This is a genomic window from Leptospira stimsonii, assembly GCF_003545885.1.
Lineage (GTDB): Bacteria > Spirochaetota > Leptospiria > Leptospirales > Leptospiraceae > Leptospira > Leptospira stimsonii.
This window is the reverse complement of the sequence record NZ_QHCT01000001.1, coordinates 1,342,501-1,457,843: the sequence shown is the minus strand read 5'-3', so window position 1 is coordinate 1,457,843 and position 115,343 is coordinate 1,342,501. Positions and strand designations below refer to the sequence as shown.

Here is a 115,343-nt window from a genome sequence, read left to right as displayed (position 1 = left end):
TCCCGAAGTCTTCCGATAACGAGTCTTCATCCCTTTCCCGAACGATTTTGAAATTTCCCCCAAAAACTGCGTTGTGGCTTCTTCCCGTATTGACAGTCGCGTTTCTCTCGCGAGATTTTTATATTTCACCGAAAACGCACACTTGGCCGCGCAAAATTCTCTCCTTCGAATTGGATCCTGATTCGACTCGAGAAGACTCTCGAATCGCAACCTATCGTTTCGAAAAAAACTATCTGATCCTAAAGCGTGATCTGTTTGCAATCGGAACGGGACATGATCCAAGAATTTGTTTCGAGGCCGTCGGTTTTTCATTCGTGGAACAAGGAGAAGACGATGGAATTCAGAAAGCCCGGCTCAAAAGTCCTTCGGGAGAAGAACCGACTCTTTTGTGGTGGTATTCGATTTCGGAAAAACCCTATTCGGATGAACTCAAAGGTGATAAAAAAACCGCGCCACACAGAGCTTCCTCCACCGGCGATTGGCGATGGAAACGTTTTCAAGGATCAGATGTGATACAGTGGAATTTATACGGACCCGAAGAAAAGGAGCTCCGAAAAATCTTAGAATCTCTTTCCAATCCTCCGCTTTAACGAATCTCGTATACATCGTCGTTTATCAAAGTTGTTAAACGATTATTGATCCCAATCGATGCAGAAGGTTCCCGTACCGGGATGGTCCTTTCCACCCATACACGCAATCTTCGGTTCGCAGGATTGAATCAAGGTGCTCATATGATTGAGCGCAAATTCCTCCAAGGTATTTCCGCATGGAGTTACAAACAAACTCTGCTCGCAAAAATCGACGTCTTTTTCGAGATAAAGCGCCCCTTTGTCAGGAATGACAGAAGAAAATCCTGCGACAACTCCGGTAAGAATCGAACCCAAAAGATCGGTCTTTGTCGATGGAATCTGAGACGGATCAACCGGAAAACATAAAAGTAGTTTCCATCGGATCGCCGAAGATTTTCGATCCTCGAAAGTATCTTCAGTTACCAACTGCGGTCCGTCGATCCCGCTACATCCGCAAAGGAACAAAAGGAACAAAAGGAACAAAAGGAACAAAAGGAACAAAAGGAACAGAATCCTCGGGAAAAAATTGCGTTTCATAGAATGCAAAACTAAAAAGGAAAATCGGATCGGCCAGTCTTATTTGAAGTTTCCTATTAAATTCTATCCAACTTTCCTACATTCCCAAAAAGAATATTAGAATTACAGTATTCCCTAATTTACTGTTTAGATGAGATTGTAGAAAAAAGATTCATTTCTCAAAAATCAAAATGAATCAAAATTCGTTCCTTCCCGAAGCGCGGGAACAAAAAGAGAACCGATCGTAAGGAATCACGTTAGACGATAGATAGATACTGAATTTATTGTCGTACACAGACTAATTTTTTTGCTACGTTGCAAGGATCCGAAAAACCGCCCGAGTTGATCGCATTCGCATTGGTTACGGCGCCGGCTCCGAATTCACCGGTGGAACCACCACTTCCATCGGCCCAATTATTGCACGTATCACCCACGCTGATCGTCCAGTCGTTCGCTAATCCAGTCCACCATAGGTTTGCCGCACTCGAATCGAAGAACGATACGATCGGAAAGATCGCAATTCCTGCCGAGTTTGTAGTAAAGGCTTTCACCGGGTTCGCCACCGTGCCTCGATAATAATCTCGATTAGCGAGAAGAACCCAATTCGAATTCTCCGCGCTGTTTGTACAGTTTGCGGTCGCATTGCAGGCTCTTCGAATGGGAGCCAAGTTGGACACGATCAGAGCTTTATAGTCTGCCCCTGCTCCGGGTAAAGAAGCGAAGTTTGCATTTTTCTCGGCGCTACAGACGGAATCCGCTCCGGTTACTGTCCCAGCGCCCAATAGTCCCGAGTAGGTTCCGGTAGTCACAAAAAGATATTTGAAGGCAAGATTCGGGTCCGAAGAACTGGAAGTTTGAGAACTAGCGTTCGTATTTAATAGCGCCAAAAACAAAGCGCCCGAATTTAGATCCGGAAAAGGAGCGGAACAGCGCGAAATAAAAACAAACAAAACTATATATTTATATTTTATAATATACTTAATCATTTCGTCCATAAATCCTCCGATCTTTTGGATCGCAGAATTCACTCGAATTCTTTTCGAAAACTGATCTCGACTCTTCCCAAAGAAAAGAGCGAATTTGTTTGTGAACTTGGGTATGCCCATCTTGTGCTGTATTCCGGTTTTGATTCTATCAGAACGGATGTAGATTGAAAAGAACGTTTTTCCAACCAGACGTTCAAACCATAGCTCAAAAGGGCTAATACGCCTATACTCACCTGATTATTTTGATGTCGATCGTATTCTTTTTTGTCCTCTTCCCTCTGATGAAGAAAGAAATAACTGACTGGAAGCGGAGATGTCAAGGCAACTAACGTTAAAAAGGCGGAATCGTTCGTGCCTGATTGAGAAAGTGAATTTCCGGCAGCTCTTTCCGCGTTACCCGCAACCGCGAGAGCGCCGAACCAGAAAAAGACCAGGGACGCTCTACCGTATTCCTTTTTTTCCAAAGGAAGTAAACCCGGAATTAAAACCTTCCACTGAGAATTCCCCGCATGCGCTTGTTTCTTCTCGGCATCCACCACACTTTTCGGGCGATCCTGCTCCACGACGAATGCGGACCACTGACTCCAAGAAGAAGGTTTTCCAAATCGATTGAGCGCTGAAATTCTAAATTCGTATTCTCCTGCAGGAATCTTAAATTCCAAGCTGTTTACGGAAATTTTTTCTTCCATAACGAGCGTATCTTCGAGAGATTTCTTTCTGATTTCGATTTTATAACCGTTACTCCCCTTTACTTCGTTCCATTCTATATAATACGTGTATTTCTTATCTTCCGAATATGCAGAATTACTAATAAACAGGCAGAACAGTAACAGAAGATTTGCGCACAATGATCTCAAACGTTTATTCTCCTTTTTTTCCGCTGGCCTTCGCTTCCGGAGCCGCTAAGTCTTCTCTCAACTCGATCCTAAATTCCGATCGAACTTGGCTGGAATCGTTTCCATCCTGTGACAAGGACCAAGAGAATTTTCCCACATCCAAAACGCTGAGGTCCGTCAGACGAAATGATTCTCCGCTTACGCTTCGTTTTAGAATCGATTCTCCCTTTGTTCCGTACAGGGTTAGACTCCATTTTTGATCTCGAGAAGTGGTTCCGTGTTTCCATCGGAATACAATTGAATTTTGCCCTGTCATATCGACCACTCTGCCTTTGATTGGAAAAACCAAAACCGGGAGACTGGACACTTCCTTTGGAAGCTGATTTTCTTTTTCTTTCGATTCTTCTTTCGGAACCGTTTTTGTTTCAGGATTTGTTTCCGCGGAAAGCAGTTCTTGCGGAACGGATTCGTTTTTCTCCACCTGAAAGGATCTTGTTTCCGAAATCGATTCCGTTCCCGGCAAATTCGAAAACGACTTTACCCTCCAGTGATATTTCCCTGCGGAAAGTGGAATCGAAATCGAAGTTTTAAACACGGTCAATTGCCGCAGACCCTTTTTGAAATCGACGGATTCCGAAATTTCAAGAATGTATCCCGTGGCTAAACGGGAAGGTTTCCATCGAAAGGATTGAAGAGAACTTCCTTCTAGCAAAGTATTTTTTAATGGGAAGAGAAGAGTCACGGGGGGATTCGGAAGAACTCTAAATTTTCTGGTCTCGGAATTTTTCTTTCGATCGGAAGACAATATTCTCCAATAATAAATACCTTCAGGAAGATTCGTATCCGCCGATTCCCCTTTGATTTCTTTTTTAAGAATCAGCGGGGAAAAATTTCGATTCAAAGAAATTTCTAAAAATCCGGATGCCGCGCCGTTCGAATTCCAACGAAAGGAGATTTTCGCCTCTCCCGAATCGGGAAAAATTCGATGATTGTCCTGCGGTTCTAAAAGCTCCCATTCTTCCCGAAACTGAGCGAAAGATTCGTTTACAAACTTCGCTTTTTCTCCTTCTTTGAGAACGACACTTTCCTTGTTCGAACCGATCCATCGCAAACTCCCTTTTGTGGATTCTACGACGTTCTCTTCGCCGCTTTCTCCTCGCGTTAGGCGAAACAGAGCGGATTGGTTTTCCGATTTCAAAGTTGTTTTTCCGGATGTTAGGGTCACCGGTTTTTCGGATTGAACTCGAACGGAACCTTCCTCCAGTTCCAATAGTTCCTCATCCTCTTTTAAGTTGATCACGATCATCGATCTCGGATCAAGTTCGAATTTTGTTCCGGATGAAAGAGTGATCACCGCTTCCGATAACTCATCGGTTCTCACCGAATCGTGGTTAAAGATCGGAAAATTCTGCTCCACATCCTGCCAAATCATCCGATCCGAAAATTTTCTCTGAGCGGTTCTATATTTAAACGTGATATTTCCGACGGTTTCCTTTCTCCCTTCTCCGAAATCCGCCGTATCTTCCTTCCAAAAAAGAAAAAGGGAAATCGAAAATACGAATAGAGACAACGCTCCTACTTGGATTTCCTTTCTGAATTTGGAGTAAAGTTTCATGCTAAAGACCGGGAAGGTGATTCTGGGTCCGGAATGCCGCATAACGTGCGCAATTCTTCCAAGGATTTAGGACAATCCTGATCGTCTTTCCAACCTAATACGGCGTAAATGCTCTGCGGTTTTTCCTTTCCTCTTATCCAAACGGGAGGAAGTTCCACGAATTGAAAATAATCCTTTGCTTGAAGATAAGTGCTTTCGGAAATCAAGATGTCCGTTCCGAATTCCTTGTTTAAGTATTCGATCCTGGAAGCGAGATTGACCGTATCTCCGATCACGGTGAACTCTAATTTTTTTTCGGAACCGATCTGACCGACGATCACAGGACCAGAATTGATTCCGCAACCGAATCTCGTAAACGGACGTCCGATCTCTTGTCCTTGCCGATTGAACTCGATCAAAGCTCTTCGCATTAGTAAGGCCGCGTTGATAGCATTCTTAGGTTCGTTTCCGTCGTGAACGAGCGCGCCCCAATGGGCCATAACCGCGTCGCCGATAAACTTATCCACGATTCCTTGTGTGAGGTAAATACATTCCACCATCTCAGTGAAATATTGATTCAAGAATTCCACGACTTCTTCCGGTTTCATCTTTTCGGACATCCCGGTGAAATTGCGAAGATCTGAAAAGAAAACCGTGACTTCCCGATTCTCTCCGCCCAATTTCAGATCGGACGACAACGCTCTTTCTGCGATCTCCTTGTTGACGAACTTACCGAACGTATCTTTGATCTTCTCCCTTTCTTCGAGACCTCTCGCCATTCGCAAGAATGAGTTTGTAAGAACGCCGACTTCGTCGTGGGTCGTAGGTCGAATGTCGACCGCATAGTTTCCCTGTTCTACCTTGCGAGTCGCCTGCAACAGTTGTATGATCGGAATCGTAAGCGATCGCGAAAATACAAAAACGACAAAGAACGCAACCGATAAAACGGAAATCATGATCAGAAGATTTTGTCTTCTGATCTTATATACAGCCTCGAACGCGAGATCGGCGTCTAACGTGGAAATGACACCAAGGCCTCCTACTTCCAACTGTTGATAGGAGCCCAACACTTCCCTTTCTTCAAAGTCGAAGCGCTGTGAACCGTTATCGGACGGACTTCGAAGCATGGTTTCCACAAGGGGATATTTTTTATAATCCTTATTGGAGATCGCCTCCTTATCGTTCGAGTGAGCGATCAAATTACCGGAAGAATCCACGACGAGCATCTGGAAAAAATCGGTTTGACGAACCGCGAGAAAAGAATCCAAAAACTCCGTCGCAGAAAAGACCAAACCCGAAATTTCTGTCCCATTGGAGACGGGCAAAAGAACCGCAACGGCGGGAAAACCGAACTCGGAAGAAACATTCAAAACTTCTAATGTTCCGGAAAGTCGAGAAGACGCCTTTTCCAAGGATGCTTTCAGCGCTTCTGGATCGGGGACTCCGGTGACGGAATTATTTTTTAAGAATTTCAGATTCCAAAAAAGGGAGCTGATTTCTCGAACGGATTCACCGGGTTTTAATTTAAAACGAACATAGGCGACTGCGTTTCCGTTCGCACGGAAGAATTTTTCGGATTCGATAGGACGAAAGTCTTGGATCTTCAAGGTCGCTTCTTTCAGCCTTCCGCTAAGTTGAAGTCCGGTCAATCTCGCGAGGGAAAGGTTATATTCCTGGATAAGAATTTCGCTGTATTTCCGGAAGAAGTATGTAGCCATCGTAATCATAAGACTCATACTGATCATGATGATCGCTGAAACGATCGAAAGCAACTTCACACGGATCGTAAACCGGGAAGGACGAAACGGTTCCGCTTCCCGATTATAAGAATGAACCGCGTGGGGATGTTTTAGAAAATCATGATATTTTAATTCTAAATCTTTTGCAAGTCCGTGTCCCGTCCAAACCAAACACGCGGACGGTTGAGGTCGGTTTTTTAAAAAATTGAAAAACTTCTCGGACGATTCTCCGATTCCGGAAAGAATTTTGTCGCTATCACCGGAAGAGATTGTAAAACCGCCGTGTTTTAGATCTCTAACGAGTTTAGGAAAGTCGTGCGACTTTTTGAGACGTTCGGCTTCCCTCGAAGGAAGACAAAAAACGATCTCACGAATTCCGAGAGCGAGTTTTTCCGAAATCAGACTTCGGATTAATAAATCCGGGTCTTCCGAATCCGAGTGCAGGTTCGGAAGTTCTTCCCAGAGAATTCTTTTATTCGACTTTTTTGTGAAACGATCAAGCAGTCTGGACATCCCTTCCCTGTTCTCCTTAATTCTGGAGTAGATTGGAGATGTTTTTTATCCTGTCATCCTAAAATCGCGATTTCGCGGAGAAGACATAGTTATCGAATCTCTTTTTGACCGAAAATCGACACACCAAAGTCAAAGTTCGAAGTAGGTTTCTATTATTTTTTTCGAACCGACTCCCATTCCTTTCTCGCTTTTTGGATCCAACCCGGAATATCCTTTTCCCATAATACCTGTACGTCGTGATCATAGTTGAGATAAAGTTTTCCATCTACAATCTTCCATTGTTTCGGATCGATAGAGACCTTTTCACCGAATGCGACTCCGTAAGCGCAGTAACCGCCGAATTGCGGCGCATATTGATCTGGATGTTCTTTGAATAATTTTAAATTCTCAGCGGAGGAGAATCTCCAATCGGCATCCATCCAACGATATTGGAATTCTTTCCTGCCTTCAATCGGTTTTCCTAATGTAAAGTAAGCCACAGGATCGTAACCGTTGATCGCCAAATCTTTCCAAAACGTCTTGTTGATCGGAGACGCACCTATTGAAAAACCGAAAAGGACGATTAGAATCGATAGAATTTTTTTCATCTTAGCCTCGTCTTGAAAATTCGGAATTCGATTTAAAATGTTACACCGAACTCCAATAAACGGATTTGGTCTTGCATACGGTAGATTTCCTTAAAAACTGATCCTATGGATTGGAATGTCTTACAACCCTGGTTTTCAAAAGAATTCTTTTTGGAATTAGGAACTTCCGCGGGCGTTTTTATCTTCGTCTTATTTTTAGGTTACCTATTCGGGGATAGAATTATTCCGAGGCTTTCGGGGATTCTCTTTCAGAATAGAATCCAGAATTCACATCCGCTCTATAAGGCAGGAAGAAGAATCATAAGGCTTCTCTTTTTTCTACTCGCGTCTTATCTTTTTCTACGCTTTCTAAAACTGTCTTCCAACACGGAAGAATTCGTCTTTTTATCCTTTAAGATTATCTCAATCATTCTACTTACCTTTTCCTTGGTTCGTTTATTCTCTGCCGTGTTCGAGACCTATTCGGAAATGACCGAAGGACTTCTTTCCTCCGCTTCCATCATCAGCAACGTGATCCGAATCACGTTATTCGCCATTGGAGTTCTACTGATTCTTCAATCGCTTGGAATTTCGGTCGCGCCGATTTTAGGAGCGCTCGGAGTAGGAGGTCTCGCGGTCGCGTTAGGTTTACAACCGACCTTATCCAATCTATTTTCCGGTTTGAGCATACTCATGGGAAAACAACTCAAGAAGGGTGATTAGGTCCGATTACAAGGGGACGGTTTGGAAGGTTACGTGCAGGATATCACTTGGCGATCCACTACGATTCGAAGATTTAACAACAGCACGATCGTGGTTCCCAATTCGGTGATGGCTTCTTCCGTGTTTACGAACTTCGACCTTCCCAGCAAGGAATTATCGATTACAATCGAATCGGGCGTTTCGTTTCAGAGCGATTTGGAGAAGGTAGAATCGATCTCGATCGAAATCGCTAAGGACGTTTTAAAACAATTCTACAAAACCGGAGAAGAAAAAGAGGTTTCTTTCAGCTATCAACGATTTGGTGAGAACTCGGTTGATTTTCGAGTCACCCTTCCTTCTTTGGAATTTACGGATCAGTTTGCCATCAGGCACGAATATATCAAACGAATCCATTCGCGATTTCAAAAAGAAGGAATCGAACTCCGGTTCCAACTAAAAAAAGGAACCTAATCAAGCGTTCTTTTCTCCTTCTCGGTGCGCCGTTCCTTCCTTTGAATTTTCGCGGCATCGTTCGGATAACGAAAGGAACTCGTTCCGAATTCTTCTTGAAACGAATCGAGTAATTATCAGAGTAAAATTGCGGTGAATTCCCTATCTTTAAAACAAGGAATGGATCTGTTTCATAGGATTTTCAAAAGGACGCTCTTCTACTGGAACGTTTTGAGCGTCGATATCGTTCTGGGAGCGACTGCTTGTGCACTCTTTGCGTCCACGATCTTAGAAACGAAGATGCGGGTGTCGTTCTGGTTTCTTCTTCCAATGGCGGTTTGGGTCATTTATACCGTAGATCACCTCGTTGACGGCTGGAAACTCGGCAAAAAAAGCGTCAATGCACGACACAGATTTCATTACGATAACTTGATATTCTTAAGTGTTTTGACCGGAATTTTATCGTTTCTTTGTTTTATCTTTTCGATCTTATTTTTACGGGAATGGATCGTCGCCGCCGGAATGATTCTTGGAATTTTCGTCGCTTTTCACGTTCTTTTTTCCTATCTTCAACTGGACTTTTTTTGGAAGGAATGTTCCGTATCGATTCTTTACACTGCGGGAGTTTGGTTCGGACCCGTTCTTCTGACTTCAAAAACGAAAACCGAGATCGGATTTCCTTGTCTTTTATTTTTTCTCGCGGCTCTTTCCAATTCCTTTATGAATTCTTATATGGAACGAGAACTCGATCGAAAAGAAAACGTCGTCTCCATCCTTAGACAAATTTCCCCTAGTGCGCTAAAAACGTGCGTATTTTTTCTTGCATTCTTAGGTTTGGCTTTGAACTTTTTTTGGATCGAAAAACAACCGAAGTTCATTCCAGAATTCTTATATTATACTTTTGGATATCTGATCCCCGCATGGATCGTTTATCGAGAGGACTCTTTTCAAAAAAATCAATTCTATAGAATTCTGGGAGAGGGCTTTTTCATTCTCTCTATTCTTCCTGTCATTGTCCGGAAGTGGATTCTTCCATTCTGACCGTTTCCGCTGGAGGAATTCTCAAAATCCATCTTAGAATCTCGTAAAAATGAATATATCTTAGAATCGGATTGAGCCAGCCGGTCGTTATGCAGAAATACGTATCATAAGGAACGGTGTGGTGGATTTTGTGATGCTCCGGACCTAATATCATTTTATATTTTTGTAATATTTTTACGATCCCTGCTGGAGAATCCTGGTGCGCCCATTTGTGAATCTGGTTGGTCGCAAAAATTCCCCAGAGGAGAAAAAACCAAAACAAAGCGATCAGAGAACTTACGATTCCGGAAGACTTCCAAAAGAAAACGTAATAAATCAAAATCGGAAGAGACACGAGACAATTGTTTCCGTTTGTTTCTACAAAATCGTGTCTCGTAATTCCTTTCGGATCTACATGATGATCTCGAAAGGGAAATATAAATCCCGGACCTAAGATCGGTGTTTTCTCGGAACCGATGCTATCACCTAAAAAATGAACCAAACCGGAAATAAAATCGGCTCCGATCCATGAAATCAAAATCACCAAAGGAAGAACCCAGAACAACCAAGAATGTTCCGTGATCTTCAAAGAAAACAAATGGATCAACTGATATCCGAGTGAGATGGAAAGAAGGACAAAGGAGAGAAGTCCAAGAATTTCGAAAATTCTATGCACGCTAAGATCCGGTTTTGAAATCTGATTCAATTCTGTATTCATATCATTCCTAGGAATATTCTTATCATCGTTGTCAATTCGGGCGAGATTTTTTTAAGCACGAAAATGCGAGTTCGAAAAAAAAATGAAACTTTACAGCACGTGAGGACGTTCCATTCTTCTTCTATAATAACGATGAGCCCTCTTTCATTCAATACTCCCGGTCTTCTGTTTCCGGCAATTTCACTTCTGATGCTCGCTTATACGAATCGCTTCTTGGGCTTGGCAAATCTGGCAAGACAATTGATCGCCAAGTTCCAAGAGAAAAGAGACCCCGATACTCTTTCTCAAATTCAAAATCTCCGCTTTCGTCTTTCTCTGATCCGATATACGCAGAGTATTGGAATCCTGAGTCTTCTTTCGTGCACTTCTTGTCTCACCGTCTTGGCCTTTGATCTTCAAAAGACTGCTTGGTTTCTTTTCGGATTGGCCTTGTTGTTTCTCGTGGCTTCGCTTTGCATCTGTTTGGTGGAAATCCATCTTTCGGTGCGAGCATTGGATATCGAGATCCACACTCTCGATAAGACCGATTGAAGAATTCGGCGCTCTTTCAAACGGGATTCCTTTTTTAAAACCGGATCCTCGTATTTTCATTCTAAAATTCGGTTACGAATCCGAAGAATCCTTGAATCGATTCCCTTTCCTTAGAAAAATCGCTTTTTATAAAGAAATTTTAATACGAAGATACGTATCGAATCTTCATCCTAAATCAAAGGGGACTTCAATGAACGAAACTTTTTACAAAGACAAAGTAGTATGGATCACGGGCGCTTCTTCCGGTATCGGAGAAGAACTCGTCAAGGAAGCGGCGAAACGTGGAGCAAAAATCGTTCTCTCCGCAAGAAGACTCAAAGAACTGGAAAGAGTCAAAAAGGAATGCGGACTGACCAAGGCAAACAGCCTCGTTCTTCCGTTAGATTTAGAAGATTATAAAAAACTAAAGAATGTTCCGAAAACGGTGATCGATCAGTTTGGAAGAATCGACGTTCTGATCAACAACGGCGGGATCAGCCAACGTTCTTATACGTATGAAACCACGATCGACACGTATGAGAAGCTCATGGACGTAAATTATTTCGGAAATATCGCGCTTTCGCTCGCGGTTCTTCCGATTATGAGGAAACAAAAATCGGGTGTGCTTTCTTCCATCTCGAGCGTTGCCGGGCTCTTCGGAGTTCCGCTTCGAAGCGGATATAGCGCGAGTAAGGCGGCTCTTACCGGCTTTTACGAAGCCCTTCGTGCCGAAAACGGAAAGGAAGGAGTGAAGGTCACTCTGGTTTATCCCGGATTTATCAAAACTCAGATTTCAAACAACGCACTCAAAGGCGACGGAACCAAACAAGGAAAAATGGATTCCATCATCGAACAGGGAATCTCTGCGGATGAATGTGCGAGAAAAATTTTGGATGCAATCGCAGTTGGGAAAAACGAGATCATCATCGCAGGCTTTCGTGAAAGTTTCGCGACGTTCTTGCACAAGTTTTTTCCTGGATTTTTTGCAAAGTCGATCGCAAACGCAAAAGTCACCTAAGACGATTCTTCAAGAGTAAATATGAAACGAATCGTAAGTTTTTCCGTTTTGATTCTTCTTTTGGCTATCGGATATCTGATTTGGAATCCGATGCCGGTTATAAAGCTCGTTCTCAAACATACGAACGTGATGAATCTGATTCGAAAAGATTCTCCACTCCCAACAAAGGAAGTAAGAGAACGTCACTCCGTAGAATCGATCAGCGTCGACGGAGCCAACGGATTTTGGTTGGATAAAAAGAATTCGTCTAACGGAGTTTTGATCTATCTCCACGGTGGCGCGTATATCAAAGGACCCTTTGCCACTCAGTGGAATTACGTTTCCAAAATGATTCAAAAGACTTCGATGGCGGCCTTTGTAGTCGATTATGGAATGCCTCCCAAGTTTCCATTTCCTAAAGGATTGGATGGAACGGTTCGTCTCGTCGAAATTCTTCAGAATCAAAATTTGCTTTCCGGTCGTTGGTTTTTGTTAGGCGATAGCGCCGGCGGAGGTTTGGCGGTCGCTGTCGCTTATCAATTGAGAGATTTGCACAAACCTCTTCCAAACGGGTTGATCCTCATGTCTCCTTGGTTGGATCTGAGTATGGAGAATCCGGATTCTCTTTTGACCGCGAATGACGATCCGATGTTGGGGAAAGAATTCCTAATCCAATCCGCAAAGGAATACGCACCCGATCAGGATCTGAAAAACCCTCTTCTTTCTCCGATTTACGGAAACACAAAAGGGCTTCCTCCGATTCTTCTTCAGATCGGAACCGCTGAAATATTTTTGGCGGATAATCGCAAGTTTTACGAGAATTGTAAACAAAACGGAGTTCAAATTCAGTACGAAGAATATCCGGAAGCGTTTCACGTCTTTATGATGCTCGACATTTTGAGGGAAGCGAGAAAAGCGGTCCGGTCTCAGGTCGACTTCCTTCAAAAATGAAGAGTATGTGTCCGCGGAAATCCATTTACGATTTGAGAGAATTCGATTCGTTGAATTCATATTTTATAAAGTTCTAATAGGAAAGGACTATGGCAAAAAATTATGTTCGGTTTAGCAAAAAGAATCGGTTCGAATGGGGACTTGTTGCGAACGAGAGAATTCATTCTTTGGAATGCGGGTCCCTTTCCACATCGGATTTTTTAGAATTCGTTCAAAAGAAGAAAAAGGTTACCGGTAAAAAATGGATCGACGTCTCGGAAGTTTCGATCCTTTCTCCGATCACTGCGCCGTGCCAAATCATCTGTCAAGGTGCGAACTATCGACAACACTTGATCGAATCGGGTCTCGATCCCGATGATAAGAATTACAATCTTTTCTTTACGAAGTCGGACGCATCCCTTTCCGGTCCGTTCGGTGAAATCGTTCGTCCGTCTCACGTTGAACTTTTAGACTACGAGATCGAACTCGGGCTCGTTTTCGGAAAAGGATTTGATTCCCCTTTGGATCCAACTTCCAAAATTTTAGAAGAATACGTTGCGGCTTTTTTTATGGCCAACGACGTTTCCGCAAGAGACGTTCAACTTCCGCAGTTGCAATGGTATAAGGGAAAATCTTATCGAACATTTTGTCCCGTAGGACCTTATCTTTCCGTTTTAGAAAAAGGGGACTTTGCGCGCTACGAATCCTTAGAATTGAATCTGACCGTAAACGGAGAAGTTCGGCAAAAAGATAGAGCTTCCAATCTCGTTTTTAAACCCTTGGAAACCATCGTAGAACTATCAAGATTTTGTAATATTTCTCCCGGAGATATTCTTCTGACCGGAACACCTTCGGGTTGTGCGCTTCGAGCTCCCGGGAAACTCATACAAGCTCTCGGAGGATTTCTTTCGGAAAAGAAGAAGTGGGAACTCTTTGTCAATGGACAAAGCAAACGAACTCAATATCTCAAGGAAGGTGACGTCATTCGTTCCACGATTCGAACGTCAGACGGGAAGATCGACCTCGGAGAACAGATTTTAAGAGTCGCGATCGAAGAACGTTAGTCGTAATTGAATCGATCCCGATCGGACTTTTTTTTCGCTTAACTCTTCCATTCCTTTTAACGAAGGTCTTTTCGGACTCTTTAAGGGTGTTGAACTCCTCCCGTTTCCATTCACTTTCAAAGGAATCAGAAAGAATGGATCAATGAGGGGCGTTCCGAATTTTTTCTTTGCGGTTTTTTGGTCAATCTCTCATCTTTTTCGTAGGATTCCTTCATTGAAAGTCAGCGAGGGGAAGACACGGGAGTTCTGCATTCCCTTGCATAAAGGAAAGAAGCTCAGAGTTTCACAACTCATAAGCAAGAGAACGAAAACTCAGCGCATCCTTTTCTACAAAGCGTCGCCGAATCCGTAAAGATCAAGCGGAACTTTGTAAACCGGAAGGGCCGGTCCGATTGGAAAGTCCCGCCTACTCTACGTTGCAGGCTGATTTCGCAAAAGGCGACTAAAAACGCCTTGAGAGAATTCGGCGATCCGTCCGGTTAGAATGGCTCGGTCGGATTGTTAAGCGAAGTCGATCAAGGAGCGCTGTAGATCTCCGCGCCCTTTTCCAAAAACTCCTTCGACTTTTCTTCCATTCCGACTTGAAGCGCCTTATTCTCGTCCACGCCCTTTTCTTCCGCGAACTTTCTGAGTTCCTGCGTGAGATTCATGGAACAGAAATGTGGGCCACACATGGAGCAAAAGTGAGCGGTCTTCATTCGATCCTGAGGAAGGGTTTCGTCATGAAACGATTGAGCGGTTTCCGGATCCAGAGAGAGAGCGAACTGATCTTCCCAACGAAATTCAAAACGTGCCTTGCTCAGAAGGTTGTCTCTTTCGATCGCACCCGGATGTCCTTTCGCCAAGTCCGCCGCGTGGGCCGCGATCTTATATGCGATGACTCCTTGTTTCACGTCTTCTTTGTCTGGAAGACCGAGGTGTTCCTTGGGAGTCACATAACAGAGCATAGCCGTCCCAAACCATCCGATCATCGCGGCGCCGATCGCCGAAGTGATATGATCGTAACCGGGAGCGATATCCGTGACAAGAGGGCCTAACGTGTAAAACGGAGCTTCTTGACAGAGTTTCATCTGAAGATCCACATTCTCCTTGATGAGATGCATCGGAATGTGACCCGGACCTTCGATCATCACTTGGATGTCTTCCGCCCAGGCGCGTTTTGTCAATTCACCGAGGGTTTCCAATTCTCCGAACTGAGCCTTATCGTTTGCGTCGGCGATGGAGCCGGGACGAAGTCCGTCTCCGAGTGAAAAAGAAACTCCGTATTTTTTCATCACCCCGAGGATATCGTCAAAATGAGTGTAGAGAAAATTCTCCTTATGGTGCGCAAGACACCACTTCGCAAGAATCGATCCTCCTCTCGAAACGATTCCGGTCACACGATTAGCAGTCCAAGGAATGTAACGAAGAAGAACTCCCGCGTGAATCGTAAAGTAGTCGACTCCTTGTTCCGCCTGTTCTTCTAGAGTTTCTAAGAAAACTTGAATATTCAAATTCTCTGCTTTACCTTTTACCTTTTCCAGAGCCTGATAGATCGGAACGGTTCCGATCGGAACCGGAGAATTTCGAATGATCCATTCTCTCGTTTCATGAATGTTCTTTCCGGTAGAAAGATCCATCACCGTGTCGGCGCCCCATTTCACGGACCAATGAAGTTTTTCCACTTCTTCTTCGATGGAAGAACCCAATGCCGAGTTCCCGATGTTTGCGTTGATCTTCACCAAAAAATTCTTCCCGATGATCATAGGTTCTAACTCGGGATGATTTCGGTTGGAAGGAAGAATGGCGCGTCCGGAAGCGATCTCGGAACGAACGAATTCTTCGGACATCTTTTCTCGAATGGCCACATAACGCATCTCTTCAGTGATGATCCCTTTTTTTGCGTAATACATCTGTGAATGATTCGTATCTCCACGATCCATCCTTTTTTCAACCCATGCCTTTCGAAGTTTGGGAATCCCATTCTTATAATCCGAAGGGAGTTTTCCGGAAAGCGCGCCTTCCGTGTGATAACATTGATACTTCGTCCCGTCGGTGAGTTGAATCGATTTTAGAGGGACTTGAAATTCTTGAGTAGGTTCCATACATTCTCCTGGCCGCAGGTTTGGAGAGGGAACGGGGAACAAGGGATCGTAAAAAAAGAGACGATAAAAAGAATTCTACTTCCTTTCCATAAAACGTACGTTAGACGTTGAACTCGAAAGTAAGAATCTTTTGTATGATCCGTTTTCCTACGCAGGCCTTATCCTGATCAGGTTCCGGGGACTCTCTCAGAGGCAAACATTTTGCCCCACCCCCAACGGTTTCAAGATGAGTCTCGCAGAGAAGGACACGATGACAAGAATAAAAAACGCTTTGTCTTGCCCGTTTTTGTTTCGCAGGAATTCCGATTTCGCATTCGAAAAGGATTTCCGACCGAACCCTTCCGCTTTCCGATTCGGAAGCGGAGAATTTTGAATCCCTTTTGTCTGCGAACCTCTTTGGCTAAAAAGTGTGCAAAAGGAATTTCGCCTAACGTGTCCGTTTTCCGCAGAGAATGAAGATGATTCTTCAGATCCGAAATGGGCGTATCGAGATTCTGAACTTCCAAGATTTTAGACAAAAGGAATCAAGTTCTTCCTTAAGAAACAGATATCGATTGGAATGTCCGTTCTAGTTGGAGCTCCTTCGAAACAAAACGCAAGAAGAAACGTTAAATTTTAGAACCTTCCGCTCTTTTTATATCATGATTTTCTAAAACTTTCCGTCGAATGGGCTCGATTCTTTCCCAACCAAAAATTGTACATCGTTTGTTTTATTTTCTTTTTCAAAATTCCGTTTCGATTTTTGTCCTTCTTTTCTCTCGCAGACTCAATCATAACATTTGTTATATTATAATCAGAATTTTTTTCTTCGTTCTCGGAATTTTGGGAACTTTTCAGTCTTTTGTCGAAATCCTGTTTGACACTAATCCGCGAACTTCTAAAGTTTCACCCTGTGTCCGGGATTCAGGAAATATACATAACCTCCGGAAACACATCAAATCAAATTGAATCGTGAGTAAGGAGTTATCAATGGTTCGTAACATGAGTAAGGTGTTGCTTGTCCTCGCCCTATTTTCTTCGGCGGCAAGCTTAAGTGCAAAATCATACGGTATTGTAGGATTTGGATTACAATTAGACCTGGGGCAATTGGGTGGAACAATCACTAAGGATGGTTTGGATGCGGCCACTTATTATGGTCCTGTTAGATCTTCCAATACTTGTACGGTAGGAACGGACGCAGGTTGCGTTCAAGATCCTTCCAAAGCTGCAGGAGCTGGTAATTATATCGGTGTTGCACCAAGACGCGCAATCCCCGCTGAAAACAGACTGATCACATTGGAAAGAACTTCCGGTGGACTTATCAACGCTGGAACCACAAAGGGAGCGATGGTCGGTGGTAACTTGATGGTTGGATACGAGTCCGACTTTGCAAAGTATTTCTTCTGGAGAGTTGCGGCGGAATACACTCAAAAGATTTCCGGTGGTGTGACTAAGGCTGATATTGCTGGTTATAGCATCGTAGACATTACTTGGGGATTCAGCTCGATCGTGATTCCTGCTACTGTTGGTATCAAGATCAACGTAACGGAAGACACCGCTGTATATATGGGAGCTGGTTTAAACTACTTCAACGGTGGATGGTCTTTGAATGGTATGAACAATATCAAAGGTGGTTACGACCTTCTTACCGCAGCAGGCGCTACTTCAATCGCAAACTTGTTGAGCGATGGAACGGATCCAGTTACAACTCGCGAGCACACTCGTTTCAGAGCTTCCGGAATCGCACCTAACTTCTTGATCGGAACTCAAGCGAGAGTAACCGACAAAGGTCACGTCTTTATCGAACTTGAAACGATCATGTCTGCGGCATACTCTGTTGGTAAAACTCAGTCTGTCGGTGGCGCGTCTAACCTTTCTCCATATCCTGCTTACCCAATCGTTGTGGGTGGTCAGATTTATAGATTCGGTTACAAACACGAACTCTAAGATCGAATTCAAAGACCTTTCTTGAAAAGAGGCTCTCCGCTTGGAGGGCCTTTTTTTTATATCAACGGATCAAAAACCCTTTAAGAATCTTGACAGGAGTTCCTTTCGATATAGGTTCCTAATTTTTATAAGCTGAAAAGTTTTTCCAATTGTAAATGATTCTACGTAGTCCTTTCACACCTCCCTTCTTTCTTTTTCAGAGAATTTGTCTGCTTTCTCTTTTGATTCTTTTTCATACGAATATAAACGCCAAATCCTACTTTCTTACCGGCTTGGGTCTTCAATTTGATCTTGGGAATATGGGCGAGACGATAACAAAAGACGGGATTAATTCGGGTCAATATTTCTCTGTGCAGTCCTCGAATTCCTGTAACCCGAGTACGGAAGGATGTAGCTCTAACGGAAGGACCGGCGGTGTCGCACTTCGGAGATTAGTAATTCCCGAAAATCGATTGATCACGATCGCAAGAACAACGGGTGGCGTTTTTCAGGCAGATAGTACGCAAGGTGCGATGGTCGGAGGAAATCTAATCGTCGGCTTTGAGAAGGATTTTGGTAAGTATTTCTTTTGGAGAATCTCCGGAAATTATACGCAGAAAATTGCGGGCGGAGTCACGAAGGCCAGCTTCCTAGGTTATCGTTTTATCGATGCGAATTGGAATTTTCAATCCATCATCCTTCCGGCGACGATCGGAATCAAGATGGAAGTGTCGGAGGACACGGCCATCTATATGGGCGTTGGACTCAACTACTACACCGGAGGTTGGGGACTCAGAGGAAGAAACGATTCGAAAAGTGTAGCAGATACTTTGGATATTCTTTCCGTGAGCGTTCCTCAATTGAGTTTGGTTCGAGATCTGTTGCGAGACGGCCCCGACCCGACGGCAGTCAGAGAAAACACTCAATTTAGAATTTCCGGATTCTCCCCTCACTGGTTGTTCGGAACGCAGGCAAGGATCACCGACAAAGGTCATATTTTTTTGGAAGTGGAAACGGTCTTCGCATCCAAATATGATTCGACTTCAAGCAAATCCTTAGGAACCATCTTAAATCTTTCTCCAACCCCCGCGTTTCCAATTCAGTTAGGCGGTCAGGTTTTTCGAGCTGGATACAAACACGAACTCTGAAATCCATTTGCGATAAGAGAATATAGATTGCTCTATGGAAGGTTTCCTTGAGGAGTTCCCGCATTTTGGATCGAAGCGACAAAGGAACCCTTGGTTTTTAAGGATCCACTTAAGATTTATGAAATCTGTCGGAACTACGACGATCCACCGTGAAACGGCGCGCCCCGCCCTAATCTTGGGTGGAGGGGTGAGGTGGCGGGAAAACCTCAGGCGAGATTTCCCTTTATCACAAAATTCTAATGATTGCGAGCATAAAACTCTTCGTCGGAGTTCCTACAACAAAACAAGTGTTTGAAACGATTCTTCTTCCAACTCTCTCGTCCGTTTCGGCAAAGTGGGAAGAACTACGCGGAAGATTCGATTCTTAAGAAAAAACTTCCGCGTTTCTCAGATATTCTCACAGGAACGGACGCAGGAAGTCCGTTCCTCAAAATGAGATCAAGGAGCCATCTCGTAAGCGTCCTTGTACGAATAAACCTTCGCACAAACTCGTAAGAAGAGTTCCTCGTCTTCCACGGGCTTACGAATCATCTCGAGACATTTTGCCATTTGTTCCGCGCTACTACTTCTCTTAGAATAGAGTTGAAGAGCGTATTTGGAAAAATCCCGGATCATAAAATCGAAAATCTGACTTAAGAGATCGTCTTCCACTTTTTCGATCTTAGCGTTTTCGATCAGAAGTTGTCCATAAGCGACTAACGTGAACAATTCTCCTAAGATCAACATGAAGTCGAGGTCCTTCGCTTGTTTTCCATCCGGCGGTGTCTTTTCCAAGAATTCTTTGAGTGTAGCGATTTGTTTTCTAAAAATTTTCACGTTCGGAAGATCTACACTCGCATAAACAGTGTTATAGTCATGAAAAGAAATCTTCTCAAAACCTTTTGTAGTCGCACCCTGGTTAAAGAGAAAATCGTCGTTTTTGAAATCATTCACTTTCGGAATTACGGGAAGTGAAGAATTCGGCTCGAAGAAATAATTGTGCATGAACTTGATAATCAAAGCCATGTTTACGTGTGCGGTTCCTTCCAACTTAGGAAGTCCTCGAATATCTTTCGCGGCCATTTCGAAGTACATATTTTTCTCGAAACCTTTCGCGGCGATCACGTCCCAGAGAAGATTGATAACCTCTTCTCCCTGCATCGTGACTTTCATCTTCACCATCGGGTTAAAAAGAAGATAACGTCTATCGGAAGCGGAAGCCGATCTCATATAGTCCTTCGCTCTCGAAGCGAAAAGTTTCATCGAAAACAACCTGCAATAAGCGTCGACGAACATCTGTTTGATCTGAGGGAAATCGGTCACGTAACGATTGAATAACTTTCTCTTCGACGCGTGATTGATCGCTTCATAGAAAGAATGTGTGCAGATTCCGATAGAAGCCCAACCAAGATTGTATTTACAGATTGCGATCGTGCTCAAGGAAGCGTCCCATGCATCCCGGTCCTTGGAAAGAATCTCGTTTTCCGAAATCGGATAATCGTGAAGCGCGTATTCTCCCACGTAACTCTGAGAGTTTACGACATTCTGAATGAGCTCGTAATTCTTATGTTGAGAATTGACGGCGAAAAAGACGTAATTCCCGGTCTCTTTCATCTTTCCGAATGTGGAAACGATTGCCGCCTTATTCGAGTTACCGATGTAGTATTTGTCTCCGTTCGCGACGTAGGAACCATCCCCTTTTTTTTCGAGAATCATATCGCTCGAAATCAAATCCGCTCCGTGTTCCTTCTCGGAAAGGCCGAAGGCGAAGATCTCACCTTCTTTGAGAAGTTTCGCGGTTTTGTGTTTGATCTCTTCGTTCTTACTGATCCAAATCGGACCGAGACCTAACATCGTCACCTGCCAAGTATACCAATAACAAAGACCGTAAAAGCCGGTGATCTCATTGAAGTCACAGATTCGAGTCGTATCCCAACGTGAGTCGGAATCACCGTAACCGGCAGGCGTCATCAGAGTTGCGAAAGCGTTTACCTCTTTTTGAAATTCAAGAAAGTCTCCGTACCAAGTTTGATGACGATCGTCTTCCTTTAGCTTATTCTTTCCTTTTTTTTCAAAGAACTCGATGGTCCGTTTCATGATGTTTCTGGATTTTTCATCCAGGTGCGCAAATTCGGTTTTCTTAGGGTTTAGCAATTCCATATTCTAATCTCTTTTTGAATTTTTTTTACTTTGTTTGAATATCAAGGGCCATTTCCGACTTTATCCCTTTTTCAAAAGGAATGAAAAGAATCGAAGTCAAATTGAATCGAATTCTTCGATGTCGAAAAAAAACGGGAGTTTGAAAAACCTATCCTAGTAAAAAGAAATCTACGAACAAGTTTTATTTAAAGAATGGAAGTCGATTTTCAAAAACTTCCAATCGGTTCTTTTATGCCGAATCCTGTTTGTTATTGAAAAAGAAAAATACCCGAAATCTTTGAATGCCAAGTTCATTGGATTCAAGAACGGGTTTGCGCAGTCCCTTCCTCCGTTTTTGGAATTGCAGAATGGAATCAAAAATTTCTTTATTTAAAAGTCCCGCTCTCATACGAATTCGAGATTCTTTTAAAAAAAGAAAAGCCGTAGTAACATAACATTAATTAAATTGAATATATAAACTCAATAAAAATAGTGAGGTGAAAGACAGAAACGCGAAAACAATTTTATCTTTTCAAAGAATTTTCCGAATCCATCCGAAAATTCGAAAGAAATAAATCGACGGAAGAAGGAACCAGTCGGGAGAGAAAATGCGATTCCGAAAGAGAAAACAAAAACGATTTTGTCTTTGATTCTCCAGGGTTCTTCTAAAAAAAAACTCACTTCCCCGGAAGTGTTTTGAATCGCAAGAACGATCTGTTGGAACTACGACGCCTCTCTGTAAAAAGGCGCGCCCCACCCTTATTTTTGGGTGGAGGGGTGGGTGGCGGAAAATTTCCGGAGATTTTCCTCTATCACAAAATCAAACTTTTCGCAAGCAAAAACTCCCGTGTAGGAATTCCTACAAAACCGTTCCTTGTACGACGATTCTCGTTAGATCTCCTCTTCAACTTTGGGAAAGATTCTATAAGAAGAACTGAATTCTCGAAGTCGATCTTTAGAAAAAGAACCTTAGAATTCTTTTCCCAAAAAAGGGACAAAACGAACCCCACCCAGACTACGGAAGGACCAATCGTCTAACGTTCTTTTGGCGATCATCAGAACCTGTTCTTCCTTTCCGAACGGAAATAAGAAAATTCCACCCGGAACCAAGGAACGAAAGTAAGGGCTTTCCCGATCCGGAAGTTCCGAGAGCGAGGCACAAGAAATCATCTTCTCAAAAAAGAGTCCGGACTTTAGAAACTCGGGGCCACTTCCCTGAACAAAACGATGCCGTTTTGTAATTCCCGGTTTCCAACGTTCCAGATTTTGAATCGCGGTTTTGTGAAGAGGTTCGAAAAATTCTACGGAGTATATCCGAGCGCCGAGTGAAATGAGGACGGCGCTCTGATAACCGGAGCCGGTTCCGATTTCAAAAACTCGATCTCCCTTTTGAATCTCGAGCAACGTCGACATCCAAGCTACCATAAACGGTTGTGAGATCGTTTGTTCGCAACCGATCGGGAGCGGCTTATCTTCGTAGGCTTGGGAAGAATACGAGGAAAGAACAAAACATTCCCTCGGGATCGAGAGCATCGCGGTGAGAACGTTCTTGTCTCGAATTCCTCTCGAAACGATTTGCGTTTTCACCATCCTTTCGCGTTCGAGAATTCGAAGCAGAGGATCGCAGATTTTTGACTCGAAAGACATACGATCATTCTCCGGAAGGTACTAAGGAGAAGAAGGAGTCGTTTGTGATCTTTTTCGTTGACAGTGAAGCCTGTTTTTCTATGCTGTCCATGAGTTCGGCCTTGTAGCTCAGTCGGTAGAGCAGAGGACTGAAAATCCTTGTGTCGGGAGTTCGATTCTCTCCGAGGCCAGAACTCACTTCTACTTTACTTCGCCGCCTTTCTCTCCTCTCCCAATTTCCAGAGTTCAGAAAATACGAGTTCGTCGATCACCTTACAAAGTTCGGGTTTGTATAATTTTTTGACTGGCGGTTTCGGGTAGATATGAATTTCGTCCGTGTTCGGAATATAAGTCATCATCTTAAGAATCTGATCCTCTCCTTCCACTTCATACATTGTATAAGACATTCCCTTCGCGGGAATGATCTGCTCGGTTTCTAAATATTTCATTCTACTCTGGTCCTTTTTTGTTCCAAGGGCTCTCGTTGAGCGTGAAGGTTGTTTCAATGGATCTTTCTTCTAGGCTAATCAGATTCCGCGTATTTGTAAAGTAAAAGAAGAATCGAAAGCGTCACTTTGGGATCTTTTACAGAGAATCTCTCCTTCGATTCCATTTTTAAATGGATTTAGGAGAATCTTCTTTCTCGTCTTGAGAGAAAGGTAAGAATCGTTTGAAAAGAATCTTTTGACTCCAACGCAAGCGAAAGATCCTTTGAAAAGTAGGAACTCCTTCTTTTCCAATAAAACGATGAAATTAGAATCCGCACTCATTCTCATCCGTGGCCTTCCCGGGGCCGGAAAAAGCGCATTGGCGAAACTCTTATCCGAAAACGGAACGTATCCCGTCTTTTCCGTCGACGACTACTTTACAAACCCGGAGACAAAAGAATATCGATTCCAATATACGGAAAATCACCTCGCGTATAAGAGTTGCGAGGAAAGAACCGAAAAAGCGATGAAAGAACGAACTCCAAAAATCTTTTTAGACAATACGTTTACTCTTTCTTGGGAACTGGAACCGTACTTCCGACTCGCTTCGAAATACGACTATACCGTTTTTGTTCTCACCGTGGAGAACTATCATAAGGGAAAGAACATACATTCGATCGAAGACGAACAGCTCCTCAAGATGGCCTCCAAATACAAAGTTCGATTGTTGTCTTCCGACCTAGTGGAGTAGTTTTATTTTTACGGAAGACTTCGAATCGATTTTCGAAGCGTCCCACTTCCGGGAAAGAATGGATCTCAATCGAATCCTACAAAACGAACTTTTCCAAAATACTTTCGAAACCGAGTCAAATTCCCTCCAAGAAAAAAATCTGATTTTTGTTCCGATAGAATCTAAGAATTTTCTTTGAAACCAGTCCTTTCATTTTTTTGGAAAACTATTTCCATAAATGAAACCGATAACTCGAATCCCTCGTCTTACGTTCCCTTCGACGTAGCGTTTGTTGACCAAAACGAATCGTCTACCGCTCGGAGCTGTTCTTCCTGTAATTATATTTGTATCAAAACTATTTCAGATTCACGTTCTTGATTTTCATCTACTGATAAAATGATAATTTTCAGAGTATCAAAATATCGGATCTATAATTCAGAAATCACGTCAGGAAATTTTATATTTACTAATCCGTCCCTTCATTCAAGTTTATACTGCCTATATTTCGAAAGAGAGAACGAATTACATGTTGGAATCAATGAACGGAACAAAATCGAAAAATAGAGAATTGGATGTGCTCCATTCTCCGGACCAGAGAAAACACATCATTGAAAAACATTTATTGAATCAGACGCTTATTATAAAAGGCGACGAAGAAGGTTCCACTCTAACAATCAAGAAATTTATCCCCGAGGGAGAAAGGCTTCTTGTAGAACTCAACGGAGATCTGGATCTCGCATCCAAAAACGAGATGATCTTATATAGAATTCTCGCGAAGTATGTTCAACTCGAATGTTTCTTTCAGCAAAGTATCAATGGAAAAATGGCGGAGCTTTCCGTCAGTCAAATTTCCATCGCAAAATCGAATCGTGCGTTTCCAAGATATCCCGTCGCCGAAGACGCGGCTCATATCACCAATATCAATTCTTCAAAAACGGTGATCGATGCTTCTCTCTTTAACATTCCCACCTTGGTCAAAGTGAGTTTTGAAGATTACAAGACAAAGCTTAAAACTTTCGATTTCGGAATCGTTGAAGTGGACGTCTTCAAGCCGGATCTGGATGAAAAATTCGATTTAGTAAAAAGATCTAAAAAATACATTCATATCGAAAACACATCCGATGAATCTTCTTTCACTTCCAAAAACGAAAATCAAATCGACGTGGAAGATCAGATCAATCAAGAAATTTCGACGATGATCCGCAAATACAAAGACGAGAAAATTCTTTCCGAAATCATCTATCCGATCGTTTATATCAATCATTCCAGACAATCGATTCCTCTCGGATATATCTGGATTCGAAGTAAGGAAAAACATCTTTCAACGGATACGATCGAAAAGTTATCGGAACTGGCCAAAGAAATGGTCGCGAGAATCAAGGAATCGAATACGGTGATGACGACCGAAAAATTCCAGATCCTCGACATCTCCAACAACGGAGTTTGCGTAAAAATCACAAATCCTCATTTGATTCAAACGCTTCCCAAACACACCGGCTTCGTTTTCGACATCTATATTCGGATGCAGGGATACTTTAAGGTCTTCGGAGCTGTTCGCTGGATTTCCTACGATTCTTCCGGAAATCTGATTCTCGGTTTGGAATTGGTTGCGAAATCATCCTTTCCAGGAGAAAGAGAAAAGTTTCATAAGAACGTAGAATTGATCGGCCAGGGAAAATTTACCGGTATGAAAACGAGTAACGCCGTCTGATTTCAAACATTTACGATTTCCGGAATCGAAACCGAATTCTCCGTTCTGAACTACATTCTTTTTATTGAATGTGGTTTTAATCGTATTTTAGTATTTATTAAAATAAGCGGATTGAAGAATCGGGTCGCAGATCTTTCCGTTTGCTTGAGGATCGATCTCTAAAAACGTTCCCGCATTATAAGGCATCCCGTAAATTTTTCCGTTCGGTGCAAGTACGCCGCCGGACCAAGCTCCTCCTCCGGGCGCCGTTCCGAAATACGTAACCGTCAAAGTGTTCGGATCGATTTCCACAAACTGAGTCGCGTCAAAAGGAATTCCGTAGATCTTTCCATTGGGAGCTAGAACCCCGCCGGAATACGCTTGCGAGATTCCCGGAGCGCCCCCAAAGGCAATCAGTGTTCTTGCCATCGGATCAATTTCCATGAACATGGAAAACGCATCGGGTATTGTATATATCTTTCCATTCGGAGCGAGCACTCCTCCGGACCACTTACCATTAAAACTGAAGATGAAGGATCCGAAATTGATATTCGTTCTTGCAATTGGATCCACTTCCGTAAACTGGCTCGCTCTTGCGGGAATGGGATAAATATTCCCGTTCGGGCCCAATACAGCACCTGCGTAGGCAGGGAATGTCGTCAGTGCACTTCCGAATGTCACTTGCGTTTGCGCGACCGGGTCGACTTCGATAAAAGATGAACTTATGGAAGGAGTCGGATAAAACTTTCCGTTCGGTGCGAAAACCCCTCCAAGAAAGTCGCCAACCCCGGATACTGTTCCATAGGTGGAGCCGCCAAAGGTTGTCGGATCGATGGACACATAGGGCCACGTGGCCGAGGAAATCAATTCAAGCGTACCCGAGGGGGAGAGAAGTCCCCCAGCCCACTTGAGAGCTCCTAGGGGGCCGACAGGAATAGAGTTGGTGATCATCTGAGTGCTAGGATCGAATTCCCGTAAGTTCGTACCTGCGCTTGGAATCGCAAAAATTCTTCCCGTCGGCGTAAGAACGCCTCCGAGATACGCGGCCGTATCCGGTTCAACCGCAAACGTATTGACAATGGGAGCTCCCGCGCTTCCCTTTCCCGCCTGTAATTGTAACTCGTCTTGAACTCGAGTCCAGTTGTTCGGTTGAATGACCTCGAGACTTGTTTCGGAACAAATGTTTTTCGCAGGAATTACAGGCTGGTCTGTGAAAGTATCTTTGATGCATCCAACGCCGAATCCGGCATTACAACGAAAAACCAAAAGATTGAGAAAGGTTGCCGAAGACGGATTCGGTGGTTCTTTCACAAAACATCCGCTAAGAAGAATGGATCCAAGACAAAGTAAAAATCCTGTTTTCAGAATATTGTTTTTTGAATCCATCCGTTTTTCCATTCAATTCAGAGTATAAGAATGTTTATTGAAGAGTTGTGCTTCCCTGAATTTTTTCGGGGACATGCCCGTCTCTCTCAAAAACGCCCTATGGAATACCGAGTTCGAATTAAACCCGACTGCGTTTCCGACCGAGATCACGGAACGACTCGGATCATTGATGAGAATCGACTTCGCCTCTTCTACACGAAACTGATTGATATAATTGTTGAAGTTGATTCCTTTATGATCGTTTAAGTAAGAAGAAAGCTGATGAACCGAAACTCCAAGTTCTTCTGCTACACTCGGCAATCGGATGTCCTCGTCCAAATAAATTCGTTCTTCCTGTATCAGATAGTTGAGCTGTTTTTCCAGAGCATCGATATCGATATCTCCGAGAAGCGATTTTTTTGAAGAATTCTTCTGAACGTCGAAAGCGATTGGTTCTCCTAAGAAATCCTGAAAGTAAACGCTAACGTAATAGAAATAAATGATTTCGATCGTTGTGACCACACCCGAGAGGAGGACGAGAGTTCGTTCCTCCATCACGATTCCAAAAATTTCCAAAACGGCGCAAAAGGAAACGGTGATCACCAATCCCCCCAACACCTTCGACTTGAGGCTTCTGAAATCAAAAACACGATTCGTGATCATCTTATATACGGCCACACCGACGTAGACGATGACGAACAAATCGGTCAGATAAAGAAACATCCCGTATTCAAATCGACTCTGTTGATCGTAGAGACTTGCCACCGGAATGGATAGAACGACCGGAGGAACCAAGTTCCAGTAATACTTTGAGGGAAGTTTCGAATACTTCGAGAACACCATGATCGAAAGCAAATAGACGAGTATGCCCGCGGTAGAAAGCGCGATCATATCAATCTGAAATAAGAAACGTTTCATCCAGTTGTATGAAACCGCGTTTATCGTCGTTTCGTCGAAGTATTGAAAAATAGCAGTGAGAACAAGAAGAGCAGACAAAAAATAATCAATCTGGTTCTTCGCTCGCAACAAACGACCGAGTCCGATGATCAAAGCAAAAAAAGCACCAAACCTCGTGATCTCAATCAATAATTCTTCCCGTAATAGCCAATCCATCGTATTTACCATAATCTCAACTTCCAAAATCGAATTTCTTCTTTTTTATAAATCCGGTCCCATATTCAAAAAGCGTCTTCGTCCGAAAAAACCAATGTCTCTTCGATACAAGCCCAACTTCTCAATTCCTAAAACCGCTCATTTGACCAACAAAATAACGCTACTTATTTTTCACTTAAAAGAATTCAGTCACTTACGCGATGGACTGAACAACGTCTTTTTAAGAACGAACGCCAATCAACGATCCATGAAAGCTCAAAAAATTATTTTCAAAAATTTCAATCCCCTCCTGCGCGTTTTGCCCTTCTTTTCCATTCTATTTTTTTTACTTCAAAACTTATTTTTTAGTAAAATTCATTCCCTTTATCCAAACTGCTGAATTATAGAATGTTATGAATTCTAACTTTTACCAGAGTCCTCATCTTGACAGAGGCTCCCCGATTTTTTTCGAAACAAAAAAAGACTGATTCTTCATTGGAAATAAAAGTTCTATTTCGCTTTGTAGTCTAATGTAGAGCCAATCCATAAGTTCATTTGAATCCCTGATAAAGGCTAAGGGGTTTTTCTGAATTAAAGACGGCAACGACCACTTTGTAATGTATTGTCTAAAACGATTTTTCAGTTCGTTTCTATTCTTTTCGTTATAAAATTCATTATCTTCCTCTAAGACTGTGTCCTCTGGTAATAGCTCCAAAAGGATTAAACTTTCTTCTGTCCTCAGATGCTCATTGAGTCTTGCGTTTAGGATAGCAAGAATGTCGTGAACCTCACCAACTCGATTGATAACGGAATCTGTTCTTAAAATTCGAATCAATTCGATGACCAATTTTTTCAATACTTCGTTTTGTTTCCGATATAAGTGAACTTGCATTTCTTTTCTTTGTTTCCTCGATCTTTCTATATCTAAACCAGATTCTTATCAGTTATATCATTCTCAGACCTTATTTATTTTTTCCATTTGTGTTGATTTCGCATTGAGTTGATCGGAATAATCGATCAACGACTTTGAAATAGAAAGACTTGCACTCGTGATCTGTGAGATTTTGGAGATTTGAGTTTCCATCACCGAATTCGCTTTCTTCTGTTGTTTGATCGAATCGTAAATCTCATCCGATTTTTTATCGATCTGATCGCTACTATATTTGACTCTTGCCCTCTTTTGAGTTTGAAGATCTACGAGGCTTACGATCTCTTCACTTGAGGATTTGAGATTGATTAAATCATTTATAATATTTTCATACAGTTCTTTGGAACGATTTACGAGGGAATGACCGTGATAGGCTTCGTGAATACTTTTCTCGATCAGAGATTCGATCGTTTTCATACTTTTATCGGTCTCTTGGGCTAAGGCTCCGACTTCCTTGGCTACGACCGAAAATCCCCTTCCATAAGCACCTGCTCTCGCGGATTCGATCGCCGCATTTAACGCAAGTAAGTTGATTCTTTCGGAAATTTGTTTGATCAACGACGCGATCAGCTTCATTTCCTTTGAATTGTCTTCGATTTCGGAAACACTCTCGGCGAGTTGTACGATCGTGTTCGATCCGCTTTCGATATTTCTTTCCATCGCAGTGGCGCAGAGCACCGATTTGTCAACCGCAGAACCGACCTGATCGATGATTTCGTCGAGTTGTTTGATTTCTACGTTCAAGGAGGAGACCAAAATATAATAAGAATCCGCCTTCCTATCCAGATTGTAGATTTCCTCTTTGATCGAATTCGCAAGCGAATAGATATCCTGGATTCCTTTGTTCTCTTCATTGACGTTGGAATTTAAAACTTCCGAAGTTTCCTGGATGCGATGGGTCAAATCGTAAACTTCGAAGAAGCGACTTTTGATAGCGTCTGCCTCCGTTATTAGATCCCTTCCAAATTTACGAATCGTTTCGGCTAAAGAAAGAAGAGCAGGACTATCCATCAGCTCCTCTTCCGTCTCTGCGGTAACTTGAATTTCACCGGATGCAACTTTTCGATTCAGAATTAAAATTTTAGAACTCGCCGCTTGGGAATCTTTGTATAGAAATAAATTGAGATAAAAAAGAAAGCCGAGTGTTCCAGCGCCGAAGATACAGAACATTCCGATACTAAATCCGGAGTGTTCCAGATATTCGAGCCGCATACTTTCGATATTTCTAAAGTTCAGTTGCCTTTCTATGGATTCCGAATTCTTGAAATCATTTATTTTTTGATCTTCCAAAGGAGCTTTTAGGAAATGTTTCCAAGAGCCTTGTGAAACCGTAGCCCATTCCCAGCCGAACCAATTTCGAGATTCTGTTTTTTGTTCCGTTATCGATTCGTGTTCGATTCTATGAAATTCTTCCGGTTCCTTGTTTTTTTTATCCGCGGTTTCTAATTCTTGATTCCATTCCGAAGATTCAAAACGTTTGATTTCTTCCAATCGTTTGTAATAAGCGTCTTCGACAGCTTGGTCCCTGTTCTTAAACTGAGACAATGCCAATCCAAATAGAATGATGTAAAATAAAGTTGCGATGCTAACTAGCGAGTTCGGTCTTTTGAAAGCCAGAACTATTTTTCGCAGAATCTGATTCTTACCTTTTCTCTTCATAGTTTATGTGATACTTTACGAAATAAGGAAGATCGGTTTCGCAACATTAAACATTTTGAATCCGATTTCGATTACTGCTTACTACCTTCGATTGCGGTTTTCGCAACGATCTGGTAGATCTCAGTCCATAAACCTTTTAGTTTTGGAGTAAACTCCGTCCCTAAACCTTGCTGTAAGGTTGCCAATAGCGCCGCTCCGACTACGTCGTAATCCTGAGATTTAACGCGGTATTTTATATGGCGTTTGCCCATTTCTTGGATTACGGGAACTAAACTTGCGAGATCACCGAGTCCAGAAATCAGCGTTTTCAACATCAACATGAGCTTTCTTCCTTGTTCGTTCATGTCGCCTTTGAATAACGACTTAAAACTCGGCTCCATCGCAAAAAGTTTGGAATAAAATAAAGCCGCAACTTCATCCTTGTTCATATAAACTTTTTCGAAACTGGATCTTACTAATTCGATTTCCTCATTTCCCAATGCCATCGATTGCTCCCGATATTTTTTTCGGATTCTATCAGAGGGAAAAAGGGTTCACAAGCGTATTTTACGATTAACGCGAGTTGCAAACTTTCACCTTAATTCACTTTGTGTTTTAAAACAGAAGTAGTGTTGAATTATAATTCATTACCACATTCGTTTTATTTTTCACAGGGAGGGACCAGATTGCTGTCATTTCCCCTTATTTCGAAATGCGGTTGCGAATTTGCCGCTTCAGCAGAGAAGCGAATCAATTCAAAATTTCTTATCAATTTTTATTGAATTTAATTATTGAGATTTGAACCTTAGTAAAGTTGTGCGCGGAGAAAGGGAAATGGACACCAAATCAGACTCTATCAGTTACAAGACAAACGATATGAAATTGACGATCGAAAAAATTTCCTCCGCCGGGACACTTCCTGGACCGGCCGTCATCTTTCAGATTCAGGGTGATATTAATATTTTTTCAGCGAAAAAACTCAAAGACGCATTCAACGAATCGATCGAGAACGAAGTTTACATTCTTCTAATAGACTTGTCCGGAGTACGGGTAATGGATTCTTCAGGGATCGCTACTTTTATAGCCACTCATTCTCGACTCAACAAAATGTCGAATGCCGGAATCGTCCTCTATTCACTTACGCCTGAAATTGAGAAGATGCTGGAGCTCACCCGCCTTAAATCCTTGCTACGGACTGCATCGAATTTTGCGGAAGCGGTCCGCCTCTTCAGCGCCTGATTTAGGCAAGACCCACTCTTCTTCTGATTCCCATCTCCCTCTGCCTTTCCATGTCCTGAACTTTTTAAAAAATTCAAAAGTTTCACCGATTTTAAGCCAATATAACATATAGGCCACACTTCCTATTCTTTTATAAAACTAAATTATAACTCTTATAAGTCCGTTTTCTATTTATAATCTAAATTGTTAGACTACTGCAGTATAGGCTGGTAACAAAGTGACTAACAATACGCAGATTTCCCCTCTCCTCTTAAGAAGAGCGATCAAGTTTTGTTCCGATAATTCCAAGGAAGGGATTGTACTCTTTTCAAAAAGTTGGGATTTACTATACACGAATGCGACATTTGATGAACTTTTACAATCTCCGAATTTTCAAAGCATCCATGATTCGCTCCTCTCCTATCTCAAGACGACAAAGGGAATTCAATATGAAAAGGAGATGGGACTTTCCAGTGTTCTCCTTGAAACCGGCCTAATCGATGTCGGTTATTTTAACGACACGACTCTGATGTTGAACTTTATCCTTCATGATTTGGAAGAAGTATATGCAATCCGTTTTCTTACCGTAAGGCAAAATCTTTCCTCCGATTCCAAAGAATCGTTTTATCAAGACCGCTTTACCGGTCTCCCAAACAAAAACTACTTTCTTTCGATCTACAGCAACAATCGGATCTACAACAATAAATCGAATCGACCTTATTTTCTTTTTCTAATCTCTCTTTCTAACCCTGATTCCATCCTCAACAAAGAAGACAATTTTTATTATGAGTCGATTGCCCTTAAAATTGCCGAACGTCTCAAGAAATACATTTCGAAAGGAGATCAAATTTTTCGCCTCGGCTCCGAACGTTTCCTGATCGCAAGTGCGAACATAGAATCCGAACTGGAGGCGGAGTGGTTTGCAGAATGTATCATTCTTCTTTTTTCATTCCCATTCACCTATCGAGAAAGAGAATTTCACCTGAATGCAAACGTAGGTTATGCTCAGTTTGATCAGTTGGTCAATTCAGACCTCAATTCATTGAGGATTCTCGAAGAGGCAGTGCAACAATCGGCTCTTATCGGTCCGAATTCATTTTATCACTATGATCGAAGTACGATCGAACAAAATGCGACGAGGGCAAAAATCGAAATCGATTTAAGGAAAGTATTAAACAGAAACGAACTGGAACTGGCCTACCAACCGATCATGGATCTTCGCCAAGACTCGATCCTTTCTATGGAAGTTCTTTTACGTTGGAATCATCCGGAAAAAGGAAAATTGATGCCGGCGAGTTTTATTTCGATCGCCGAAAGTTCGAGTTTTATTAAAACAATAGGAGAATGGTTGATCTGGGATACCTTGAAATCCTACAGCACTTCCATCCTAAAAGAGAACCAAATCTGCATTTCGCTTAACATTTCTGCGAAACAACTCAACGACAAACAGATTTTCAACGTTCTAAAGGAAGCGACCGATTTTTACGGCATTTCTCCGGATTCTATCATTTTGGAGATCATAGAAGATTCTTTCGATTCCAATCTAGTAAAGGTAAACAAGGTAATCGCTCTTCTAAAAGACTTCGGTTTTCGTTTTGCGATAGATGATTTCGGGAAAGGTTACTCTTCTCTCGGAAGACTGCAAACTCTTCCCGTCGATTATATCAAATTAGACAAGGTTTTTCTATTTAACTACTTCAAATCTTCCAGCAAGACGATCATCTCCTCCTTGATCAATCTCATCCAAGCGATGGACAAGGCGATCATCGTGGAAGGTGTTGAAAATCCTAATCAACACGAACTTTTAAAAGAACTGAATTGCAACTATGCACAGGGTTATTTCTATTCTTATCCTCTCGAAGCGTCCAAAGTAGAAGAGTATATCAAGACGAAACTCACGCAAAAAATTAGCAGGAATTAAATATGGAATTGATCGGAAAACTCAAAAGACAACACCAGATCGTGAATGAATACGCTCATCAGATCGAATCTGAAATCGATAAGGCAAATCCGAACATAGGACATTTGGTCGAACTGCTTTCTATCTTTTCTGCTTCCTTACTCTTCCATCTCAATGTCGAGGATACGGACCTTTATCTTAAGATGGAAAACTACACGAATGACTCTCCGACTCTAGTTTCTCTTTTCGAACAATATCAGAAAACTATGTTCGGCCTAAAGGACACGTTGCTTGATTACGCAAGTAAATACTCGGATCCTCTTACGATTGAAATGAATTTCGGAAACTTCAAGGAAGAGACGACGGAGATCTTCGATCATCTCAGAAAAAGGATCGATAGGGAAGAATCGGAATTTTATCCTTTGATAGAGGATATCCTACGAAAACTTTCGACCGAAGAAGAAGTGGTTATTTAAATTTTCATTCGCTTCCCGGTAGAAGAGCGATTCGGTTCTAAATTACAATGCGAATCCAAAGGGATTTTCTTGTTCCTTTGGGTTTGTTTCGAGGCAACTTTACACAATTAACATACAATCGAATACGGCGATCAGCATTCCTTCCGCATGAAATCGTTTTTATTTTTTATCCGGTTCTCTTTGCTAAATAGAGTGCCTAAAATTCCATACTAATTTCCACCCAGCGTCCTTGTTTCGGAAACGATCCCCTCTTTTTATTACTTTTTATAATTTCTTATGATTCAGTATAAATGTGTATTTGGATATTTCACGAGCGAAAGATATTATATTATATATTTATTATATAGATAAATCTGATTTAATAAAATACTTGAATAATTAATCCGACAATACGAATATCTGTTCCATTAATTGATTGGAAACCTTTTTGGTTGGTTTTTTGAATTCTTTCTCGTAAAAGAATGAGAAATGGACTGGAATCTTATTTTAGAAAAACCGAATGTTGGAGGGCGTCTGATTTGGAATAACCGGGGCAGTCTTGAAACTATATAAAAAAACCGGATTCTCAGACAAAAATATTTATGAAAACCTTGCTCAATTACTTTCACCGCACAAGCACAATCGCCGCGATTTTGATCACATTCAATTGTCTTGGTGATAGGGATTCTTCGAATCTTTCTCTTAGGGCGATTCTTAATATTCCCGGGTTTATCACTGCGAACGGGGTAGATCTGACTCCGGAACCGATCGGTGGAACCGTTGTCGGATTAACGGGAACCGGATTGATTCTGATGAATAACGGAACTGAAACGATCAACATTTCGGCAAACGGCACGTTTGTTTTTAACGAAAAGATCGCTGGATCCGCTTCCTACAACGTCACGGTCAGACAAAATCCATTTGCTCCCGCGCAAATCTGTTCCGTTAGCAACGGATCAGGTATCGTATTCTCCCAACCGATCACGAATATTCAAGTGATTTGTTCCGTCGTTGGTTACAGCGTTCAAGGTACGGTCACCGGCTTAAGCGGCACGGGCCTTACTCTACAAAACAACGGCGCCGATTCCACTTCCATTTCTGCCAACGGTGCTTTTTCGTTCGCAACCAACGTTGCAAACGGAGGCACGTATAACGTCACCGTTTCGCAAAACCCAAGTTCTCTCAGCCAAACTTGCTCCGTTAGCAACGGTTCCGGTTTGATCGCGGGAGCTGATATAACCAACGTGAACGTTACTTGTTCCACGAATTCTTTCACAGTGAGTGGTACAGTTTCCGGTCTTTCAGGCACGGGATTAACTTTAAAGAATAATGGAACGGACGACATCGCCATTACGACAGACGGGACTTACACTTTTCCCACTGGAATTTCCAGCGGAGGAACTTATAACGTTACCGTTTCGCAAAATCCGAGTTCGCCGACTCAAACTTGTTCGGTAACGGGAGGAAGCGGATCGGTAACTTCTTCTGCGATCAGCGGAATCGCAGTTTCTTGTTCCACCAATTCTTATACAATCAGCGGATCTGCATCGAATGTCATAGGAAGCGGGCTCGTTTTAAAAAATAACGGGACCGATCCGATCTCGATTACCGCGGACGGAAGTTTCTCTTTCGGCACCAACATCGCGAGCGGTTCAGCTTACAGCGTCACAGTCCAACAGAATCCGAGTTCTCCGACTCAACTGTGTTCGTTGAGCAACAATACGGGAACCGTTAGTTCTTCCTCGATCACCGACGTCTCCGTTTCTTGTAGCGCTCCTCTCTACAATGTCGGCGGAACGATTTCAGGTTTGTCGGGAAGTATTACCATAAAAAATAACGGAGCCGATACGACTACAATTTCGTCTAACGGAGCCTTTACGATGACGACTCCGATCGCGGACGCATCGGCTTACTCGATTTCGATTTCAAGCCAGCCGGCGGGGCAGACCTGTTATATCGCTCAAAATTCCGGAACCATTGCGGCTATCGATGTGAATACGGTTCTTATCAATTGTGTGAACGGGGTCACCTTAGGAAATTTGGTGAACGGAAATATTCTCGTGAATAATATTCCTTTAGCATATTATGTTGAAAACCCTGCAACGGGCAGTTCGGATTGGTTTATAGGAGATCCGGGTGGAGACCCCGACACAATGTTGGACGGATACGGTTTTGCCTCAGGGCCAACTCCCGTGGGAAGACTTTCCAATATGTATCATATCACAACGGATGGAATCAATATCTATGCCGTGGATTTCAATTTGGCAACGCCAGCGTTGGGAACGGTTCGAAAGATTCACATCGCGACTCGAACTCTTTCCACTTTACCGATCACGATTCAGACGCCAAAAGGAATCTCAACGGACGGAATCTATCTGTATATTACGAGTCAGAATCATTACATCGTAAAATACAATCTACTCAACAATTCTTATTCTACAATCGCCGGTCTTTCGGGAACGTTTGGTACCACGGACGGCACAGGAACGACCGCGAGATTCAAATCTCCCAATGGAATCGCGACGGATGGGACCTTTCTCTACATAGCCGATACGGGGAATCATAAGATTCGGAAGATTAAGATATCCGATAATACCGTGACAACAATCGCAGGTAGTGGGGTCGCGGGAACACTCGACGGTCCGGGAGACGTTGCCAAGTTCAATCAACCGACTCATGTGGTTTACGATTCGAATACGCTCTACGTCGCCGATACCAATTCCCACAATATTAAGAAAGTAGATTTGACGACCAGTCCTCCCTTTGTAACGACGATCGCAGGAGATCCGGCAGGAACCTATGGGAATGTGGTGAACACAACGGGAACTTCCGCTCGTCTTGCGAAACCGTTCGCGATCGCACAAGACAACAATCATCTTTACGTTTCGGACGGAACTACCTTGATCAAAAAAATTTCCAAGACCGCTCCTTACGCTGTCTCAAATCTTTTGGGATGCGCACCGGTGAATCCGGTGACCTCAACAGGAACGCCACATACTTATTCGGGCGGCCCTGATGGAGGAACGATCGGAACCTGCCAAGCAGGAGAAGGAAGTTTTTACGATCCGAGAGGAATGGTTTCGAACGGAAGAAGTCTTTTCGTTGTGGAAATGCATCCTTACTTGCGTTTTATTCGTAAGATCGATTGAAAGGAAGTTCCAGGAAGAATCCGGAGTTTCTTTCGTAAAAGAGGCCTCCGGAGATAGGAAAGAATGGTCCGCCTTTTCAAAGGATTCTTCTGTATCACCTTGCGGATAAGAAGCAAAGAGCCAAGCTCTGAAAGTGTGAGTTCATACTTTTGAATGATTCGACAGCAAGTCATTTGTCGTACGAATCGTAAGGAAAGAGCCAGGTGTTCTTCGCCAAAGAAATCAATTTCGCGGGGAGTTCCCGCGATTTTTCAAAAGAAAGGCCCTTCTTCTAAACCCAAGCAACTCCCAATCAAAGAAATCTTCCCCATTCTTCTAAAAATCCGATCTTTTCGAATCTTTTTCCAAATCGACGATTTCCTTCCGGATCCAAAAAACAAATCTCATTTTTAACCTGAGTTTGGTAGGAACTCCCAACCCGGCTCAAGAGAATCCGGAAATTTCTTTTTTGCTTGTACTTTTTGAGGTAGAAGGCCAACATCAACGCATGCAGAGTTCGAGTTCTGGAAAAAAGGCCTTCTTGGTCGGAATTACCGGAATGATCGGAGGTGGAAAAAGCACCGCGACAAAGATTTTTGCGGAATTGGGAGCATTTCCGATTCAGGCAGATCAGCTCGCCAAACGTTATACGGCCCCGGATTCTCCCATTCTTAAAGAACTCATCGAACTTTTGGGATCGGAGATTCTCAACTCGGAAGGAAAACCGGACCGGAAAAAAATCGCGGAACTGGTCTTTCATGATCCGAAAAAATTGGAAGGACTCAACAAACTGATTCATCCGAGGGTAAGAAAGGATTTTTTGAAGATCCTGGAAACGGAGGCTTCGGGCAAACTCGTCGTCTGGGAAGTTCCCCTTCTTTTTGAAACAGACGCCCATACGCTCTGCGACACAACGGTGACCGTGGATTCGGATCCGGAAGAATCGATTTCCAGGACCGTATCGAGAGACGGTGTTACAAAAGAGGATGTTTTGGCGAGAATCGCAAACCAACTTCCTCTTTCGGAAAAGCTAAAAAGAGCCGATTATACAATTAGAAACAGAGGGAATCTCGAAACACTGAGAGAAGAATGTAAAACTCTCTACACAACTCTGTTAGGAAGAATGTTATGAAAGAAAAAATATTTTATGTGATCAATCTCGACAATAAGAGAATTCTAATTCTCTCTTTATTCTTACTCGGACTTTTATTTTCGTTTTTCTTCTTAGGAGTTTCCGTGGGAAAAAAACGGGGCGGAAATTCGGGAGAAGAATCCTTAACGTTAAACGACATCAAGAGCCAAGAAATACAAAGCGGAATTCCTTTTTCAGAGCCTGGCCAAATTCCGACGGAAGGAAACAAAGCTTCGACAACAACGGAAATTCCTCCGGCGACTACGAGTTCACCTTCGAATTCCAAAGAGCAGGATTCCGTTACCTTTAAAAACATTCCTCCTGCTACCGAAGTCGTGGAGTTTAAAAAATCCGGAACATCTCCTTCCTCCTCCGTTGAAAAGGAAAACAAATCCGCACCAGAAACGTTATCTGTAAAAGAACCGGAAGGTTCCAGAGAATCTAAAAAAATCAAAAAGAACGAAGAAAAAAAATCGAAACGAATTTCTAAATCTTCCTCGGACGAAGAGTCAAACGGTTTTACTCTTCAAGTCGCGGCGTTCAAAGACAAAGAAAAAGCAGACGAATTAAAAAAATCAATCTCCGGTAAGGATAAAAATTCGAAAGCAACCGTCAAAAGATCAAGAAACGGATATTATACGGTACGATTTGGCTCCGCATCGTCTAAAAAAGAAGCAGAAGGCCTTTCAAAAATGCTACCTGCAAAATTGAGATCGGGAGCCATCGTAGTCAAGGATTGATTTTTATATTGACCTTCTCTATATAGCCTACGAAATCAGTTTCTAAGTTTCGAATGGATCCAAAGGTGTTAGAGCTAACGCGCAAAGCAGTTGTACGCGCGACAATCGAGAGGCTTCGCACAACGTATTCCGATCTTCTGATCATAAAAGGATACGATGGGATTCCGAATTTTTTCGAATACAATTTGTATTCTCCTTCCAATAAGGAAGAAAGAGACAACGCCTTAGAAAGCCTCTACGAAAAGTTGAAAACGGTCGCGGGTAAATCCATGACCGACAACATCCACCAGATCATTCTTCTCAATCGACTTACGGATTCTCTCGATTACGATACCGCTAAGGTAGTGATCGAAAATAATCTTATGGAAGACGGAGTGATTTCCAGAGACAATCTCTACGCCGCAATGGGCGAAGCCGATCGTTTTGAGGAAAGAAAACAACAGATTCAGATGGTCGGAAATACTCTTCGTTTTTTCTTTTCACTTTCCAAACTTCCTATGATCAAACTTGTGATGGCTCCGATTAAAGTCGCGGCTTCCATGGTAGGCGCGACTTCCTTAGTCGAAACGATGGAAGCGGGTTACGATCTATCGAGTAAAATCAAAGATCTCAATCCTTTCATAGACGCCTTCGTAGACAGGGAAACCAAACTCATTGGAAAGTTGGAAATAGGAAGTCCCGTGGGCGAACTTCACACGTAGGAAAAATAAGTTTTTTCCAAAAAACTTTTCGGTTCTCGATCGAATCGTATCTCAAGACTCGGCGAATCTACTTTCTAAATTCCGCACAACAAAAGCCCTGCGAATCCGAGTCGAAAGGTTTTAAGTTCGTTTTTAAATCTTATTAAATTTCGTCCTTCGAAAACAACTACGGCCTTCCCTTCCTCGCCTTAACCTTACTCGCAAGTTGGAAAAAGTATTTAGAATCAAAAAATGCTCCGATCGAAATTTGTAGGAGTTCCTACGAGAGAAAAGGGAACACTTTTTATTTGCAAAAAGTAGAATTTTGTGATAAAGAAAAATCCGCCGAGGTTTTCCCGCCACCGCGCCCCTCCACCCAAAATCAGGGTGGGGCCCGCGACTTTTATGGAAGAGTCGTCGTATCTCCGACAAATTCATATTAAGATTCAAGATATTTCCGGATGAGGTTGTCCTCGTTTGTGGAGAAAAAATCTTAAAAGGAAAAATTCTAATCTAAAACAACGATTTTTTTCGAAGCTCTTTTTGAAAATAATCCGTATAAGCGGCCTTCCCCAAAAGATTGAGATGCGAGGCGTCAAAGAAGAATTCCGACCTCGTTTCGAAAACGGAAGGATCCAAACGAAGATAGACCGCGCCGGAATTTTCCGCGATCTTAGAAAGTTCCTTTCGAACCACGTCGTATTTCGAATTCTCTTGCTCCGAAAAGAAAAAGTTAGGAGTTTCCAAAAGAACAACCTTTACTCCGTTCTTCTGAGTGAACTTTAGAATTTCATAAAGTTCTTGTACGATTTCGCCTTCGATTTGTGGAGAAAGATTTTCATACTGTTTTTTCCAGCTCTCAATTCTTTCTTCGTTTTCCCTTTCGTTCGCGTTCAGTCTCCAAACGAAAATCGTAGAAAGATACTTATCATAGAGTTTGGAAAAGATGAAATGGGAAAAAGAATTGAGAGAATAAGAATGGGAAATCCGAAACATCCAGTATTCCAAAAAAGATTCTTCCGAGACTTTTCGATCCAGAAAATCAGTGAACAATCCCTTGTGATAGTAACCCTTTACGGATTTATAAGCGGAATCGGGATAACGCCCTTTGTGAAACACGAATTTATCCGCTTCCAAAACGAGAAGAGAAGGTTTTTGATTTCCATTCTTCCTTATATATTCGCCTACGATTTCCTTTCGAAGTGTTAAGTTCGCCCCCGGAATATTCAAGAGTGTGACGGGTTGTTTTAATTCTTTCGCTAAGACGACGGGATCCAAATCCCAAAGGATATGACTCGACCCTACTATGAGGACATTCGAGGGTTTAAAATTCTTATACAATGAAAACATCTTATCGTATTGCGAAAAGAAAAAAGAATAGGAAATCCGATCCAACACAATAACGGAAAGAAGAAGAGTGAAAAGCAAGCTCACATAACGTAGAGTTTTAGAACTGGAAGTAGATGAAACTGGATCCATAGAACACTCCTCCCGTAAAAATCAAAACAACAAAGAGACCCGCAACCGCCCAGTCCCCGTATCTTTTCCAACCTTCCTTCGTTTTTTCCCAGAACGGGAAAATCGCTTCCAAGAAAAGAAATAAAAAGAGCGCGAAAACACCCGCCTTCCTTTGAAATTCCACGATCAAATCCAAAGATTCTCCGGCGGAAAAATCGAATATTCTCGAAAGAATCTCATGCGCGACTCCTACGGAACTCGCGCGGAAATACACCCAACTCAAAAGAACACAATGGAACGTAAACAGAATTCCTAATATTCGAAACCAATTGTGTTTCGATTTTTCTTTAGGAAATACCTTTCGAATCAGAACTTCCAAACTAAGATAAATTCCGTTTAGAAGTCCCCAGATGACGAAAGTCCAATTCGCTCCGTGCCAGATTCCGGAAAGTCCGAAAACGATTAAGAGATTACTAATATGTCGAAACGTGGAGACACGATTCCCACCTAACGGAATATACACGTAATCCCGAAACCAGGAGGAAAGAGAAATATGCCAACGCCCCCAAAATTCGGAGACGCTGGAGGAAAAATAAGGACGATCAAAATTCTTCATCAAATCGATCCCGAGAATTTTTGCGGTTCCGATCGCGATGTTCGAATAACCGGCAAAGTCGCAATAGATCTGAAACGCAAAAAAATACGTCGCGACCAAAAGATCCGCTCCGGATTTTTCGGAAGGATGATTGTACATCGCGTCCACGAATACGGATAGACGATCCGCTACAAAAAGCTTCATTAAGAAACCGTAAACTATGTATTTTAGTCCGTTTTCCACGTTTTGAAAGAGAAGTTTGTGTTCCTGATGAAACTGAGTCATCAGGTGATGCGCCCTTTCGATCGGACCGGCGACCAATTGGGGAAAGAACATCACATAAACCCAATAGTATCCGAGATGTCTTTCCGCTTTGATCTTTCCCTGATAGACTTCCACGATATAACCCATCGATTGAAACGTATGGAACGAAAGTCCGATCGGGAGAATGATTTCCAAAGGCGAAATCGGCATCTCCGAGGAAAAAAGAAATTTATAAAGAATTCCGGTATTATCCAGAAGGAAGTTGAAGTATTTAAAAAAGATAAGAATTCCTATGTTCGATGAGAGACTCAAAATAAGGAAAGTTCTTCTTTTTGATCCGTTCGCATTCTCGATCCAGATCGCGAGATAATAATCCAAGACGATCGTAAACGCGAGGATAAGAATGTAGGCCGGTATGAAGGCCATATAAAAATAACAACTCGCAAGGAGGAAAAGAATCCACCGAAAACGAAAGGGAAGTAAAAAGTAAGAGATCGCTACGATCGGATAGAATATAAGAAAGTGAATTGAGTTAAAGAGCATCGTGTCTTGAGAGATTTATTTTCTGACGAAAGACAAAATTCTTTCCAACCCGGGAAAGAGACTACGTTGCCCTTCGTCTTTTCAATAAAGTAGAATCAGGATTCAGAGAGAAGCTGGAAAAGTAAAGCGGATTCGAGGGAGTTCCACCATTTCAAAATAAAATCAAAAGTGGGAGTTGTGGAAGAATTCGAAAATGGAAAGTCCCAAAGGGTTTGTCTAAAAATTTCGAAGGAAAGAAATTCTTCCAAGCCAAACCGTTTGAGACCTTTTTTCCGATTTTGAATCAGAGTGCACTCACTCCTTCCAAAGGAAGAACAGAAACTCCTTGGAGCGTATCCTTCACGGGGCAAATCTTCTGAATGTGTTCGAGAAGACGATCTTGATTTTCCCGTGGAGAATCGCTTTCCACTTCAATCGAATATCGAATTTCCTGAAAGCCCGTTCGAACCGGCGCTTTTCCTAAGAATCCGTCCGGATCCAGATCTCCTTCCACATGGACTCGAAAGTCCTTGAGTTCCACCTGAAAGGCAGGTGAAAACGCGGAGATCAAAACCCCAAGACAACTCGCAAGTCCGCCCAAAACATACTCCACCGGATTCGCCGCCTCATCCTTTCCCCCGAGACTTTCTGGTTCGTCCACAACCCAACGATGACCACGGGATTCTAAAAGGATTTTCACTCCTTCCCCGGACCACTTCGCATCACTGTAAAACAGTTCTTTTGCCATTCCTATTTCTCCTTTTCCTTTTGCTTATCAACTTAGAAGAGAAGAATCAAGATTTTAATTCCATATAACAGAATAATATCTTATATATTAGACAATCTTCTTTCCAGGAAGTAGAACGTATTGTGAATCGGGAAAGTAGACCTTCTTGGTAAAAGGGAAAACGCGGGAACTCCTCACTATTTTCGAATCTTTCAGAGAGTTTTTGAAAGGCGGGAGTTCCCACAGAGGACGGCTTTCCAAGAGAGGTCCGCTTTGAAAAAGATGGAGTTCCTACTTTGATTCAACTCTCAAAGAAATTCCTTTTCTAAAAACGGAGGAGTTCCTACATCCCTCTCCGAAGTCAGACAAAACCTCGATTCGACCGAAAGCTTTTCGAAAAAGCGTCTGAAGGAATTCCCACAAATCGATTTCAGTCCCCTTTTGGGAGAACGAATCAGATCGCTCCTTTGATTTCATCTTCTGAAGGAAGAATTCTGAAGCCACCAAAGAGGATCTCATTTTTTTCGCGCTCTGGAGCACGGATTGAAAAAAAGAAGTGTCTGCGAGTAGAGGGACTCGCCCTCTACGTAGTTTGCCATCCCGGCAAACTACACTCCGAGGCGTCTCTTTCAGGCCTCTGCACTTCCTGTGCTTCGGGCGCATTTGTTGCGCTCCCTATGGGTCGCTTCAAATGCTTTCCTGAACTCGCGTTCGAGTCCAGGATTTTATGGATTCAGTTGGTTAGAGTAAAAAAGAAGTGCTTGCGAGTAGAGGGACTCGAACCCCCACACATTACTGCACCAGAACCTAAATCTGGCGTGTCTACCAATTCCACCATACTCGCGGTGAGAATTCCAATTTTTGTGAGTTTCGAGCAGAGTCAAGCTGAAAGAAACAATTCTTCCAGGCTACTTTTTGAAATTGCCCCGCGGAAAACGGTTGGAAATAAATTATCAATCGTTCTATGCAATTAAGAATTTCAAACCTTCTCATTCGAAAGGGATTTTAGAATCGGACAATGAGGACGATGATCCCCGTGACAATGCGACGCCAAGTCCTTGAGAGTATCCGCCATCTCCTTCATCTCCGCTATCTTAGTTTCCAGAGTTTTTAAGTGAGAGAGAGCGAGAATTTTCACATCGGAACTCGCCCTGCTCTGATTTCTCCAAAGACCAACTAACTTCTTGATTTCCTTCAATGCAAATCCCATACTTCGAGCTCTTTTTACGAACTGAAGAATGTGAACGTCGTCCGAAGAATACATTCTATAACCCGATTCTCCCCTTCTTGCTTTCGGGATGAGGCCGATCGTTTCATAATGTCGAATTTGTTTTGCGGTGACTCCGGATTTTTTGGAAACTTCCCCGATATTCATAATCAACTTCTTACGATTTATTTCCTGGACTTTTTTTAGTCCAGGGAAGAATAAGATCGCTCAGAGGAACGGATCTGCAAGCCAAAATAAAACCCTCCTCCTTTTCTTCCCCCGTCAGAGAAAATTTACCGAGAGAAAGATGCTCCACCTTTCCGCTCAAGAGAAGAATTTTGCAAACCCCGCATCGACCGAATCTACAAGAATAAGCGAGATCGATTCCCGCATTCAAGGAAGAATCTAAAATCGTCTCCTGATCCTCGACTTCGATGTTCCGCTTCAGATCCGGAAAGTGAATCTTAAAACCCATACTACCTCCTTGTCCAACTTCGTAAAATTCTAAAGGTTCCCCCTATAGGAAGGTCAAGGTAGCCAACGAAAAAAAAATGAATACGAAAAGAAAAAATCGCAATCGGTTCTTGACCTTACCCTTGTGGGAAGGTTTAACCTAAATCTCAAGATCGGTTTTCAAAACCTTTTAAGGAGAATCTTATGTTGGAATTTCAAGTGGAGAATCTGTCCTGTGGGAGTTGCGCGAACGTGATTTCCAGAGCGATCAAAACGATTGATCCGAACGTTCAGGTAAGCGTGGATGTCGCAAGTCAAATCGTTCGCGTAGAAAGCGGACGCTCGGGAAAAGAACTCGCAAATCTAATCGAAGAATGCGGTTACCCTGTTTCCAAAAGCGCTGTCGTTTAACAATCAATGAGAAGGAGAGATAGCAAATGAGAACCTCAATTCGAAACAAAACTCTCGGAAACCTTCCGGTTCCGAGTTCAAAAAAGAAAACGTCCCTCTCGAAAGTGAAGGTTGCAAAACTCGCGCTTTCGATTTTTCTTATATTCGTAAGTTATGGATTACGGGCGCACGGAGACGAACATCCCGGTCCGAACGGAGGAGCCATCCGGATGCCTGGATCTTTTCATACGGAACTCATCGTTCTCAAAGAAGGTTTTAAAATTTATCTTTTGGACGTGAGCTTTCAAAATCCGATCACAAAGGAGAGTTCCCTTCAGGCAAAACTCATAGATGGAAAAAAGGAACAAAAATTGGAATGTCAGGCGCATCCGGACCATTTCTTTTGTCCTTCTTCTAAAATTCCGACTTCGGGGAAATTGATCCTGCAGGCCTCTCGAGCGAAGTTAAAAGGTGCCGAAGTCGTCTACGAGCTTCCGCTTCCGAAAAAATAAAAACGAATCTCTTCGGCGTCGATAGGTGCCGGAGAAAACTCAATTCTCCACACAATTCTTGAATTTTCCCCTGACTATTTTTGGCTTTCGCAAGCCCTCCTTTTCGGAATGTTACTTTGTCAAAAAAGAAAGAGAAAGCTCCTACACTTCTTTCTGACTTTTTTTAAATCGATATTTGGTCCGACAAAACTTCTCTTTTCGAAATTCGTTTGCTGAAAACAATCACTTCTTCCGAAACCGAAATGCAAAAACCTTTCCGTGATTTTTAGAATCGACCTTAGAATTCGTCTCCATCTTCGAAAGAAGGAATGAATTCTTTTGATAGACTTCTCGACCCTCAAAGATGTGTGAGTTCCTACATATTACGGCACGTCTGCGTTTTGTGGATATTCAATCTTCCTCAGCTATTCGAACAACGTGAGAGTTCCCACAAATTTTTCCTTTTTGACGATTCGAAACCTTTCTAATAAACGATTCCCATTCTTCCTTCTTAGAGTTCTCTCAGTCTTCTCTCCTTTCAAGGCCTTCATTCTTTCCCTAACAAAATGACTTCTGTGAATTTTTGCGGGAGTTCCCGCATTTTTCGGTTTTAGAACGGATTCCGAATCGAAACGAAACGCGACCGGGTCATCGATTCCGAACGGCGCGAAGTGCGGATCAAATTTCAGATTCTTTGACGAGCTTTTGAAATAAGGAAGAATAGAATTCCGCGAATTCTAAGTCTTCCTTTTGTGTGATCTTGAGATTGAAAGGATGAGATTCCACGATCGCAGATTTTTTTCCATGACCTAAAGCCCAGGAACAAAGATCGGTGGGAACATATTCAAGCGGAGCGAAAAGGAGTTCCTTCAAGACGGAGCCTTTCATTCCTTGCGGAGTTTTCATAAACCAGATATGCTCTCGGTCCAAAAGAGACTCGGTAAGTCCATTCGATTCTTCTAATACGGTTTCGGATGTTTTGGAAGCGAGAGTTGCGATCCCGTTCTCCCTTACGCTTTCGCACAAACGGTCCAATTCTTCGGCCAAAACAAAAGGTCTCGCGGCGTCATGAACCAATACAATATCGTCGCTTTGTATCTCCAATACGGAAAGCCCCCGCAACATGGAAGCGTGTCTTGTCTCACCACCTTCCACGATCCGATCCTCATCCCGTAAAAAAGGACCGCAGATCTCTTCGGTTTTCTGAATCGATTCTTTATGAGAAACCAAAACGATCTTTTTTTGTTTTCCCCAATCCTGAAATCGTCTGAGGGAATGAAGGAATACGGGCTCTTTCGCCAATTCTAAAAATTGTTTCGGAATCGACGAACCCATTCTCGTGCCGGTTCCTCCGGCTAAAATCAATACGTAAATTTTCTCAGAGAGAAACAGGGACTTCATTCTGAAAGATCTGTTCCAAATTCTGACGTTTTCTTATGAGCTGAAACGAACCGTCCAGTCCTAACAACACTTCGGCGGTTTCCGGGAAGGAGTTATAATTCTTCGTGGACATTGAGGAACAATATGCACCCGCTCCTTCCATCACGATATAATCGCCTAACTTTGCTTCGCCGGTCGTTCTTGTGATCGGACCTCCACCTTCCGCTTGTGTAAAAAGATCCCCGCTCTCGCAACAGTGCCCCACAAAAACGTAATCTTCCGTCTTTCCGGAATGTGTTCCTTCTTTGGGAACGACGACTAACGGATGTCTCGCGGCATACAAAGAAGGTCTTGTGTTCACGTCCATCCCTGCGTCGACTTTAACGAAAGTATATCCGTTTTCTCCCGTGGAGACGATATCGTCGATCGTGGTCACGATCGCGCCGTTATTCACCATCATAAAGGAACCGGGCTCGATCTCCATGTGGAGTTTGGTCCCATTCTTCTTCGCGAATTCTTGAAAAAGTTCGATCACCGGTTTTCCGATCGTCTGGAAGTCGGTGGTCTTTTCGTCTTCCATTCTTCCCACTTTGAATCCTCCGCCGAGGTTGAGAATTCTACATTCCGGAAATTGTGCGGCGATATCCAAAGAAACTTGTGCGACGATTTTCCATACCGCGGGATCGCTTCCCGATCCGATATGCGTGTGCACTTTGAAAATTTTGAGATCGTATTTTTTGGCAATTTCTTTCACTTTGTTCAAGTCTTCGTGCCAAACTCCGAAGGAAGAAGTCTTTCCGCCCACGTCCGTCTTCTTTGTTTGTCCGGACCCGAGCCCCGGATTGAACCGAACACTCACTTCTTTTCCCGGAAATAACTTTCCAAAGGATTCCAACTGTCTCAAGGAACACGCGTTGAAGACTACGCCCTTTTCGACCAATTCTTTGAGTCCCTTCGCGAGTTCTTGAGAAGTCAACATGATCTCTTGCGGTTTGAATCCGTAGAGAAGCGCTCTTTGCACTTCGTATTCCGAACTCGCGTCGATCTGAATTCCTTTTCGTTTCATGATCTCGAGAATGGTTCGATTCGGATTCGCCTTCATCGCATATCGTACGGTCAACCCGAACGCGTTCGGGAACGCAAGAGCGGTGTCGCAACTTTTTTCGATTCTCTCTCTGGAATAGACAAAAACGGGGGTTCCAAATTGTTGTGCGACTGTACGCACTTGGGATTCAGTCAAAAATTTTAATTTTTCTATTGATTGCATAGTGAAACGGGCATTTCTAAATGGTTTTAGAACAGGCTCCGTTGGAGTCCTGTTTTTTTAAAGGCATTTTCATCCATGGCTGGCAAAATCACTCATCTCGAAGTTCTTTCTCAGGTTTGCAAACATCTGGATCACGGAACTCCGGACCAAAGAAAAATCGCAGGACTCATGCGCGCGGAATCAAACCGCAAGTTCGCAAACATCGGCGCGATCGCCCCCGATATATTTTATTTTTATCATATTCTTTCTCCAGCCAAAACAAAAAAGGCGACCGTCTGGGGAGACATGAGTCATCACAGCTCCGTCGCCGAATTGATTCTCAACTTTTTGGATCTCATTCTTCAAACCGAAGAGGGAATCCACAGAGATCGCTACATCGCATTTACTTTGGGTTATATCTGTCACTGCGCTGTCGATATCATCACACATCCTTATATCTTTTATATCTCCGGAGACTTTTACAACAAGGACAAGAAGATCAGTAGCCTCGCCCAGTATCATCACATGAGAGTGGAGAATGCTCTGGATTCCTGGCTTCTCGACTATAGATGGGGAATGACTCCGAAAGAATACGACTTCGTCCATCACGTGGACGCGATCTTTAAGTCCGACAAAAAAAACTGGAAGATGGATCCGATGCTTTGGCATTTTTGGCTTCGAGGTTTTAAGGCGACCTTCCCGGAAGCATTCAAAAAACATTATATTGGATCCGAAGATAAAATCATTCCGGGGGATTTGTTAAACGAATCCTTTCTGGGTTATCTGGAATTCCATAAGGTCATGGATTCCAGAAGCAAGTGGATGCGAGGCGCGCTCAAACTCCTCGACAAAATCACCTTTCACAAAGTAAGATCTTCCGTTCTTATGCTTCCTCTCAAGGAACATATCGACAAAAGAATCATGAACGAAGAACACAAGAAGTGGAACTATCCCGCGGATCCTACGATCGTAAGAGAGGATTCTTTCGTCGAACTCATCAATCGTTCCGCGCAGAACGGAAAAGACGCCTTGACCCACGCCTGGAATTATCTGGAAAACAAAATGTCGCGAGCGGCTTTTCTCAAAGAATATCAGGGATACAACTTGGATACGGGACTCCGATTTCAAGGAATCGACAGCATGAAAGAATTTTCACCGATAGAAGAAGTTTAATCGAATATGAAACACGAACCAGTCAGTTATCTTTCTCGTTTTTTTGTAATCCACTTCCGAGATAGAATTCTTCAAAAAGTTCTAAACTCACCCGATCCGATCAAACAACTCGCAAAACTCTGCGCGGGTCTTTTGTTTCTCAACGGATTTCTTTTTGTCTTTTCGATCAAGGACCTCTGGAGAGTTCCCGAATCCAATCAATACGAAAAACCTTCCGTTCTCTACGGAATCAACGACAAGAACGAATACGAACCGATCGCCGAATTCTATCGTTTTTCACGAGTTGTCTTAAACATCAAAGAACTTCCTCCGGAGGAAGACGGAAAACCGAACAAGCTGATTCGAAGTTTCGTTTCCACCGAAGATAACAATTTTTATTCGCACTGGGGACTCGATCTTAGAGGGATTTTTCGCGCCTTTATGGTCAACCTTCTCGCGGGAAGAATCAAGGAAGGAGCTTCCACGATTACACAACAGGTCGCACGTCTTCGATTCTTAAACACGGAACGTTCTTTCCTGCGGAAAGCAAGAGAAGCCTGGCTCGCACTTCTTCTCGAAGCCGTCTTCGACAAAGACACACTGATGGAAATCTATCTCAACGAAATTCCATTAGGGCACGGAACGATCGGGGTCGGAGCGGCGGCACGATTCTACTTTCGAAAGGACGTAAAAGATCTGAGTTGGGGAGAATCCGCTCTTCTTGCGAGTTTGACCACAAGACCGACTGAATTTTCACCTTTGGTGAATCCGAATTCTTCCAGCGCAAAAGTAAGGGTCGTGTTTAAGAAGTTTGTCGAAAACGGGATCTTGGACGTTAAAACCGCCGAGAAAGAATACGACGCATTTTCTGAATATTATATAACTCTAAACCGATCTCCGAACGACTCTGCCTTTGGAGATCGGCTCAATCGTTTCCCTTATTTTACGGAATACGTTCGTAAGAATCTAACTCGATACATCCCGAAAACGACGCTCTATAGCGGCGGTCTCAAGATCTATTCTACCTTAAACATTCAACACCAGACACAAGCCGAAAAGGCGTTGTATGCGGGTTTGAAAAATCAAACGGCTCAATCCAATCAGAGAACGTTTACAAAGATCGACGCGTTCGACGACGCCTACGGAGAGATCTATGATATTCTCGCGATGATCCACGACGTTCCCGAATTTAAGTTTAAGATTTCGAGATCGATCCGAACCTTCAATCGAGCCTGGCAGGAAGACCTAAGAGACGAACTGAGCACTCTCAATCTTTTGAGCGGAACCGAAACGTTGGGAGAAGCGATCGAGTGGAGTTATAGAAGTCAACAGACCGAAGACTTCCTTCTTCCAGTCGAAGGCGCTTTGATCTCAATGCGACCGGATACGGGTTATATCACGGCGATGGTCGGAGGTTCCGGCTTTCGATCGGACAACCAACAGATCCGCGCGTTCCAAGCATACAGACAACCTGGCTCCGCGTTCAAACCTCTCGTCTATGCCGCGGCGATGGAATACTACAACCAACATCCGGATCCAAAGAAGAATGTGACCGCGGCGTCTCTCTTTTCCGATTCTCCTCTTCAATACGTATTAGAAGACGGTGATGAATGGAACCCTTCCAATTACACGGGAGAATATTCAGGATTCATAAGACTCCGAGAAGCTCTGGAACTTTCCAGAAACAGCGTCGCGGTTCGTGTCTTGGAACATACGGGTATCAGCAACCTGATGCCATTCTTGGAAAAAATTCTTCAGATCGAAAATAGATCCATACCAAGAAACTATTCGATCTCTTTGGGAACGTTTGAAGTTTCTCCGTACGAGTTGGCAAAGGCTTATGCGGTACTTGCTTCCGGAGGAAAACAAGTATTTCCGTTGAGCGTTCTTTATGTGGAAGACGGATCGGGAACGATCATTCGAGACTTTCGGGAAGAAGCGAGTAAGATCGAAAGAAAACAAGTCCTCTCTCCTGAGGTAAGTTTCATTCTCACATCGATGATGGAAGACGTGATCAAAAAAGGAACGGGAACCGGAGCTTCTTCTTACGGACTTTCTCGGCCTGCGGCGGGAAAGACGGGAACGACGAATAACTTTCGGGACGCTTGGTTCGCGGGTTATACGGGTGAACTCGTGAGCGTTGTTTGGATCGGCTATGATACGGGAACTCTTTCGATGGGTAGAGGAATGTCGGGCGGGGTCGTCGCGGCTCCGATCTGGGGAAGATTTATGTCCAACGCACTCTCCAAGGAAAAATCCAAGGGCTTTCACTTCGGCGAAACGGGCGTGGTTCGAAGACAGATTTGTTCGATCTCCGGGAAACTTCCAGGTTCCCATTGTAATCAAACGGAAGAAGAATACTTTACGAAAGATACTGTTCCGAAAGAGGTTTGCGACGATCACCGAGGCTCCGGTTATACTCCCGAGCCGGATCCAACTCCGCCTTCCAGTCAGACAAAAGTAAAAAAGAAGCAGAAAACCAATATTTTCCAGGGCGACGATGATCTGATTCGGTAATTCCGAACAAAAATACTTGTCGTTTTGGGATTGCTTACACAAATAGAAATATCGTTATCAGGAGTTTTAGATGGCCATCGGCAAGGAAAATAATAACAGCGTAATCGGTCCCGGGTCCATTTTTGAAGGGAAATTTTATATCGCAGGTTCTCTCCGTATTGACGGAAAATTCGAAGGAGAGATCAAAACCGATGATACTCTCTACATCGGAGAAACAGGTAAAGTAAGAACGAATATCGCGGCTCGCGAAGTGACCGTTTCCGGAACGATGATCGGAAACATCAAAGCGGAAAACGAAGTTCGTCTCGAAGAAACCGGAAGACTTTTAGGTGATATCACAGCTCCTGCTCTTCATTTGGCGAAAGGTGTGGTCGCAAAAGGAAACATCACGATCACCGGCGGACAAAAGAAAGACGTGAAAAAAATCGTGGAAGAATCTTTTGGTGGAACCCGCACCCTGGACAACGGAAAGGACGAATAAGTCCTTTTTCTTTACTATAGGAAAGGCCGGACTCCGGCCGATAATCTTCCTGTATGATCTTTAAAAAGCCCAGACAACTGACCGCGGGAAAGGAACTCCTTCGGACAGACAATTTCACCCTGATCTATCTGGGCGCTTTTCACTTTCACTATTCATTCTATTTTAGAGGGAATCTCTATCACGGAAATCTGGATTTTAGAAGAAAGAAATTCAGACTGATTCCGATCTTCGCCTCCCTCGCACTCTTCCTGGCCTTCTTAGGATTCGGAATGAACCCAAGTAGCGCGATGATGGATTCTACCGGACATGAAATTACGGAGAATGATTCCGAGGATTTGAAGGCAAAATCCGGAGATGAAAAATTCTTAGAAGAATCCGAAAAGGCAAAACTAACGATTCTTATGGCGAAGGAATTGAAAAATCCTTCCGAAAAAAAGAAACAACTCAAGGTCACAACCTATCGGGTCAAAAGAAATGAAACGTTAGCCGAAATAGCGACTCGTTTTAAGGTTTCTATGGAATCGATCGCGGGTTCCTCAAACATCAGAATCGACGACACGTTGTATCCCGGACAAATATTAAGCATTCCTAACAAACAAGGTCTACTCTATAAGATGAAAACGGGCGAGACGATGGCGAAGGTCGCAAGCCTTTATAAAGTCAACTTGGACGAGATCATGTTGGAAAACAAATTAGACGATCTTGATATTCTGAGACCGGGTCAAAAAGTATTCTTACCGGGAGCGGTCATTCCGGATCCGACTCCGAAATGGGTGATTCCGGTCGCTTCGAGAATCGTAACTTCCAATTTCGGATTTAGAACTTTCCCGAGAAGAAAGTTTCACGAAGGCCTCGACCTAAAAGCTTTTTATGAACCGATCGCAGCCGCAAGAAACGGAAAAGTAATCTACGCGGGATGGATGGGCGGTTACGGAAACGTCGTCGTGATCGAACACACGGACGATTTCAAAACTCTCTACGCTCACAATTCGAAACTCTTCGTTCAGAGAGGGGATTACGTTTTAGCCGGGAAAAAAATCGCGAGATCCGGTTCGACCGGATATTCTTTCGGTCCTCACCTTCACTTCGAAGTGATCAAGAACGGGCAACCGGTCAATCCTTCCAAATATCTCAAAGGCCTTACCTTTCGAAAGGGCGGCCCGACGCACTGAGTTTTTTTCGAATCAACTTTGAAAAAGTGGGTGATCCTACTTTTCGCTTTGTAACAAACAAACCTTCCCTCTTCGATTCCTAAAAAAGAATTCTCCGTAGAATAGTCGCTCCGGACTCAAAGTCCGTTTGCAAGCAGTTTCTTTAGAAAAATCCCTGTCGTAATTCCGACGTCTCGAGAAATACATCTCGGGCTCCTGAGGCGGATTTCATTTCGACTTGGAACAGGAGGAAAAAAGAGATTGGGACTTCCACCTGAGAGCAACTTCTCCATCAAAAGTGGAAATTTAAAAAAATAAATCGGGACATTCTTGAAATCCGATTGAACTTTTTAAAAACGATTCTTGAGCGAATGTAATTCCCGCCGAAAATTCTTTCCTTAGAAAAAACTAAATTCTTCCATGGAAAACAAAGAATTTGATTTTCAACGCGAAAGTCTGATGGAGGGTTTCCAATATGAAACATACAATCACGTCATTTTTATTTCTCGTTCTCCTGATCGGAAATTGTAAAACACCTACGATCGAAGAGCTCATCGATCAAAGATTGATCAAATCATACGATCAAACGGAAACTCTAAACCTTTACTACGCAACGATAAGAACTCAAAATCCCGACGCGCAGATCGGATGCAACGATTCTTATTTTCTCACGAACGGAAGCAAAGACCTCAAAACGGGATATTGTATTGTAAACGTTCCTGCAAATCACGAAGTCGGAGCTCTTCCGAGCGGACTCGGAAGTAGAGAAACTCTATTTCAATTTCTGGGTCACAAGGCTTTTGAAAAACAGGAAAACTTTTTAGAAGATTTGAAAAAAGATCCCTTCGACGAAATACTCGTATTCGTCCACGGATTCAACGTTCGTTTTGAAGAAGCGATTCTGAGAGGAGGACAAATTCGATACGATCTCAAGTTTCCGGGTAAGATCGTGATTTTTACCTGGCCAGCCGGGAGCGAGGGAGGAATTCTCAATCAAGTTCTCGTAAAAGGAACATACGAGAAAAATCTTTTGTCCGCGAGAAGTTCGAGAGAAGAATTTAAGAATTTCCTAAAGTCCTTACAATCTCTCGGTAAAAAAGTTCACCTAATCGTTCACTCGATGGGACATCAGGTTGTTTTACCTGCGTTAGCCGAAATTGGTAAGGAAACAAAAGAACCCATCTTGAAAGAATTGATTCTCAACGCACCGGATTTTGATTCCGGAGAATTCAGGTTGATGACGGACAAACTCTCCAAGACCGCAAAAAGAATTACTCTCTATTGTTCTCCGGGAGACAGCGCGCTTCAAGCCTCGGCGACCGTAAATCAAGGGGGAAGATTGGGATCTTGTAGTCTCGTTCCCGGAATCGACGTCATCAACGTAAATCCAGTGGATTCTTCTTTGGTTTCAATGGGACACGGGTACTATTCTTCCAAACCGATCCTCACGGACATTTATCAACTTCTTCTGGGGGTGAAGGCGGAAAAAAGGCTCTTCATTCGGAAGTCTTCCGGAAACGAAAACTTCGTTTTGAGAAATTAAGAAAGAATTCGATCTCAAAAAACTTTCGAATGGAAAGTGAAGAGCGGGTTCGTAAGGATCCGTCCGCCGATGGAACCATTTTGGGAATTCTTCGGAAAATCGGAGGAAGGAGCCGGGATTCTATCCCTAAAAATGCGTCTAAATTTCAAACCAGTCGTAAGTTTTAACCGTCCTTTTTTTGTTTTCCCGAAAAGCCTCCGAGAAAGAGTGGGAAAGGTATGGGGTGGTTCTTCGATGCGAAAACACAATTTTACCATAACTTTTTCCGTATTTTGACAAAATATCTTGTTGAATTCGCGGTTATTCTTAGTAACTAATGAATATGCTTCAGAAACCCAAAATTTTGGTCGTTGAGGACGAAATCATCGTCGCAGTCAATCTTGGCCAAAAGCTCAAAAAGTTGGGTTACGAACTCGTCGGAATTACATCCTCCGGTGAAGAGGCCATTCAAAAGGCGGAAGAAAATCATCCGGACCTCGTCCTCATGGACATCAATATCGAGGGGAATCTTGACGGAATCGAGACCGCAGAAGTCCTTCGAAATCGCTTTCACACTCCTGTTATCTATCTTACCGCCTATGCAGACGAAAATACCTTGGACCGCGCCAAAAAAACGCAACCCCTTGGATATATCGTAAAGCCTTTTGAATCGGATCAACTCCGTTCTTCCATTGAAGTAGCACTTTATAAAAACGAAATCGAACAGAGATCCAAACAGACCGAGGAAAAACTGAAAGGCGCCTTAGATCAACTCGGCGCCGGAATTGTCACGACCGACGAAAACGGCTTTCTTCTTTTTATGAATCCCGCGGCGGAAAAACTGACCGGCTGTAAATACGAAGAAAACCTTGGAAAACCGATCCAAGATGTTTTGCATTTTAAGAATAGAACCGGCGATGCAGTTGAGAATTTGGTGGAAGAAGTGATCCATTCTCGCCTACCGAAAGAAAATGGAAATCTTATCCTAGTTTCTAAAAGCGGAATTCTTCAAGAAGTCCTTCTCCAGAGCTCTCCCATCCTAGGAACCGAAGAAAAACTTACCGGGACCTTTAACATCCTAAGAACAAAAGAGCAGAATAGCACAGCCGGCGAAAAAGACACTTATCTCAAAGAAATTCATCATAGAATCAAAAACAATCTCACGATCATCTCTTCCATCTTCAGCCTTCGTTCCGGTCAAACGAACGGAGAATCAAATGAAGTCTTACGGGAAAGCCAAAATCGTTTGAGAGCGGTTGCCCTTCTGCATGAAATTCTTTACGAGAGCAAGGATCTTTCTTCGATCAGTTTCGAACTCTATGTAAAAAAACTCACCGACGCCCTTTTTGAAATCTATCAAGTAAACAGAGAAAGGGTTCGCCTTGAATTGAATATTCAAGAATCCAAGGTGAAAGCGGAAATCGGAATGAATCTGGCTTTGATCATCAACGAACTCATCACAAATTCCTTAAAACACGGACTTGCGGATTCAAAGGCGGGTGCGATTCGAATTCATTTTACCAGAGAGAATGATATGCTGACTCTGGAGGTTTCGGATAACGGAAACGGACTTCCGGAAGAATCTTTAAGAAATCGAAATCCGAGTTCTCTTGGCCTTTCCTTAGTCGAATCTCTCGCGAAACAAATCGGAGGAAAAGTCGACCTTCTCAATCAAGAAGGGGCTTGTGTAAAACTCCGTTTCCCGGCTTCCGCCTAAGTTCGAAAACAATTCGTTTCTATTTCTTAAAATCGCGTCGGAAGGCTTTCTATTTTCTCCTTTCAAGATTTCTTTTTCCCTGAAGGTTTTCTCGATCGAAGCTGGATACGAAAAAATCGAACCGAGATTTTGAGAATAGGTTTTGAGGGACAGCTTCAAAGGATTGGAACTTCGAAGAAGCTCTGATTCCTGACTTTCGTCTCCCGATCTAAGCGAAAAACGAGGAGTTCCCGCTTCACTTTAGAAATCAAACAAACTAAGCGTTCTCTCCGGCTCCTTAAAAGTAGGAACTCCTTCGTTTCTCGGAAAAATCCGTCTCTTTCACAAAGTCTTTTCGGAAAAAACGCGGGAACTCCCCCTGCTCTCTTTCTTCCAAGGATGAATCCACCTTACAGAGAAGCTCTTTCCATTCTTCTTTCGGATGCTGGTGTCGAATCTTATCCCAACTGATGATCATCTCCTCTCTCCTCGATATTGAGAATCATTCTCATATAATAAAGTTTGTCCAGCGTTTCTTCAATCCAGGAATGACTTGTAAGAATTTTTTTCCCTCCCAGACTGACCGAGATGAAAACCAAATTCGAATTTTTTGAAATCGTCGAAAGACCCGAAGACAAAACCGCAATTCTCTATTTGAACCGCCCTGAAAAAAGAAACGCTATGAACTGGCCTTTTTGGAGGGATCTACCGGACGCCATTGAGGAAATCAATTCCAACCCACAGATTCACGCATTTGTCATCGCGGCCCGTGGAAAATCGTTTTCTACCGGTTTGGATCTGGAGTCCTTTTTCGAACAATTCGGAGCGTCAATCCAGGCCCCTTTGGGAGACGATCGAAGAAAATTTTTCGACCTCATTCTAAAAATGCAAAAAGGTATCAACGCCGTCTATAATTCTCCAAAACCATCGATCGCCGCGGTCCAAAAACACTGCATCGGAGGAGGTTTGGATCTCATCTCTGCTTGCGATATTCGTTATGCGACGGTCGATGCTTCCATTTCTCTCCGGGAAGCCAAGGTGGCGATCGTTGCCGATATGGGTTCCATCAATCGTCTTCCTTCGATCATCGGACAAGGACATACGAGAGAACTCGCACTTACAGGGAAAGACATCGACGGCCCGGAAGCGGAAAGAATCGGCCTTGTTACAAAGGTTTTTCAAACCGAAGAAGAGATGATGAGCGTGGCTTTGGCGACTGCGAAGGAAATCGCGGAGAATCCGAAGTTGGTAGTTTCCGGAGTAAAAGACGTAATGCGTTATTCGGAAGGAAAACCCTTAGAAGCCGGTCTGAACTACGTGGCTCTTTGGAATTCGAGTTTCTTAGACTCTGCAGATTTTAGAGGAGCGTTGCAATCGTTCAAGGAGCGCAAACGCCCCCTCTACAATCAAAACTGATTAGGCGTAAAGGTCCAGAATTCTTCTCTGTCCTTCTTCTTTGGAATTCTGGACTCCAGCCTCAACAGCAAGGTTGAGCATCTTTCGATTCAAGTCGCTTTGTGCTTGAAAAATTTCTCGAGGTAGATTGGCTACCCTCTCCAATAGTAAACTCTGGTTGGTGTTTCCGTTGATATTCATAAATTCCCTCTTTTTGAGAATTTGGGGTTTTTCTCTCTTTTTCCCCCAATTCTATTCTCGGTTGATAAATAGAAAACTTGATTATTTTTTGAAAATTTTTACCCTGTCCAAACTGTGAGTTTCCCCACACTGATCAGATCTGCGATTCAGAGGGAGAATCAAAGAGAATTCACCAAAGCATTTAACCTCTACAAAGAGGCCCTCTCGTTTACAAAAAGTCCGAAGACAATTCTTAAGATACGAAATCGTCAGGCCTGGTGCCAATATCATATTGGAAACACGAGAGAAACATTAAATCTTTTTCACGAAATCATCACTCAATATCCGGATGAACCGGGAAGTTATCTCTACTATTCGAATTATCTCATCAAGGTGAGTAACTTCAAACAGGCTAAGAAGATTTTGACAAAAGGAATCGCTCTCTATCCGGATCAATTGGAACTTTATCTTACGCTTGCCTCTCTTCTCAAAGATACGGATCGATCCAACGAGGCGATTACGGTTTTAAAACAGGCGCTCGCTCAGGAAAAACTTTCGAGAGGAAGAGGAATTCTTAGAAAGGATATCTGGGCGGAACTCGGACATCTCTATTATCAAAGGGGAGACTATAACTCGGCCCTCGTTTCTCTCAAAACTTCCATGAGAATGGATAATGACGAGAATTTTCTTCATTACGATATGATCGCACAGTGTTATCTCAAAGTCGCCGATCATAAAAACGCTCTGAAATTCATCGATCTCTATATTCAATATTTCGGAGAATCGGATTCCGATATTTTGATCATCAAGGCGAGAGCGCACGCACAGCTCGGAGAAAGTCATCTTGCCTGCGCGTCCCTTCTTCAAGCCTATTCGATGGAAAACGGATTAAAACTAAACGCGGAAGATATGGTAGACTTTGCTCCCCTTCTCCAAACCGGATTTTTTGATACATTAGAAAATGTTGAAATAGAAGAGCCTTAAAATTCCTGAACGTTTCTCTCACTCTTTCGATACACGTTTTCGACACACAAATGTCGCGTTAAAATTGAGTTCAACTCTTCTTTTTTTATTCAAAATATGACCGGGATGGAATTGGTTTGGAATACAACTAAAAAAGGATTTCGAACACAGACTTTCGAAAAAGAAAAAACGCAGATCCTTTCTCCCTCTTTCAAATGAATTAGAAAGAAATTCTTGACTGTTTCATTTTTTAAGATTTTTTAAAAGAGCTCGAATCGGTTTTTCAAATTCCAAGTATAGGATCGGAAATGAGAATCTCTATTTTTTATCGTTGGATTCAAACCTTATTTGGAATGATCTTTTTTCCTTCCACCTTACGGAACAAAGGAAAGAATCGAGGAAGTTCCGCATTCGGAGAGCGCGACCGCCATATCCCTTTTTTTAGAAAATCCAATTCTTCTTCTAAAAAAGCAGGACCTTCAAGAACGAGCGTCTTCCCTGTTCTTCCTATCGTATGCCTTCTTATCGCCTCATCACCTTGTTTTGCCGAAACTCTTTCCAAAGAACAAATAAAGTTGGTTAGCGCGGTTCATTCGATCATAAACGATCTGGATAATTTAGTTCTTAAAAATCAAAAGAACGAATCGGACGACGTATATCTTCTGGTTAAGGAATCGATCACGAAGCTCAGAAGCGGGGTTCTGCGGGTTGGAATCCGAGAAGATATGGACCGGGATATTTTCGGTTCCGCCGCGTTTTCCATTCGTAGCAAGGAAGATCCCGATCCGAGTATCTATCTCAGTCCGTATCTTTTGGAACTCTACGAGACACATCCGTCGATCGTATTATCCGCCTTTGTCCACGAATGTCAGCATTCTAAAAGTTATTTCGACGATCCGGATCGTTTTGTGGACTTGAGCGCGACGAGCGCACTTGAAAAATACTTATACGAGTTGGATTCCTACAATCGAGAATCCCAATTCATTCTAAAATATCTTAAGAAGAATCCTAAGTATAAACTCACTCCGTTTGAAGTTCTTCTTTCCACGAGTTTTGAAAAGGATAACCTAAATTATTTTTCATACGCGGCGCTCGGTCATGACATGTCGCTTGCGGCTTATCTCTACAATGTCTCCGGTTTTAAACTCTCTTACGAAGAAAAGATTCGATTGATCGAAAAAACCCTGGATCAACTCCTCGCGACGACTCTAGACAATAAGGTGGATCCTTGGAATCAATATCAACAAGTTGTACCGTTCTATTCTTTTCTTCAATTTGCTCCACAGGCGATTCGAAACGTGGATACGGTCCATGATAAAATCGTGGACCAATCCAAATACGATCTCCAAAACCAACACGCTGAATTTTACCAAAGGCTACTTGTTTTAGAAAAATTATTCGGCGACAACATTCAAAAATACAAATATCTGCAAACCACTCTCGATAAACTCAAGCAGTTAGAGTGAGCGACTCAATCATTTTGAAATTAGAATTCCGATTATACAAAACCATAGGAGATCTCAGTGAAAAATAAAACCATCGCAACGTTCTTGATGCTCCTCTCTTTTGCATTGTATCCACAGCAAAACGAAGAGGCGGATCAAATCGTCAAAAACCTAAAGTACCAAACCGGCAAAATCGTCTTAGGCGACAATCTCGCAACTCTGACGGTTCCACCTCATTTTCGTTATATCGACGGAAAACAAAGCAAACTCGTATTGGAAAACGTATGGGGAAACCCGCCCGGTTCCGAACCGCTAGGAATGTTATTCCTAAAAAATGAGACTCCGACCAGCCCGAACTTCACCTTCGCAATCACGATCGCCTTTTCGGAAGAAGGTTATATCAAAGACGACGACGCCAAGGATATGAACTATGACGACCTTTTGGATGAGATGAAGGAAGATACGAAAGAATCCAACGAAGAACGAAAAAAAGAAGGCTATCAAAGCGTGGAGCTTGTCGGCTGGGCGTCTCCGCCTTTCTACGACGAAAAAACGAAAAAATTACACTGGGCCAAAACCCTGAAATTCGAAGGAAGCGAAATCGACACGCTCAATTACAATATTCGAATGTTGGGTAGAAAAGGAGTTTTGGTTTTAAACGTGATCGCCGACATCGACAAACTTCCGCAGGTAAATCAAGAATTGGATGCGATCGTAAATTCCACGGAATTCAACGAAGGAAGTCGATACGCCGATTTTAATCCGGGATTGGATACGGTTGCGGCTTACGGAATCGGAGGATTGATTGCAGGAAAGGTATTGGCAAAAGCCGGGATTTTTGCTTTACTCTTAAAATTCTGGAAGGTGATCGCGTTAGCTGTCATTGGAGGTTTCGGAGTAATCAAAAAATTCTTTTTCAGAGAAAAAGAAACTCCACCACCAACGGACAATACAACAAATACATAATAGAGATTTTTTTCCGAAGAACGGAGTCTTGATCGTTGAATTCACATTCAATAATCAGGACTCTTTTTTTATCAGCGTCCTTTTTACGAAAACGGAAATTCTTCGATCAATTAAAAAGCCTTCTTTGTTATTTATTTCTTAGAATCGATCAGAAACAAATCTTCCATTCCAACCAAAAACCGAAATCTGAAGGAACAAACAAAGTCCACCTCATTCGAAAGGAAAACGGACTTAAAGTCCGAAACAATCCATTTTTCGATGGGATTGATTTCTCGGAACAAATGAATCAAAAAATAAAAAGTGGACAGTACTGAAAATCGATCCTTGCCGGCTTTCGCTTTGTATTCAATATTCTTATACAAAACACAAAATCACGCGCCAAAAGTTTGTTTCAAAGCCGCGAAAAAAAATTCGCAATCGATTCACTTTCTACGTTTTCTTGTAAGTCGCTTTTGATCCTTCAAAAGCGACTTACCTCGGCTGAAATACAAGAGTTCCCGCAATTTTAGATTTTTGGGTAGCTCTTATTCTCTTACAGTCTTATTGGAGTTCTTACATTTCGATTGTTCACTGAGATTCCGCGTTTCTGTCCTTTGACAATAAATCAGTCCCAAGAAACGAATTTCAAAAACGAAACGATGGATTCCCTCATTGAGGAATTTTCGGGCCCAATTCTATGATCAATTGTTCTTCCGGAACGGTGAGATCAATCTTGTCGACTTTTTCCGGAATTCTTCCCGCAAGAACATCCTCTGTAAGATTTTTAATCTTTGCTAATATGGTTTCATCGGTGCAATTTGAGATCGAAATGATGTTGGGAAGATCTCTTCCCCAAGAAAAACGAATTCCCGGACTTTCCACGAAAAAGGACTCCGTAATTCCATCGCCTTCCTTATCGATCATAGTAAAGACGGTGGAATCTCCTGTGACCACGATCGCCTTCTTTCCTTTTTTGACCTTATCGGCTTTCACTCGAGTGTTGGTCATCTCTCGATTCCAAAGATAATAGTATAATTTTCTAATCTGAGAATCGATCAGACGATCTCTCGCGGTCTTATACAATTCTCCGTATTTTTTTCCGACTTCTTCTTCCCCTTTCATCTGACCGTCGAGTTCTCTCGGAGTTGTGGAATGAAGATAATAGTCCGGAATTCCGTTGACCGTATTGATGTAAAAGGACTGATCCTTCCTTTCTCCCGGATACGGATTGGTCTCGGGACCGGGATTCCGGAGAAACGAAAGAAGTTGATCTCTTCTCTCGTTTACTTTTTTACGAAGTTCTTCCGCTCTAAAACGTAACGAACTTGTCTTCGGAGATTCTTTTCCGTAAAAACGTTCCGATCTTTCAAGCTCCGCACTGACTGCCCTTTCGGAAGAATAATTCTTCAGAAGATCCTCGTCGTATTTCATGAGAAGATCCATCTCTTTGGATTTTTTGATCGGTTCTACGGAAGCCTGTTTCGTCTCATTTTTGTTAGGTGAAGATTGCGTATTGGATGAGTTCGTTTCGCTCGACTTGTTCGTGCCGGAAGTATTTTCGGGAGCTTTTGCCCCGGTGACGCTTCTTTCCGACTCTGGGAGTCTGTAGTAATCCGATTCCAACTCTCGGAGCCTTGCATAATTGGAAATCTTAACGAGGTAATCTTTTTCCTTCTCACGGACGTTATTCGGATCGTCATATCCGTCCTTTAGGAGAGTCAGTTGTCCCTTGTAGATGATCATCAACGTCGCTTCGGAAGAATCACGATTCGGATTTCTGTCGGGAAGAGCCTTTCCATCCTTGTCTACCAACTGAACGAAATGAAACGCCAGGCGATCCGTTCGAAACTCGGTTATGTTTTGAATATCAGGGGAGATTTGGAGATCGGAAGAAGACCAGAGCGCTCCTCCCAAAATAAAAAGTACGAAGAAGAATACGAAAAAGGGTTTGTTCTTTCCGACCGGAAACAAGCGATCCATCAAATTGGATTTCATCTTGTTTCTAGTATCGGCTTTTAAAGCCTTGGAATGAGAGAATTCAGTTCCTTTTGTGGATTAAATTGAGAGAATATTCCATTCCGGGAATAGTCTCGGGAAGACCGTCGAGTCGATATTCTACGCTTTGAATGTCCGAGAAGTTTTCAAAAACAGTCTTTTCCAAGGCGATAAACGTGGAGTCCAAAAGCGCCATCTTCTTTCGGGCGATTTCCTTTTGTTTGTCCTCTTCCTTCATCTGTTGTTGAACGTAAGTATAATCGATTCGAAATTTCATTCCGGAAAGAATTTCCTGAAGAGTCGACTTTCTAAAATCCAGAATCAGAGTATTTCCGTTTTTCCAGATCGCTTTGACCGCGTATTGAATTTCGGGAAGACGTTTTAGGTTTTTATAATGTTCTCCCTTACCGGAAGCGAACGCTTTATCGAAATAGGAAGATTCGCTGATCTCTCCGATAAGAGTCATCGTTTTATGACGAAACTCGTCCTCTTCCAGAAGAACTTTTCTCCGAACCGGAAAAACTTGTCTTTCGCCGTCCGATCCGTAGATGGTGATTTCGGTTCTTGGATCTCTGTTGCCTACTTCGTAAAGGGAAAAGGGCACAAGAGTGACGAACGGGTTGTGACCCGCGAGGATAAAGGACGTGAAAAATAAGACGACTCCGATCCAAGCGTAGGTAAGAAACAAAGTTCTTCGAGAAACTCCGTCTTCGGTCGCGGTGCGAAACAACCAGAGATAACCGAGATTGATTTTTACTCCGGCGGCCTTGATCGCTTCCCATGCCGCATCTTTGATCGCGATTGCAGATTCTTTAATTTTTTGCCAATTCATATCCCCGGATTCCCTCTACGATGCTTTTCGCTAACTTGACTTGCAAACCCTTGCTCTGCAAAAGTTTGGATTCTTTTTCATGCGAGAGATAACCCATTTCCACGAGAACCGCTGGCATGAGGCTTCCTCTCAGGACTGAAAAATCGGCCTTTTTCACTCCCCTGGACAGGATTTGAGGTTGGAGCTTTTTTTTCATCTCCGATTCCAAAGCCCTTGCTAAGATTCTGCTCCTTCTTTGGATCAAAGAAGACATCATTCCCGCCTGAACTTTTTTGACCGCCGAGCTTCCCCGAGGTTTGAGAATTCTGTTTTCCAGAAGAGCGGTTTCCCGCGCCGATTCCGTGGAAGGCGTCTGAGAAAGATAATAGATCTCGAAACCGTTCACTTCCTCGTTGATGGAAGAATTACAATGGAGACTGATAAAGAGAGAACTTCCCGTCTTTTTGAGTTCCCTGTTCGCGATTTCGGAACGACGCTCCAACTCAACAAACGTATCGTCCGGTCTCGTGAGGACAACGTTGATCTCCGGGTAAACCTTCTCGAAGAATTTTTTAAGAATTTTCGCCACCTGAAGAGAAATATCTTTTTCGTGAGTACCGGAATCGGAAGCGGTTCCCGGATCCTTCCCGCCATGACCGGCGTCGATCAGAATCGTTTTGATCCCGAGTTTTTCGGCACTAGGAAGAATTTCCAACTCCAACACATTTTCCTTATATTCATAACGGACGTCCTCGGACATCAATTGAACGAAAAGCGCCTCCATGATCTCGGGAGGAATGAGAAAATCCCTTTCCTTATAAAGAACCGGAGAAGAAATCTTTTCGATCGTCTGGTTGAACGTGTAAAACGAGGAACCCACCCGAAATCGAATTTCTCCGGAAGGATGTCGGATCGAACCTACGAAAGTCGCTGGATTAAAATAGGATTTGAGGGAAGGGAATTCTTTTTGGACGTCCTCAAAGCGCACATAACGTTCGGAGGACTGCGTGGGAATCGCGACCTTCGCCTCCAATTCCCACAAGCTTAAGGAGAATAGAATCAGCCCCCAAAGATAGATTTGATTTTTTGCCAAATCGAACCTTTTTTCTTTTGAGAATCTTCTCTTTTGGTATCGTTGATATCGAAGAGATTCCGTTTGCTCTTGTCGTATTGTCTGTTCGACTGTTGTTGACTTCGATTCTGGTTTTGATTCTGATTGCGTTGTCCCTGCGGTTGCGGCTGACGTTGTTTGTCCTTATTGCCTTGGAACTTATTCTGCTTGTTGCCTTGTTTGTTTTGTTTCGGCTCGGCAGATAAAACGGAATCGACTTTTTGCAAAAAGACTTCGGCTTCTTGGATCGCCGCGGCCGGCTTCTTCTTGTGCCCGTCCCGAGGATTTGTTTGACCGGCATGTGCTGGACGTTTGTCCCCTCTTTTGTCTCGACCGTGCGAGTGCGCACCACCGCGTTCTCTTTCGTGAGGACGTCTTCCGTTCTGTTTGAAATGAGTTTCCTTTTCCTTATCGTACGAATCTCCGCCCACAAAAGCCTGAAATTCTCCCTTGGGAAACTGAATGTATTCTTCATTGACTTCGAGTACTTCGATCTTTTGTTTGAGATACTTTTCGATCTTTTCCAATTCCACGTAATCGGATTCGGAACAAAAGCCGATCGCCTTTCCTTTTCTTCCGGCTCTCGCGGTTCTTCCGATTCTATGAACGTAGTTTTCCGTGTCTTGGGGAAGGTCGTAGTTGTAAACGATGTCGATATTCTCCACGTCGATTCCGCGGGAAGCGACGTCGGTTGCGACCATGTAACGATATTTACCGGATTTAAAATCTCTGAGGAGCCTGAGTCTTTTTTTCTGATCCAGCTCGGAGGAAATTCCAGTGACTGGAACTCCAAATCTTCGAAGAGTATGTACGATTTTTGGAATATTCGCTTTATAATTCGTGAATATGATTCCCTGACCTTCGTCGGTCGAGTTGAGAATCAAGTTGGTCATATAAGGAATTTTTTCTTCTCTTCCCAAGTGAACGATCTTTTGATCGATTCTCTCGGTGATGATCTTTTCGGGATTGATCTGGATCTCTACTGGTTCGTTTAGGAATCGATAGGCGAGGCGCATCACTTCCACGGAAAGAGTCGCGGAAAAGAGCAAGGTCTGCTTCCGATTCTTACATTTATGAAGAAGCCAACGGATGTCCTGGATAAATCCCATGTCGAGCATTCGATCCGCTTCATCGAGAACGAAGAATTCAACATTTGTAATATCGATCGAACCGGACTTGATCATGTCGATCAATCTTCCCGGAGTCGCGACGATGATTCCTTTCAGACCTTCCAAGTCTTTGTTCTGGGACTTGTAATCGGTTCCTCCGATGATCGGAACCGCACGAACGCCTTCCGCGTGTTTGAGAAGCTTTTTGGCTTCGTCGGAGATCTGCATCGTCAATTCTCTTGTGGGAGCTAAAACGAGAGCGGAAACTCCCTGAATTTCTTTGGTAAGAATCGTGTGAATGACTGGGACCAAAAAGGCTACGGTTTTTCCCGTGCCGGTTTGTGCAAGACCCGTGATGTCCTTTCCTTCCAATCCATGAGGAATCGATTTCTCTTGGATCGGAGTCAGCTCGGTATAACCGATGTCTTGAATGGCGGAAAGTAATTTGGGATGTATGGAAAGTTCTTCGAATTTCATGTGTGCTGCTTCTGAGCGATTAAGTGGAATGTATCCCCGTAGCAGGTGAGGTCCGAGAGACGTGCAAAAAGTCTGTGACTCAGGATTCTACCCCGCCAACCCCTATCTCGGGACGGGTGGTAGGACATCGGTTTCTTATACTCAGTTGTAAAACCGTATCCTTTCAACATTTTTTTCAGGGAGGCTGGGCTGTAATCCCAAAAATGGTCCTTTGGATGTGTACGAAACCATTCCTCCGGGTTGGTTTGAAAGGTGGGCCCGTTCAGAGATGGAAGTCCGAGAAACAAAAACCCTCCCGGTTTGACAAGATCGGTTAGCTTCGCAAACACAAAGTCCGCATCCGGAAAATGTTCCACCACAAAGAAAGCCGCCACAACGTCAAAGGAGGCGCTTTTCAGAACATTCTCCTCTAAGAAGGAAGCGCAGAGGACATCCAGTCCCAGAGTTTTTCTCGAATATTCCACTTCTGCGGGAGAAATCTCGAGACCGGAAACCCGATACCCTTTTTTTCTCGCTTCATCTAAGAAGAATCCGGCGGCGGAGCCCAATTCAAAAAGAGAAGAATTTTCCGGGTTCTGAAATCGACCCAACATCGAAAGACGTTTTCTCGCGAGATCTCGAAGGGCATCTTCATCTTCGTAGTAGGTCTTTTGATACTGATTTTTGTATTCGTCCAGGAAGTAAGAATCTTTGTATTCCCGTGTTTGGGCGGGTTTATAAAAACAAACCCCGGTGCGTTTGCAGATCTGATACTGATCAGGAAAGCGTGGATGGGGAATGAGCTCGAGTTTGGGAAACATTCTCTCAGACCTAGAGAAACGGGAAGGGAGAAGAAAGAAAATTCCTTTTTTCGAAACTGCTTGAAAAATCGAGGAAGGGAATCTTCTTGGAAGGATCTTTCAAAAATTCTATAGAATCAAGACGTATGAGCATCCAAAATAAAATCGAATCTCTGGGTTACAAACTTCCCCCTCCTCCGCAAGCGATCGCGGCTTATATTCCCGCAAACCAGAGCGGGAACCTCGTTTTTACTTCCGGACAACTTCCCTTAAAAGACGGTCAACTGATGCTCACCGGAAAATTAGGAGAGGGTCTTTCCATCGAAGACGTAAAAGAAGCAACGATCCAAGCGAGTCTAAACGCGATCGCGGCCGCCTCTGCGATTTGCGGAGGTCCGGATAAGATCGTGAAGATCGTAAAGATCGGAGTGTTTGTCGCATGTGGTCCGAACTTCACCGAGCATCATTTGGTCGCGAACCACGGAAGCAATTTCCTTCTTTCTGTTTTTGGAGAATCGGGACGTCATGCGCGCTTTGCCGTCGGCGTTCCTTCTCTTCCTTTGAACGCTCCCGTCGAGATCGAGGTTACGTTTCAGGTCGCAGATGCTTCGTAATCTTTGGAGAGACATTCAGTGGAGCTTAAGAACGATTCCTCTTCTCGCAAGAGAATGGCTGACGTTCTATCTTTCCTTTATGGGAAGATTCACCGATTTTTGGAAAGAGAAATCGGGAACTGAAAAGGTTCTCTTTGTCGCAGTTACGCTTCAACTTTTTTTCAGCCTTTCGACTTGGATCGAATACACGATCCATCTCGGAGGTGAAGAAACGGAAGGCCTTCGTGTTTCGTCTAACTTTTACTTTATCATTCTTTCCGCCGGTGTTTTCTTTTTCGGTTCTTTCTGGAGATCTCACTGGTTGGGTTCTCTTCTTTTGAGTCTTCAATTTCTTCTCGGTTTGGGAACTCTCGCCGGAATCTTTTTTCCTGAGACGTTCTTTGTGAGTTTTTTGAGAGAAGAAGATTACGTTTTCAGTTGGAAGTTCTACGGTTTTTTGGGAGCTTGGGGTTTCACCTCGCTTCTGGCTCTGAATCAGTTCTTTCAGAAAGACTAAGAACTTATAAAGAAGCGCAATCAAATCCATTTCTATTTTCTCCGACGAAACCTGGGCGCGAGAAATCTTTTGTCGCGATTTCCTCCTTTCCGTTTTTGGAGAATCTAAAAGTAGGAACTCCTTCTTTTTAGAATCTTAGAATAAAGAACGCAGACTTTACGCAAAAAGAAGACATCCGTTGTGTTAGAATCCCGTGGATTAAAACGGGCTCACTCCTTGAAAAAGCAGAACGTGGGAACTCCCCCATTTCGGAATCTTTACCAAAAATCTCCTTTAAAAAAGGTGAGACAGAATTCATTGTTTTTCTTTGAACCCTTGAAAAGTGGAAACTCCTGCTTCAAGAAAACGTCGTCCTTCTTTGTTCCCACTTTTTATCCGACAAAGGCCATTAAAAAACGAACCGCGACGTCTGATCCAAACGTTCATTCGATTGGAACTCCAAAAGTAAGAGTTCCCACAAAAAACGAGCTTCAAAAAAATATCAGAAAGAAAAAACCTTTGAAGGTATGTATAAAGGAAGGAAGTCGATGGGAAATTCTTAAATACATTACGGATAACTAATGTAATCCCACGCAGTTTGTTGACTCTGCGACATCGTACAGTTGTGCTTTGTGTTTTCGTCTCCGCTCGCACAGAGATTGGTGGTCAAGCGGTGTGTGTTGCCGAAGGGAGGAGTTCCCGCATCGGCATCGGTAAGAGCTCCGAGCATTCCGAAAGAATTCAACCAGGCGTCCGTAACCTGATTGGGATTTCCGGAAAAATTTGCAACAGAATCCCCGACATGAACCAATCCAAAGTAAGAATTCGCGGAAGTCAAACCGCTCGCGTTCATCCAGGATGCGTTACTCGCAGACGCAACGTGATAATCGGAGACGCCGCTGTAGATGGAAACTCTTCCGAGGGACTTGATCTTTCCTTGAAAGGCCGCGTGACCGCTACCTTGCGAATGTCCTCCAAGAAAGACCTTGTTCCAATTCACCGCACCTCCGATTAGAAATTGATCCCAACCGTCGTTCGGTCTTTTTACGACGAGATATTGAAGGAGTTTTAAAAGTCTTCCGTCGATCGAATTCGTAAAATCTACGGAAACTGCGGTCGTCTTATCTACACCAGTGAGAATTTCCTCTCTTGCATTTCCAAAACAAGAAGCGGAATTGTTGGGTGCAGTGTTGCAGATAACGTTGATCGGGTCGGCGTTCGGATACATAAGGCCGATACTATGATAACCTCGAAGCGCGCCCTCTTCTATAATTTTCGAAACTCCGATCGGAGTCCCTCCCGATCCGGGTAAAAATACGGCGAGAATGTTCTTTGCGGCTCCGGACGGAAGATACATCAAATGAGGATCGTTGTATTTGAGAATACAACTCGCCCCGTAACTCGGAAGAACGAAAATTCTCGTAAGTCCGTTAAACGTATCCACTCTCGGCGGAAGAGAAGTCTGTCCACATTGGATAAAGTCGAAAAGCACGGCTCCGAAAACTAAGTTTCGAAGATCCTCATCGTTTTGCTCCTTATCATCGGGCAATTTCGTACAACCGAAAAAGAAAAACAAAGATAACAATAAAACATAAGATATTTCTAATAAAATGTTTTTCATAGCACCTTTTTGATTTTGAAATATAAGAATGTTCCAATGAGGAAAACATTCGCCTCGCTCTTAAATTTCATTCTTTCGTTCTTTTACTGTTTTTAGGAGCACTGAGATTTTTTTTAGCCGGAACAAAAAAAGAAATCATTCCGTTAAAAAATGAAAAAACGATTCGTCGGTCCTTTTTCTAAAAGGCTTCGCCTTCCTTAAATTTTCGATTTCGATCTTCGGCGCAGGCTCCGTAATAAGGACAGGTCCCATTCTCCGGTATCAATTGAATGGACTTCGGGTCCGCTCCGGGAATCGCCTTTCCCTTCCAAAAGACAAAATCGGAATCTTTCGCGTAATCCGAGTCGAGTGAAATCTTAGAATCGAGTGGATTCGAATATTTTAATACGACAAAATTCTCGGAGGAACAGGAAAAGGAAATCGGCTCGCCGGATGTCAAATAGTAGCATCGTTTCCGATCCTTTGCGTAACGATCAAAAAGTTCGAAGGTATTCGGATCAGCTTCCCGTATGCGATTTCCATTATAATAAATCGAATTTTTCGTCTTCAAGACTTCGAAAAAAAAAGATTGTAAGAATGCAATGGACTGTGCGTTTTCTTCTAAGATGCCGCCGAGATAATAGAGCCGATCTTCGTCCAAACCGTAATCCGTAAAAATTCCGTCCCGGTCGAGAACCCGGAAACTTTCGGGCTTTGCCTTTTCCACAACGGAGAAGACGATCTTTTTCTCGGTCCAAATCTTTAGATCGAGCGGGATTATGATCAGCCAGGCTTTTGGAGAATTCGTTCTGATATTCAAGTGCGTCGATACAAAATAAACCTTCTTTCGATCGGAAAAATAACCTTTTTCTAATATTCGAAAAGTCTCCGGTTCCACCCCCGGCAACGTCGTTTCCTTATAATAAACGTTTTTTTCGTCCCTTGCAAACTCTTTGTCGACGATCTTGAAATTTCTCCTTTCGCTCGTGTCGATCTTCTGATCTTCGTAGTAGGGGAAAAACCAGTATTTGTAGTGATATCCCTTGGAACAGGAAAGTAAAAAAAGAAACGGAAGGATCCATCGGTATTTCATAAGGGATTGGTTTGTTGACTCCATTCTTTTTCCATTGATCGATCCATCTCAGAACGTTTTCGATCGAACCAACTTAGAATCATTAGATTTTTAGAATATAATAAGATTTTTTTTTGTAGACGCTTCCGCATTTTCCAAAAAGAAATCGTATCCTCAGTCGAAAATTCCTAAATCCATCTTTGCGTCTTCGGAAGCCATTTCTCGTGGATCCCATTTCGGAATCCAAACCACTTCCACTTCGGCTTCCGTGATCCCGTCCACCCGGAGCGTGTGATTGATGACATCCTGTTTCATCTGGGGGCCCGCCGGACAAGCCATCGACGTGTAGGTCATATCGATTTTTGCCTTTGTTCCCTCGACTTTGATTCGATAAATGAGTCCGAGTTCCGCGATCGAGATTCCAATTTCGGGATCTTCGACTTTTTTGACTTCTTCGTAAATTTGTTCTTCTAATGCGTTTGTAGGAGCTTCTAACATTTTCTTGGCCCTTCTTTTTCTTCGTTTCCCAGGTTCCCTTTTTGTTTTTTAAGAAAAACTTTTGCGGGAACTCCCTAATTTTTGACTTTCAGAATCGAATCTGACTTTTCACTCAAAAAAGTTCCGTTTTCCGCGCGGTAGGGATCAAGGCGGAGTCAATAAATTGAAACTCAGCGCCTTTTCTCTGATACGGAGAACATTCAATTTATTGACTGAAGCCGCGAGCCCGGTCCGCGAAGCGGAACCGCCCCGGAAAAGTTTTTTTTTCTTTGAACTTTCCACGTGGTTTCTTTTGGAAACTTTTGCGGGAACTCTGCATTCTTTTTTCTCAGTGAGAATTCCGTTTTACTTTTGAATCTTGGATAGCGCTCTTTCCAGAGTATTCCAGGGAAGAACCGCACATTTGATTCTCGCGGGAATTTTTTTCACAGATTCCATGGATTCCAATTCCTCTAATTCTTCTTCGAACTTAGGATCTTTGTTCTCCAAGACCATATTCTTAAATCGTTTAAGAATACTTTCGACTTCGGAAACCGTCCTTCCCCGGATCGCTTCCGCCATCATCGACCCGGAAGCCTGAGAAATCGAACACCCTTTTCCGTTCACCCGAACTTCGGAGATTTTTTCCCCTTCCAGATTGATCGTCAATTCGAGTTCGTCTCCACAAAGAGGATTGACCCCGTGTTCATACAAGTCGGCGGGTTCGAGCTTTCCTCGAAATCTCGGATTTTGATAATGCTCTAAAATAACTTCTTTGTAAAGACTATCGCTTAAGGACACGGGAGAAAATCTCCTTTACCTTAATTAGACCTTCGATCAATCGATCGATATCGTCTTTTGTATTGTAAAGATAGAGACTCGCTCTACACGTTCCCGGGATGTTTTTGAACGCCATAAAGGGCTGGGCGCAGTGATGTCCGACTCGGATCGCGATTCCCTCTTCGTCCAATATCGTCCCCACGTCGTGAGGATGGACCCCCGGGAAATTAAAGGATATCACTCCGCCCCTTTTGGAAAGATCCGTCGGTCCGTAGAGTTCCAGTCCTCCAAAATCTTCTAATCGATCGAGCGCGTACGTTAAAAGTTCGAGTTCGTGATTTCGGATTTCCTGCATCCCGATCGTTTCCAAATATTCGATCGCGGCTCCGAATCCGATCACTCCCGCGATATTCGGCGTTCCCGCTTCCAATCGAGAAGGGAGTTCCGCGTACGTGGATTTTTCTTTGAATACTTGAGAGATCATATCTCCTCCTCCCATCCAAGGAGGCATCTCTTCCAAGATTTCTTCTTTTGCGTACAGAACTCCGACCCCCGTCGGTCCGAGCATCTTGTGTGCGGAGAATACGTAAAAATCAAAGTCCATCTCTCTCATGTTCACGGGAAGATGGCATACACCCTGGGCTCCGTCCACGAGAACCTTCGCTCCCACTTCCTTTGCCCGTTTCTGAATCGGCGCGAGATCGTGTATCGTTCCCGTAACGTTCGACATCTGGGAAACGGCGACTAACTTTGTTTTGTTTGTTATGATTTCGTTTAGGTTCGTAAGGTCAAGAGTCGCGTCCTCATTCAAAGGTATGAATTTTAGAATCGCCTTCTTTTCCTGAGCCAACATCTGCCAAGGTACGATATTGGAATGATGTTCTAGTTCGTTGAGAACGATCTCGTCCCCTTCTTTGATCTGAGTTCTTCCCCAGGTTTGTGCGACTAAGTTGATGGACTCGGTCGCGTTTCTCGTAAAGATACAAACTTTCGCGCACTGAGCTCCGATAAATCGTGAAAGATGAATTCTACTGAGTTCGTATTTTTCCGTGGCTTTTTGAGAAAGATAATAAATCCCTCGGTGGATATTCGCGTTTTCTTCTCTGTAGTATTTTTCGATCCGATCGATGACCGTAAACGGTTTTTGAGAACTGGCCGCGCTGTCCAAAAAGACGAGCGGTTTGCCGTTCATCATCGTTCCTAAGATCGGAAAATCGGTCCTTATTCTTTCAGAAGAGAAGCTCATATATGTCAATCCTCCAGATCCACCTCGATCGAGTCACCTACGATTCTCACCGGATACACGGGGAGATCCTCTACCGCGGGCATACAAAGCGCCTTTCCGGTTTTGACGGAGAATTGCGCCTCGTGCCTCGGACAAGTGATTACGTCTCCACAGAGTTCGCCTTCGGATATGGCTTCTCCGTCGTGGGTGCAGACGTCTTCAAACGCATAGAGGTTTCCGTCCAAACTCGTGATCCCGATTCTATTATATCGGGTTTCCACTACTTTGACTTTCCCGTTTTCGATTTCGGAAAGATTTGCGAGTATTCGAAAGCTCATAATTCTCCTTCCACCTTCTTGGCTATGAGTGCGAACAATTCTTCTCGTATAGTTTCCGATTCAATTTCACCAATGACTTGTCCAAGAAAACCGTCTACGATCATTCTTCTTGCTTCGTCCTCGTCGATTCCTCGAGATGCGAGATAAAACAGTTGGTCTTCGTCGATCTCTCCGACGGTCGCGCCGTGTTCGCACTTCACGTTTTCCGCATAGACTTCCAATTTAGGAATCGACTCCGCTCTCGCGGTCCGGTCCAGAAGAAGGTTGTTGTTGATCTGGATCGCGTTCACGTCCTTACATGTGTTCGGGATCTGGAGATTCCCTGTAAAAATATGATGCGCCTTTTCTCGGAAAGCTCCCCGATAGAGAATCGAACTTTCCGTATGACTTTCTCTGTGAACGATCTTCACTTCCGAATCTTGAAATTCCCTTCCGGACATCGGCGCCAAACCCAAAACTCTGGCTCTCGCACCTTTTCCGGACAATTCCACTTGGAGAATATTTTTTCCTTTGTAACCGCCCGGAGTCACTTTTGCGATCTTCACATCCGAATCCTCTTTTTGATCGGAGAATAGATTCTGAAAATGGAATATACTGGAACCGAAGGATTCGATTCCAGTGTAGGAAAGTTTCGTTCCTTTCCCGCTCTGAAGAATCGTAAGCCCTTGAAAGAGTTTGAAATTTTCTTCTTCGGGACATTCGTATCGTTCCGCGAAAAATGCTCTGCTGTGATTTCCGAACTTGGCGACAACGAGAGGAAGAATTCTTGCTTCCTTCTCCAATCGAAATTTGATTTCGATTTCTTCGGTAAGAATTTGGTCTTCTCCGACTTCGAGATAAAGCCCGTGAGTAAAAGTGGAAAGACTGAGAAGAACGAACCATTCTTCATTCTGTTTTTGGAATGTATTTTCGAGGACGTTTAAAAAATATTCGAGTTCTTTTCCGGAAAGAGTTTCCGATCTGAAAACTTTTACTTCTTTCGGTGCGCGGATGGAAATTGCTTCCTCGCCTGGAGAATCCAAAAATTCTTCCGGATGAAAATTGGAAAGAGGAACTTTTCGCCAAGATTCGTTTTCGCTTCTCGGAATTGAAAGTGTGGAGAATTTGGAAAAAACTTTTTTCCGAAAATCTTGAAGAGCCTGCGGCTCCTTGCTCTTCGAGAGAAAAGTGGTAAACTGTGTTTCTAAGGACACTTGATTTTTAGTCTCCAGATTCTGCAAGGATCCAGTCATATCCTTTCTCTTCCAGTTCCAGAGCGAGTTCTCTTGTTCCGGTTTTCAAAATTCTTCCTTTTGCAAAGACGTGAACAAAGTCGGGCGTGATGTAGTTTAGCATTCTTTGATAGTGTGTGATAAGAAGAATCGAACGCTCCGCCGTTTTGTTTCTGTTGATTCCTTCGCTTACGATTCGAAGCGCGTCGATATCGAGTCCGGAATCGGTCTCGTCGAGAACGGAAAGTTTCGGTTTGAGGAGACTCATCTGGAGAATTTCGTTTCTCTTCTTTTCTCCTCCGGAGAATCCGTCGTTCACATAACGAGAGATAAACGACTCGGGAATATCGAGATCGGCCATTCCCTGTTTGAGTTCTTTTCTGAATTCCTTTACCGGAAGATCTTTTCCTCGAACGGACTTCACGATCGTCTTTAAAAAGTTTCCGATGGTGACTCCGGGGATGCTCGTAGGATATTGAAAACAGAGGAAGATTCCGAGGCGCGCACGTTCGTCGGTCGGAAGTCCGAGAATCGATTTTCCTTCGAAGAGGATGTCGCCCGAGAGAACCTGGTATTTCGGATGGCCCATGATGACGTTGGAGAGCGTGCTCTTTCCGGATCCGTTCGGACCCATGATCGCGTGAACTTCTCCGGGTCGAATCGTGAGATTGACGCCTTTTACGATTTCTTTGATTTCTCCGGAATCTCCGGTATGAATTCCTGCCCTGAGGTCCTGGATCTTTAAAATCTCGGTCACAAAAGCACCTTTATCAGTGGATAGTGGGATTTGGGAGTTTGTCTTCGGCGCGTCGTTTGCGGAAAAGGAACGATTCCTTCCGAATTAAAAACGATTCTCGATAAGAAAGTCGCTCCCGATTCTTTCCTCTGATCCCTATTCTACCAGTGTTTTTTTCCGTAGGGAGAGATCAATAGGAAAGAAGAAATAGGTCTTGAGGAGTGCGGGGAGTTCCCGCATTTTCCGTTTCTTCCCGGCGAGGAGTTTTTCAAAGTGTGAAGAATTCTGTTCTTTCGGGAGTTGATCCGTTTCTTTTTGCAACCGGAGTTCCGACCTTTTTTTCGCAAGAGGCCTCTTTTCAAAAGAGTCTGAGTGCGAAGGTGCGATTTGGGATTGAAGATGGAACATAAGCAGGTTTTTGTTTGAATCGGACGGAAGCGTGGGTCGCGAAACGTTTCTTCTTTTTTGCGGAGTTCCCGCATTCAGAAACGTTTCTTCGTGTTCTCTGGATCGTTTCGAAGTCCTCTCGAAGTCGATTCTGAAATTTTGAGGAGTTCCTCTTTTTACAATGCCGCGTTCCAGGAACAAAATCTTCTTTTGCTTTCTTCTTAGCGTTAAAATCGTAAGGAGTTCCCACATCTGTTCGAGGTGAAAACGGGGAGTTCCTTCTTTTCACACTGGCCTTTCATTTAGGAAATGATTCCTCTTCTAACGCAAGAGTTCCCGCAAAAAAAAGCTCTTCTAAAAGAATGAAAAGGCCTCTTTCCCAGGTTTTGAATTCGGTCGGGAACTGGAGAATGTTCGTCCTTTTCCACTTGGTACAAATCGGTTACTTCAACAAACACACGAAGAAAGTGATCAAGACTTTAAAAGTGGAACCCATGTCTCTGGTCTAAAGTTGTTATCTACGTTCCAGAAATAGGCCAACGGTTTGATATGAGAAAAAATCGAAAGAACGTTTCTCTTAGACGCGTTCCCAATCCATCTTGATCACGAGAATGTAATTGTCTCTCAGAGTATAAGTAAAGATTACAACTTGCTTATGTAGGTCCATATCATATACGGGTTCGGTCACGGTCCACTTCGCATGATTCTGAACTACCTTCGCTTTATGACGAATGAAGAACGGTCTCCAAGCGTAGTTATTTCCGATCTCTGTCAGGTCGGAATCCCAATCCTCTCCGGGATGGGAACGGAAATAAGTGGGAGTGATTTGATAACCGAAAATGTCGCAAGCAAAGACGGAAAGAATTTCTGAGGGAAGATTCGGAAGCATCAGATGTAAGACGACCGGGAGATCTTCTTTTCCGTTGTGTCTCAAAGCCTCTAACTTTTCACCTAACGCATCGATGACGGCTTGACCTTTCTGGAATTCTTCCAAGAGTTCCATAAATCGTAAACCGGAGAATTTTTCCAGAGTATCCCTCAGAGTTCGATTGAATTGTTTTTTGTCTTGGAATTCGACCTGAGGCCTTGAAAAATAAAATCCTTGTAGGAGATTCGCTCCCATAGAAAGAGCGAGATGCAATTCTTCTTCCGTTTCGATTCCTTCGAAGAGAAGATCGGAGCCGAGTTTCTGGGACATGTCCGCGATCGCACTCAGAACGTTCTTAAAAGATCTTCGGTTTAAACTTTCCCGCATGATCTTGATATCCACTTTCATGATATCCGGATGGATATAACCGATTCTTTCCAAGTTGGAAAATCCGACTCCGAGGTCGTCGACCGCGATCTTGAATCCGTAGTCTTTAAAAACGTTTACGATCGAGAGAAGTTTCTCGATACTTCCGTCGAATTTATCTTCCGTGATTTCCAGAACAACGTCGGCGGGAGAGATCTCGTATTTTTCTATCAGATTGAGGACATGCAATCTTTTCAGATCCAAAACGTCTCCCGTATGAATCATCGAAAGAAAGTTGGGCATCATGTTTAGGAAAAGTTTTGTTCTCAACCCCGTATCTTTCAAATGTCGAATCGCTTTTTCTCGGATCAACCGATCGATCTGAATCAATCGGATCGTATCCAATTCTGGATTGTGGAATTGATATCCTAAGGAACGGTATTCGTTTTTTTCCGGAGAGTAGAATCTTCCTAAAACTTCGTATCCTACGATATTACAGTTGGTGACTTCCAGGATCGGTTGATAGTGGGGTTGATAATAATTCTCTCCATAAGAGAGAATGTTGCTTGTATCCTGGCTATATAACATGATCGTTTCGATTCCCTTTTACTGGATTCCGCAAAGACCGGTCCGGCAAGCAAAATTCCGTACAAAAAGGCTCAAATTAAGATCGAGAGAAGACCACATTCTTCTTTTTTTTTATTAACGTTCGAAAAAACTGACAATTCTAAAGGTATTCTTGCATGAAAGAGGCGATCGGCCATCTTCTCAACCCTTCTACACTAGAACCCAATCTCGGTCTCTATTTAGGAACTCTTGGAATCGACAATTCCAGAGAGTATAAGTCTTCTTTTTTCTCTTCCTGGAAAAAAATAGACTCCGTTTTAGTCGATTTGCTTACAGAGGATTTTCTTTTAGCGCTTCGAATTTTTCGGGGTCCCGGCGCTTGCCGCGCCTTCCTCAGTCTTTGGTTTACCGAATCCGGTACGTTTCGGGATTTCGAATGGAATGGAAGCGACGGGAAAGAATTTTTATCCAGGGGAACGTTTCGAAACGGTTATTGGAGTTTTACTCAAGGAAATCAGAGATTCAACTTTCGTTTGGACGATACGATTCAACAAGGATATACACATTCTTCCATTCTCGCGAGCGATCTGAATCTTCAATTGGATGCACTCGTAAGCACCGCGGAAAAATTGCACAAACCGGTTTCTTCTCTTGAATCTTCCGGGAAAGACTGGCTCTTTCGTTTGATTTCTCCGGACCTTTCGGTTAGAGGACAACTCGCTCTGGATGAAGACACTTGGAATTTGGATTCTTCCGAAAAACTTTCCTATAGCATTACTTCCGGTTTTAGCGATCAGGCGTTTCTTCCCGAATCTCGGATTTACGGAAGCGTAAATGCGAAGAATTCCTTTCGTCTGAATCTCAACGAGAAAACGGGAATTCTTCTCTGGAGAAATGGAGTTCCCGCGTTTTTAGAATCTGCAACGTTCAAAAAGGAATCCTTGTCCTACGTTCTCCACGATCCTTCCGATCAGATCGAACTCACGGTTACTCCGATTCGCACAACTCCTCAGATCATTCCCGGTTTTTTTGGAAAAAAAATTCCGATGGAAAGAGTGGAAGGGAGAATTTCGGGTAAAATTCGATTCGGAAACAAGAAGGAAACGATCAAGAAGGGTTTTGCGATTTTAGAAGTGTAGAGATTCTTCCGAAATCGTATCTGAAACGGACTTAAAGTCCGTTTACAATCTTTTTTTCGACGGAAAGTTTGTCGGAACAAACGAGATTCTCATTGCAAAGGCTACTTTCGATTTTTTGAATATTCTCTTTTTTTTATTTTCTCTCCGCAGTTTTGAAAACGTTTCGAAATTGAAAGAGGATTTTTAAGAAAGAATTTCGAGCCTTTCGACATTTCCTCAAGCCTGAATTGCAAAAAATCTTACAATATTCAGAAAGCCTTTGTTAAAAACCGCGGGAGTTCCCGCAAATTTTTTCCCTTTGGAGGTTCAAAAACATTCTAACGAATGGATTTTTATTAAGAATCGTCTCAGAATGTAGGAACTCCATTAAAAGTTTAGGAATCAAAAGTCTGTTTAAAAATTCATAGGCCGCGTTCAAAGGATTTTGCGGGAACTCCAGCGTTTTTGACGAGCGAACCGAATCCTGAAAACGGCTCCGTTCCGGTCCATATCTTTACCCGTAAGTTGTCTGGATCGTTTAAAAAGCCTGTCGGAACTCCGACGGCTCTTCTGTGAAAGTCGCGCGCCCCGCCCAAATTTCGGGTGGTGGGGAGCGGAGGCGGGAAAAATTCCGGAGACTTTCCTATATCATAAAAACATAGTTTCGCAAGAAAAAATTCTCAGGTAGGAATTCCTACAAAACCCTTTTCTCGGAACGGTTCTTGTTGTATCTAATTTTAACTTTAGGGTTCCGTTCCGGTCTGAAGGTATTTTCTAAATCTTATTTGGAGTTCCTACATTCTCCGGAATTCGAGCTCCTCGCTTCTTTTGGCATTCGAGAAAGTTTTGAGAGGAGCTCGAATCTAAGAATGAGAATCCCTACTTTTCTGAAACGTTCTACTGAGATCCATCTTGACATTGAGTTTTCGAAGACTTTCCTGCATCGCGTCCCGAAATCCTGGATACAAACTCAAGGCTTCTAGAAAATCCTCTTTGCTCAACGTATAGATCTCGCAGATGGAAGTGCAACGGATCGTTGCAGAGCGCGGTTCCGCGGTCACGAGAGCCAACTCTCCAAAAAACTGTCCGTCTCCGAGCGTAACGATGACTCTGGAATCGTCCGGCGATAATACGTCCACGCGACCTTCACTCAGTATATAGAGATTGTGTCCTATATCTCCTCTGTGAAAGATGATGTCCCCCGGAAGAAAAACGTGATGTTTTAAAGAGAAGATCAAGTTCGTAACAAGAGAAGGATCTGCACCTTTTAGAAAAGGAACCTTTTCCAAAAATTCTCTATGAAGATGAATCCTTACATCCCTCTGAAGAGAGACGGGAAGGTCGCTTAACAATTCTTTTTCGTTTTCTCCCCATCCTCTTTCGATAATATACATATAGTAGTCTCTAATTTTTCTTCTTAGCCAGAAAGGAAGTTTTCTCGCTCTCAAAAATGAATCCACTTGAGCCATTCTCTGGAGTTTGGTCGCTCTCACTAAATCCAAATTGGCGAGAATACTCGCAACGTTACCGATGACGGTCGCATATACAAGAGCTCCCGTAAGCATTACACAAATCGTATAGATTCTCTGGTGAGTCGTAGTCGGAACGATATCTCCGTAGCCGACCGTCGTCAAGGTAGTGATCGTCCAATAGAGCGCTTGTACGTATTGATCCAATCCCGTTTCTGCGGAATCCAAATTGTCGATATACAACCAACCGATCGCACACCAATGGGCGACAACGCTGATCCAAAACATAAGCAAGACCAATCGTAAAATTCCAGGTGCCGGTTTAAAAGCGAGATTCAAGCGATAGAGAATCCCGGGAATACGAACAACTTTTACGATACGAGTGATTCCGAAGAGGAGATATAGAAACGGATGACTGGAAAGATCGACGTTAAAAATAGATTCCGCCACAAGCTCAAAAGGGAACGCCGCGAGGAAATCAAAGATAAACCAAGTCTTGAAATATTGTATGATGCTTTTTTTTTGGATATGAATCCACTTTCCTTGAACGTATTCCGGAGGAAATATGTTCACAAGAATGTCTCCGAAAAAGAGGATATCCACAAGAACGTAAAGAGCTGTTACTACAAATCCCTGTTTGTAGGAAAGGACGACTCGAAGCGGTGATTCTATCGACGCATAAAGAATGCAGATGAAGATCAGGATGTCCCAGGAGATTCGTAGTTTGTTGTCTACGTGAAACATGCTCATCGTCTTCTTTTTCGCTCCCTTAAAATGCGCTTTTTGACTCCGGGATTTCTTTCGATAGAGAATCCCCAGGTTTCCCTATCTTAAGGAATAGGCTTGAGAATGAAATAAATTATAAGGAATCTCATCACTTCCCGAAGTTAACATTTATCAATGTTTTTTCAAAGTGATGTCGGAGTCCCGACCTTTGAAAACAAGGACGATCGATATCGCATTTCGCTCTCGGAAGAATCTTTCGGAAAAAGGAAACGTGTGAGTTCCTACTTTTTGTAAACCCGGAGAACGAACTTTTGGGAAAAAACCCAAGAGTTCCTACTTTTAAGATCCGGAGATCGAACTTTTGAATCCGGAACTTTGTCTCTGGATTTCGGATGATTCTTTTGCGAAAAAGAAACGTGTGAGTTCCTACTTTCGCGGTGGAAGGGAGTTTTCTCGGAATTGAAACCGAAGGAGTTCCCACATTTCAAAAATCTGCCAACTTCAAATCTTTGCTTTCCTTGCTCTCCAATCCTTTCGAGACGGAACGTTCTTTGAAACTCGCGATGCCGTTTTCAAAACAATATGTTTCGTAAGAATCAAGTTTCGGAAAAAAAACGATTCGCGAACGATCCAGAAAAGTAGGAACTCTTACGTTTTTCGATTTCACGATCCGATCTACAATTCGTTTGAATCTCGTCTCACTGCGGGAACTCCCGCAAAGTCTCAAGCTCCGAGAATCAAATCCAGAACTACCTTTCCGTCTTCTTCGCCCGTAACGGAGTTCATCGCTCTTTCCGGGTGAGGCATCATTCCCGCAATCTTAAAATTCTTCGAGGTGATTCCTGCGATCGCATCCAAAGAACCGTTTGGATTCTCCCCAAAATAACGAAAGAGAACTCTTCCTTCGTCTTCGAGTTGTTTCAAAACGTCGGAGGTCGCAAAGTAACAACCGTCTGCGTGGGCGATCGGAATTCTCAATTCTTTCTGAGGATCCAGAGAAGAAGTCACCGGATTTCCGGAGGAACCTTTTTTCAAGGTCACAGTTTTACAGATATATTTCAGGTTTTTGTTTCTCGTCAGAGCGCCGGGTAAAAATTCCGCTTCGGTAAGAATCTGAAAACCATTGCAGATTCCGAAAAGTTTTCCGCCCTTATCTACGTGTTCTTTCACGGATTTCATCACTGGAGAAAAACCGGCCATCGCACCGGAACGAAGATAATCCCCGTAGGAAAAACCTCCCGGAAGAATCACGAGTTCGTATTTTTTTTCGAGTTGATCTCTGTGCCAAATACGATCCACTTCCGCTTTATATTGATCTCTTAGAACTCTATAAATATCAGCGTCGCAGTTGGAACCGGGAAACGTGATTACGGCAACTTTCATATTTTTTGAATATTAGCAGAATATGTTTCGATTACGTGATTTACAAGAATCTTGTCGCAGAGTCTTTCCACGTCTTTTCTCGCGGTTTCTTCGTTCGGAGCGTCGATCTTGAGTTCGATGTATTTTCCGACTCTCACGTCTTGCACGGATTTTTCTCCTACTTCGGAGAGAACTTTTTTCACCGTGCTCCCCTGCGGGTCCAGAACGGATTCTTTGAGGACTACCTGGATTTTTGCGATGTACATGAAAGTATGAGATCCTCTATTTTCTGGTATTTTTCTCTCAGCTCGGAAATGAGTTTTTCCGGGAGATCGGGAGCCGGAGGCATCTTGTTCCAGTTCGTAGTTTCGAGATAATTCCGGAGGATCTGCTTGTCCAAACTTGGAGGAGAAATTCCTACAGAATAGGTTTCCGCAGACCAATACCGGGAAGAATCCGGAGTGAGGAGCTCGTCGATCAGGATGACCTGTCCGTCCAAGATCCCAAACTCAAACTTGGTATCACAGAGAATGATTCCCGCCCTATCTACCACTTCAGAGGCGCGCAAGAAAATGGAAATCGATTTTTCTCTGAGAATTCCGAAGAGTTCTTTTCCGATTCGATTTTCCATCTCTTTCTCGGAGATGTTCTCGTCGTGGCCTTCATCGTTTTTTACCGCAGGAGTAAAAACGGGTTCGGATAATTTCTGAGATTCTTTCAAACCTTTGGGAAGGATCACACCCGCAAGAGTTCCCGCGTCCTTGTACTCTTTCCAACCGGAACCGGAGATATAACCGCGAACGACACACTCGTAGTCGATCCGTTTGCACTTTTTTACGAGAACCGATCGTCCTTCCAAGTCGGGATGATTCTGAAACGGTGCGGGAAAATTCTTCACATCGGTTTCGAGGATGTGATTGGGAACGTCTTTAAAATATTCAAACCAGGAAGTGGAAATTCGATTGAGAACCTTTCCTTTGTCCGGAACAGGTTGAGAAAAAACTACGTCGAACGCGGAAATTCGATCGGAAGAACTCAAGATCAATTTATCACCGAGGTCGTAGATGTCTCGGACTTTTCCTCTGTAAGAAGGATTCGGTAAATTCATAATTTCAACACCATCATAGCGATATCGTCATCATTTGTACGTCTCTCGGAATGCGCAAGAATGGAATCCATCATAGATCCGAGAATATCTCCGCTCTTTACGACTTCTTCTTCAAAGATTTTTTTGAGACGTTCTTCCCCTAAGATATTCATGCTCTTGTCCGCGATTTCGGTGGCTCCGTCCGTATAAAGAAGAAGATACGCTCCTTTCTCGAACTGAATCGTTTTGAATTCTTCGCTTACGTTGAGTTCGATCGGAATGATCAGAGGTCCCATTCCGGGAAGAGTTGTGACTTTTCCGTTTTGAAAAAGCATCGGAGCCGGATGACCTCCATTCGAATATTCGAATGTAAGATCTTCGTGAAGAATTCCGTAAAAGAACGTGATCGAAAATTCTTCCGGAAGAATTTTTTCCAAATTGTGACGAAGCGTTTTTACCTTCTCCCTAAGATTCTGATCCGGAGAAAGACTGGAGACTTGCATCTTCAACATCGCCGCGAGGAGCGCCGCCGAAGGCCCGTGCCCGGAACAATCCGCGATAAAGATATGAAGGGAATTATTTTCCACCCAAGCGTCCGTGTAATCGCCTCCGATCTGCATGAGGGGTTGAAAGATCGTACTCAAGCCGACTCCGTTCCAAACAAGATCTTTTTCGGGAAGAAGTTCCTGTTGGACCTTACGAGCCATGATCAATTCTTTTTCATAGTTTCTCTTCTGTTCAAAGAGTTCGTCTTGGAGAATTTTGATTCTGATAAAGGCGCGGATCTTCGCGATCAATTCCCGAGGTTGAAAGGGTTTGTGGATGAAGTCGTCTCCTCCGTGAGAGATCGCTTCGTCAAAACCCAATTCTCTACTGATCGCGGTGATAAAAAGAATGGGAAGAAGTTTAAATCGTTCGATCTCACGCAATTCTCTACAAAAGGAAAATCCGTCTTGGCCGGGCATACTCACGTCCAAGAGAAGAATATCGATTCGATTCGTTATGAGAATATTTCTCGCCTCGGCCGCGGACTCGGCCGTGAACAGTTGAAAGCCCAGAGGTTTGAGCGTGTGTACGATCAGCTTCAGATTGATTTCGGAATCATCGACAGCGAGGACCGTATGTTGACTGTAATCCGGAGCTAAGGACAATTTTTATTTACTCTTCCCTTTCCGGTAAATTTTCTCGTAGATCGCCGATCTTTGCGAGGCGATATGCAAAACGGAACAATACTAAAAAGAGAATATGATACGCGATCACTCCCAGCCAAAAAGTCTGACGAATGTCGGAATCCATTCCTCCTTTTCCAAGGACGGATTCGGGATGATTTCCCGGATTGTCCATCCAACGAATCGCTCCCCAAGTGATCACCGCGTTGACGGCGCAGAGAATACTCAAAAAAGAAGAAAAGATTTTTTTCTTAGAAGAATCGGTGATGAGAATTCGAAAAACGAAATATGCGATCAGACTGATAAAAAGAACGGTGAAGGATTGAAGTCTTGCGTCGGTCTTGTCCCAAGAAACTCCCCACGCGCTGTAAGCCCAGATTCTTCCGGAAAAGATAACACCGGTTGCAAAGAGAAGAGAGATCTGATTCGCAGAGAGAGATAGGAGATCCCACTTGGATTCTTTCTTCCAGAGATAAAGAACCGCAAAACAAAGGGAGAAGATCGGACCATAAAGAGCGACCCAAGCGACCGGAACGTGAAAGTAGAATATCCGATGAGCGATTCCTTGCTGAAGAATCACGTTTGGATAATTGAGAGAAATCAAAACCACCGTCGGAAAACCGACGAGAAAGATTGCGGATAAAATCCAGTCGAAAACGGGATGTGCAATTCGGATCTTCATACGAAAGAGAGTATTCGAGAGAATGCCGGCGGAATCAAGAAGATTCTTCAGGGTTCGTCGCCCGAAAGTTCTAAAAGTAGAATTCCGATTCCCGCATAAAAAGCGCAAAACGAAAGTAAGATGGCGAGTCCCGGAATCGGATCAAAGACCGGAAGTCTTTCGAGTTTTCTCTCCGCTTCCATTCCGAAAAGAAGAATCGGAATCGTAAAAGGAATCATCAGGAGCGGAAGTAGGATCTCCTTCAAACGCGACGAATCACTGATATGGCTCAGAGAAACGCCGAGAAAGGAAATACAAAGAACTCCAGGAAGGAGAAAAATCAGATTTACCGTCAGATCTCGGATTCCGAGAGGAAATGCCTGGAAAAAAACGGATAATAAAATCATTAAGTAGAAAGCCGCAATCGAAAGACCGAAAAAGACCGCGAGAGATTTTGCAAAAAAGCGCATCCAGATCGGAAGAAAGAGAGAACTGATTCTTCCTCCCCCACTTTCCCTTTCCTCCCACGCGGACTGACCGATAAAAACGTAAGAAGTCAGGAAAAGAACCGACCACTTGATTCCGATCAGGGTTTGTCGGTCCAGTTTTCCGGTTTGTTCCAGAGCATAATTAAAAATGAATACGATCGAAGTGATCAGAACCACGACGGAAAGAATTCCGTTCAAAGCCTTTCCTAAAAGTAGGAACTCCTTATAAAGAAGAGAAAGCAGAAGTTTCAATTTTTCCCTCCTTGAGATTCCAAGACGAAGTCTTTTGAGAAAAAGGAATTCCCGGATCGTGGGTCACCATCAGAACCGCAGAATTTTTAGAATATTCTTCCAAGAGTCGAACGGCGATCTCCAAACCGGTCCGATCCAGGGCGGTAAACGGTTCATCCAGAAGAATCAAATCTCCGCCCGTAAGAAGTGCGCGAATCAATCCGGCCTTTTGTTTCATTCCTCTGGAGAATGTAAAGATCGGGTCTTCTCTTCTCGTCCAGAGTTTGAAGGAACGAAGTAGGAACTCCACCTTTTCTCTCGGGAACTCGATACCGGCAATGGAAAGAAAATAACGGAGATTCTCCTCCAAGCTCAGAGAAGTATAAAGACCGAGTTCATGACCCAAATAGGAGATCTGCGGTTTTTTAGAATTCGAATCCGAAAAGGAAAACGATTCCTTGTGATGCGCGTGATTGAGAATACTTCGAAGAAGGGTCGTTTTTCCGGCGCCGTTGTCGCCTCGAAGAAGAATCAATTCTCCCCGGAAAAGAGAGAAGGAGATCTGTTTGAGAATCTGTTTTTTTCCGATAGAATAAGATAGATCTTTGCAGACGAGAAGCGCTTGTTCTTGAGATGGCAAACCGATTCCTCTTATGATGTCAGACTCTCCTCTGAAACAGAATTTACAATGCGTTTTTTCCGTTCTCCACGGAGGAGTTCCCACTTTCCCGCGAAAGTGTACGTTTTCGATTTTTCTTTTTTTCCAAGTTCTCTTCTTTCATTCTCCGATTCAGGCGCAACTGAACATCGGAGGACAATACTACTCCGGACTTCTCTGGGGCGAAAACGAAATTCTCTCTCCGGAATACTACAACGACGGATCTTTTTTAAGAACGGAACAGGATTTCATTCTCAGCGCGGGGAGAAATTGGAAAGGAGATCCTCCTCCTTCGAAGGGAAGTTTCGTCTTTGAAGGAAAGGAAATTCTCAATTGTGGACTTTTCAACAACGAAGCGGTCCGTCTTTTGGAAAGCGGAAAAGCCGAAGAACGTTCGAAGGCGATTCCCATGTTGGAGGAAGGAATACGTTTTGATCCGAAATTCTTCCCTTTTCGTTACAATCTCGGAAGAGCCTTTCACTTGGAAAAAAAATACCAAAAGGCGATCATTCAATTCGAATACGCAAGCTCGGAAATTCCGGAATACTATCGAACCTACATCCATTTAGGAACGTTGTATGAAACTGTGAGAGAACCGATCAACGCGACGATTCTCTGGAGAAAGGCGGTTTCCCTAAACCCGTTTCATACCGAAGCGCTTCTCCTTTTGGCCGATCACTACATTCGAACCGATTTGAAAAACCGGGCCCTCCTCTATATTAAGGAAGCTTCACGAATCGACGAACAAAGTCCGGACGCGAGAATGGGGAAAGCAAGGATCGAACTTTTATCCTCCAAAGATCTCTACGCTTATAGAATTTTTAAGAATACGGAGCTCGTAGACGATCTAGGGCAAAAGAAACAATACAATAAGAAGTTTCATTTCTTCTTCGCAGAAACAGCGAGCAAGGTCGGCGATTATGTCACGGCAGCCGATCAATACGAACAACTTCTCAAATATCCGAACGATCCTTTCTTTTCGGAATTCTCCTACAAGGTGATCGAAAGGAGAAGGGACCTCGCGAAACGTTTTGCGGAAATCAAGTCCCTGGAAGAGGAAAACAAAAACGAGTGAAAAAGGGTTTGCTTTTTTCGATTTTCTTCCGTTATCTTGAACCTTGGAGGAATCTATGAAAAAAATCACCTGGCTCACAATCCTGCTTTTCCTCCTTAACGTTTCTGCGTTCGCGCAGTCCAAAGAGAAAGGGCAGGACGACCTGAGTCGTTCCGATGTATTTTCTGAACATGGGAGTTCCTACACAAAATCCCTTCAGAAAATCGTCAGAGATCTGGAAACCACGATCAATGAGAGACTCACGGATTTAGAGAAGAAACATTCTCTTCTCGTAATTCTGAGACCGGAACTCGAAAAGGTGCAAACAATCGTCACGGAAGACATCCCTTTCACATTTGACGAAGGGTATGAGAGCAACTTGCTCAAGTACGTTCGTTTCAAATTTGAAGGCGGCAAAATCAAGGAAGTGGAACTCGCCTCTGAGAAAAAAAGAATTCAATATGAATTTGCTTTTGAAAACAAGAGACTGATTTTTTCTCCTCCGGACGTATTGGCATCTCAGGTCAAACTCGAAAGATTCGACAAAATAGAGAATACGAAAGTGGGAGATATCTCTCTGGAAAATCAGATCAAGGCTTTGAGACTCTTAGAGTCCAGTCTCCGATCTTCGATTTACCGGATCGATATCATGATCGCTTTGTATAAAGACAAAAAAGATAGAAAGAATCTCTATCAGATCGATATCTGATCAAACGCGGAGGGAGCTCAGATCGGTCGCACGAATGAGTTCCCCCGTAAAAGAATTCTTATAATTCGTAAAAACATCCTCCGTCCTCCCAAAATCCAAAAGTTTCCCTTTTTCTAAGATTCCTATTTGATCACAGAATTTTCTCGCGGTTCTCAAGTTATGTGTTATGAGGAGGATTGTTAGTTTTCTCTCTCTCGATAGTTTTTTCAGGAAAAGTAGTATCTCATTCAGGAGAATCGGATCAAGCGCGCCCAGTGCCTCATCTAAAAAGAGAATTTTAGGTTCCGTAAGGAGAGCGCGGAGTATGGAGGCCCTCTGAAGTTCTCCTCCAGAAAAAGATAAAACATTTCGATCGAGATCCTTACCGGAAAGTTGAAAGGAATGGAGGAAATCTTCAAAAGATTCTTCTCCTCTCTTCTGAATTTCACCGCCGAGAATCCGAAGCGGTTCTCTGAGAGCTTTTTCCAAAGTCCAAGCGGGATTAAAACTGCTTACCGGATCTTGAAACACCGGCTGGAGATGATGAATCGGTATTTCCTTTCGCTTTTTTCCAAAAAAGAAAATAGAACCGCTTTGTTCTAAATTTCGAAACGTAGGAACTCCTAAAATGGAACGAAAGAGAGACGTTTTTCCAGAACCGGAACGTCCTAAAATTCCTAGAATCGAACCCGGAGAAACTTCAAAGGAAACGCTGTCCAAGATCGTTCGCTCTTCCACTTGAAGAGTCAGTCTTCGAACTTCTAAGGCTTTGTTTGCATCCGGCATTTTTCCAAAATATGTTCGGCGCTGAACGAAGACAAGAATTCTAATAGTGCAAATTCCGAAATCAAATTCGATCCTTCAAAATTCAATCGTCGCGACGGTTTTTAACCTCGGAGCTGAATCCGTTTTTAAAAATCGATCTTCTCCTTATCGGAAATTTTTCGGCTTTTTTCAAAAGACGAAAGGATAATTCTCAATCGAAGAAGAGTTTCGCAAAGAAACGAAAGAACTACGTAAATCAATATCGTTGGGTTTGTTCGAACCTTTCCTTGATTCATTTCCACAAACGTATAGGAATGTTTACAAAAAGGAGACGGAGAATGAAATCGATAAAAATAAACTCCGATTAAAAGAGGTTTTTAAAGGTATCGAGCGGATTTATGAATCAAGGCAATCCTTCAATTCAGCTCGTAGATTTTTGAAACTCAGTAAGAAGAACGTCCCCCAATAAGAATCACCTTCCCGTTTGGTAGAGAATGGGAAGTTGCAGAATACCTTTTTTGAATTAAGCTTCCAGTTTTATGAAACGAATTTGTATTCGGATCAAAAATTTCAGAATTCGAGTAGACGGTCGTAACAAAACGTCCGCCCGCGATCAAAACCTTCCCGTCTACGAGAAGATTCGAAGTGTGATATTGGCGATTTTCCAATAAAGGTAAGTTGACCTTTGTAAAAACGGTAAAACCGAAATCAAGAATTTCTGCCTCCTTCATTACGGCTCCCTCGTTCGATCCGCCGGAAATCAAAACTCGCCCATCCTGCAACGTAGTCGCTCCGAAAGCACGGAGTGGAGAAACAAGGCTCGGACCGACAGACAAAAGTCCGGTTGTTTCATCGAACGTCTCGGTTTCCGAAAGAGTAACATAGGTATCAGTTGCAGAAGTGTAATTCACTCCGCCGATGATCATTGCGTTTCCAACAGCGGGAACCAGGATCGAAAAAAGGGTTCTTGCTTGAAGTAAATTTCCTTTCAAAGAAAAGGATTTGGAGATGGGGTCATATAATTCAACGGGAAGAATATTATTCCCGGAGATCGGGTCCACTCCTCCTGCTATCAACACTTTACCGTCGTTTAATAAAGCGGATTGATGCTGACAACGGGCGACGTTCAGATTTCCGACAAAAACCGAAGTCTGAGTCTGTGGATCATACTCCTCCGCAGTGTTTGTCGCCGGAGAATCGACCAAACATTGCCCTCCCGTAATTAGAATTCTTCCATTCTGCAACAAAGTAGCCGCATGTGAATTTCGCGCTACAATCAAATTTTGCGCCGAGTTTTGAAACGAATTGGAATGCGGATCATAAATTTCAATTTTATCGATCACGGATGTGCTCGAACTAGCATAAGGATAATATCCGCCGATAATCACAACTCTTCCGTCATTCAGAAGGTTCGATGTATGATGATATCTAGGGACATTGAGTGAATTTTCTACCGTTGCGAACTTGCCTGTAGCAGGATCAAATATTTCGCCGGATCTTAAATACGGATCCGAGCCGCTAAAAAGAAGAGCCAGTAATCCCGGAGGTAATTTCGATACTTTATCGTCCGTCATGTGAAGCAAACATCCAGGAAGTAAAAGAAGATACGTTAGGAGTATCTTTATAATTGAAACCCGAAATTGGATTTTACTTACAATAGAATTAGGCATCGGAACTAAATTCAATTTTTCAAATTAAAATACAATTAGAAATTTAGATTTTATGAATATCATACTCTTCGCACGCAAAAGAATCGTATGTTCTAAAATACATTCTTGACGAATCGAAAACAGAAAATATTTTCTCCTTCATTGACCAATCGTCTTTCAGGAAAATCAACGCAATGAAACTAACGTCCCTCTTATTGACCTTCGTATTCTTTCTTTCTATTAGTTGCCAAACAGAACGATTCTACTTAAAGCAGGAAGAGGAAAAACCGGGAAGAGTTCCGACTTACAGCGCTTATAGACATTTTCTTCTTTGGGGATTGGCACAATCGGAAGATCTAAATATAAAAGATGCGTGCAAAGGAAAAGCAGTCTCCTACATAGAAACAAAATATACAATCTTATCCTTTCTGGCGTTCGCTCTTACTTATACGTTGTATGTTCCCAAGCTAACAAACGTATATTGTGAGCTTGAATGAAAAGAATATTTCAAGTATTCATATTATTGATTTTCCCATTTCACGTTCTCTTTTCCACTGATTCAGGTTGGGTAATTGCGCCAAATGTAAAGTACAACCAAGGAAAATACGTTTTCGAAACGGGAGGTTTTTATCCGCCCAATTCTTCCAATAAGATTGGATACGGAGGCGGCTCGCGTCTTACTTACGCCCAAAACTATCCCCTTCTAGGCCTTTCTATTAGTTACATTAAAAAGAATTGGGAATTCCAACTTCAGGGAAACTCGACGATGGGTTATCGAAGCTCAGGTAATTTCAGAGATGAGGATTTTTACCTATTCTCCCCTTCTACATATAACAATGGATTCGTAAGGTACGGTCCGTTTTACGGATACCAGCCCACTTGGAAAAACGATCACCTTTCAAAATTTCCAACAACGAGCAATTGGTCCGATTTTGATTCAGAGTTAAAGGCAAACGATTCGATCGTTGGGTTTGACGTGCGGTATTTTCCTACGGAAGGCTCACCCAATCCGAAAATAAAAGGTTTTGGTCTTTTTGTAATCGGAGGCTATTCTTACGAATATCTAAAGTTCATCGTAAATAACTCTTCCGGATCTCAGGTAAGTCCTTATACCGGAAGAATTTATTTGTCCTACTTAGAAGGCGAAAATATCAGTTTCTCGAATTCAATCAACGAACTCAAATATGGGATAGGCACGCAGACAAATTTTCAGAGGTGGTCAATCGAAGCTTCCTTTAGTTTCGTTTCGTCTCAGATCAAGTCCAGAGATTTCCACAAAGAGCGCGCACTTACTTTTATCGAAAGTGGAAACGGAAAAGGCTGGATTCACACCGTAAAACTTAACTATAAGTTGACGGAAAACATATTCCTAAACCTTAACTGGACCGAATCTTTTAAAGAATTTGAAGGAAAATCTCACGTGAAAGCCGGATTCGGACCGGAATCCTTGACCGCAGGCTTTATGCCCTTCAATCAACAATATTGGCTTTATTCGGTTCAAAACCAAGTATCCCTGGGAATTTCAACATTCTTTTTCTAAAAAGAGGAGAATCAAACTTTCGTTAGGATACTTGACTTTGTTAACCAATCCGAAATTCATTTCCTTGTATCAATCAATATCCTCCGCCCGATCAAGGCCCGGATACACAACGAAGATATGCGTTATTCGCCTTTGGGAATTCGATCGTACCTCCCATTCTGTAATCGGCGATGTAAGCCATGGAACGATATCTTGTGTTTCTCGGAATGGAATAAGCCCTCCGGATGGAAGCCGGCGTCGCCACGTAAGAGGAAGGATCCGAGTTAAAATCATTCACCGCCGTGGAATCCGGACTGGAACCAGCAGAGATTCCGCTCGTGGAACTCCAATAGTATCCGCCGATCGTATTTTGAAACATCGAAACGTCGATGATAGGATGGGTCGTCCTACGGTAATCGATAAGACTCGCGAGCTCTTTCACGTTAGGCACTCTCCAAATTCTTCCCGCGAGATTCAGGTTCTGGCAGGAAAAAATCGCCGAGTTCCAATCCATGATGGTGGCGGAGCCAGAACAATCCAGGGAAGCCTGACCAAAAGAACATTTCTGCCAATAAAATCCGTTTAACGTGTCTTTAATGGTTCCATCTCCGTTATCGATGTACGGACCCCCGATTGCGAATATTGAAGAACCGATATGTATTTGGAGTATCAGAAGTAGCGTCACAATTTCTTTCATAAGAATCTCCTTAATCCGCGAGGCAAAGGTTCGTATAGTAGTACGGATACACGACATTTTGTGAGTTGTATCTTGTCTTATCCGGGCCCGGTTGAGTGACACCTCCGAAAACGGAGATCGCCCAGGCTCCTTGGGAATAATAGCTCGCCGAATTCATCGGATCGATAGGCCCGCTCGATAGAGAATCGATTGTTCCCGTCACCGTCGTTGGGTTTATGCTCAGAGTATACGTTCCTGTCCAATACCTTTGATAGTTATCCCGAGGAAGTCCCGGAAAATTCGCCTCCGGAATCGCATCGTTTCCTGCGTTTCCACCGTAATTTAGAATACTATAATATTCTGATAAATAAGGAACTCTCCAGGTCTTTTTTCCGGCGTAGCCGTTTCCTGAGTTCTCAGAATTCAGGGCGTTGCATTCGTAAGCGGAAATTTGACTCTGATAAGGATATCCTGTAGAACTTAAACAAGAGGTTCCGTCCCACTTCGTATCCTGAGGACAAATCTGAATACAGCTTGTTCCGTTCCAAGAGAACCCTTCGATACAGGTTTTCCAAACCCTTCCGGTGTTTGTATCAACAGAAACGATATCATTCGGATAGGAAGCATTCATTGCAAAGGGTAATGTCAACCCTGAACTCGCGCTTACGATCTCACCGTCTTGCCCGGAGCCGGCGCATCCCGTAGGATCCCCGTTCGAATCAGAACAATCCGTTTGCCCTGTATCGGCAACTTTCTGAGGAGTCGAGTCCACGCCGGTTGCGAATAAAAACGAAGAAGTAGCCGGAGTGTTTCCCGCGAAGTCCTTAAAACTCGAAACCCTTAACTGAAATAAGAACAATTCAGGCAACTTACTCTGGATATCCAATCGATAGGTCCTCGCGTCCAACCACTGCCCTGTTGTTCCTTTTAGACTATAAGACATGGATCCTCCAAAAGACGCGTCCGTATAAACTAGCATACTCGGAAACAACGAAGCGCTTGTATCCATATCCTCGTTGAAAGTAAACGTAAAGTATCTCTGATTTACGGGAAGATTTAAGTTATTTCCCGCTGGAGAAATCGAAATCGTTGGAATTACCGAATCCTTTGATAAGGGAAAAGTTGTATAACCCACGTTCCCGGTCAAAGAAGAAGTAACGCAGATCCGAATCGTATAACTCCCGTCAGCTGGAAGAGCGGTAGAAAGAACACCGCTTGTCTTCAAAACGTTCGCAGACACGGTTCCGCTGGAAAGCTGAGTTCCATCCGAACAAGAAGTGCTATTCCTTCGAAAAGTAAACGTACCCGCGATATCCGACTTCCATTTAATCGAACTCGCAGTCGAAGCTTTTAGAAATTGTGCGCTCTGGGAGGTGATTGTAATCGTCGGATTTCCGGTAAAAACTGTGAAGACAGAGGGAGCGCTCACGGTTCCAACATTTCCCGCACCGTCGACCGCTATCGCTTTTACAGTCGTGATCGCGTTATCCGGAACCGAAAACGCATTCGAAAAAGAAATAGAATTCGCATCCGGAGTTCCGTCCGGAGCGATTCCCGGATCGGAACCACCAACTCGATACGCAATTTTATTACAACCGGAACCCCCTAAATCGGAACATGTCAAAGAAATATCCGGAATCAGAGAACCGTAAACTCCGGTGTCGGGTGTAAATGTGATCGAAGTAGGAGGAGTATCGTCTCGAATGACATCCAATTCCACTTTGTCCCAATTCGATCCGGTTTCAGAAGAATCTAGACAAAGAATGATTCGGTTCGCTCCTACTGTAAGAGGATTTGAAGCGTCATTTGCCTGGATTCGAATCGAAACGGAAGTCGACTTGGTAACGGCTCCTTCCGAGATCACGGTACCGTCCTGGCAGTTCGTGGCGTTCAATCGAAGTCTATAGTAAGAATCCAAACTAGGCGACCAACTCACGTCTTTAAAGTTGATCGCTCCTACATTGGAACTAACGTAGAATCTGGATTCCGAATTTAGGGTAATCTTCCCCGTTTCCGGAACTGGAACCGTATTCGATTTTGGAAAATCGACACCGGAGAATTGAAACAGCAAAGGAGCCTTTTGCCCCTTGTTCAAACAACCGATTGTAAAAAAATAGATAAGGAAACAAAAAAAATTAGCATAAGAATTCTTTTTCAAATGTTGTCTTGCTACAGTATAACTTTCCATAGAACCTCCAACAACATCTCTCTATGTGCGATCCGATCGATAACTGAAAAGGAATCTAACGTACAAACGATCAAAGCGCATCCCTAACTATAAGTCAGAACAACGCTGATTATAAGCCGTTCAAAAGAACGGAAATGGGAAAGAATTCATCCATCTCTTTCACTTTTTTTACGCTAGTGATGGTAAGAATTGAAAAGAACGACTTACAAGTCACCTAACCCAGTCAAAAGTACACGGAAGAATCGGTAAGATACGAAATTGCTCTTGGAATGAGGTCCCCGTTTCCAAAAAAATAGAATCTAAAGGAAAGCGATCCTCAATGGAAAACCGCATCCGTGGTAAGTTCGATGGAATCGCCTTTTGGACTGAAAAAACGATCCTATTAGTACTTGCCCAATCCGATCTAAAAAAAGAAGTTTAGAAGAGTATGAAAGTCAAGATCACAGAAGTCGGACCAAGAGACGGACTACAAAACGAAAAAGTTCCGGTAGCAACGAAGGATAAATTCGAATTTATTCAGCTCCTCATACGAGCCGGTCTGACAAACATAGAAGCGACTTCTTTTGTAAGGAAAGAATCCATTCCTCAGTTGGCAGACGCGGCGGAACTTTCCGCACTCTTAGATTGGAACGGACCGGTTCAATTCTCCGCACTCACGCCCAATACAAAAGGATATGAGTCCGCTAAAAACGCGGGATATAAAGAAGTGGCCGTATTCACCGCCGCGTCGGAATCATTTACGAAAAAGAATATCAATCGAACGATCGAAGAATCCATCGAAGGCTTTAAGGAAATCTTTAAACTTGCTCAACAGGACGGAATCCAGGTTCGCGGTTACGTCTCTACCGTGATCGATTGTCCTTACGAGGGTAAGATCAACCCGAAAAAAGTTTTGGAAGTATCCAAAATTCTTTTGGATCAAGGGGTATACGAAATTTCTCTCGGAGAAACCATTGGCACAGGAGTTCCCACAGAAGTCGAAAGATTGTTGGAACTTCTTCTCAAAGAAATTCCGGTCAGTAAATTAGCGGGACACTTCCACGATACGTACGGAATGGCAATCGCAAACGTTGAGAAAGCTTTCTCCATGGGAATTCGTTCCTTCGATTCTTCCGCCGGAGGACTGGGTGGTTGCCCATATGCGAAGGGCGCGGCCGGGAATCTAGCAACCGATGATCTAGTTTACTTTTTGGAAAAGTCGGGAGTTCCTACAGGAATCGATCCAGGTCTACTTTGGGAAGCGTCCTCTTTTATGGAGAAGGTGATCGCAAGGGAACTTCAATCCAGGACGTATCTCGCGACAAAGAAGAAAAGAGAAGCTTGAGTAGTATTTCCGATCAGAAGATACGAAAGACACTCGAAAGAACATTCGAAAAATTTGAAACGAACGAATATCTTTCGAGCGATCCGATCGAATTTCCGCTTTCCTATTCCAATCCGAAAGATCAGGAAATTACCGGGTTTATCTCCGCGCTCTTTTCCTACGGAAATGTCAGAGCGATTAAGAATCATCTGAAACAAATCTTCTCTATTTGCGGGAACTCCCCGCACGACTTTCTATTAAGAGAAGATCTTTCCTTTCTCCGAAAGGAAATCAAATCCTACCGTTTTCAAAAGCCAGCCGACATTTTCCTATTCTTGCAAACGCTCCAGGAACATCTCCGAAACGAACCGACACGAAGTCTCGAGTCTCTCTTCTCCTTATCCAAAGAAGGAGAATTCGATCTCAACTCCAAAGAACAAAAGCTCCTTCTTCAAGGAGGAAGCCTTCGTCAAAGAATTCTCTCCTTCCAAATCCGCTTCCGAGCGATTTCACAAAAGATAGATTCCAAAAAAGTGAATTCCTACGGATATAAATTTCTCGTCGGGCAAGGACTGAACACCTCCTCTCTCAAAAGATATTCGATGTATCTACGGTGGATGGTTCGAAAGAACTTTCCCGATTTGGGAATTTACAAAACCATTTCTCAAGAAGAACTTTTATACCCTCTTGATATTCACATTCAAAGAATTGCAAGTGTTCTCGATATTAGCGCCCGCAAAACACCCGATTGGAAAAAGGCGGAGGAAATCACTGCCTTCTTTCAAAGAATTTTTCCGGAAGATCCGACCCGAGGCGATTTTGCACTGAGTCGTTTGGGAATATTACGACAATGCAAATCAAAATACGTTCCTGAACTCTGTGAGAGTTGCCCGATTCAACAGATTTGTAGCATCTATAAGAAGGAAAAAATCTAAATCTCTACGGAAAAAATCGGTTTACCGAAGCTTCTTTAGTTTACAAGCGCTGGCCGCGATGAGTCCGGAATCGATACTCTCTGTCAAGAGTATCGAAGAGGAAATAGAAGAAGCGCATCTCTTGACTTCCGACTTATCATACAAGGAAGAGGATTTTACATCTTCCACTTTGGGCGCAGGTAAACCGGCCGCGATCGTAAGCAAAGGCAAGGTAAGAATCGAACTGGAACGCGTAAACCGCATTCTGTAGCTGAAACGCGGCTTCTGTACTTTTAATCGTCCCCTTGCCCGTCGCGTCATAGAATGTGGAGCAAGAGAAAGCGAAGGTAAGAATGAGCAAAGAAAGAACTCGATTGACTTTCATTTTTTATCCCCGAAATGATTTTCAAAATTTTGAATCACTGTTTTTTCGTCTTTCGAAGGAAGAATATGTCAAGAAGAATCAATTCGTATTCAAAAATCAGAATATACTTGCTTGAAGATTGATAGAAAGAAGGGGAATTTCAAAGCCGAAGAGTGGTACCGCCAAGGGGAATTGAACCCCTGTTCCAAGAATGAAAATCTTGTGTCCTAACCACTAGACGATGGCGGCTTATCAGAACGTTCTCTTGAGTCGTCGGGGATTCGAACCCCGGACCCATTCCTTAAAAGGGAATTGCTCTACCAGCTGAGCTAACGACTCGAAGCGTTACGAAATACACGATATTTTTCGAGTGTCATGGGTCAATCAAAAACGCTGAAAAAAACCTCCGATTCTCTAAAAAGAATCTCCGTGAATCGTGTCCTTACGATCCGGCCCCGTTGACACGAGATTGATTTTTACTCCGATGAGTTTTTCCAAAGTGGAAATATAATCCTTACATTTTTCGGGAAGTTTTTGAAACTCGCTGATCCCGGAAATATCCGTCTTCCAACCGGGAAACTCTTCGTAGACAACTTCTACTTTTTCCAAACACTGAGAAGGAAAACAATCCAGAGTTTTTCCGTTGAGTTTATAACCGACCGCAACCGGAATCGAATCATAATCGGAAAGAATATCGATCTTTGTCAAAGCGATCGAAGTGATCCCGTTGATCCGAACGGAATGTTTCAACATCTCCGCATCAAACCAACCACAACGTCTCGGACGTCCCGTCGTAGCGCCGAATTCTCCGCCTTTCTGACGAAGCGCTTCTCCGGGTTCTCCGAGTAACTCCGTAGGGAACGGTCCTTCTCCCACTCTCGTAGTATAAGCTTTTGTGATTCCGATCACGTGTTTGAGATGTTGAAACGAAATTCCGGTTCCGATCAGAGCGCCTCCCGTAGTCGGATTGGAACTCGTAACATAAGGATACGTCCCGAAATCCACGTCCAGACCGGTTCCTTGTGCGCCTTCCAGAAGGATTCTTTTTCCTTTTTTGAGCTCGTTGTCGAGATAATATGCGGTATTTATAATATTCTTCTTTACTTTGGAAAGAAAGAATTTCAGACCTTCGTTGATTTCGTTGTAGGAAACGGGAGCCATTCCGTAGAGTTTGTCCAACTCGCGATTTTTTTCTTCCACGAGATGTTTGAGTCGCGATTGGTAAGAATCGTCCAAAAGATCCCCTACTCTCAAACCCGTTCTCATCATCTTATCGGCGTAACAGACCCCGATCCCTTTTTTTGTCGTCCCGATCTTGTGTTCCTGACTGAGCGTCGTTTCTCTCGCAGAATCGATCTGAGAATGATACGGAAACAAAAGATGACAGGCGTCGCTTAACAAAAGTTTGTCGTAAACGGGAAAACCTTCCTTCTGAAGGCGATCACATTCTTCGATAAAGAAAAGAGGATCCAAAACGACTCCGTTTCCGATCACGCAGATCGTCTGGTCGTAGATCACTCCGGAAGGAACCAAATGAAACACATACTTCTTCCCGTGAACGACCACGGTATGGCCGGCGTTCGCACCGCCCTGATAACGAACGATGATGTCCGTGTCCTTGGAGAGAAAGTCGATCACTTTCGCTTTTCCTTCATCACCCCATTGGGTTCCTACTACTAACGATGCGGGCATAGTTTTTCCTCAAATTGCTGGTTGGTAAAATTTCGTTTCATGATCTAAGATCGGAAAGAGGGGATTTTAAGGATGCCTCTAACGTATTCACCACGAGTGCGTAACCGCTTGCGTTCTTCTGAACGCCGGAAAACATTTCGTAGAGATGATCATAAGCTCCGCCTGTGAGAACCGGATCGGGAGAACCTTGCAAATAACCTTGAAAGACAAAGCCTGTATAATAATTCAAATCTCTTAAAAGGGAAAAGTCGATACAAAGATCGATCTTCCTCTTTTTGGAATCCCAAGCTTTTAAAAGCCAGGAGGTTTCTTCCAGAACGACCCCGAGACTTTTTTTAAGATTATCGGAAAGAGAATCCAGATTGAAAGAATTCTTCAAAGAATCCAGACTGAAGTTGAGAACGAGTGCGTTTAACAAACGGATGAGAGTGGAATGATTTTTCTTGCTTCCGAAAATTCTTTCGATCTCGTTTACGTTTTTCTGATATAACAAAGCGGAAAGAATTTCGATTTCGCTCTGAGTAAGGGAGTATTCCTGAACGATGGAATGAAAGAGGTTCACGTTTCCGAGTACGAGGGTCAGTTCATTCTCGAGAGGAAGAAGGGCAACGATCTCATCCAATTCTTCCAATATCCGAAGTGTGTTTTCTTTGCCCGAGGCGCCGATCGATTCCGCGCCGATCTGCAAAACTTCTTTTCGCGATACGCTCCCTTTGGCGGTTTCCCTAAAAATTCTTCCCACGTAGAAGATGTTCTGGTTTTCTTTCTGGTGCGAGAAACCGGCCATCCCCTTTACGGCTTGCACCGTTAAATCGATGCTCGGCGAGATTTCGTTTCCGGAAAGATCTCGGATTCGAAAGAGAGAAGAAGAATCGGGAGCTGAGACCGTCTGAAGAAAGGTCGAGCTGTAATCAAAGGCGGGTAAGAATACTTCGGAATAACCTTTTTTTTTCAGAACTCCCGAAACGGTCTCGAGTAAGATGCGCCTGTCTTTGCTGTCTTCTGGACCAAGGAAGTGAAACCCGTCCGGGATCCATTTTTTCTGGCTGGGTTCTGGGAGTTTTTGATTCATTTTTTGGAAGACTTCAGTTCCAGAATACAGTTCAAAACCGAGACGTCAGATTTCAAACCTTTTTAAAAAAATAGAATGACAATTCCCATTCCAAACGGATGATTATCATCCGATTCAGCGGATTCTCTCCATCTTACGATTTCTATCGACGATTTGGGCAAGTCCTTCTAAAAGGCATTTCTCGGTTTCTATTCCGGGATTAGCAAGAATCCGATTCCGACTCGGAAATTTCTTTCCGTTCGGAATTAACCGAAAACGACTTTAGACCCCGATTCTCTTTCAAAGATCATATCGGAATGCGAACAACCCGGGCTTCCTTTAGGAACACCGGATGAAAACGAATTTATATCGAAAGACCAGGAGTAAGATTGATGGCTGAGAAAGAATCCAGCGTTGGGAAATGGCAGAAAGAATTTTTCGAAAACATTCACTTGTTCAAACGTTCCGGAATGACGGAAGAAGAAGCCAAGAAGATTCTCCAGAAGTTTTTATACTTATCCTCGGTAACTCCCATGCCTCCGGTAATGGACGTATTCAAAGAACCGAATCTTCTCGAAACGGTCGGAGTTTATACTTCTCCGGAACAGAGATCCCGAGAATTCATGATGGAGTTTCTTTCTCCGATCATGAAACAATTTACCGTGGAAGGTGTGGACAATCTCAAGTTGGTCCAACCTCTTCTCGGAAAATATCCGATCACTCTGATCTCGAATCACCTCTCGCACTTAGACGCTCCCGCCATCTTTCATCAGCTCTATAACTGTTCCCCGGAAGGAAAAGCGATCGCGGAACAATTGGTTTTTATCGCGGGAAGACTCGCGTATGAACCTGACTTCACACGTCTCGGGCTTTATATGTTCGGGACTCTTTTAGTTTGTTCGAAAAGAGACATGGCGGACAATCCGAGTCTTTCGGACGTGATGACAAAGATCAACATGAGAGCGTTTCGACATTCTCAAAAACTTCAGTCCGATGGAAAGATCGTAGCCATCTTTCCGGAAGGAACCCGTTCCAGAGACGGAAGACTGATGCCGTTTGTGGAAACCGTCTATCACTACGTCGCAAACAAGGTCATCATTCCGATCTCCCTGGAAAAGACGGACAAGATTCTTCCCACCACGAGTTTATTGTTCAATCAGGTAAACGGAAAACTCGTCATCGGTAAACCGGTGTTAGTCGGAGAACTTTCCAGAAAACACATGGAAACGTTTCCGAAAGATGTGGAACAACTTCAGTTCCCGGAACACGGAGACAAAAAACAATTCCTCATCGACAATCTCGCTCTTCTCGTAGGTTCGAACTTAAATAAACACCAACACGGGACTTATAGAAACCTTTACAAAGGGGACGTTTCGGGTAAAAATATTCTTATCAAAATTCCGAAAGAACCGGAAGAAAAAATCGTCGTCATCGGAGCGAGCAGTATGTCAATCGCAGTGGCGACCTTGCTCGCGAACAAGGACGTTCTCGTTTATCTCTATCACCCGGATCAGGCTTATACGGAACAATGCAACACGGAAAGAAGAGAATTAAAATACTATCCTCTCTACAAACTTCCACCGAATTTAATCTTCACTTCCGATCCGGAAGTTCTGAAAACCGCGACACTTTTTATTCAAGGGACCAATCCTTGGGAATTGATCAATGTCTATCCCGAGATCCAACCTTTCCTCAACAAAAACAAGGCTCCTTTTTTCAATGTGATCAAAGGATTTACGAGTACGGGTTTGATCTTGGACGAAGTCCAGACCGCTTTCGGATTAGAAGACGATCGATTGGGCGTGATCGCAGGAGCTTGTTATCCAGATCAGATCATGGAAAGAAAGATTTCGGGGTTCGAAATCGCGGCTTCGAACGCGTCTTTGATTCCAAGAGTTCAAAAACTTTTTACAACGGGTTATATCTTTCCAAGGCCTGCGAAAATTCCAACGGACATCAAAGGAGTTCAGTTAGGCGGGGCGCTGAAAACAATCTATGCGCTCGCGATGGGAATCGTAGAAGGATACTTTACGCAGACCCTCGGAGGAAACGTGGACAACTCTCTGTTTCATCTTTCCAACCGTTTCTTTTCCGAGATGACCGAAATCGGAACGAAGATGGGTGGACAACCGGAAACATTCCAAGGACTCTCCGGACTGACTGACTTTATGCTTTCTTGTTTCGGAACCGATGCTAAGGACAGAAAAACCGGATATGATATCGCATACGGATCTCCTTCGGAAAGAATGTCCAACGGTTTTTACGGACTCAAAGTAATGCCGAATCTGATGAAAATCACGCCGGAAACTCCGGTCCTCGCGGCGGCCTACGAAATCGTGATCAACAAAAAGAACATGAGCGAGATCATCGAAATGTTGGAAGGAAGGCTCGCGAGAGTTTAAGAATTCGACCTAAGCTCCCAATGATTCAGGGGCTTAGGTTTCACCGTTTCGACTATTCTGAGAATCAAATCGTTTGTTAAGAATCGTTTCCAATTTCTCTTTGATTTTGATTCTTCTTTTTCCCTTAAGCACGGAAATCAAAGAACCTCTTTTTGAGAAAGATTCGCGCTTTTTAGATCACAGACAAAGATCATTCAAATATCCTAATATTCCTATGCTCACAAAATCTCTCCGAGAAATCGTAAAAAACAAAAAAGAACACAGTCAGATATTTCACGTTTCCGAAATATTCGATTCTTATTTTTATCTTTACTGGGAAAATCAGAAGGCGATTTACATTCTTCAACCTAAAGAAAACGAATCCGAAACAAATTATGCCGATTCGATTCGGTTTCCAACGGGAGGTTCCCGTATCGAAATCGACAGAAACGTAGTCGATACTTTGGAACAAGTCGGGTCGAGCACCTACCTAATTCACAGAGATTTTCTCAACTCCGTTCTTGAAAAATGTAGAAAAGGAATTTTGATTCGGATATAGAACCGCATCGCGACCGTTCCCACAGGCAACGATGACCGTCTTTGGATCTCTTGATTCACCGAACACAAAACATCCGAACGGAATGATCTTTTTTCCATTGCCGTAGAGGACGACTTAGGATTTATTCAGGTAAATTCCCTTTGGTGAAGAGGATGGAGAATTCGTTTTGCACTTTTAGAAATGATTCCAAGAAGCAAATATTCAGGTTTCTGAATTCGATTGCTTCCTCATTTGTGTTCTTTTTTTGTTTTCTTCTTCTGCATTCTTTTCTCTCTGATTGCCCATAGGAAACAACTCCGATCTTTTACCCCCGACCGGATAACGACCTCTACCTCTGTGTTTTGTTGGTTAGGCGGCTTTCTCTTTGGAAATGGTATCGCATTTTCGGGAAATACGATCGTCTTCAGTGCTACCTTAAGCGACGATTCTTTACTTCGCTTCTGCCCCGCTCTATAGGATTTATCTCCTGACCAAAAGGAAGAATAGCGGTAGAATATTGAAAAGCAAAGAGCGGATCCGCTTCGCGACGCTGTTCCCAAACGAATTTGCGAAATGGGAACTCCCAATTCTTGGAAGTTGAAAAATCGAATCTGAATCATCTCGGATTCCTGCGGGAACTCCCTAAGATCGAACTTCGACATCAACAAATCTTTGTTAAACGATATGTCGCATTTTCCTATCTCTTCTTTTCTTTTCTTTTCGAACAAAGTATTTCCCCTTAAAAAAAGAAAAGAGGACTTAGAATGAAGACAGAAGTAAAATGAGTTTCAGAATGTTTCCCAAAAGGTTCTCAAAATCGTAAAAAAGGACCGATTAATAACTAACAAATATCTACTTATAAGGTGATTCGACGAGAGGAAGAATCCGGTATAAATTCTCCACCTAAGAGAGATTTTATGAAGTACCGGCAAAACCAAAACTCAATCCTCGCACTAGAACGAACTGCAAAGAGCCGGATTCGAATTCTCTCATTTTGTTTTCTCCTTTCTTTCATTTTTCAGTGCGAATACAAACCCAAAGGGGATCTCAATTTTTTAGCGTTAGTCGGAAGCGGTTTGAGTACGGGAACTCCTTCCGAAGGAGGTATCGATTCTCCTTCGGTCGCAAATCCTCCGGCCGTTCAAGGAAGCGGAGACTGGTTGAACGAGGCCTATTTCAAACCTTCTTTCGTGATCGGAGATTCTTTTTACGGAAACAGTGTTGCAGTATCGGGCGATACGATCGTCGTCGGAGAATATCGTGAAAACAGCAACCAAGTCGGACTCACAAACGGTTCAGCTCCTGCTAGTTCAGACATCAGCCTTTTCGCCTCCGGGGCCGCCTTTGTCTATCGTAAGGTTGCGGGGATTTGGATTCAAGAAGCGTTTCTCAAAGCCTCGAATCCATCGACAAATGACAACTTCGGTTCGAGCGTTTCGATCTCCGGAGATACGATTGTGATAGGAGCTCCCACAAACGGGGCCTCAGGCTCTGCTTACGTTTTTGTAAGAAACGGTTCGACCTGGTCCCAAGAAGCCTTGTTAAAGTCATCGAACTTCGGCGCAGGCGATCATTTCGGTTCATCGGTGGATATAGACGGAGACATAATCGTGGTTGGAGCGGAATGGGAAGACAGTTCCCAAAATATGGTTACGAACGGAAACACGGCAAGCGCGGATAACTCAAGGACGGATTCCGGAGCGGCTTATATTTTTCGAAGAGTTGCGGGAACCTGGACTCAAGAAGCGTATCTCAAAACGCCGAATCCTGATAACAACGACTCCTTCGGTTCAAACGTTTCGATATCGGGAGAAACGGTCGTAGTCGGAGCCTTCAAAGAAGACAGCCAGTCTGTGACGTCTAACGGAACAACCGCCAGTCCCGATAATTCTAAATTGGAATCGGGAGCCGCATATGTCTTTCGAAGAACGGCCGGCCAATGGAATCAGGAAGCATTCTTAAAATCTTCCGATTTGGATTCGAACGATCAGTTCGGAAAATCGGTTTCCATTTCTGCGGATTCGATAGTCGTGGGCGCCGCATTGGAAGACGGAGCTCAGGATTCGGTCATCAACGGCGCTGGCGCGAGTTCCTCCAACTTGTTAGGTGGTTCCGGCGCGGCCTATGTCTTTGAAAGAACGGGTACAAACTGGGCGCAAACCGCATATCTCAAAGCAAAAAATGTACAAGCAGGGGATCAATTCGGAACGTCCGTCGCAATCGAAGGAGACTTTATCGTCGTAGGTGCGATCAACGAATCGAGCGGTCTATCCACGATTTCCTTCGGACCTTTGACCACTTGGGACGAAAGGTGTTTCCAATCCGGAGCGGCCTACATGTTTCGAAAGTCTTCCGGACTTTGGGGGGAATACGCCTATTTCAAGGCTCCAAACGTGGGAAGCGGTGATTCATTCGGCTACAGTGTCGCCCTAAACGGAACTAGGGTCGTGGTCGGGGCCACTCAGGAAGCGAGCAATCAAACCACGATCACGAATGGACCAACCGCTAACACTGACGATTCCATGTATCGGGCAGGAGCATCGTATGCGTTTCAAAGATAAGACTTTCAAGTCATCGAATTGCCAAGCCGAGTTCGGGAGCAAGATTATCTTTCAACGTCCCGCTACCGGATTCTTCTCTTCAAATCGTTTTAGAATATCATTGTATTCTTTACTACTATTTCTCTGTTTTTACGTTTTTCCAGGCTGTCTACAAGGCGGTTTTGGAACTCCCGCTTACATCAATCTTTTTTCCTTTGAAGAAGGACCGGTTTCGGACCTGCGTTATCCAGTTTCTTCTTATCAATACACAACTCATACGAGAATCCCGACTTTTCGTCCTTCCGTAAGCGGAACTCCGACCGAATTCTTAATTACTCCCGAATTACCGAGCGGCATCACTTTGGATGCGAACACGGGGGTGATTTCCGGAATTCCGAATGTTCGCCTTCCTTCCACCGAATATACAATCACTGCTAAGAATGCGAGCGGCTCCACTTCGACCCAGTTCACGTTGTCGCCGACACTTTTCCTTTGGAACGAGGGTTCGTATTTAAAGGCGTCCAATTCTGATAGCTCGGATTCTCTAGGATATGCTGTAGCGCTGGATGGAGATACGCTTGTTGTCGGCGCTTATTTAGAGAGTAGCTCTCAAACGACGATTACCAACGGAAGTGGAGCGAGTTCGGATAACACCGCTGACGGTTCGGGAGCGGTCTACGTTTATAGAAGGAACGGTGAAAGTTGGTTTCAAGAGGCGTACATAAAGGCGTCTAACGCAGAAGCATGGGATTCATTCGGATTCAGTGTCGCGATCCACGGTAATACGATAGCGATAGGAGCGATCGGAGAAAGTAGCAATCAAACCACGATCACGAATGGAAACACGTCAAGCGCAGACAATTCCGCTCCTTTCGCAGGTGCGGTCTACGTCTATAGGAGAACCGGAACGATTTGGAATCAGGAAGCGTATTTAAAAGCGTCTAACGCGGAAGCCGGGGATTCGTTCGGATACTGCGTCACGCTCCACGGGGACACGATCGCGGTAGGGGCCTATGCGGAAGCCAGCAATCAGAATACGATTACAAACGGTAACGCCGCAAGTGCAGACAATTCCAATATGAACTCGGGAGCTGTATATGTTTACAAAAGAATCGGGACCAATTGGGATCAGGAAGCCTACATCAAGGCGGTTAACGGAGAGGCAGGAGATATATTCGGTTATAGCCTTTCCCTCTTCGGAAATACTCTGGCAGTAGGCGCACCTTCTGAAAGTAGCAATCAAACCACAATCACAAACGGAACGACAGCGAGTACGAACAATTCTTCCTTTAACTCGGGAGCCGTGTATGTATATGTTCGGACGGGAACCACATGGGATCAAGAGGCGTATCTAAAGGCGGCCAGCGTTCCTCCTACGCCGGGCCAACAATTAGGAATCACAGTATCCATCTATGGAGACACGATCGCGGCTAGCGCCACGCAATCGAACGAAGGTGCGGTCCACGTCTTCGTCCGCAACGCGGGCGCTTGGACGAGAGAAGCGGAAATCAGAGCCGCGAATCCGGGATCGGTAAACTATTTCGGATTCAGTCTTTCGATTTACGAAGATACGATTGCGGTTGGGACCTATTGGGAGGATGGAAACGAAAATCGAATTCTCAACGGAACAACCGCTTCGACGGACAATTCCCTTCCGGGCTCGGGCGCCGTCTACGTCTACCAGAGAAGCGGAACGACTTGGGCTCAACAGTCCTACATCAAAGCCAAAAACGTTCAATCCAACGATTGGTTCGGTTACAGCGTTGCGATTTCAGATGACACCCTTATTGCCGGCGCGCCACAAGAAGACGGAAGTCAAACGACAAATACGAACGGTCCTCTGCAAACTTGGAATGAATTAAAACCGGATTCCGGGGCGGTTTACATATACAACCGATAACTGCAACAAACAGAATATTAAGCATTTAAGAATATTCTAAAACCCTAAATCTCAATTACAAACGTGAGAAACGGAGATACCGTATTTAAAGCCTAGATAACATTCTGTCTTAATGCGGTCGGCCGAACTCAAACCTTGGTTGTAGACCAAGCCTTCTGCGACCCTTCCATCAAGGCCGGATCCTCCACCATAAACGCCTAAATAAGTTAGATTATTACCCGCCGCGGCGTATACGTTGGTCGTGCTCTTCTGTAAATTGCCGTTCAAATAAAAAGTAGTTCCTGTTCCGGAAAACTGCATCGTAAGAACATGAGCCACATTGGTAGCATAGGCGTTGCTTTTAAAATCACCGGGGCCGCTATTCACTTCCAAGGCACCGTTATAGAATTTTAAATACAAAGAGATCCCTCCGCCGGAAAGATGAATGATTCCTTCCGTCGCGACTGAAAGCGCGTTTTGCTCGACCACAAAGAGCATCGTGTAGGAACTCCCGGTAATCGGAACACCGGAACTGGAAAAGAATCGACCTTCCGTGTTGCTCATTTGAACGAACGGCCTTTGATTGCGAAAATTAGGAAGCCAATAGGGTTCCTGATTCGCGTAGTAACGTGTGAAAACGTTCGAGCTTGCTTGGTCTTGCCAAGTCGTGATTTTGTTTGCCGTGTCTTTCGTAATTCCGGCTTCCGCATTCAACCAAAGCGCCAAACTGGAAACATCCGTCGGAAGATAATACGTCGTCGCTTGCATCATCGAAGAATAAGACTTCGTTCCATCGGCTTGAATGACTTCCAGGAGATAATAGTGTGTTTCTCCCCCTCCCAAACCGGAATGAGTAAAGCTACTACCGGTAATTCCGGTGGAAGTTCCGGTTATCTCGGGAGATGATATGTTTACCGAAGAAGTGGTCGAAGAATAAATTTTATACAAAGCACCCGTCGCAGTTGAGGACCAACTAAGTTTCACGGAATGAATATCAGCATTCGCCTGAAAAGTAGACGTCGGACTATTCGCTGAAGAATTTGAAATTACATTCGGAACTGCGATCTGAAGGAAAAGACCGGCGGGATTGCTTGCGTCAAAGCTGATCTTTTTCGCGTCCATACAAGCCACTTGACCGAATAAAAGAAGAGCCCAAGGAATGAAGAGAGAAAGTTTATAGATCCTCACAAAAAGGCGCTCGTTCGTCTTTTTACCTTTGAAAAACAAATTCATTATCCCAAGAAAATCGATGCACGGAGATTTTCTTTTATGAGTAAAAACTCATCTAATAAAATCAACAACCGATTTTCAACCTTTTGAACGTTTTTTATAGCATAGGATCTTCTTTCTAAAGAGGATAGGACTGATTAAGAATTAGGCCTTTTGAAAAAGTTTTTCATACGAAATCCATTTCTGAAACAGATTCGCAATATTGAATTTGCGAAAGTCTATACGGAACTCCCAGCTCTTGCCAAAATCAAAAATGGACAATTAAAGTTCCAAAAGAAAGAAGGAATAAAAAAACCCGGCAGAACCGGGTTTTCTTTAAAAAGCAAGGCAAGAAGTATAGAATTCTATTTCAATTCGGCTAAAATTACTTCTTCTTCTTTACTTCTTTTTCTTTCTTAGGAGCCGCTTCTTTTTTCACAGGAGCAGGAGTCGCACCGGATTTTCTTGCGGTTCTTTTGTCTTCTCTGACTTTCGCCTGTGTTTCGCGTTTTTCTTCTCTTTCTTTCAAGAGAGAAGCTCTGTCCTTCTTAGAAGTGAGTTCCAAAATCCCTACTTCGGAATTGTCAGAAGCTCTGTTCACAAGTTTCAGAACACGAGTGTATCCACCGTTCGTAGTTTCAAAACGTTTCGCGATATCTTCGAAAAGTTTTACAACGACTTCACGGTCTTTGATTCTTTTCATAACTTCGCGCTTGTTGTGAAGTTGAATTTCCGGTTTCAGATCGACCGCGAGATTCTTCTTAGCTCTTGTAATCAATTTCTCAGCATGAGAACGAATCACTTTCAATTTTGCTTGAGTAGATTCGATTCTTTCATACTTAAAAAGACTTGTGATCATGTTATTGATCAGCGCGTCTCTGTGACCTTTATTGCGGTTTAAATGTTTTACTTTATTTCTTTTGTTCATTTTAGAAATCCCTCATTCCGAAAGAGAGACCGAGAGTGGAAAGTTTCGTTTTCAACTCCTGTAGACACTGGTCGCTGTAGTGTTTGGATTTCGACATTTCTTCTTCGGATCTCTTTACGAGGTCTCCGATAAAATCGATTTCCAGACTTCTTAGAACATTGAGAGAACGAACGGAGAGTTCCAATTCTTCCACATGTTTAGACAAGGAAGCTTTGAGTTTTTCATCAGCTTCATCCAGTTCGTCGTCTTCCTCTTCCAGTTCTTCTTCGAAATTGATAAATACTGTAAGGTGCTCTTTTAAGATTTTTGCCGCTTGAGCAACAGCGTCGTCGGGAGAAACGGATCCGTCCGTCCAGACTTCCAGAGTTAATTTTTCATAATCGGATCTCTGAGCAACACGGGTCTCGGAAACTTCGAAAACTACTTTTTGAACCGGAGAGAAGATCGAGTCTACAGGAATCGTTCCGAGAACTTCGATGTCTTTTTTCTTTTCTTCCGCAGGAACATATCCTCTTCCTCTTTGAATTTCCAAATCCATGATGAGATTTGCATCTTCATTGAGAGTGGCGATGTGAAGATCCGGATTCATAATTTCGATAGATGAATCTACTGCAAGATCCCCTGCTCTAAAATATCCCGCACCTTTCAGTTCCAGGTGAATGATCTTACTCTGGTCTTTTTCTTCCGGCTCGTATTTGATACGAACTTGTTTCAGGTTGAGAATGATTCTGGTAACGTCTTCCGCAACGCCTTCGATAAAGGAGAACTCGTGATTCACACCTTCGATACGAATCGCGGAAATCGCCGCTCCCTCGATCGAGGACATAAGGGTCCTTCTGAGAGAGTTACCGATAGTTGTGGCAAAACCCCTTTCAAATGGCTCTGCAACGAACTTCCCGTAATTCGGGGTGTTCGCTTCCGTGTTGAATTCTATCTTCTTAGGACGTTTAAATCCTTTGAGTAAGCTTTTGAGAGACAATTTGAGACCCTTCTATCAGATTTTATTTAGAGTAAAGCTCTACGATTACCTGTTCTTTAACCGGTAGATCGATATGGTGGCGTTCAGGCAATGCCGTTACGTCCCCGCCAAAGTTTGTGTAATCTGCCGATAACCAAGATGGAACTCCCTGCAACGATTGCGATAAACGAATGTTATCTGCAATGAAGGTAGAAGTTTTGAACTTGTCGCGAATTTCCACTTTATCGCCTACGTTGAGTCTGTAGGAAGGAATATCCACTCTATCTCCGTTCACAAGGATATGTCTGTGAGCGATGAAGTTTCTCGCTTGGCGACGAGTTACCGCGAAACCAAGACGATAGAGAACATTATCCAATCTTCTTTCCAAAAGTTGAAGAAGAATTTCACCGGTCACACCGTGAGCGTGAGAAGCTTCTTCGTAATATCTGCGGAATTGTTTTTCCAAAAGACCGTATGCTCTTTTGAGTTTTTGTTTTTCGCGAAGCTGAGCGCCGTATTCCGACACTTTTCCTTTCCGCTTAGTAGGCATACCAGGAGGCCCTTTGCGGTGGAATTTATCTTTATTAAAAGTATAGCTCGACTTAAGGAAGAGATCGACTCCCTCCCTTCTCATGATTTTTACAACAGGACCTCTATATCTTGCCATCTTAAACTACCTTAGACCCTTCTTCTCTTACGCGGACGGCAACCATTGTGAGGCAATGGAGTCACATCCTTAATCATCTTAATGTTCAATCCTCTGGCAACCAAAGAACGAATCGCAGACTCGCGGCCAATGCCGGGTCCGGAAACCATTACGTCTACTTCTTGCAAGCCGGCCGCATCCATAGCTTTTTCAGCCGCATTTCCAGCCGCGATCTGAGCCGCATACGGAGTGGATTTTTTGGATCCACGGAATCCCATCGCACCGGACGTGGACCAGGAGATCGTATTCCCCGCCATATCCGTTATGGTTACGATCGTGTTATTGAAGGACGCGGTTATATAAACTTTCCCGCGAGGAACGACCTTCTTTTCCTTCTTTTTAACTTTCTTTTCTTTCTTGGATTTCTTATCGTCAGCCATGATTACTTAGTTACCTTTTTCTTATTCGCTACAGTCTTCTTGCCGCCCTTTCTGGTTCTGGCGTTGGTTCTGGTTCTTTGACCATTGACCGGAAGACCTCTTCTATGTCTGAGTCCTCTGTAGCATCCAATGTCCATCAAACGTTTGATGTTCAGTTGGATTTCGGAACGCAGGTCCCCTTCCACTTTTGCACTTTCTTCAATCGCCTTACGAATCGCCGCTTCTTGAGCCTCGTTAAGGTCCTTTACGCGAATCTTTTCGTCTACTCCGGCCTTTTTCAAAATTCCTCTCGATAAGGAATTTCCTATTCCGAAGATATAGGTTAATCCAATAACAATTCTTTTTTCTCTTGGAAGGTCAATACCTGCAATACGCGCCATATTTCTTATGCTTGCCTTTGTTTGTGTTTCGGATTGGTGCAGATCACGCGGATTACACCTTTTCTTCTGATAACCTTGCAGCTAGAGCAGATTTTCTTAACTGATGTTCTTACTTTCATAACAATTCCTACTTTTTGCGGTAAGTAATTCTACCCTTAGAAAGATCGTAAGGGGAGAGTTCTACCGTAACTTTATCACCCGGTAAAATCCGGATATAGTGCATTCTCATCTTTCCGGAAATATGGGCCAAAACCTTATGACCATTTTCCAATTCTACACGGAACATCGCGTTGGGCAGGGGCTCAAGTACGGTGCCATCGACTGTGATCGCTTCTTCCTTTGCCACTGATTAAGCTAGCTCCTTTTGAATCAAAGAAGTCACCTCTTCCAGGGACCCGACTCCGTTCACTTGAGAAAGTTTCTTTTGTGCCGCGTAGTAGTCCAGAAGAGGAAGAGTCTTCTTGTTATAATTATCCAGACGATTCTTAATCGTCGCTTCGTTGTCGTCCGCACGTCCTTCGATTTCCGCGCGACTCAAAAGTCTCTTCAAAAGTTCCGCATCCGGAACTTGAAGATTGATCGCTTTATCGATCGATTTTCCTTCCCCTTTTAAAAGAGAATCCAGAGCGTCCGCTTGTTCCACGGTTCTCGGAAAACCATCCAATAAAAATCCATTCTTGCAATCCGCTTCCCGGATGCGATCTTTGATGATTCCGATTACGACAGAATCAGGAACTAAATCGCCCGCATCCATATAACGTTTTGCTTCGACTCCCATCGGAGTTTGATTCTTTACCGCTTCGCGGAGAATATCACCGGTGGAAATCTGTGGGATTCCAAGGTTCTGACAAAGAATCTTTGCCTGCGTTCCTTTTCCTGCCCCGGGAGGCCCCATGAAAATAATATTCTTCATGAGTTTAGGCTTAAGACCTTCCCTTGATTTTCGACTTCTTCATGAAGCCTTCATAATTTCTCATTAAAAGTTGAGACTCGATTTGTTTCAAAGTCTCCAGCGCAACCCCTACCATGATCAAAAGAGAGGTTCCACCGAAAGTATAAACCAGAGAACCGCCGCCGGAGTTGGAACTCAGATCTAAGAATTTGATGATGATATAAGGAGCCAGAGCCAGACCCGCCAGGAACATCGCGCCCGGAAGAGTGATTCTGTTTAATACTTTTTCGATATATTCTTTTGTATGAGAACCCGGACGAATCCCTGGAATGAACCCGCCGTATTTCTTCAGGTTTTCAGCCAACTCGGTCGGATTGAACTGAATCGCAGTATAAAAATATGCGAAGAATACGATCAAAGAAGTATAGATGATAAAGTAGAATAACGCGTGATACCAGATCTGGGAGAATGGATTGAAAAAGTCCATGATGATCGCCCAACCCGCCCACTGTTCGCTACTCGATGACAACCACTGAATGATCGTCTGTGGAAATAAAATCAAAGAAGAAGCAAAGATGATCGGCATAACGTTTGCGCCGTTTACTTTGAAAGGAATGGACTGGCTTTTCGCCTGAACCATCTTTCTTCCTACCATCTGTTTCCCGTATTGAAGAGGAACTTTTCTCACACCTTGTGTTAACAAAACGGTAAGAGAAATGAGAAGAATAAAAAGAATCAAAAGAATCAGAACATTCAGAGCGTCCATCGTATCTGTGGAAAAAAGTTGAACCATAGATTCAGGGAGTCTTCCGATAATACCAGCAAAG

Annotated in this window: 105 protein-coding genes, 4 tRNA genes, 3 pseudogenes and 1 riboswitch (2 of these 113 only partly in view); of the genes and pseudogenes, 45 read left to right on the top strand and 67 right to left on the bottom strand. The window is 43.4% G+C overall.

The features are described 5' to 3' along the window. Positions 1-590, top strand: partial view of an exosortase N gene (xrtN, locus tag DLM75_RS07290; RefSeq protein WP_118967750.1) — the end only. 733 nt of this gene lie to the left of the window's left edge; only the last 590 of its 1,323 coding nucleotides appear in the window; the start codon falls outside the window, past its left edge; it ends in the stop codon at positions 588-590. Between the two features lie 42 nt (positions 591-632). Here the strand turns inward: xrtN and DLM75_RS07285 are convergent, their stop codons facing one another. From DLM75_RS07285 to DLM75_RS07255, 6 genes are all read right to left on the bottom strand, one after another. Then, on the bottom strand, positions 633-995 hold the full coding sequence (locus DLM75_RS07285) for a hypothetical protein (RefSeq protein ID WP_147456613.1): 363 nt from the start codon (positions 993-995) through the stop codon (positions 633-635). A 371-nt stretch (positions 996-1,366) separates the two neighbouring features. After that, positions 1,367-2,080 carry a DUF1554 domain-containing protein gene (locus DLM75_RS07275; RefSeq protein WP_118968023.1) on the bottom strand — a complete coding sequence of 238 codons (714 nt, stop codon included), beginning with the start codon at positions 2,078-2,080 and terminating at the stop codon, positions 1,367-1,369. A 29-nt stretch (positions 2,081-2,109) separates the two neighbouring features. Further along, on the bottom strand, positions 2,110-2,928 hold the full coding sequence (locus DLM75_RS07270; protein ID WP_118967747.1) for a fibronectin type III domain-containing protein: 819 nt from the start codon (positions 2,926-2,928) through the stop codon (positions 2,110-2,112). A 4-nt stretch (positions 2,929-2,932) separates the two neighbouring features. Beyond that, positions 2,933-4,522, bottom strand: a complete 1,590-nt coding sequence (locus tag DLM75_RS07265) for a hypothetical protein (RefSeq protein ID WP_118967746.1) — start codon at positions 4,520-4,522, stop codon at positions 2,933-2,935. Then, positions 4,519-6,753, bottom strand: coding sequence for an adenylate/guanylate cyclase domain-containing protein (locus tag DLM75_RS07260; protein ID WP_118967745.1), 2,235 nt, complete (start codon positions 6,751-6,753; stop codon positions 4,519-4,521). The genes DLM75_RS07265 and DLM75_RS07260 overlap by 4 nt, the downstream gene beginning before the upstream one ends. 152 nt (positions 6,754-6,905) lie before the next feature. Then, positions 6,906-7,340, bottom strand: coding sequence for a YHS domain-containing (seleno)protein (locus DLM75_RS07255; RefSeq protein ID WP_118967744.1), 435 nt, complete (start codon positions 7,338-7,340; stop codon positions 6,906-6,908). 105 nt (positions 7,341-7,445) lie between these two features. On the opposite strand from DLM75_RS07255, the pseudogene DLM75_RS07250 reads away from it, so the two are divergent. Both DLM75_RS07250 and DLM75_RS07245 read left to right on the top strand, forming a co-directional pair. Further along, a pseudogene (locus tag DLM75_RS07250) lies at positions 7,446-8,492 on the top strand (mechanosensitive ion channel family protein). 177 nt (positions 8,493-8,669) lie between these two features. Then, entirely contained in the window at positions 8,670-9,512 is an 843-nt protein-coding gene (locus tag DLM75_RS07245) for an LA_0991 family prenyltransferase-like protein (protein WP_429945431.1), read from the top strand. Here the strand turns inward: DLM75_RS07245 and DLM75_RS07240 are convergent. Further along, the gene (locus DLM75_RS07240; protein ID WP_118967743.1) at positions 9,481-10,209 is read right to left on the bottom strand and encodes a fatty acid desaturase CarF family protein; all 729 of its coding nucleotides are present in this window, start codon (positions 10,207-10,209) and stop codon (positions 9,481-9,483) included. The genes DLM75_RS07245 and DLM75_RS07240 overlap by 32 nt on opposite strands. A gap of 63 nt (positions 10,210-10,272) precedes the next feature. On the opposite strand from DLM75_RS07240, the gene DLM75_RS07235 reads away from it, so the two are divergent. From DLM75_RS07235 to DLM75_RS07220, 4 genes are all read left to right on the top strand, one after another. Beyond that, positions 10,273-10,740, top strand: coding sequence for a DUF2721 domain-containing protein (locus DLM75_RS07235; RefSeq protein ID WP_118967742.1), 468 nt, complete (start codon positions 10,273-10,275; stop codon positions 10,738-10,740). 190 nt (positions 10,741-10,930) lie between these two features. Next, entirely contained in the window at positions 10,931-11,737 is an 807-nt protein-coding gene (locus DLM75_RS07230; protein WP_118968021.1) for an SDR family oxidoreductase, read from the top strand. Between the two features lie 21 nt (positions 11,738-11,758). Further along, complete coding sequence (locus tag DLM75_RS07225) at positions 11,759-12,667, top strand: alpha/beta hydrolase (RefSeq protein ID WP_118967741.1); 909 nt, start codon at positions 11,759-11,761, stop codon at positions 12,665-12,667. Positions 12,668-12,756: 89 nt separating this feature from the next. Then, complete coding sequence (locus DLM75_RS07220; protein WP_118967740.1) at positions 12,757-13,710, top strand: fumarylacetoacetate hydrolase family protein; 954 nt, start codon at positions 12,757-12,759, stop codon at positions 13,708-13,710. 515 nt (positions 13,711-14,225) lie between these two features. Here the strand turns inward: DLM75_RS07220 and thiC are convergent. Then, a complete protein-coding gene (thiC, locus tag DLM75_RS07210; RefSeq protein WP_118967738.1) occupies positions 14,226-15,794 on the bottom strand; it encodes a phosphomethylpyrimidine synthase ThiC in 1,569 nt (522 codons plus the stop codon). Between the two features lie 127 nt (positions 15,795-15,921). Then, positions 15,922-16,018, bottom strand: a riboswitch (TPP riboswitch). Positions 16,019-16,763: 745 nt separating this feature from the next. On the opposite strand from thiC, the gene DLM75_RS07205 reads away from it, so the two are divergent. Together DLM75_RS07205 and DLM75_RS07200 are read left to right on the top strand one after the other, a co-directional pair. Beyond that, positions 16,764-17,720 (top strand): porin OmpL1, encoded by a 957-nt coding sequence (locus DLM75_RS07205; RefSeq protein WP_118968020.1) that lies wholly within the window; start codon positions 16,764-16,766, stop codon positions 17,718-17,720. Between the two features lie 155 nt (positions 17,721-17,875). Next, positions 17,876-18,847: a porin OmpL1 gene (locus DLM75_RS07200; protein ID WP_118967737.1), complete on the top strand. Its 972-nt coding sequence runs from the start codon at positions 17,876-17,878 to the stop codon at positions 18,845-18,847. A gap of 438 nt (positions 18,848-19,285) precedes the next feature. On the opposite strand, the gene DLM75_RS07195 is transcribed toward DLM75_RS07200, so the two are convergent. Beyond that, complete coding sequence (locus DLM75_RS07195; RefSeq protein WP_118967736.1) at positions 19,286-20,986, bottom strand: acyl-CoA dehydrogenase family protein; 1,701 nt, start codon at positions 20,984-20,986, stop codon at positions 19,286-19,288. 948 nt (positions 20,987-21,934) lie between these two features. Beyond that, positions 21,935-22,612, bottom strand: a complete 678-nt coding sequence (locus DLM75_RS07175; protein WP_118967732.1) for a protein-L-isoaspartate O-methyltransferase family protein — start codon at positions 22,610-22,612, stop codon at positions 21,935-21,937. Positions 22,613-22,709: 97 nt separating this feature from the next. Between DLM75_RS07175 and DLM75_RS07170 the strand changes: the two genes are divergently transcribed. Beyond that, positions 22,710-22,782, top strand: a tRNA-Phe gene (locus tag DLM75_RS07170). A 15-nt stretch (positions 22,783-22,797) separates the two neighbouring features. Here DLM75_RS07170 and DLM75_RS07165 read toward each other — a convergent pair. After that, positions 22,798-23,040: a hypothetical protein gene (locus DLM75_RS07165; protein WP_069609334.1), complete on the bottom strand. Its 243-nt coding sequence runs from the start codon at positions 23,038-23,040 to the stop codon at positions 22,798-22,800. Between the two features lie 298 nt (positions 23,041-23,338). On the opposite strand from DLM75_RS07165, the gene DLM75_RS07155 reads away from it, so the two are divergent. Then, positions 23,339-23,770, top strand: a complete 432-nt coding sequence (locus tag DLM75_RS07155) for an AAA family ATPase (protein ID WP_118967730.1) — start codon at positions 23,339-23,341, stop codon at positions 23,768-23,770. Positions 23,771-24,287: 517 nt separating this feature from the next. Beyond that, on the top strand, positions 24,288-25,460 hold the full coding sequence (locus DLM75_RS07150; RefSeq protein ID WP_118968019.1) for a DUF1577 domain-containing protein: 1,173 nt from the start codon (positions 24,288-24,290) through the stop codon (positions 25,458-25,460). Between the two features lie 87 nt (positions 25,461-25,547). On the opposite strand, the gene DLM75_RS07145 is transcribed toward DLM75_RS07150, so the two are convergent. The 5 genes from DLM75_RS07145 to DLM75_RS07120 all read right to left on the bottom strand — a co-directional run bounded on the left by DLM75_RS07145 (position 25,548) and on the right by DLM75_RS07120 (position 30,968). Further along, positions 25,548-26,825: an NHL repeat-containing protein gene (locus DLM75_RS07145; RefSeq protein ID WP_118967729.1), complete on the bottom strand. Its 1,278-nt coding sequence runs from the start codon at positions 26,823-26,825 to the stop codon at positions 25,548-25,550. A gap of 12 nt (positions 26,826-26,837) precedes the next feature. Next, complete coding sequence (locus tag DLM75_RS07140; RefSeq protein ID WP_118967728.1) at positions 26,838-27,929, bottom strand: helix-turn-helix domain-containing protein; 1,092 nt, start codon at positions 27,927-27,929, stop codon at positions 26,838-26,840. Between the two features lie 406 nt (positions 27,930-28,335). Further along, positions 28,336-28,788: a hypothetical protein gene (locus tag DLM75_RS07130; protein WP_118967726.1), complete on the bottom strand. Its 453-nt coding sequence runs from the start codon at positions 28,786-28,788 to the stop codon at positions 28,336-28,338. Positions 28,789-28,851: 63 nt separating this feature from the next. Further along, positions 28,852-30,483 carry a methyl-accepting chemotaxis protein gene (locus tag DLM75_RS07125; protein ID WP_118967725.1) on the bottom strand — a complete coding sequence of 544 codons (1,632 nt, stop codon included), beginning with the start codon at positions 30,481-30,483 and terminating at the stop codon, positions 28,852-28,854. A 71-nt stretch (positions 30,484-30,554) separates the two neighbouring features. Continuing rightward, positions 30,555-30,968, bottom strand: coding sequence for a globin family protein (locus tag DLM75_RS07120; protein ID WP_118967724.1), 414 nt, complete (start codon positions 30,966-30,968; stop codon positions 30,555-30,557). A 328-nt stretch (positions 30,969-31,296) separates the two neighbouring features. Between DLM75_RS07120 and DLM75_RS07115 the strand changes: the two genes are divergently transcribed. The 7 genes from DLM75_RS07115 to DLM75_RS07080 all read left to right on the top strand — a co-directional run bounded on the left by DLM75_RS07115 (position 31,297) and on the right by DLM75_RS07080 (position 39,736). Next, positions 31,297-31,701: an STAS domain-containing protein gene (locus DLM75_RS07115; protein WP_118967723.1), complete on the top strand. Its 405-nt coding sequence runs from the start codon at positions 31,297-31,299 to the stop codon at positions 31,699-31,701. A 217-nt stretch (positions 31,702-31,918) separates the two neighbouring features. After that, entirely contained in the window at positions 31,919-33,601 is a 1,683-nt protein-coding gene (locus tag DLM75_RS07110) for a GGDEF domain-containing phosphodiesterase (RefSeq protein WP_118967722.1), read from the top strand. 2 nt (positions 33,602-33,603) lie between these two features. Beyond that, positions 33,604-34,056: a hemerythrin domain-containing protein gene (locus DLM75_RS07105; protein WP_118967721.1), complete on the top strand. Its 453-nt coding sequence runs from the start codon at positions 33,604-33,606 to the stop codon at positions 34,054-34,056. 581 nt (positions 34,057-34,637) lie between these two features. Continuing rightward, positions 34,638-37,184, top strand: coding sequence for a hypothetical protein (locus tag DLM75_RS07100; RefSeq protein ID WP_118967720.1), 2,547 nt, complete (start codon positions 34,638-34,640; stop codon positions 37,182-37,184). Between the two features lie 487 nt (positions 37,185-37,671). Next, the gene (gene coaE / locus DLM75_RS07090; protein ID WP_118968018.1) at positions 37,672-38,295 is read left to right on the top strand and encodes a dephospho-CoA kinase; all 624 of its coding nucleotides are present in this window, start codon (positions 37,672-37,674) and stop codon (positions 38,293-38,295) included. Beyond that, entirely contained in the window at positions 38,292-39,035 is a 744-nt protein-coding gene (locus DLM75_RS07085; protein WP_118967718.1) for an SPOR domain-containing protein, read from the top strand. Before coaE ends, DLM75_RS07085 begins: the two co-directional genes overlap by 4 nt. A gap of 53 nt (positions 39,036-39,088) precedes the next feature. Then, positions 39,089-39,736 (top strand): FFLEELY motif protein, encoded by a 648-nt coding sequence (locus tag DLM75_RS07080; RefSeq protein WP_118967717.1) that lies wholly within the window; start codon positions 39,089-39,091, stop codon positions 39,734-39,736. Positions 39,737-40,228: 492 nt separating this feature from the next. Here DLM75_RS07080 and DLM75_RS07075 read toward each other — a convergent pair whose 3' ends face one another. From DLM75_RS07075 to DLM75_RS07045, 6 genes are all read right to left on the bottom strand, one after another. Beyond that, positions 40,229-41,194 (bottom strand): hypothetical protein, encoded by a 966-nt coding sequence (locus DLM75_RS07075; protein WP_118967716.1) that lies wholly within the window; start codon positions 41,192-41,194, stop codon positions 40,229-40,231. Then, positions 41,163-42,575, bottom strand: a complete 1,413-nt coding sequence (locus tag DLM75_RS07070; protein ID WP_118967715.1) for an MBOAT family O-acyltransferase — start codon at positions 42,573-42,575, stop codon at positions 41,163-41,165. Before DLM75_RS07070 ends, DLM75_RS07075 begins: the two co-directional genes overlap by 32 nt. Before the next feature lie 283 nt (positions 42,576-42,858). Then, on the bottom strand, positions 42,859-43,302 hold the full coding sequence (locus tag DLM75_RS07065) for an OsmC family protein (protein ID WP_118967714.1): 444 nt from the start codon (positions 43,300-43,302) through the stop codon (positions 42,859-42,861). A 741-nt stretch (positions 43,303-44,043) separates the two neighbouring features. Next, positions 44,044-44,125 (bottom strand) — tRNA-Leu (locus DLM75_RS07055). Positions 44,126-44,260: 135 nt separating this feature from the next. Beyond that, entirely contained in the window at positions 44,261-44,656 is a 396-nt protein-coding gene (gene cueR / locus DLM75_RS07050; protein ID WP_118967712.1) for a Cu(I)-responsive transcriptional regulator, read from the bottom strand. Positions 44,657-44,666: 10 nt separating this feature from the next. Next, on the bottom strand, positions 44,667-44,963 hold the full coding sequence (locus tag DLM75_RS07045) for a 2Fe-2S iron-sulfur cluster-binding protein (protein WP_118967711.1): 297 nt from the start codon (positions 44,961-44,963) through the stop codon (positions 44,667-44,669). Positions 44,964-45,145: 182 nt separating this feature from the next. Here DLM75_RS07045 and DLM75_RS07040 point away from each other — a divergent pair, with 182 nt between their 5' ends. Continuing rightward, on the top strand, positions 45,146-45,352 hold the full coding sequence (locus tag DLM75_RS07040; protein WP_118967710.1) for a heavy-metal-associated domain-containing protein: 207 nt from the start codon (positions 45,146-45,148) through the stop codon (positions 45,350-45,352). A gap of 26 nt (positions 45,353-45,378) precedes the next feature. Then, the gene (locus DLM75_RS07035; RefSeq protein WP_118967709.1) at positions 45,379-45,843 is read left to right on the top strand and encodes a hypothetical protein; all 465 of its coding nucleotides are present in this window, start codon (positions 45,379-45,381) and stop codon (positions 45,841-45,843) included. Positions 45,844-46,500: 657 nt separating this feature from the next. On the opposite strand, the gene DLM75_RS07025 is transcribed toward DLM75_RS07035, so the two are convergent. Then, complete coding sequence (locus tag DLM75_RS07025) at positions 46,501-47,223, bottom strand: IspD/TarI family cytidylyltransferase (RefSeq protein ID WP_118967707.1); 723 nt, start codon at positions 47,221-47,223, stop codon at positions 46,501-46,503. Beyond that, the gene (locus DLM75_RS07020) at positions 47,201-48,469 is read right to left on the bottom strand and encodes a diaminopimelate decarboxylase (protein ID WP_118967706.1); all 1,269 of its coding nucleotides are present in this window, start codon (positions 48,467-48,469) and stop codon (positions 47,201-47,203) included. Before DLM75_RS07020 ends, DLM75_RS07025 begins: the two co-directional genes overlap by 23 nt. 75 nt (positions 48,470-48,544) lie before the next feature. Between DLM75_RS07020 and DLM75_RS07015 the strand changes: the two genes are divergently transcribed. From DLM75_RS07015 to DLM75_RS06985, 6 genes are all read left to right on the top strand, one after another. Further along, on the top strand, positions 48,545-49,621 hold the full coding sequence (locus DLM75_RS07015; RefSeq protein WP_118967705.1) for a zinc dependent phospholipase C family protein: 1,077 nt from the start codon (positions 48,545-48,547) through the stop codon (positions 49,619-49,621). Positions 49,622-49,627: 6 nt separating this feature from the next. After that, entirely contained in the window at positions 49,628-52,117 is a 2,490-nt protein-coding gene (locus DLM75_RS07010) for a penicillin-binding protein 1A (protein ID WP_118967704.1), read from the top strand. Positions 52,118-52,187: 70 nt separating this feature from the next. After that, positions 52,188-52,598, top strand: a complete 411-nt coding sequence (locus DLM75_RS07005) for a bactofilin family protein (protein WP_100784954.1) — start codon at positions 52,188-52,190, stop codon at positions 52,596-52,598. Positions 52,599-52,651: 53 nt separating this feature from the next. Beyond that, positions 52,652-53,770, top strand: coding sequence for a M23 family metallopeptidase (locus DLM75_RS07000; protein WP_118967703.1), 1,119 nt, complete (start codon positions 52,652-52,654; stop codon positions 53,768-53,770). A gap of 454 nt (positions 53,771-54,224) precedes the next feature. Continuing rightward, the gene (locus DLM75_RS06995) at positions 54,225-55,292 is read left to right on the top strand and encodes an alpha/beta hydrolase (protein ID WP_118967702.1); all 1,068 of its coding nucleotides are present in this window, start codon (positions 54,225-54,227) and stop codon (positions 55,290-55,292) included. Between the two features lie 316 nt (positions 55,293-55,608). Beyond that, positions 55,609-56,988: a histidine kinase dimerization/phosphoacceptor domain -containing protein gene (locus tag DLM75_RS06985; RefSeq protein WP_118967700.1), complete on the top strand. Its 1,380-nt coding sequence runs from the start codon at positions 55,609-55,611 to the stop codon at positions 56,986-56,988. 321 nt (positions 56,989-57,309) lie between these two features. Here DLM75_RS06985 and DLM75_RS24985 read toward each other — a convergent pair. Beyond that, positions 57,310-57,445 (bottom strand): annotated as a pseudogene (locus DLM75_RS24985) (LIC12628 family protein). A gap of 110 nt (positions 57,446-57,555) precedes the next feature. Between DLM75_RS24985 and DLM75_RS06975 the strand changes: the two are divergent. Beyond that, positions 57,556-58,383, top strand: coding sequence for a crotonase/enoyl-CoA hydratase family protein (locus DLM75_RS06975; RefSeq protein ID WP_118967698.1), 828 nt, complete (start codon positions 57,556-57,558; stop codon positions 58,381-58,383). On the opposite strand, the gene DLM75_RS06970 is transcribed toward DLM75_RS06975, so the two are convergent. Next, a complete protein-coding gene (locus DLM75_RS06970) occupies positions 58,384-58,563 on the bottom strand; it encodes a hypothetical protein (protein ID WP_069608322.1) in 180 nt (59 codons plus the stop codon). 114 nt (positions 58,564-58,677) lie between these two features. On the opposite strand from DLM75_RS06970, the gene DLM75_RS06965 reads away from it, so the two are divergent. The 3 genes from DLM75_RS06965 to DLM75_RS06955 all read left to right on the top strand — a co-directional run bounded on the left by DLM75_RS06965 (position 58,678) and on the right by DLM75_RS06955 (position 61,916). Then, complete coding sequence (locus DLM75_RS06965) at positions 58,678-59,526, top strand: tetratricopeptide repeat protein (RefSeq protein WP_118967697.1); 849 nt, start codon at positions 58,678-58,680, stop codon at positions 59,524-59,526. Between the two features lie 287 nt (positions 59,527-59,813). Then, positions 59,814-60,971: a hypothetical protein gene (locus tag DLM75_RS06960; protein WP_118967696.1), complete on the top strand. Its 1,158-nt coding sequence runs from the start codon at positions 59,814-59,816 to the stop codon at positions 60,969-60,971. Positions 60,972-61,028: 57 nt separating this feature from the next. Then, positions 61,029-61,916 carry a DUF2167 domain-containing protein gene (locus tag DLM75_RS06955; RefSeq protein ID WP_241547836.1) on the top strand — a complete coding sequence of 296 codons (888 nt, stop codon included), beginning with the start codon at positions 61,029-61,031 and terminating at the stop codon, positions 61,914-61,916. A gap of 648 nt (positions 61,917-62,564) precedes the next feature. Here DLM75_RS06955 and DLM75_RS06945 read toward each other — a convergent pair. The 5 genes from DLM75_RS06945 to DLM75_RS06925 are packed head-to-tail and all read right to left on the bottom strand — an operon-like array spanning position 62,565 to position 68,198. Then, the gene (locus DLM75_RS06945; protein ID WP_118967694.1) at positions 62,565-63,890 is read right to left on the bottom strand and encodes a hypothetical protein; all 1,326 of its coding nucleotides are present in this window, start codon (positions 63,888-63,890) and stop codon (positions 62,565-62,567) included. Positions 63,891-63,933: 43 nt separating this feature from the next. Next, a complete protein-coding gene (locus DLM75_RS06940) occupies positions 63,934-64,722 on the bottom strand; it encodes an LIC_10740 family protein (protein ID WP_118967693.1) in 789 nt (262 codons plus the stop codon). Then, positions 64,703-65,794 carry an N-acetylmuramoyl-L-alanine amidase family protein gene (locus tag DLM75_RS06935; RefSeq protein WP_118967692.1) on the bottom strand — a complete coding sequence of 364 codons (1,092 nt, stop codon included), beginning with the start codon at positions 65,792-65,794 and terminating at the stop codon, positions 64,703-64,705. Before DLM75_RS06935 ends, DLM75_RS06940 begins: the two co-directional genes overlap by 20 nt. Beyond that, on the bottom strand, positions 65,761-67,398 hold the full coding sequence (locus DLM75_RS06930) for a DEAD/DEAH box helicase (RefSeq protein ID WP_118967691.1): 1,638 nt from the start codon (positions 67,396-67,398) through the stop codon (positions 65,761-65,763). Before DLM75_RS06930 ends, DLM75_RS06935 begins: the two co-directional genes overlap by 34 nt. Next, positions 67,395-68,198: a class I SAM-dependent methyltransferase gene (locus DLM75_RS06925; RefSeq protein WP_118967690.1), complete on the bottom strand. Its 804-nt coding sequence runs from the start codon at positions 68,196-68,198 to the stop codon at positions 67,395-67,397. The genes DLM75_RS06930 and DLM75_RS06925 overlap by 4 nt, the downstream gene beginning before the upstream one ends. A 125-nt stretch (positions 68,199-68,323) precedes the next feature. Between DLM75_RS06925 and DLM75_RS06920 the strand changes: the two genes are divergently transcribed. Continuing rightward, complete coding sequence (locus tag DLM75_RS06920) at positions 68,324-68,791, top strand: RidA family protein (protein ID WP_118967689.1); 468 nt, start codon at positions 68,324-68,326, stop codon at positions 68,789-68,791. Next, on the top strand, positions 68,781-69,287 hold the full coding sequence (locus tag DLM75_RS06915; RefSeq protein ID WP_118967688.1) for a hypothetical protein: 507 nt from the start codon (positions 68,781-68,783) through the stop codon (positions 69,285-69,287). The genes DLM75_RS06920 and DLM75_RS06915 overlap by 11 nt, the downstream gene beginning before the upstream one ends. A gap of 547 nt (positions 69,288-69,834) precedes the next feature. On the opposite strand, the gene DLM75_RS06905 is transcribed toward DLM75_RS06915, so the two are convergent. From DLM75_RS06905 to sufC, 8 genes are all read right to left on the bottom strand, one after another. Continuing rightward, on the bottom strand, positions 69,835-70,887 hold the full coding sequence (locus DLM75_RS06905) for a BPSS1187 family protein (protein ID WP_118967686.1): 1,053 nt from the start codon (positions 70,885-70,887) through the stop codon (positions 69,835-69,837). A gap of 178 nt (positions 70,888-71,065) precedes the next feature. Continuing rightward, the gene (locus DLM75_RS06900) at positions 71,066-71,983 is read right to left on the bottom strand and encodes a DKNYY domain-containing protein (protein WP_118967685.1); all 918 of its coding nucleotides are present in this window, start codon (positions 71,981-71,983) and stop codon (positions 71,066-71,068) included. Between the two features lie 129 nt (positions 71,984-72,112). Then, positions 72,113-72,436 (bottom strand): metal-sulfur cluster assembly factor, encoded by a 324-nt coding sequence (locus DLM75_RS06895; protein ID WP_118967684.1) that lies wholly within the window; start codon positions 72,434-72,436, stop codon positions 72,113-72,115. Between the two features lie 345 nt (positions 72,437-72,781). Next, positions 72,782-73,216: a Fe-S cluster assembly sulfur transfer protein SufU gene (gene sufU / locus DLM75_RS06885; protein WP_118967682.1), complete on the bottom strand. Its 435-nt coding sequence runs from the start codon at positions 73,214-73,216 to the stop codon at positions 72,782-72,784. Next, on the bottom strand, positions 73,200-74,441 hold the full coding sequence (locus tag DLM75_RS06880) for a cysteine desulfurase (RefSeq protein WP_118967681.1): 1,242 nt from the start codon (positions 74,439-74,441) through the stop codon (positions 73,200-73,202). Before DLM75_RS06880 ends, sufU begins: the two co-directional genes overlap by 17 nt. A 5-nt stretch (positions 74,442-74,446) precedes the next feature. Beyond that, a complete protein-coding gene (locus DLM75_RS06875; RefSeq protein WP_118967680.1) occupies positions 74,447-74,758 on the bottom strand; it encodes a non-heme iron oxygenase ferredoxin subunit in 312 nt (103 codons plus the stop codon). Continuing rightward, on the bottom strand, positions 74,755-75,990 hold the full coding sequence (gene sufD, locus DLM75_RS06870) for a Fe-S cluster assembly protein SufD (protein ID WP_118967679.1): 1,236 nt from the start codon (positions 75,988-75,990) through the stop codon (positions 74,755-74,757). Before sufD ends, DLM75_RS06875 begins: the two co-directional genes overlap by 4 nt. Then, complete coding sequence (gene sufC, locus DLM75_RS06865) at positions 75,959-76,726, bottom strand: Fe-S cluster assembly ATPase SufC (RefSeq protein WP_118967678.1); 768 nt, start codon at positions 76,724-76,726, stop codon at positions 75,959-75,961. Before sufC ends, sufD begins: the two co-directional genes overlap by 32 nt. Before the next feature lie 728 nt (positions 76,727-77,454). On the opposite strand from sufC, the gene DLM75_RS24230 reads away from it, so the two are divergent. After that, positions 77,455-77,601, top strand: coding sequence for a hypothetical protein (locus tag DLM75_RS24230; RefSeq protein ID WP_158586454.1), 147 nt, complete (start codon positions 77,455-77,457; stop codon positions 77,599-77,601). A 68-nt stretch (positions 77,602-77,669) separates the two neighbouring features. Here the strand turns inward: DLM75_RS24230 and DLM75_RS06855 are convergent, their stop codons facing one another. Then, positions 77,670-78,914, bottom strand: a complete 1,245-nt coding sequence (locus DLM75_RS06855) for an EAL domain-containing protein (RefSeq protein WP_118967676.1) — start codon at positions 78,912-78,914, stop codon at positions 77,670-77,672. A gap of 155 nt (positions 78,915-79,069) precedes the next feature. On the opposite strand from DLM75_RS06855, the gene DLM75_RS06850 reads away from it, so the two are divergent. Next, positions 79,070-80,032 (top strand): hypothetical protein, encoded by a 963-nt coding sequence (locus DLM75_RS06850; protein ID WP_118967675.1) that lies wholly within the window; start codon positions 79,070-79,072, stop codon positions 80,030-80,032. Positions 80,033-80,874: 842 nt separating this feature from the next. Here the strand turns inward: DLM75_RS06850 and DLM75_RS06845 are convergent. The 8 genes from DLM75_RS06845 to DLM75_RS06800 form a co-directional block, all read right to left on the bottom strand. Further along, a complete protein-coding gene (locus DLM75_RS06845) occupies positions 80,875-82,230 on the bottom strand; it encodes an ion transporter (RefSeq protein WP_174715071.1) in 1,356 nt (451 codons plus the stop codon). A gap of 699 nt (positions 82,231-82,929) precedes the next feature. Then, the gene (gene purQ, locus DLM75_RS06830) at positions 82,930-83,589 is read right to left on the bottom strand and encodes a phosphoribosylformylglycinamidine synthase subunit PurQ (protein ID WP_118967671.1); all 660 of its coding nucleotides are present in this window, start codon (positions 83,587-83,589) and stop codon (positions 82,930-82,932) included. Then, a complete protein-coding gene (gene purS / locus DLM75_RS06825) occupies positions 83,586-83,834 on the bottom strand; it encodes a phosphoribosylformylglycinamidine synthase subunit PurS (protein WP_002725069.1) in 249 nt (82 codons plus the stop codon). Before purS ends, purQ begins: the two co-directional genes overlap by 4 nt. Beyond that, entirely contained in the window at positions 83,810-84,676 is an 867-nt protein-coding gene (locus DLM75_RS06820; RefSeq protein ID WP_118967670.1) for a phosphoribosylaminoimidazolesuccinocarboxamide synthase, read from the bottom strand. Before DLM75_RS06820 ends, purS begins: the two co-directional genes overlap by 25 nt. After that, positions 84,673-85,806, bottom strand: coding sequence for a PP2C family protein-serine/threonine phosphatase (locus DLM75_RS06815; RefSeq protein ID WP_118967669.1), 1,134 nt, complete (start codon positions 85,804-85,806; stop codon positions 84,673-84,675). The genes DLM75_RS06820 and DLM75_RS06815 overlap by 4 nt, the downstream gene beginning before the upstream one ends. A gap of 7 nt (positions 85,807-85,813) precedes the next feature. Then, a complete protein-coding gene (gene ccsA, locus DLM75_RS06810) occupies positions 85,814-86,506 on the bottom strand; it encodes a cytochrome c biogenesis protein CcsA (protein WP_118967668.1) in 693 nt (230 codons plus the stop codon). Positions 86,507-86,553: 47 nt separating this feature from the next. Continuing rightward, on the bottom strand, positions 86,554-87,225 hold the full coding sequence (locus DLM75_RS06805) for a heme exporter protein CcmB (RefSeq protein ID WP_118967667.1): 672 nt from the start codon (positions 87,223-87,225) through the stop codon (positions 86,554-86,556). After that, the gene (locus tag DLM75_RS06800; RefSeq protein ID WP_118967666.1) at positions 87,197-87,844 is read right to left on the bottom strand and encodes an ABC transporter ATP-binding protein; all 648 of its coding nucleotides are present in this window, start codon (positions 87,842-87,844) and stop codon (positions 87,197-87,199) included. The genes DLM75_RS06805 and DLM75_RS06800 overlap by 29 nt, the downstream gene beginning before the upstream one ends. Positions 87,845-87,857: 13 nt before the next feature. Between DLM75_RS06800 and DLM75_RS06795 the strand changes: the two genes are divergently transcribed. Both DLM75_RS06795 and DLM75_RS06790 read left to right on the top strand, forming a co-directional pair. Continuing rightward, a complete protein-coding gene (locus tag DLM75_RS06795; protein ID WP_346725217.1) occupies positions 87,858-88,937 on the top strand; it encodes a tetratricopeptide repeat protein in 1,080 nt (359 codons plus the stop codon). Between the two features lie 33 nt (positions 88,938-88,970). Further along, positions 88,971-89,625 (top strand): annotated as a pseudogene (locus tag DLM75_RS06790) (hypothetical protein). Here DLM75_RS06790 and DLM75_RS06785 read toward each other — a convergent pair. Together DLM75_RS06785 and DLM75_RS06775 are read right to left on the bottom strand one after the other, a co-directional pair. After that, entirely contained in the window at positions 89,626-90,390 is a 765-nt protein-coding gene (locus tag DLM75_RS06785; protein WP_118967664.1) for an ABC transporter ATP-binding protein, read from the bottom strand. A 422-nt stretch (positions 90,391-90,812) separates the two neighbouring features. After that, positions 90,813-92,039, bottom strand: coding sequence for a Kelch repeat-containing protein (locus DLM75_RS06775; RefSeq protein WP_118967662.1), 1,227 nt, complete (start codon positions 92,037-92,039; stop codon positions 90,813-90,815). A gap of 173 nt (positions 92,040-92,212) precedes the next feature. Here DLM75_RS06775 and DLM75_RS06770 point away from each other — a divergent pair, with 173 nt between their 5' ends. Together DLM75_RS06770 and DLM75_RS06765 are read left to right on the top strand one after the other, a co-directional pair. After that, a complete protein-coding gene (locus tag DLM75_RS06770) occupies positions 92,213-92,515 on the top strand; it encodes a Bor family protein (RefSeq protein WP_118967661.1) in 303 nt (100 codons plus the stop codon). After that, positions 92,512-93,558 (top strand): putative porin, encoded by a 1,047-nt coding sequence (locus tag DLM75_RS06765; RefSeq protein WP_118967660.1) that lies wholly within the window; start codon positions 92,512-92,514, stop codon positions 93,556-93,558. The genes DLM75_RS06770 and DLM75_RS06765 overlap by 4 nt, the downstream gene beginning before the upstream one ends. 91 nt (positions 93,559-93,649) lie before the next feature. Here DLM75_RS06765 and DLM75_RS06760 read toward each other — a convergent pair whose 3' ends face one another. Beyond that, a complete protein-coding gene (locus DLM75_RS06760; protein ID WP_158586453.1) occupies positions 93,650-94,234 on the bottom strand; it encodes an Lcl C-terminal domain-containing protein in 585 nt (194 codons plus the stop codon). Positions 94,235-94,244: 10 nt separating this feature from the next. Further along, positions 94,245-96,401, bottom strand: coding sequence for an Lcl domain-containing protein (locus DLM75_RS06755; RefSeq protein ID WP_118967658.1), 2,157 nt, complete (start codon positions 96,399-96,401; stop codon positions 94,245-94,247). Positions 96,402-96,828: 427 nt separating this feature from the next. Between DLM75_RS06755 and DLM75_RS06750 the strand changes: the two genes are divergently transcribed. Then, on the top strand, positions 96,829-97,725 hold the full coding sequence (locus DLM75_RS06750; protein WP_118967657.1) for a hydroxymethylglutaryl-CoA lyase: 897 nt from the start codon (positions 96,829-96,831) through the stop codon (positions 97,723-97,725). Positions 97,726-97,730: 5 nt separating this feature from the next. Beyond that, positions 97,731-98,639, top strand: a complete 909-nt coding sequence (locus DLM75_RS06745) for a TIGR02757 family protein (RefSeq protein ID WP_429945430.1) — start codon at positions 97,731-97,733, stop codon at positions 98,637-98,639. 136 nt (positions 98,640-98,775) lie between these two features. On the opposite strand, the gene DLM75_RS24100 is transcribed toward DLM75_RS06745, so the two are convergent. From DLM75_RS24100 to DLM75_RS06720, 5 genes are all read right to left on the bottom strand, one after another. Continuing rightward, positions 98,776-99,003 (bottom strand): hypothetical protein, encoded by a 228-nt coding sequence (locus tag DLM75_RS24100; RefSeq protein ID WP_147456612.1) that lies wholly within the window; start codon positions 99,001-99,003, stop codon positions 98,776-98,778. Between the two features lie 153 nt (positions 99,004-99,156). After that, positions 99,157-99,231 (bottom strand) — tRNA-Glu (locus DLM75_RS06735). Between the two features lie 17 nt (positions 99,232-99,248). After that, a tRNA-Lys gene (locus DLM75_RS06730) sits at positions 99,249-99,321 on the bottom strand. A 75-nt stretch (positions 99,322-99,396) separates the two neighbouring features. Further along, positions 99,397-100,674: an adenylosuccinate synthase gene (locus tag DLM75_RS06725; RefSeq protein WP_118967654.1), complete on the bottom strand. Its 1,278-nt coding sequence runs from the start codon at positions 100,672-100,674 to the stop codon at positions 99,397-99,399. Positions 100,675-100,711: 37 nt separating this feature from the next. Beyond that, positions 100,712-101,746, bottom strand: coding sequence for an ATP phosphoribosyltransferase regulatory subunit (locus tag DLM75_RS06720; RefSeq protein WP_118967653.1), 1,035 nt, complete (start codon positions 101,744-101,746; stop codon positions 100,712-100,714). Between the two features lie 371 nt (positions 101,747-102,117). Here DLM75_RS06720 and DLM75_RS06715 point away from each other — a divergent pair, with 371 nt between their 5' ends. The 4 genes from DLM75_RS06715 (at position 102,118) to DLM75_RS06695 (ending at position 109,084) form a co-directional block, all read left to right on the top strand. Continuing rightward, the gene (locus DLM75_RS06715) at positions 102,118-104,127 is read left to right on the top strand and encodes a 1-acyl-sn-glycerol-3-phosphate acyltransferase (RefSeq protein ID WP_118967652.1); all 2,010 of its coding nucleotides are present in this window, start codon (positions 102,118-102,120) and stop codon (positions 104,125-104,127) included. Positions 104,128-104,200: 73 nt separating this feature from the next. Beyond that, positions 104,201-104,665 (top strand): hypothetical protein, encoded by a 465-nt coding sequence (locus tag DLM75_RS06710; protein WP_118967651.1) that lies wholly within the window; start codon positions 104,201-104,203, stop codon positions 104,663-104,665. Between the two features lie 896 nt (positions 104,666-105,561). Then, positions 105,562-107,205: an FG-GAP repeat protein gene (locus tag DLM75_RS06700; protein WP_118967649.1), complete on the top strand. Its 1,644-nt coding sequence runs from the start codon at positions 105,562-105,564 to the stop codon at positions 107,203-107,205. Beyond that, entirely contained in the window at positions 107,189-109,084 is a 1,896-nt protein-coding gene (locus DLM75_RS06695; protein ID WP_158586452.1) for a putative Ig domain-containing protein, read from the top strand. Before DLM75_RS06700 ends, DLM75_RS06695 begins: the two co-directional genes overlap by 17 nt. Before the next feature lie 51 nt (positions 109,085-109,135). Here DLM75_RS06695 and DLM75_RS06690 read toward each other — a convergent pair whose 3' ends face one another. The 10 genes from DLM75_RS06690 to secY all read right to left on the bottom strand — a co-directional run. Continuing rightward, positions 109,136-110,296 carry a LamG-like jellyroll fold domain-containing protein gene (locus tag DLM75_RS06690; protein WP_118967647.1) on the bottom strand — a complete coding sequence of 387 codons (1,161 nt, stop codon included), beginning with the start codon at positions 110,294-110,296 and terminating at the stop codon, positions 109,136-109,138. Between the two features lie 361 nt (positions 110,297-110,657). After that, complete coding sequence (gene rplQ / locus DLM75_RS06680) at positions 110,658-111,200, bottom strand: 50S ribosomal protein L17 (RefSeq protein ID WP_118967645.1); 543 nt, start codon at positions 111,198-111,200, stop codon at positions 110,658-110,660. A 1-nt stretch (position 111,201) separates the two neighbouring features. Continuing rightward, positions 111,202-112,179 (bottom strand): DNA-directed RNA polymerase subunit alpha, encoded by a 978-nt coding sequence (locus DLM75_RS06675; RefSeq protein WP_069608364.1) that lies wholly within the window; start codon positions 112,177-112,179, stop codon positions 111,202-111,204. Between the two features lie 22 nt (positions 112,180-112,201). After that, the gene (gene rpsD, locus DLM75_RS06670) at positions 112,202-112,825 is read right to left on the bottom strand and encodes a 30S ribosomal protein S4 (protein WP_069608365.1); all 624 of its coding nucleotides are present in this window, start codon (positions 112,823-112,825) and stop codon (positions 112,202-112,204) included. Between the two features lie 11 nt (positions 112,826-112,836). Then, complete coding sequence (gene rpsK / locus DLM75_RS06665; RefSeq protein WP_118967644.1) at positions 112,837-113,244, bottom strand: 30S ribosomal protein S11; 408 nt, start codon at positions 113,242-113,244, stop codon at positions 112,837-112,839. Between the two features lie 2 nt (positions 113,245-113,246). Next, positions 113,247-113,624 carry a 30S ribosomal protein S13 gene (gene rpsM / locus DLM75_RS06660; protein WP_118967643.1) on the bottom strand — a complete coding sequence of 126 codons (378 nt, stop codon included), beginning with the start codon at positions 113,622-113,624 and terminating at the stop codon, positions 113,247-113,249. A 5-nt stretch (positions 113,625-113,629) separates the two neighbouring features. Beyond that, positions 113,630-113,743: a 50S ribosomal protein L36 gene (gene rpmJ / locus DLM75_RS06655; RefSeq protein ID WP_000868428.1), complete on the bottom strand. Its 114-nt coding sequence runs from the start codon at positions 113,741-113,743 to the stop codon at positions 113,630-113,632. Positions 113,744-113,751: 8 nt separating this feature from the next. Beyond that, the gene (gene infA / locus DLM75_RS06650; RefSeq protein WP_001040194.1) at positions 113,752-113,970 is read right to left on the bottom strand and encodes a translation initiation factor IF-1; all 219 of its coding nucleotides are present in this window, start codon (positions 113,968-113,970) and stop codon (positions 113,752-113,754) included. A 3-nt stretch (positions 113,971-113,973) separates the two neighbouring features. Further along, on the bottom strand, positions 113,974-114,537 hold the full coding sequence (locus DLM75_RS06645; protein ID WP_118967642.1) for an adenylate kinase: 564 nt from the start codon (positions 114,535-114,537) through the stop codon (positions 113,974-113,976). Positions 114,538-114,547: 10 nt separating this feature from the next. Beyond that, positions 114,548-115,343 carry the 3' portion of a preprotein translocase subunit SecY gene (gene secY, locus DLM75_RS06640; protein ID WP_118967641.1) on the bottom strand. The gene runs 587 nt beyond the window's last position, so only the last 796 of its 1,383 coding nucleotides appear in the window; its start codon lies beyond the right edge, outside the window; it ends in the stop codon at positions 114,548-114,550.

Excerpts from the sequence above, each read along its gene's own strand:
- DLM75_RS07275 (WP_118968023.1), bottom strand. The coding sequence starts at position 2,080 with ATGGACGAAATGATTAAGTATATTATAAAATATAAATATATAGTTTTG.
- DLM75_RS07265 (WP_118967746.1), bottom strand. The coding sequence starts at position 4,522 with ATGAAACTTTACTCCAAATTCAGAAAGGAAATCCAAGTAGGAGCGTTG.
- DLM75_RS07260 (WP_118967745.1), bottom strand. The coding sequence starts at position 6,753 with ATGTCCAGACTGCTTGATCGTTTCACAAAAAAGTCGAATAAAAGAATT.
- DLM75_RS07255 (WP_118967744.1), bottom strand. The coding sequence starts at position 7,340 with ATGAAAAAAATTCTATCGATTCTAATCGTCCTTTTCGGTTTTTCAATA.
- DLM75_RS07240 (WP_118967743.1), bottom strand. The coding sequence starts at position 10,209 with ATGAATACAGAATTGAATCAGATTTCAAAACCGGATCTTAGCGTGCAT.
- DLM75_RS07235 (WP_118967742.1), top strand. The coding sequence starts at position 10,273 with ATGCGAGTTCGAAAAAAAAATGAAACTTTACAGCACGTGAGGACGTTC.
- DLM75_RS07230 (WP_118968021.1), top strand. The coding sequence starts at position 10,931 with ATGAACGAAACTTTTTACAAAGACAAAGTAGTATGGATCACGGGCGCT.
- DLM75_RS07225 (WP_118967741.1), top strand. The coding sequence starts at position 11,759 with ATGAAACGAATCGTAAGTTTTTCCGTTTTGATTCTTCTTTTGGCTATC.
- DLM75_RS07220 (WP_118967740.1), top strand. The coding sequence starts at position 12,757 with ATGGCAAAAAATTATGTTCGGTTTAGCAAAAAGAATCGGTTCGAATGG.
- thiC (WP_118967738.1), bottom strand. The coding sequence starts at position 15,794 with ATGGAACCTACTCAAGAATTTCAAGTCCCTCTAAAATCGATTCAACTC.
- DLM75_RS07205 (WP_118968020.1), top strand. The coding sequence starts at position 16,764 with ATGGTTCGTAACATGAGTAAGGTGTTGCTTGTCCTCGCCCTATTTTCT.
- DLM75_RS07200 (WP_118967737.1), top strand. The coding sequence starts at position 17,876 with ATGATTCTACGTAGTCCTTTCACACCTCCCTTCTTTCTTTTTCAGAGA.
- DLM75_RS07195 (WP_118967736.1), bottom strand. The coding sequence starts at position 20,986 with ATGGAATTGCTAAACCCTAAGAAAACCGAATTTGCGCACCTGGATGAA.
- DLM75_RS07175 (WP_118967732.1), bottom strand. The coding sequence starts at position 22,612 with ATGTCTTTCGAGTCAAAAATCTGCGATCCTCTGCTTCGAATTCTCGAA.
- DLM75_RS07165 (WP_069609334.1), bottom strand. The coding sequence starts at position 23,040 with ATGAAATATTTAGAAACCGAGCAGATCATTCCCGCGAAGGGAATGTCT.
- DLM75_RS07155 (WP_118967730.1), top strand. The coding sequence starts at position 23,339 with ATGAAATTAGAATCCGCACTCATTCTCATCCGTGGCCTTCCCGGGGCC.
- DLM75_RS07150 (WP_118968019.1), top strand. The coding sequence starts at position 24,288 with ATGAACGGAACAAAATCGAAAAATAGAGAATTGGATGTGCTCCATTCT.
- DLM75_RS07145 (WP_118967729.1), bottom strand. The coding sequence starts at position 26,825 with ATGGATTCAAAAAACAATATTCTGAAAACAGGATTTTTACTTTGTCTT.
- DLM75_RS07140 (WP_118967728.1), bottom strand. The coding sequence starts at position 27,929 with ATGGTAAATACGATGGATTGGCTATTACGGGAAGAATTATTGATTGAG.
- DLM75_RS07130 (WP_118967726.1), bottom strand. The coding sequence starts at position 28,788 with ATGCAAGTTCACTTATATCGGAAACAAAACGAAGTATTGAAAAAATTG.
- DLM75_RS07125 (WP_118967725.1), bottom strand. The coding sequence starts at position 30,483 with ATGAAGAGAAAAGGTAAGAATCAGATTCTGCGAAAAATAGTTCTGGCT.
- DLM75_RS07120 (WP_118967724.1), bottom strand. The coding sequence starts at position 30,968 with ATGGCATTGGGAAATGAGGAAATCGAATTAGTAAGATCCAGTTTCGAA.
- DLM75_RS07115 (WP_118967723.1), top strand. The coding sequence starts at position 31,297 with ATGGACACCAAATCAGACTCTATCAGTTACAAGACAAACGATATGAAA.
- DLM75_RS07105 (WP_118967721.1), top strand. The coding sequence starts at position 33,604 with ATGGAATTGATCGGAAAACTCAAAAGACAACACCAGATCGTGAATGAA.
- DLM75_RS07100 (WP_118967720.1), top strand. The coding sequence starts at position 34,638 with ATGAAAACCTTGCTCAATTACTTTCACCGCACAAGCACAATCGCCGCG.
- coaE (WP_118968018.1), top strand. The coding sequence starts at position 37,672 with ATGCAGAGTTCGAGTTCTGGAAAAAAGGCCTTCTTGGTCGGAATTACC.
- DLM75_RS07085 (WP_118967718.1), top strand. The coding sequence starts at position 38,292 with ATGAAAGAAAAAATATTTTATGTGATCAATCTCGACAATAAGAGAATT.
- DLM75_RS07080 (WP_118967717.1), top strand. The coding sequence starts at position 39,089 with ATGGATCCAAAGGTGTTAGAGCTAACGCGCAAAGCAGTTGTACGCGCG.
- DLM75_RS07075 (WP_118967716.1), bottom strand. The coding sequence starts at position 41,194 with ATGGATCCAGTTTCATCTACTTCCAGTTCTAAAACTCTACGTTATGTG.
- DLM75_RS07070 (WP_118967715.1), bottom strand. The coding sequence starts at position 42,575 with ATGCTCTTTAACTCAATTCACTTTCTTATATTCTATCCGATCGTAGCG.
- DLM75_RS07065 (WP_118967714.1), bottom strand. The coding sequence starts at position 43,302 with ATGGCAAAAGAACTGTTTTACAGTGATGCGAAGTGGTCCGGGGAAGGA.
- cueR (WP_118967712.1), bottom strand. The coding sequence starts at position 44,656 with ATGAATATCGGGGAAGTTTCCAAAAAATCCGGAGTCACCGCAAAACAA.
- DLM75_RS07045 (WP_118967711.1), bottom strand. The coding sequence starts at position 44,963 with ATGGGTTTTAAGATTCACTTTCCGGATCTGAAGCGGAACATCGAAGTC.
- DLM75_RS07040 (WP_118967710.1), top strand. The coding sequence starts at position 45,146 with ATGTTGGAATTTCAAGTGGAGAATCTGTCCTGTGGGAGTTGCGCGAAC.
- DLM75_RS07035 (WP_118967709.1), top strand. The coding sequence starts at position 45,379 with ATGAGAACCTCAATTCGAAACAAAACTCTCGGAAACCTTCCGGTTCCG.
- DLM75_RS07025 (WP_118967707.1), bottom strand. The coding sequence starts at position 47,223 with ATGAAGTCCCTGTTTCTCTCTGAGAAAATTTACGTATTGATTTTAGCC.
- DLM75_RS07020 (WP_118967706.1), bottom strand. The coding sequence starts at position 48,469 with ATGCAATCAATAGAAAAATTAAAATTTTTGACTGAATCCCAAGTGCGT.
- DLM75_RS07015 (WP_118967705.1), top strand. The coding sequence starts at position 48,545 with ATGGCTGGCAAAATCACTCATCTCGAAGTTCTTTCTCAGGTTTGCAAA.
- DLM75_RS07010 (WP_118967704.1), top strand. The coding sequence starts at position 49,628 with ATGAAACACGAACCAGTCAGTTATCTTTCTCGTTTTTTTGTAATCCAC.
- DLM75_RS07005 (WP_100784954.1), top strand. The coding sequence starts at position 52,188 with ATGGCCATCGGCAAGGAAAATAATAACAGCGTAATCGGTCCCGGGTCC.
- DLM75_RS07000 (WP_118967703.1), top strand. The coding sequence starts at position 52,652 with ATGATCTTTAAAAAGCCCAGACAACTGACCGCGGGAAAGGAACTCCTT.
- DLM75_RS06995 (WP_118967702.1), top strand. The coding sequence starts at position 54,225 with ATGAAACATACAATCACGTCATTTTTATTTCTCGTTCTCCTGATCGGA.
- DLM75_RS06985 (WP_118967700.1), top strand. The coding sequence starts at position 55,609 with ATGAATATGCTTCAGAAACCCAAAATTTTGGTCGTTGAGGACGAAATC.
- DLM75_RS06975 (WP_118967698.1), top strand. The coding sequence starts at position 57,556 with ATGAAAACCAAATTCGAATTTTTTGAAATCGTCGAAAGACCCGAAGAC.
- DLM75_RS06970 (WP_069608322.1), bottom strand. The coding sequence starts at position 58,563 with ATGAATATCAACGGAAACACCAACCAGAGTTTACTATTGGAGAGGGTA.
- DLM75_RS06960 (WP_118967696.1), top strand. The coding sequence starts at position 59,814 with ATGAGAATCTCTATTTTTTATCGTTGGATTCAAACCTTATTTGGAATG.
- DLM75_RS06945 (WP_118967694.1), bottom strand. The coding sequence starts at position 63,890 with ATGAAATCCAATTTGATGGATCGCTTGTTTCCGGTCGGAAAGAACAAA.
- DLM75_RS06940 (WP_118967693.1), bottom strand. The coding sequence starts at position 64,722 with ATGAATTGGCAAAAAATTAAAGAATCTGCAATCGCGATCAAAGATGCG.
- DLM75_RS06930 (WP_118967691.1), bottom strand. The coding sequence starts at position 67,398 with ATGAAATTCGAAGAACTTTCCATACATCCCAAATTACTTTCCGCCATT.
- DLM75_RS06925 (WP_118967690.1), bottom strand. The coding sequence starts at position 68,198 with ATGTTTCCCAAACTCGAGCTCATTCCCCATCCACGCTTTCCTGATCAG.
- DLM75_RS06920 (WP_118967689.1), top strand. The coding sequence starts at position 68,324 with ATGAGCATCCAAAATAAAATCGAATCTCTGGGTTACAAACTTCCCCCT.
- DLM75_RS06915 (WP_118967688.1), top strand. The coding sequence starts at position 68,781 with ATGCTTCGTAATCTTTGGAGAGACATTCAGTGGAGCTTAAGAACGATT.
- DLM75_RS06905 (WP_118967686.1), bottom strand. The coding sequence starts at position 70,887 with ATGAAAAACATTTTATTAGAAATATCTTATGTTTTATTGTTATCTTTG.
- DLM75_RS06900 (WP_118967685.1), bottom strand. The coding sequence starts at position 71,983 with ATGGAGTCAACAAACCAATCCCTTATGAAATACCGATGGATCCTTCCG.
- DLM75_RS06895 (WP_118967684.1), bottom strand. The coding sequence starts at position 72,436 with ATGTTAGAAGCTCCTACAAACGCATTAGAAGAACAAATTTACGAAGAA.
- DLM75_RS06880 (WP_118967681.1), bottom strand. The coding sequence starts at position 74,441 with ATGAGCTTCTCTTCTGAAAGAATAAGGACCGATTTTCCGATCTTAGGA.
- DLM75_RS06875 (WP_118967680.1), bottom strand. The coding sequence starts at position 74,758 with ATGAGCTTTCGAATACTCGCAAATCTTTCCGAAATCGAAAACGGGAAA.
- sufD (WP_118967679.1), bottom strand. The coding sequence starts at position 75,990 with ATGACTGGATCCTTGCAGAATCTGGAGACTAAAAATCAAGTGTCCTTA.
- DLM75_RS24230 (WP_158586454.1), top strand. The coding sequence starts at position 77,455 with ATGAAAAGGCCTCTTTCCCAGGTTTTGAATTCGGTCGGGAACTGGAGA.
- DLM75_RS06855 (WP_118967676.1), bottom strand. The coding sequence starts at position 78,914 with ATGTTATATAGCCAGGATACAAGCAACATTCTCTCTTATGGAGAGAAT.
- DLM75_RS06850 (WP_118967675.1), top strand. The coding sequence starts at position 79,070 with ATGAAAGAGGCGATCGGCCATCTTCTCAACCCTTCTACACTAGAACCC.
- DLM75_RS06845 (WP_174715071.1), bottom strand. The coding sequence starts at position 82,230 with ATGAGCATGTTTCACGTAGACAACAAACTACGAATCTCCTGGGACATC.
- purQ (WP_118967671.1), bottom strand. The coding sequence starts at position 83,589 with ATGAAAGTTGCCGTAATCACGTTTCCCGGTTCCAACTGCGACGCTGAT.
- purS (WP_002725069.1), bottom strand. The coding sequence starts at position 83,834 with ATGTACATCGCAAAAATCCAGGTAGTCCTCAAAGAATCCGTTCTGGAC.
- DLM75_RS06820 (WP_118967670.1), bottom strand. The coding sequence starts at position 84,676 with ATGAATTTACCGAATCCTTCTTACAGAGGAAAAGTCCGAGACATCTAC.
- ccsA (WP_118967668.1), bottom strand. The coding sequence starts at position 86,506 with ATGAAGATCCGAATTGCACATCCCGTTTTCGACTGGATTTTATCCGCA.
- DLM75_RS06795 (WP_346725217.1), top strand. The coding sequence starts at position 87,858 with ATGATGTCAGACTCTCCTCTGAAACAGAATTTACAATGCGTTTTTTCC.
- DLM75_RS06785 (WP_118967664.1), bottom strand. The coding sequence starts at position 90,390 with ATGCCGGATGCAAACAAAGCCTTAGAAGTTCGAAGACTGACTCTTCAA.
- DLM75_RS06775 (WP_118967662.1), bottom strand. The coding sequence starts at position 92,039 with ATGCCTAATTCTATTGTAAGTAAAATCCAATTTCGGGTTTCAATTATA.
- DLM75_RS06770 (WP_118967661.1), top strand. The coding sequence starts at position 92,213 with ATGAAACTAACGTCCCTCTTATTGACCTTCGTATTCTTTCTTTCTATT.
- DLM75_RS06765 (WP_118967660.1), top strand. The coding sequence starts at position 92,512 with ATGAAAAGAATATTTCAAGTATTCATATTATTGATTTTCCCATTTCAC.
- DLM75_RS06760 (WP_158586453.1), bottom strand. The coding sequence starts at position 94,234 with ATGAAAGAAATTGTGACGCTACTTCTGATACTCCAAATACATATCGGT.
- DLM75_RS06755 (WP_118967658.1), bottom strand. The coding sequence starts at position 96,401 with ATGGAAAGTTATACTGTAGCAAGACAACATTTGAAAAAGAATTCTTAT.
- DLM75_RS06750 (WP_118967657.1), top strand. The coding sequence starts at position 96,829 with ATGAAAGTCAAGATCACAGAAGTCGGACCAAGAGACGGACTACAAAAC.
- DLM75_RS24100 (WP_147456612.1), bottom strand. The coding sequence starts at position 99,003 with ATGAAAGTCAATCGAGTTCTTTCTTTGCTCATTCTTACCTTCGCTTTC.
- DLM75_RS06725 (WP_118967654.1), bottom strand. The coding sequence starts at position 100,674 with ATGCCCGCATCGTTAGTAGTAGGAACCCAATGGGGTGATGAAGGAAAA.
- DLM75_RS06720 (WP_118967653.1), bottom strand. The coding sequence starts at position 101,746 with ATGAATCAAAAACTCCCAGAACCCAGCCAGAAAAAATGGATCCCGGAC.
- DLM75_RS06715 (WP_118967652.1), top strand. The coding sequence starts at position 102,118 with ATGGCTGAGAAAGAATCCAGCGTTGGGAAATGGCAGAAAGAATTTTTC.
- DLM75_RS06700 (WP_118967649.1), top strand. The coding sequence starts at position 105,562 with ATGAAGTACCGGCAAAACCAAAACTCAATCCTCGCACTAGAACGAACT.
- DLM75_RS06695 (WP_158586452.1), top strand. The coding sequence starts at position 107,189 with ATGCGTTTCAAAGATAAGACTTTCAAGTCATCGAATTGCCAAGCCGAG.
- DLM75_RS06690 (WP_118967647.1), bottom strand. The coding sequence starts at position 110,296 with ATGAATTTGTTTTTCAAAGGTAAAAAGACGAACGAGCGCCTTTTTGTG.
- rplQ (WP_118967645.1), bottom strand. The coding sequence starts at position 111,200 with ATGAACAAAAGAAATAAAGTAAAACATTTAAACCGCAATAAAGGTCAC.
- rpsD (WP_069608365.1), bottom strand. The coding sequence starts at position 112,825 with ATGGCAAGATATAGAGGTCCTGTTGTAAAAATCATGAGAAGGGAGGGA.
- rpsK (WP_118967644.1), bottom strand. The coding sequence starts at position 113,244 with ATGGCTGACGATAAGAAATCCAAGAAAGAAAAGAAAGTTAAAAAGAAG.
- rpsM (WP_118967643.1), bottom strand. The coding sequence starts at position 113,624 with ATGGCGCGTATTGCAGGTATTGACCTTCCAAGAGAAAAAAGAATTGTT.
- rpmJ (WP_000868428.1), bottom strand. The coding sequence starts at position 113,743 with ATGAAAGTAAGAACATCAGTTAAGAAAATCTGCTCTAGCTGCAAGGTT.
- DLM75_RS06645 (WP_118967642.1), bottom strand. The coding sequence starts at position 114,537 with ATGAAGAATATTATTTTCATGGGGCCTCCCGGGGCAGGAAAAGGAACG.